Below are 115343 nucleotides of genomic sequence, written 5' to 3'. Positions count from 1 at the left end.
GAGTCAGCTTTGGGGTCGCAACCGACGATGAGGATGCGCTGACCCATTTCTGCCATAGCTGCCAGGGTGTTTTGGGAAGTGGTAGATTTACCAATACCGCCTTTACCGTAGAAAGCTATCTGTCTAATTTTTTCGTCAACTGACATGTGATTTTTCTCCTGAGATTGGTTGGTTAGTGGGTCTTTTGTGTTGACGTTCACGCCTGTTGAGCTACAGCAGTGAGCGCATGTAGAGAGAGCATCGTTGGTGGCGCTCGCTCCACAACAAAATCGATGGGTGTTGGAGTCATAATGATTCGGGTTAAGTTTATGTTTCGTGAGTTTGTTTATTTTTCTCCTTTGCCACTTGTCAAGCAAATGACAAAGGAATTACACACTTTACAAATATGGGGAGAAAATAAAGGAGGACTTGAGGTAGTTATTCGTCAATCAATGCAGAAGTCCTTATTTGTTGAGAATTGCGCCCTTTAAGCTGGAAACGCGAGTTAAGGCAGCGCTGGTGTCTTCTGCTGAGACTCCACTTGCAGCCATTGCCGCATTCAAATGCTTGACAATAGCGTCGAAGTGTTGGTCATTGAGATTCATACCTGTGTGTGTTTTGTCCATAGAACGACCACCGTATTGCTTTGGCCCTTCAAACATGAGAGAGAAGAAAGCAACTTGATGAGCGCGTTGTTTCGCCATATCTGTGTTAGCGAAAAAGGGTTTGAGGCTGTTGTCTGCCATGATGCTTTTGTGTAGCTCATCAACCACTTTTTCAATAGTCGGTTGTCCACCAATTTTGTCGTACAATGTACTCATATCCTGTTCCTTTGAAGCGAGTGGGATCATGAAATGTGCAATTAGGTGTTTACTTTCACCTATGTACTTTAAGACTGAAGCATTGATGGAGCGAAGATTTGGGTCAAATCCTATTTTCTGTTCCTGGTAAATGAATCACAGGATTTATTTGCGTGGTGCGTAAATCTGCAAGCTATGGTTCGACTGCTTCGACTACAAGGTTTTTGCTGACTCGATCCTGTAATCTGGCTTCGATGGCAATCTTGAGAGTGGCTGTACTGCTGGAACAAGAACCACAAGCGCCTTGGAGTAAAACCTTGACTTTATCTCCATCTACGTCGTAAAGTTCCACATCTCCGCCGTCAGCGATCAATACGGGTCTAACTTCTTCATCTAAGACTTTTTGAATCAATGCAATCTTTTGCACGTTGGTGAGAGGTCTTGGCGATGGCGGCTGAGAATTAGCAATATCTGTAGTAACTCCGACGCTGTGGTTGTTAAGAGCAGGTGCGGCGGCTTGTTCCTTTACACTTCTTATAATATCATCAATATTCGCTAAACAGGAACCGCATCCGCCGCCGGCTTTTACATAATTTGTTACCTGTTCCGCATCCGTGAGGTTATTTTCGACAATCACACGGCGAATTTTGGATTCGGTAATCCCAAAGCAGCTACAAATTAATGCGCCTTCATCATCGTCATCATGGGTAGCCAGAGGAATGCCACGATAGTTATAAATAGCGGCTTCTAGTGCTTCTTGTCCCATGACAGAGCAGTGCATTTTGGCTTCAGGTAATCCGCCGAGGTAGTCAGCAATTTCTTTATTGGAGACTTTCAAGGCTTCATCTAAAGTTAAACCCTTGACCATTTCGGTTAACGCACTAGAAGAAGCGATCGCACTGGTGCAGCCAAAGGTTTGAAAGCGAGCATCCAAAATCTTGTCAGATGCTACTTCAACTTTCAAATGCAGTCTTAAAGCATCACCACAAGCAATACTACCAATTTCTCCCATTGCCAGCTTCACACCAGGTTCGTCGGTTTCTTCAATAGCTCCCTGGTTTTTGGGATTGTAAAACAAGTCTAGTACTTTATCTGTGTAGTCCCACATATTAGGTTCCGAGTGCTGAGTTCTGAGTTATTTTGGTGAAGTGGGGGAGTGGTAAATATTTTCTTTCCCTACTCCCTATTCCCAATTCTTTAGCTGTGAGCTAGTGCTTGTTCTTGTGATTGCAACCAACCCGCATCATCATTTTTGAAGGGGGACATGGCGCGTAAACGTGCAACAATATCGGGCATTACCTCTATTACTCTGTCAATTTCAGCTTCTGTGGTGTAGCGAGATAGACTGAAACGAATGGAGCCGTGTAAGGTGGTGTAGGGTAAACCCATGGCCCGTAAAACGTGAGAAGGTTCTAAAGAGCCGGAGGTACAAGCGGAACCAGATGAGGCACAGATGCCGTGTTTGTTCAAGGAAAGCAGAATTGCTTCGCCTTCAATGTATTTGAAACCAATATTGGTGGTGTTTGGTAATCTCTGCGTTGGATCGCCGTTGACTTCGCAGTCGGGAATTTTGGCGAGTAAGGTTTGCTCTAGGCGATCGCGCAATTTTCTTTCTCTTGTAGTAGCCTCTTCTAAATGTAAAAGTTCTAATTCTGCCGCTTTACCCAAAGCAATTATACTAGGAACATTCTCTGTTCCTGCCCGCCGACCACGTTCTTGATGCCCCCCAAGTAACAAGGGACGGAACCGCACACCGCGCCGCACATACAAAGCACCAATGCCCTTGGGAGCATGGATTTTGTGACCAGATAAGGTCAACATATCGATGGTGCTGTTCTTCATGTTCATGGGGATTTTGCCCACGGCTTGCACTGCATCTACATGAAAGAGAGCGCCATATTCTTTGACTCGTAAGCCAATTTGCTCAATGGGGAAAATTGTGCCTGTTTCGTTGTTGGCATACATAATTGTCACCAAGGCGGTGTTACCAGTCAAGGAAGCTTCCAGTTCATTGAGATCTAACTGTCCCTGACTATTTACCGAAAGATAGGTAACATTGTAACCTTGGGTTTCCAGTTGTTTGCAGACATTCAATACAGCTGGGTGTTCTACTTGGGTAGTAATGATATGTCGCTTTTCTGGTTGTGCCAACAGGGCGGCGCGAATGGCCGCATTATCTCCCTCGGTACCGCAACTGGTGTAGACAATTTCCGATTCATCTGCACCGATGAGGGCTGCTAATTGTTGCCTGGCTATTTTGACAGCTTTACCCAGTTGTCCACCAAAGGTATGCATACTTGAAGGATTACCGTAGTAGTCCCGCAAATAAGGCAACATCAAATCTATTACTTCTGGGTCTACCTTAGTTGTGGCATTATTGTCTAAATAAATCACGCTCATCCTGATAAACCTACAACTTCGCTCTGATGCTGAGATATTTGTTCTGAGAATCTTTGGGAGTAATAGTCAAACCAGCGCTCCCAATAATCTTTTTTGTGAGTTAATTTAGCCAAAGAGCGGTTGTAGTGAGCAAACCAGCCTTCCCAATAATCGTTGGGCTGCTTAACGCAACCATTGCAGGTGGGACAACCAGCTTTACACTGAGGTACAGAGTAAACACTACCAACGCAGTTTGTACAAAGTTCAGGGTCAATCCAATGATTACCGTCAATTACTTTAACTGCACCAGTAGGACAAGCAGACAGACAGAGATTGCAGGAAATACATTGGCTAGTGATGGTGTAAGCCATGATTATTCTCCTTGTTGAAATGGGGGAGTGGTGAGTGGGAAGGGGTGAGTGGGGAAGGGAGTTTGACAATTCCCTATTCCCTACTCCCTATTCCTTACTACCTAACTCCTGGACATATTGCTCGTAAAATTCCAAAGCAACTTTTTCAATCACGTCGTAAGCTTCAACAGTCTGGATACCAGCTGCTTGCAGTTTTTCTTGTGGACAGTTACCAATCTTGGAGACTAAAACTGCTTTACAATCTGCGATCGCTTCCATAATATGCTCGAAAGTGGCTTCTTCACTAAATCCACCTTGGCAATATTGGTCAATTTTGCGATGACTGATAAAGCGAACTTCATTACCATCTACTTCGTAAATCTGGAATTCCTTCGCATGACCGAAGTGTTGGTTAACTAATCCACCACCTTTAGTAGCGACTGCAACGAGGATTTTGGGATTGCTGGCAAATTTCTTGCCGTTACGTGCCTTATCTTTGGCTATTTGTAGTTCTTCTTTAAACTTTTCAATCCCTTCGTGAACCAGTGTGCGTTGCTCAAGGTCATATTCTGGGGACATTTCCAAGAATTTGTCTTTGGTAAATTCTTGGCTGCGGTCTTCTCCTAATAATCCTACAGCATCGGCTCGGCATTGACGGCAGTGGCGCATCATTTTCATGTTGCCGGCGCAATTGTCTTGCACTGACTTCACTTCTTTGGGTGTGGGGCCACGTTGACCTGTTAAGCCAAAGTGTGTACCGTGTTCCGGTGCAGAAATCAATGGCATGATGTTGTGCAGGAAGGCACCGTTTTCACGAATCATTTTATTGACTTCGATCAGGTGCTGGTCATTAATTCCGGGAATCATTACGGAGTTGACTTTGCACAAAATGTCGGCTTCTCTGAGTGCTTGTAAGCCTTCCATCTGCTTTTCTAGCAGAATCTTAGCACCTTCAACGCCTCTATAACGTTTGCGCTTGTAGTGAACCCAAGAATAAATCTGAGCGCCGATTTCTGGGTCGATGGTATTTAGGGTGATAGTAACGTGATCTATATTTAGTTGTTTGATGCGATCAATGTATTCGGGTAGCATTAAGCCATTAGTTGAGAGGCAAAGCTTAATATCTGGTGCTTTGTCTGCAATCAACTCAAAAGTACGGAAAGTCTTTTCAGGATTCGCCAATGGATCACCAGGTCCTGCAATTCCCACGACGGTCATTTGGGGAATTTTGCCTGCAATCACCAAAGCTTTGTGTGCTGCTTCTTCTGGTGTCAGCAATTCGCTAACTACTCCAGGACGACTTTCGTTGGCGCAGTCGTATTTACGATTGCAATAGTTGCATTGAATGTTACAAGCTGGTGCAACTGCAACGTGCATTCTGGCGTAGTGGTGATGAGCATCTTCGCTATAGCAAGGATGTTTGGCGATCCGTTCTTGGAGTTTTTCATCCATTTCTACGGTGGTGCTGCTGTCGCATCCGCAATCACCTGATTTTGCCTGGGTAACTGCTAGTTCCTGATTGTTGGAGGAGGTGAGGAGTCCTGAAGACGGTAGTGTCATTGAATTTCGCAAGGGTCGGTGGACTGGATGCCACAGTGGGAGATGCCGTTGCTACTGTCTGTACCCAGGAAGTGAAGTCGCGTCTTTTACTCAGTTATCAGTTATCAGTTAACAGTTATTAGTTTGTTTACTGTTAACTGAGATATTGCTGGTGTGTCAACGTTTGGGTTTTGGCTGGAATTAATTTGTAAGTACAGCCGCGACTTCTATTCACAGAGGCATGGTGCTATCTCATCCCTCCACTCACTCTTCGCTTTTGGTTGGGGCGTTAAGTGATTGGCGATATAAGATTTATAGCAGTTATGAATAATAGGGTCGGCGTGTTGATCTAGGATAGAATTTATTGGATTTATTATGCTTGTACTCAAATTTCTAAACCCCAACTGTGTAGGCTTTACAAGCATTAAAAATTTATTTTTCGGGTAGGGGTTCTAGTATTTTTTAGTTGGGGTACGAGTATTTATGAAGAGGGGTTCAGGATTTCTTTGTACTCAGCCGAAATCCAGTGTCAGTCAGGGTTTTAGTTTAGTTCACATGGGTTTTGGGTAACTTCAATATGTACTCAAACCCGCCTTAAATCCCCTTTAAAACGACAAATACTCAGGGAATTAAGGAGTGAAAACTGGAGCAGATTTATATTGCACTACTCCAGATACGTGCGAAATTCAATTCTGTATCTAACATATCATTTTTTTGGCAGGAAAAATGCAGTTTATCTTTTTTTAATTTTTGCAGAGAACTAAGCAGTAATAAATCGCTTGAACAGCATCAAACAAGGCTTTCCATTAATATCCATCATACACCTATTGAGAATTTATAGCTACAAGAGAAGAATGAGAATTATTGCTTACTGGATTTGTTTGTGAATAGCGATCACTTGAAGATTTTGCAGAGTCAGAATTGAGATATCAAGCTAATCTTATTCTGTATCTAACATATCATTTTTTTGGCAGGAAAAATGCCTTTTATATTTATTTTATTTTTTGAGATAATATTAATTGCTCCCACTCTTGAGTCATTTGCTGTGTTACATAGGTATACAGATTAATGTACCTATAGATAGAAGTAAAAAATCTACCTGAACATTTAAGATGCCTGTGAATCTGAGACTGGTTATTTATTTTACAAATATCAGTCACATACTAGCAGAAGAAAAGGAGTAAGAAATGACAAAAGTTTTCTTGGCTGTAAAACCGGTGTTAAGCATAGGTGTTTTAATTGTTCTTGCTATAGTTTTTATCGGCATGTCTAGTGTATTTATCGGTCAGCAACCTAGCTATGCAACGACACAGGCAGAATTAAAGCTCATACCCGCAGAATACAAACCTACTCCGGAAGAAAAAATTAATCGTGCTTATGAATATGATCCAGGCGTGGGTATTCAAGAAGAAGATCGGCAGAAAGCTTATGAACAAGCTATCAAGGATTCAAAAAACCTGAATACTTTGGAGAAGGCTTATGAAAGAAACTTGAAAGCGGAACAAGGACAAAACCAAGAAGGTATTATTGAAAAAGCATCAGATGTTATTGAACAGGTAACAGGCAAATAAAACTTATTACCCAGAGAGATACCTTATTTAATATTTGGTATCTCTTAATTTATCGATACAATAAAAACGAACCGCCAAGACGCAAAGAACGCGGAGAAAGAATTGGGATGAAATTCGGATACTTCTGTCAAAAGATACTTGTTACACACCTTCTAATTTCAGGTAATAGTATCAACTAAGTTTGGACTAAAGGTAGTAGGAAGGGTGTATGAAAGCGGTAGTTCTTCGTCGGTATGGGTCAGCTGAGGTGTTGCGGTATGAAGATGTGACACAACCGCAAATTAAGCCAGACCAAGTGCTGGTAAAAGTTCATGCGAGTAGCGTAAATCCCATTGACTGGAAAACCCGCAAGGGTATGCTGAGTTTGCTCACAGGTAATAAGTTTCCCATGATTTTGGGGTTTGATGTGGCGGGTGAAGTGATAGCCGTTGGTTCGCAGGTGACACACTTCCAGCCAGGAGATGCTGTTTATGGTAGTACTAGTTTCCCTGGAGGTGCTTATGCTGAATTTGCGGCTGTTCCAGAAAATATTATCGCTCCCAAACCAGCGAATTTAAGTTATGAAGAAGCTGCTACTGTACCCTTAGCGGCTTTGACGGCTCTCCAGGCTTTGCGGGATTTAGGAAATATCACATCAGGTCAAACTGTGCTAATTAATGGTGCTGCGGGTGGGGTAGGTATGTTTGCAGTACAAATTGCCAAAGCTTTAGGGACAGAGGTAACGGGGGTTTGTAGTAGCAAAAATTTGGAATTTGTGAAATTTTTGGGTGCAGATATAGTGATTGATTATACCCAGCAAGATTTTACAGAAGATAATGTGCAGTACGATATTATCTTTGATGCAGTTGCCAAGCGATCGCTCTCTAGCTGCAAACGAGTTCTCAAACCCCAGGGAATATATATCTCCACCCTACCCACCCCAGAAGTTCTGCTACAGAGTGTGTTAACGGCTTTTCTTCCTGGACAAAAAGCTAAATTTGTTCTCCAGAAACCCAATACTCAAGACTTACTTTATATGAAAGAATTGATAGAAGCGGGGAAAGTGCGAACGGTGATTGACCGCTCTTTTCCCTTGGCTGAACTCGCTGCTGCTCATACTTATAGTGAGAGTGAACGTGCTGTGGGTAAAATTGCGATCGCAATTCATTAAGTAAACATCTTCAAATTGGCGTTATTCGGTGGGTTATATGACTTCATCACCCAGAATCTTCAAGGTTTTTGGGTATTTTTTCATGATAAATTCAATTTTTGCCAAATATACTGATGAAAATGCATATTTCCGTTCACGTACACATATACATATTTGAGTCTGTAAAATAAATTGCTTTTCATACTCCAGGAGAAAATCATCATGTATCCCAAGATTACGTCTGTGGCTAATATAGTTGGTGCTACCGTTGTCACTCTGGGGTTTCTAGGAACTGGTCATTCAGCCTTTGCTTGTCTGCAAAATTCAACTAATCTGGAATTAGCAAGCTGCAAACCAATTCAAATTAGTCAGTTATTAAATCCTTTCACAGATATTAGTGGTGTTCATGGCGAAACAGAAATCAAGCAATTAGCACAACTAGGAGTCATCGCAACCACTTCTAGCGAGTTTCAACCATTAGCACCCATGACCCGTGGTGAGTTTATTGCTTGGTTGGTGAAAACTTATAATGAATTGCATCAAGATCCTATTCGCCTACCTCAAGGTGGTACACCAAGTTTTCCCGATGTACCAGTTTCTCATCCCCACTTTAGCTATATCCAAGCAGCTCATAATGCTGGGTATTTAGCAGGTTTTGAAGATGGTAACTTAAGACCTGATGAAGTTTTGACCAGAGAACAGATGATTGTTCTCAAAACAAGTTTAGATACTAATGTTGCCCCCAGCGCGCGATCGCCTGAATCATTGCGTAATTTTATTGGTCGCACCAGAGGGTTCACCGACGCTAATCAAATCAGCGAACGTTATCTTCTGAAGATTGCATTTGATTTAGGAAATGGTGCTAGTAACTTTAATTTTGCCCGTGTTTATGGTAAGACGCAAGTTTTTGCCCCACAACAACCAGTTACAAGAGCTGAAGCTGCAATTGTTTTGTCTCGGTTCCGTAAGGGTGGAACGGTAGAAAGAGCGCTGCAAATTAGAAATAGAAGTCGATAAAAAGATATATTTTAATCGTCGGAGTATATAAAGCATCTTCCTATTCCTGTTGCTTCTTAATACCTTCTTGGTGGGTGAGTGTGAACAGTTACAATACTTGAGTATATTTAAACCTTCTTGCAGATAACGAAGTTCCAGTTCCACCACGGCGAACTTTAATTAATTCTGCACAGATACTGACAGCAATTTCTTCTGGTGTCAACGCACCAATATCTAAACCAATGGGCGCGTATATTTTTTGTATAAACTCTGGTGGAAGTTGCAATTTTTGATATACAGTGCGGACTCGTTTTTCGCTACCCACCATGCCGATATATTGTAGCTGTAGATTACATAACATTTGCAAAGCTTCTAAATCTTGCAAGTAACCTCTGGTTACTAAAGTTACATATAAATTAGGAATTGCTTCTACTATTTCCTGAATTGAGTTGATGGGTTGCGCTAGTATTTGTGATGCCTGGGGAAATCTTTCTGGGTTGGCAAAGTCTGGGCGATCGTCTTGTACAATTATTTGAAATCCGGCGATTTTGGCAATCTGCGCTAAATAAATTCCTATATGTCCGGCACCAATAATTAATAGTGTCGGTGTTGGTAATAAGGTTTCAATTAAAGCATGATTTTGTAACTGAGGTAAGTTAGGGTTATCTACTGTTTCCAGATAGGGTTTAGTATCTGCATTAAATGGAGTAACAATGGCTACTGATTCCCTAGATGTTAAAGTATCTATAATTTGGTTGACTAAGTTTAAGCTTTCTTCCCCTGACCATAACTCTAGCCATACAAGCATTTTGCCACCACAAACGCCTTGGGTATCTGGTATGCCAGTTAAATCTATTTCTACAAATTTTTTGTGACCTGTTTGTAGTATTTCTAAGGCCTGCTGATAAACTTTAGCTTCCCCAGCCCCACCGCCGACTGTACCACAAGTTTTGCCATCAGCGCTGATAAACATTTTTGCGCCTACTTCCCTGGGTACAGAACCTTTAGTGTTAGCAACTGTGGCTAGTACTACGGGATTTTGTTTTAAGGTTGTTGCTAGTTGCTGATAAAAGTTGAGCATTATTAGAGGATGATTGAAAAGTCTTATGTCGGTTGCTTCAAAATTTTTATTAAAAATTATTGATAATCATAAATAATTAAAGTTTTAATCCCAAGGATACTTTTGTAATATATTAAAATAACCTGGGACAAATTCAACAACCTTTTAATAACCTAGCGATAACTAAACCTTTACTCATTGGCGTAACTTCATGTGGTAATTCCCTGTTATGTAACACCTCACGGGAACTTACTAATAATGAGTAAGAAATCTAATCAGCCAATGAAGATGAATCGCCGCCAGTTTTTGCTAAGTTCATCTGTCACAGCAGGTGGAGTTATTGCCACAAATCTTATATCTCAGTCACGCATTTTTGCTCAAGCACCGGCAATTATTACCTCAGATAAAATGCGTCCTGGTATACCTTACGGTATAGCATCTGGAGATCTCACAGATAATAGTATTATCCTCTGGAGTCGTTGCGATCGCCCTGCCCGGATGTTAATTGAATATTCCACCAGCGAATCATTTCGCAATGTGCGACGCGTTTTCGGGCCACGTGCTTTAGAAGAAAACGACTTTACAGCCAGATTTAGTCTCAACAATCTACCACCAAACCAACAAATATTTTATCGGGTAACTTTCCAAGATTTAGATTATCAAAATGTCTACAGCGAACCTGTAAGTGGTACTTTTCGTACACCCCCAATAACTGGAAGAGATATCTTCTTTGTTTGGGGGGGAGATACAGCAGGTCAAGGATGGGGTATTAATCCTGATTTTGGGGGCATGAAAATTTATGAAACCATGCGTCAACTTAATCCTGATTTCTTTATTCATTCAGGTGATACTGTTTACGTTGATGGACCCATCCAGTCAGAAGTATTGCTAAATGATGGCACCATTTGGAAAAATATTACCACCGAAGAAAAATCAAAAGTAGCAGAAACCCTCACAGAATTTCGGGGGAACTTTAAATACAATTTACTCGATGAAAATATCAAGCGTTTTAACGCTGAAGTTCCCATGTTGGCACAGTGGGACGACCACGAAACCACTAATAATTGGTATCCTGGGGAATTTCTTCTCAGCGATGACCGCTATACAGTCAAGGATGTTAACTTGCTAGCACAAAGGGCAAGACAAGCATTTTTTGAATATATGCCCATGCGCTATAAGAGCAGATTTGATGCTAATAGATCGAACATATACCGTTCATTCCAACATGGCCCATTGCTGGACATTTTCATGCTAGATGAACGTACTTACCGGGGGCCAAATACCGACAATCTTCAGCAAGTACAAAGTTCAGAAACAGATATGCTGGGGAAATCACAGTTGCAATGGATAAAAGTGCAACTACTAAAATCAAAAGCAACATGGAAAGTAATTGCCAGTGATATGCCTTTGGGATTAATTGTGAGAGATGGCCCTAACGCTTTTGAAGCTTGGGCTAACGCTGATAATGGGCGACCCTTGGGAAGAGAGTTAGAAATTGTTGAATTACTGCAATTTATCAAACACCGGAATATTCAAAATGTCGTTTGGTTAACAGCAGATGTACATTATGCAGCCGCCCATTATTACGACCCCAACAAAGCACAGTTTACCGACTTCAAGCCGTTCTGGGAGTTTGTTGCTGGCCCTCTCAACGCGGGTACATTTGGCCCAGGACAATTAGATAACACCTTTGGCCCCCAATTAATATTCCAAAGTAATCCTCCAGGAATGCTACCAAATCGACCCCCCAGTGAAGGTTTACAATTCTTTGGCGGTGTGAAAATTGATGCTTATACCAAGGCGATGACAGTAACTCTGCGTAATTTAGCTGGAGAAATTATTTACAGCCAAGATTTACCACCAGAAGCATAAAGTTTCCACACTATAACTGAATTGAGCCAGTCAGATAGAGTCATTCTCTCTGCTGGCTTTTTGTTTTTCGGTTTATATTAAAAAAATCAGGACTTACGCAAAAATTCTCAAAAAGCTGGATTTATCCAACCGCCCGCGCGCAGCGATGCCCGTAAGGGCTGTAGACGCCAAGAACGCCAAGAATTTGTAGAGTGTGCCTAAGTCCTAAAATTCAGAAAACTAAAATTTGAGAGTTTTGAAGTGGGTTATGCTGAAGCAACTAATCCTGGAAAATTGGAAAAGTTTTCGTTATGCAGAACTGCCACTTGACCCATTAACTGTTTTAATTGGGACAAATGCAAGTGGTAAATCTAATGTTGTTGAAGCTTTGGAATTTTTACAGAGAATAGCGCAAGGCGAAAATATTGAAGCTGCTTTAGCAGGGGATAAAAAACTTTCCTCTATTCGCGGTGGTGTAGAGTGGGCTGCACGTAAACCGGTAACTCAATTTAGCATACAAGTATTAGTTTATGGTGGGGGCATAGTTGCACAAAAAGACTACCTCTATAGTATTACCGTAGAAACTGAAAACCATGTACAAATTAGAGATGAATCTTTAATACTATTGCAACCAAATTTCATTATTAATGAAGAACCCCAAGAAGAAAAATTATTTCAAACAAATAATCCTGATTCGCATATTCCAAATGTTATTGTTAACTTCTATGATAATAAAACTATCAGACAAAAAGAATTTAGACGAAATCAGTCTATTCTTAGCCAATTGATAGGATTTTCTATAAAAATGACTGAAGCAATTCAAGTTGTTTCTCAAACTTTAAAAAATATAACTATTTTTAATCCTATACCTTCTACAATGAGATTGTATTCACGACTATCTGATACGCTAGACAGTGATGCTTCAAATATATCTGGTGTACTAGCAGCATTACCTGAAGAAAAAAAATTAGAAATAGAATCAACTCTATCTACTTACATCAAATATCTACCAGAAGGTGATATTAAAAAAGTCTGGGCGGAAAAAGTAGGTAGATTTGGCACAGATGCCATGCTTTACTGTCAAGAAGAATGGAAATCTGGACAAATCACAGAAATTGATGCTAGGAGTATGTCAGATGGAACTCTACGATTTTTAGCAATTCTCACAGCATTACTCACGCGACCTGAAGGTAGTCAATTGATAATCGAAGCAATAGATAATGGTCTGCATCCTTCCCGTGCAAATTTGCTAGTCAAAATACTCCGAGAAATTGGCAGTAAAAGAAATATTGATATTTTATTGACTACTCATAACCCAGCTTTACTGGATGCTTTAAGCCCGGAAATAGTGCCATTTGTAGTTGTCGCCCACCGCGACGCTGAAACAGGAGAAAGTAAACTTACCCTTTTAGAAGATATTGATAATTTTCCTAAGTTGTTTGCATCTTACTCTTTAGGTGATATGACAACTAGAGGAGCAATTGAAAGAAGTCTTTCTCATGGTGAATAATTGCTGATATGAGAAAGGTGCTACTTATTGATACATCACTTTTATGCGTTTGGTTACAAGTTCCAGGTAAGGAAACTGCTGGTAATAATAAATGGAATTTTGACCAGGTAAATCAAAAAATACAAACAGAAATTAAAGAAGGGACAACCTTAGTGTTGCCTTTAGCTACCGTTATAGAAACAGGTAATCACATAGCACAAGCAAAAACCAACAAAACCAATAAATATCCCACGGCTCACAAATTTGCCGAAATTATCACTTATGCAGCTGATGAAACTAGCCCTTGGGCGGCTTTCCGTGAACAAATTGTGCTTTGGGAGGGAGAAGCCCTGAAAAAATTGGCAGCGAAATTTCCGACTCAAGCTATCCAAGAAACTTCTATGGGTGATGCCAGTATTGTTGTATTGGGCTGGCACTATCACCAAAAAGGTTACCATGTGGAGTTTTTGACTGATGATGAGCAATTAAAATCACAGGAACCGCCCCCACCACAGCCACCCACTCGCCGCAGTAGTCGCAGGAAAGCATAACAAAACTTTGAGCGATCGCCTCTAATTTTCCACATCACGTTATCATCGGATATTGTGGCTTTTCCGTGCGTAACCCCTAGCATCTATGACCGCTTCTAATTCTGAATCTCAACCAACGGAACCCAATCACCCTGGTGCGCCTCATACTGATACTCAATTGGTAGACCGCAGTAAGCTGAGTAAGATGTACCAGCATTATGTGGAAGTCAAGGATAAACATCCTCGTGCTTTGCTGCTGTATCGGGTAGGAGATTTTTTTGAAACTTTTTTCCAAGACGCTGTAACTGTCTCTAGGGAATTAGAACTTGTACTTACCAGTAAACACGGTGGCGAAGTGGGACGTGTGGCCATGACCGGTGTACCCCACCACGCTTGGGAACGCTACACTACCCAATTGGTAGAAAAGGGCTATGCAGTGGTAATTTGCGACCAAGTAGAAGACTCCTCGGAAGCTGTGGGTTTGGTCAGGCGCGAGGTGACACGTATCCTCACACCAGGGACTTTGCTGGAAGAAGGAATGCTAAAATCTAGTCGCAATAATTACTTAGCGGCTGTGGTAATTGCGGTGAATCATTGGGGTTTAGCTTATGCAGATATCTCTACTGGAGAATTTCTAACCACCCAAGGTAGTGATTTAGAACATTTAACTCAGGAATTAATGCGGTTGCAACCAGCCGAGGTGCTGGTTCCTACTAACGCCCCTGATTTAGGTAGCTTGCTGCGTCCTGGAGAAACTTCGCCTCATCTTCCCCAGTGTTTACCACCATCGTTTTGTTATAGCTTGCGATCGCAACTGCCGTTTTCCCAAGCTGAGGCTAGATCTACATTATTGCAGAAATTTAAAGTGCGATCGCTGGAAGGACTCGGTTGTGATCATTTACCTCTGGCTGTACGGGCGGCTGGTGGTCTGCTGGAATATGTGGAAGACACCCAAAAAGAAAACACAGTTTCGTTGCAAAGGCTACGTACCTACACCATTACTGATTATTTAATTGTTGATAGTCAAACCCGACGTAACTTAGAAATTACCCAAACAGTCAGGGATGGGACATTTCACGGTTCTCTGTTGTGGGCATTAAATAGAACTAGCACAGCAATGGGTGGACGGGCTTTGCGGCGATGGTTATTACAACCCCTACTTGATATTAAAGGCATTGGGGCTAGGCAAGATACCATCCAAGAATTGATGGAAAATACCCCTCTGCGTCAAGATTTGCGGCAGTTGTTAAGGCAAATTTACGATTTGGAACGGCTCACGGGAAGGGCTGGTTCAGGGACAGCGAACGCTAAAGATTTAGTAGCTTTGGCAGATTCCTTGTCACGCTTACCAGAATTATCGCTCTTAGTTGCCGATGCGCGATCGCCTTTTCTCAAAGCTTTGCAAAAAGTGCCGGCTGTGTTATCAGAGTTGGCACAAAAGTTACACTTGCACCTAGTAGAATCACCACCAATACATATTAAAGAAGGTGGCTTAATTCGTCCGGGTATCAATCCCATGTTGGATGAGAGAAAAGCCACCGTAGAAGCAGACCAACAATGGATTGCCAATTTAGAAGTTGATGAACGTGCCAGGACGGGAGTTCCTACTTTGAAGGTGGGATTTAATAAAACTTTTGGTTACTACATTAGTATTTCTCGTGCTAAATCTGACCAAGTACCTGCTAATTACATCCGCAAGCAAACCCTGACTAATGAGGAACGTTACATTACCCCAGAGTTGAAAGAACGAGAAGCAAGGATTCTGACAGCGCGGGATGATTTAAATCAGTTGGAATATGAGATTTTTGTGGAGTTGCGGGAAGAGGTAGGCGAACAGGCTGAAGTCATTCGTAATTTATCGCGGGCGGTAGCAGCTGCAGATGTGTTGTGTGGTTTGGCTGAGTTGGCGGTACAGCAAGGTTACTGTCGTCCAGAGATGGTGACAGGACGGGAAATTATGATTGTGGATGGTCGTCATCCAGTGGTGGAACAGTCTTTACCTGCGGGGTTTTTTGTCCCCAACTCAACAGAATTAGGGAGTAATGAAGCAGAAAATCTCCAACTCCCCGATTTAGTGATTCTGACTGGGCCAAATGCTAGTGGTAAAAGTTGTTATTTGCGTCAGGTGGGGTTGATTCAGTTAATGGCGCAAATTGGTAGTTTTGTGCCGGCGAGATTTGCTAAATTGGGAGTGTGCGATCGCATTTTCACCCGTGTAGGTGCAGTAGATGATTTGGCCACTGGTCAATCTACCTTCATGGTGGAAATGAATGAGACAGCAAATATTCTCAATCATGCTACTTCTAGATCATTGGTGTTGTTAGATGAAATTGGCCGCGGAACTGCCACATTTGATGGACTTTCAATTGCTTGGGCGGTAGCAGAATACATAGCTGTAGAGATTCAGGCGCGGACAATTTTTGCCACTCATTACCATGAACTGAACGAACTAGCTAGCATTTTACCCAATGTTGCTAATTATCAAGTAACAGTCAAAGAATTACCCGACCAAATTATCTTTTTGCATCAAGTCCAACCAGGAGGTGCAGATAAATCCTATGGAATCGAGGCTGGACGGTTAGCGGGGTTACCGGCGGTGGTGATTCAAAGGGCAAAACAAGTCATGGGACAAATTGAGAAACACAGTAAAATTGCAATGGGTCTGCGTGAAGGACTACAAGGAGATGATGATTAATTAGACGTTGCTAAATATCACTTCTTTTTGGCAAGCTCCGGTGTATACAAAAATCAAATTAATCGTAATTGATCATGGCCAAAAATATTTAGGCATTTTGCCACAATATAAATCGAGATGCCACCTTTTGGTATATTGGCATTCTAGAAAAACGTTTATCCTAAATAGTGTGGCTAACTAGTGGAGAAAATTCGTGGAATTTTTATCCGATTCAGTGGTGCTATCACGGATGCAGTTTGCATTGACCGCACTATTCCATATGTTGTGGCCTGTCCTGACTACAGGGATGGGAATTTATCTGGTAATCGTTGAAGGAGTATGGTTAAAAACTCGTAATCCTGATTATTACCATCATGCTCGCTTTTGGTCAAAGTTCTACGTCCTCAACTTTGGCATTGGTGTAGCAACGGGTATCCCAATGGAATTTCAGTTTGGTACCAATTGGGCCCCATTTTCGGAAGCAGTAGGTAACTTTTTTGGCAGTGTAATTGGTTTTGAGGCTTCTTGGGCATTTATGCTGGAAGCCGCTTTTTTAGGCATTATGTTATTTGGCTGGGAGCGAGTTAATCCCGCTATTCACTATCTTTCGACAATTTTGGTGGCTGTAGGTGCTAATTTATCTACCCTGTGGATTTTGACGGCCAATTCCTGGATGCAAACTCCATCTGGAGGGGAAATGGTCAATGGCAAGTTTATTGTTCACGATTACTTTCAGGCAATTTTAAATCCCTTCATGGTTAATAGTGTGATGCATATGTTTTTTGCCACACTGGAGACTTCATTATTTGTTATTGGAGGAATTAGTGCCTGGTATATTTTACAGCAACGCCACCAAGCTTTCTTTTCCAAGTCTTTGAAGATTGCCTTAGCAGCTGCGATCGCAGTTGCTCCATTACAAATATACATTGGACATTTAAGTGGTGAGCAAGTTTATCACTATCAACCCACCAAACTAGCTGCAATGGAGGCCCAATGGGAATCTTCCCCTGCTGGACAGCCAGCAGATTGGAGTTTACTCGCCATACCCAACGAGAAGGCGCAGAAAAACGACTGGGAAATTACCGTTCCCAATGCCCTGGGGTATATTCTGGAATTTAAGCAAAATCTTTCGGAACCAGTACGCGGATTGAAAGAGTGGAAACCAGAAGACCGTCCGCACATGGTAGGTTTAATTTACTACGCTTTCCGCACCATGATTGCCATTGGCTTTTTCTTGGCTGGTTTAATGCTATTCAGTACTTGGCAATGGTTACGCGGTAAACTTTCACCAGAGAACATTGCTCAACAACGCTGGTTGATGCGGGCATGGGTATTTGCCGCACCTCTAGGATATATCGCCGTAGAATCAGGTTGGATTGTCCGCTGTGTGGGACGACAACCTTGGACACTGTACGGACAAATTCGCACAGTTGACGCGGCTTCTCACATACCTGCTAGCAATGTTTTAGTTTCATTAACTAGCTTTGCCACAGTTTACAGCGTGTTATTTGTTGCAGCCTTATATTTTGGCAGTCGCATCATTCGTAAAGGCCCAAATTTCGACTTACCAGTTCCAGGAATGGAAGTTACTAAACCCGCCGTGGAAACCACACCTGGAGAGTTTGTAGCCGATGAACGTCCTGTAGAAGCACAGCAGTAGAAGAGGCAAGGGGGCAGGGTGCAGGGGGGAAACAACATCTTTGTTTTCATCTCTTCCCTATCTCTCTCATTTCCCCAAAGCATTGTTATCACATCTAAATAGAATGGTGTAAATAATTAAAGGTTTGTAGTGAGTTAGCGCGGTCTACAGCCCTTCTCCTAAAGGAGACGCTACGCGAACGGGCATCCTTCTCCCAAGGGGAGACGCCAAAGGCGAACGGCGGGGGGTTTCCCCCATGAGCGACTAACGTACAGCCTGCGGCATCGGTCGGCATCACCCGTAGGGTGAGGACTTTAGTCCTCTAATAAGGACTGAAGTCCTTACTACGAAACAAATGCAATTTTTTTTACATTACTTCACATAGTTTGATTTTTTCAAGTCGTTCTACTTATACAGGAGATTCTATGGAGACGCTTGAGTATTTTCTCCCCCAGGTATGGTTTGTAATTTTAGCGCTCTTTTTATTCCTCTACGTGATGTTAGACGGATTCGACTTGGGGGTGGGGATATTATCTCTTACCTCATCTGATGACGAACGCCGGGGCATTTTGATGACTAGCTTGAGTAATATTTGGGATGCCAATGAAACCTGGCTAGTTCTCATGGCTGGCGGGCTTTTCGGTGCCTTTCCCTTAGCTTATGGCACGATTTTAAGCGCCTTATACATTCCCATTCTCACAATGGTATTTGGGTTTATCTTTCGGGGTGTAGCGTTTGAATTTCGGGAGTTATCCAACCGCAAAGTTTTCTGGAATTTCGCTTTTGGTGCTGGGAGTTTTACGGCTGCACTCGGTCAAGGTTTCGCTTTGGGCGCAGTACTCAAGGGAATTAAAGTTGATGAAGCAGGACATTTTATTGGTACAACCTGGGACTGGTTCAGTATTCCATCTGTATTGGTAGCTTTAACGTTGATTCAAGCATATGTGCTGATTGGTTCTACTTATCTGGTCTGGAAAACTACCGGAGAATTGCAAATTACTCACTTTAAAACTGCCAAAATTGCGGCTTGGACAACTTTAATAGGTGCAATTTTCATCACCATTACAACACCAATAATTTATGAAAGTGCTAGGACTCGCTTGTTTCAACAACCCCTAGTTTATATCTTTGCCCTGATTCCTATCTTGGGAGTCTTATTAATTTGGCAACTCCTGAGAAGTCTTAGCCGTGGAGAAGAACGAGCGCCTTTTGTATGGACTATTTTATTGTTTGTGTTGACTTTTCTGGGATTAGGATTAATCGTCTTTCCTTATATTATCCCTAGACAAACTACCATTTATGAGGCTGCTGCTGATCCTAGTTCGCTGGTAATCATGATTATTTTTATCGGCTTTCTCATTCCGGTGATGTTATTTTACAACCTTTACCAGTACATTGTTTTCCGGGGTAAGGTGACTGGGGGACAGTATGGCGAGTAAATTGGAATCCCACATCTACACCCTCAGCAAAAGCCATGCTTCTCTGTGTAGAACACAATAGAGATAGGTTTGTAGTCCAGTCAGCAAAAAAAACGGGATATATTCCTATGACCACACTTACATTAAACCTCAATTCTGTAATTAAACTTACCAGAGAACAATTTTATCAATTGTGTCAAGAAAATCCCGATTTAAAATTAGAACGCAATGCTCAAGGAGAGCTAATTATCATGCCACCTACGGGGGGAGAAACAGGCAAAAGTAATTCTACTATTAACGCTCAAATCTGGTTCTGGAACGACCAAAATCACTTGGGTGAAGTTTTTGACTCATCAACTGGATTTACTTTACCTTCGGGTGCTGACCGTTCTCCAGATGTCTCTTGGGTGGAAAAATCACGTTGGGATACTTTGACTAAAGAACAAAAAGAAAAATTTGTGCCTCTATGTCCTGATTTTGTGGTTGAAATACTTTCACCTAATGACAGCTTGAAACAAACTCAGAATAAGATGCAAGAGTATATCGAAAATGGGTGTCGCTTAGGTTGGTTAATCAACAGAAAAAAACAGGAAGTAGAAATTTATCGCCCAGAGCAGGGTGTGGAAGTTGTAAAATCACCTCAAACTCTTGGTGAGGAAAGTGTCTTACCTGGTTTTGTACTTAATATGCAACGAATTTGGTAAAGTTTAAAAAATTAGCAATATAAAATCACGGAACGTAGCAAGTGCGATCGCCTGACCTCGCACTACTCATCTACAATAAAGATAGACTTTGTTGAGATTTGTATAGTTAGGGGTTAAGCTGTCATGGCTCCCGCCGTTTTAATTGAAAATCTAAAAAAGAGCTACGGTACGTTAGTCGCCGTCAAAGACGTATCCTTCCAGGTAGAACCAGGAGAAATCTTTGGTTTACTCGGCCCTAACGGTGCTGGGAAAACTACGACTTTACGTGCTTTATGTACTCTGACTACACCGGATGCTGGCAAAATCGAAGTATCTGGCATTTCGGTGATAGACAAACCCAAAATCGCCAGACAAAAGCTGGGCTATGTAGCGCAGGAAGTCGCATTAGATAAGGTACTCACTGGACGCGAATTGCTGCAACTGCAAGCGGCACTCTATCATATTCCAGGAGCAGTAGCCAAACAGCGTATTGACATGGTACTCGATTTACTGGGCTTGCAGGAATACGCTCAGAAAAAGACAGGAACCTACTCTGGCGGTTTACGCAAGCGCCTTGACTTAGCTGCTGGTTTACTCCATGCACCAGATGTTTTGGTGTTGGATGAGCCAACAGTGGGGCTTGACATAGAAAGCCGTTTTGTGGTATGGGATTTTCTGCGTCAACTACGTGCCTCTGGGACAACAGTACTGATTACCAGCCATTATTTAGAAGAGATTGACGCCTTAGCCGATCGCGTGGCGATTATTGACCGTGGTACCGTGATTGCAGCTGGTACACCTTCACAATTAAAAGATCAAGTAGGGGGCGATCGCATCACCTTGCGAATCCGCGAATTTTCTCCACTAGAAGAAGCCGAAAAAGCCAAACACCTGTTGCAAGATTTACCGTTTGTACAAGAAATAATCATCAACAGCGCTCAAGGTAACTCCCTCAACTTAGTGGTGACACCACAAAACGATGCCCTAATTAGCATCCAGCAATCCCTAAACACCGTTGGTTTACCCATATTTGGTATCGCCCAATCTCGCCCCAGCCTAGATGACGTTTACCTCGCCGCCACCGGGCGCACCTTGTTAGATGCAGAATTAGCCGCAGTCGCTAATCGTGATCCCAAAGCAGAGAAAAAGCAGAATATGAGATAGAGGCGCTTAGGCTAGAGTAATTTTTCCCCCATCCCCCCATCTCCCCACTCCCCACTCCCTAATTCCTATGACTATTACCCCTAAATCAGAAATGAATTGGCAGCAATTAGCATCACCGCAAGCAGATATTAATGCTGCTCCCAATTTCTTTGGTGAATTGCTACAAGAGACACTAGCTTTAACTCGCCGCTTGTTTATTCAATTACAACGCCGCCCCTCAACTTTAGTTGCGGGAATTATTCAGCCGGTGATGTGGTTAGTGCTATTTGGTGCTTTATTCCAAAATGCTCCCAAGGGTTTGTTTGGAACTACGACGACAAATTACGGGCAATTTTTGGCGGCTGGGATCATTGTATTTACAGCCTTTGCTGGAGCCTTAAATGCTGGCTTACCTGTAATGTTTGACCGTGAGTTCGGTTTTTTAAATCGCTTGCTGGTAGCACCTCTAGCATCCAGGTTTTCCATTGTCTTTGCTTCAGCCATCTTTATTATTAGCCAAAGTTTATTACAAGCAGCTGTAATTGTGGCAGCCGCCGCCTTTTTAGGTGCAGGTCTACCGGATGTAGCAGGTTTAGGTGCGATCGCCTTAATTGTCTTTCTGCTGGCTTTAGGTGTGACAGCCATCTCCCTCGGTTTGGCTTTTGCTTTACCTGGTCACATCGAATTAATTGCCGTAATTTTTGTTACCAACCTGCCGTTGCTGTTTGCAAGTACCGCCCTAGCTCCTTTATCCTTTATGCCTCAGTGGTTGCAAGTTATAGCTACCCTGAATCCTCTCAGCTATGCCATTGAACCAATTCGCTATCTTTATCTACACAGTGATTGGGGATTGGGTAGTGTAGTTATGCAAGCTCCCTGGGGTAATGTTACCTTTGGGGGAGCGCTGTTGGTGTTGTTTGGCTTTGCCCTCACAGCTTTAGTGAGCATTCAACCCCGATTACGCCGGACTCTTGCTTAAGATAAAAGCATAATGTGTTTGGAGTGATTTACAAGCAAAAACCCCATGAAAAAATCATTTTTACCAGTTGCTAAATTTTCTCTAGCCACCTTAGCAGGAATTGGCTTTGCTTCCCTGCTAATAATTCCACCTAGTTTGGCTCAACTCAACCAAGTGGATCGTGGTACAAATCAAAATAGTGATCAGTTTGCGGGCCCGAATTCAGGCGATTTAGATATATTTCAAATGATCCATCAGGCAAATTTTGGGAATATTAACTGGAATCGGGAGCAACAGCAAGAACAATTGAATTCAGAAGCCGCAAAATTTAAAGCCGCCCAAGAAAGAGCAATTCAAAAACGACAACAGGAGTTAAATACAAATCAGCCATCGAGTTCACCTGAAGACAGTCAATTACCGTAGATTTCATCCCGTGAATTCTCTGCTGACTTTTCACGTCATGTGGAAAACTCCACAGGAAATCTAACTTCCAAATCAGGAATTCAAAGTCTCTCTCCTGCGAGGAGAGAGATTGAGAAAGAGGTTTTCCAGATACCGTAAAAACTACAGACCCAGTGCCGCTAAAACATCACTAGCATGGGTAGTGGTATTGACACTAGCATCAACATGGATAATTTTACCGTTAGGGTCAATTACGTAAGTGACACGCTTGGCATACCCACCACCATCAACATCGTAAGCTTTGATTAAACTTTGGTTAGTATCAGCCAAAAGAGGAAAATTCAAATTATATTTTTGGGTAAAAGCCTGATGAGCGGCTTCATCATCCGCACTAACTCCCAAAACTACAACATCTTTTCCTTGATAATTAGCTTGGGCATCCCGGAAGCTACAAGCTTGTTTGGTGCAACCTGGGGTGTCATCTTTGGGGTAGAAATACAAAACAACTGTCTTTCCAGCAAAATCAGATAATGAAACGGTGTTGCCGTTAGTATCTTTGACGGTAAATGCAGGTGCATCCGTACCAACTGTTAGAGGCATAATGAACCTTTCCTGTTTTCAGATTGATGACTCTGAAATTTTACAATAATTTACAATCATTAAATGAATTACTAGAAAAACTGGTGGTTCGAGGTTGGGGGCTGGGAAAATAAATTAATGACTTATGAGTGATGACTAAAGTAGATTCTCAAAATCCGAAAGCGTTTTTTTATACTCGTAAAACATTAAAAAGGGCGGAGCGATCGCTTGTGTGTTCTCCCTTCAATATTGGTTTGTGGGAAACGATGCGTCATCAGAGTGTGCCTTTAGGTGCCATCGCCCTGGAAAATGGCGTCAAGCATGGCTATACTCAACGCTCTTTGTCAGAATTGGCGTGTGATAATGCTTTGGGCTGGCTGATTCAAGTAGGTGTACTCCGGAGAGAAGTCGATGGTCAAGGAATTACAGATGGTTTTCGCTTGACTCCTCTAGGTCGCCAGCTACTAGAACAATACCAAGGAAAAAATTGGACTACTCCCTCTTGGCGCGATCGCCTGTACAATGCAATGATTTACTGGTTTAGACTACCTTATTAGAATTGCCAGTCCTCAAGTTAGGATGTGGTAGTTATGGGGAACAATATATACGTAAAAGCATCAGATTCCTTGATCAAGTCTTTACTAAAGCAATTTCAGTAAATTTAGGGAATTTTGGTAGAGATTCCCGAAGTGAGATGAGGAAGGATACGCTTGTGCTAATTTCCTCTGCTTAACAGCTTCACAGTTGTTAAAAAGCTGATTTTCTACCGTTCACACGGATATTTCACCCCCTAATTCTCAAAAATTTATAGTGACTTATGAAAGCAATTATGGTAGTGGGGACAACATCTCACGCAGGGAAATCACTGATAACTACAGCTATTTGTCGTATTTTGTCACGGCGTGGCTGGCGGGTGGCTCCCTTTAAAGGTCAAAATATGGCTTTGAATGCTTATGTCACTGCTAATGGGGGCGAAATTGGTTACGCGCAAGCCGTACAGGCTTGGGCCGCAGGTGTTGTTCCTTGGGTAGAAATGAATCCGATTCTTCTCAAGCCTCAAGGGGATATGACATCCCAAGTCATTATCAAAGGTAAATCTGTAGGCAAAGTCAGGGCCGCAGATTACTACGAACAATATTTTGATATGGGTTGGCAGGCCATTGAAGAATCTCTCAAACATTTATCTACAGAATTTGATTTGCTAGTTTGCGAAGGCGCAGGTAGTCCGGCAGAGATTAACCTCAAACACCGCGACTTAACTAATATGCGGATAGCAACATATTTAAATGCACCAACTATATTAGTAGTTGATATTGAGCGCGGTGGTGCCTTTGCCCATGTGGTTGGTACTCTTGAATTACTAGACCCAGAGGAACGCCAACTAATTAAAGGTATCGTAATTAACAAGTTTAGAGGACAGCGATCAATCTTGGAACCGGGAATAAAATGGTTGGAAGAACGTATTGGTATTCCCGTGGTTGGTGTTATACCTTATTTTGAAGAAATATTCCCAGCAGAAGATTCCCTTGACCTGTTTGAACGCAAGTCTTATAAAACCAATACCGAACTGAATATTGCCGTCATCCGTTTACCGAGAATTGCCAATTTTACTGACTTTGACCCTTTGGAATCGGAACCAACTGTATCAGTAAAATTCCTAAGTCCCAAGCAAGATTTAGGACATCCAGATGCCGTAATTATCCCAGGCACTAAAACCACAATTAATGACTTGCTATTACTGCAAAAAACTGGTATGGCAGAAGCAATTCAAAACTATGCAGCTTCTGGTGGCACAGTGATGGGTATTTGCGGTGGCTACCAAATGCTGGGGCAAATCATCGCCGATCCTGAAGGAGTAGAAGGACAAGCCGGCAGATTTCAGGGATTAAATCTCCTACCCATTAGAACAGTAATTACCGGACAAAAGATTGCTCGTCAGCGGCAAGTTAGCTCCAACTATCCCCAGATGGGCTTACCAGTGAGTGGATTTGAAATCCACCAAGGGCGATCGCGTATCGAACAACAAGTAGATAGCCAAGCCTACCAACCTTTATTTGATGATGTTAACTTAGGGTTAGTGGATAGCTGTCAATCCGTTTGGGGGTCATATCTCCACGGACTATTTGACAACGGCCCTTGGCGACGTGCTTGGTTAAATCGCCTGCGTCAACAACGGGGTTTAAAATCTTTACCCACAGGTGTTGCCAACTACCGGGAACAGCGAGAACAAATTCTCGACTCTCTGGCTACAGAAATTGAAACCCATTTAGACTTAATACCTTTTTTGTCTTAGTTAGGCTATGTTTTCATGAGTATTCGCGTCCGCTTTTTACCAGATGATGTCACTGTTAACGCCGAAATAGGAGAAGCCCTCTTAGATGTAGCTCAAAGGGCTGGAGTGTTTATTCCTACTGGTTGTCTCATGGGGTCTTGTCACGCCTGCACCGTGGAACTTGAAGATGGAGATGTCATCCGCGCTTGTATTTCGTCAGTACCACCAGGACGTGAAGAAATGACGATAAATTTATACAGTGACCCCACTTGGTAAATGAGTAATCTTAAGTACAAAATGATTATTCAATGGTCAGAGGAAGATAATTGCTTCTTGGTAGGATTCCCGGATTTTCCCGGACAAGAATGGCGAACTCATGGGGATACTTACGAATTGGCAGTAGCCAACGGCATTGAAGCCTTAGAATCTCTAATTATGGCTTATGAAACTGCGGGCGATACACTACCAGAACCAACAGTGTGTAACGCCGCATAGTTTCAGTTGTTTTGTCATGTCAAGTTACTGGTAGTCATTAAACAATTGCTTTAGTTATTAGACTTGACATTCAAAGCATATTCTTTAAACCTTTCCAAATCCGCCTGAATTGTAGACTCTACCACCCGCCCCAAAAACAAATTATCCATAATTTTGCCGAGGATTCCCGGGATGGCGTAAGAAATAGTCATTTTGACAATGCTACTATTGTGGCGATCGTAAAAACGAATTGCCCCCTGATTCGGTAACCCATCAACGGATTCCCACTGAATAATTTGGTTGGGTATCACTTTGAGAATACGGGACTTCCACTTAAATTCCAAACCCCCAGTACTCAATTTCCAAAGAGATATATTTGGATCATCCGGCGAAATTTTCACCGAATCAATCCATTTCATCCACCGAGGCATTTGCTCTAAGTCAGACCAGAGGCTCCATACTAAATCAATAGGAACATCTACTTCTACCTGGACACTATGCTCTAACCAATCTGCCATGTTATTTTCTTCCTCTGCGTTATGCCACTTGACGCCAGTCCGTACCCTGCGGGAAGCGCCCAGAGGGCGTCTACAAGTCGGGGAACCCGTCCACCGCAGTTGTTATTTCTTCACATTCTCCAGAACCACTTTGGCTGCACGTCGTCCGGAAATTGTGGCTCCCTCCATGCTGTCGATGTAGTCTTGCTGTGTATAACTACCAGCCAGAAAGAAATTAGGTATTGGCGTTTTTTGGTGAGGACGGTATACATCCATTCCTGGTGCTTCCCGATAGAGAGACTGCGCCAGTTTGACCACACTGTACCAAGTCATATTCAATTCCCGTGATGAGGGAAATAATTCATGAACTTGCTTGAGGACATGTTGAGCGATCGCCTCATTATTTTGTTTAATAAAAGCATCTCCCGGTGTAAGTACCAACTGTAATAAAGACCCTTGTCCTGGGCGATAATAATCACTGGGACTGGCTAAAGCTAGATCCGCAAAACAAGAAAAATCCGCATCGGCGGTGTACAGCAAATTATCTATCCCGGCTGCATGATTTAGCTGTTTACGTTTCTCTGCATCTTGCAGTTCCGTTACCCAGCCATCAAATCTCAGCTGCACTGTGGCTACTGGTACTGCATCTAATTTATAAATATTGTCAAATTCTGACCATTTACGCCATTCTTGGGGTATTATTCGCTGAACTCCGGGGACATCGCCAGCAAAGACATAGGCGTCAGCCGTAATAGTTTCTACTGTGTCACCTTGAGCCACAACCATGCCAGTGACATGGGTTTCTTCATCTGACTGGGTAAATTGAATTTCTCGCACTTGTCGCCGGGTGTGAATTTTCGCGCCTCTGGCTTCGAGATATCTGAGAATCGGTTTGTGCAAATACTCATCAGGGGAACCTTCCAGCATCCGCATAATTGAAGCTTCGGTTTTAGCTGCAAAGAACTGGAAGATGGTCAACATACAACGGGCGGAAATATGGTCACAATCAATAAATCCTAAAGCATACGCAATGGGATTCCACATCCGTTTGATACTTCCTTCACTACCGCCATGACTGCGGAACCATTCAGCAAAGCTAACTTTATCTAAGGTGCGGATAGTTTTCATCGCCCCGTCAAAGTCTACTAACCCCCGAACTATGGGACTAGTACCCAAGGCGATCGCATTTTGGATTTTATCTTGTAAAGATAGTTGAGGAGTAGTAAAAAATGCCTTTAAACCATTAAAAGGCGCACCTGTGACGAAACGAAAATCTAAAGCGCCAGTGCGTCCACCTTTATTGATAAAAGTGTGGGTATGTTCTTTAAGACGTAAATTAGACAACGCCCCCACTTTTTCCATCAAATCAAATAGCTGGTAGTAACAGCCAAAAAATACGTGCAACCCCATTTCAATATGGTTGCCATCGCCATCTACCCAACTACTGACTTTACCACCAACAAACGGACGGGACTCAAAAATCTGGACTTCACAGCCAGCATCAGCTAAATCTACTGCGGTTGCTAGCCCAGCCAGTCCCGCACCCACTATTGCAACACGCATTCCATCTTACCTTTTCAGTTTCTTTACAGATTGTAACTGGGTTGGTGTCGGAATTGCCTACTGCTCTCAAGTTATACCGTTAATTGAGTAATTGAGGATTTGAGATTTTGGTGAAGTAGTACAGTATTAGGGATTTCCAGACCACTTGCTACAAGTTAGGTAACCCACTGTACCAAATATAAAGGCTCTCCATCAGCAATAATGGGAATATCTTCGTACATATGGGTTCCTCTCATCCATCTGTCGCCATCATTTTTTCACTGGGTATTTTTGAGATGTAGATGCACAACAGGCTGATAATGCCTTCTGATAATAAATTTCCCTTTATTACTTCTTGGAACTCTGATGAGCAACTAGATCATCTTGTGCCAAAGCGTCTTTATTGGGAATACAAACTTTCGTCAGTGGATGTACACTAGAAAAAGCATTACAAGTATTTTTTGTGGGGAAAAGTGATAATCTACGAAGCCGTAAAACCACAATTCCTACTTATTTGTTTGCTTCTTTACCATCATCGGAAACAGGTAAACCTCTAATCAGTTCACGAATTACATCGGTTGCAGGTCTACCTGTCATCTGACAATAGTTTTCTAGTTTTTCTGCTTCCTGTGTTGCCAAGTTGACAGTGATACGTTTTACGGCCCATTTTTTATTAGTCATTATCATGCTATCTGCTGTATATTAACACCATCAAAAAAACAATTTACTCAACATGAAGACGATAACATTATCAGAGTTTGTGCCCAGAAACAAGTAATACCATGAACATGAAAAAGTCCTCTTTGTCAAATGTATTGATCATTGTCCAATAAAGTATAAGAATAGAATCACCATTGTGACAGGGAAAGTATCACAGACTCTCTGGTAATAACAATGACATCAGCAAGATGTTCATCAAAGCTTGACAATTCAATTCTATAAATGAACTGAAATATCTATTATTCACTTAATCAAGATTTCCCCAATTCATTTAGATAAAAATAATTTGACGTTTTCTGCCTTTAAAGGTTATGGAACCTTGTATGAGAAAATATTTGTGGATAGACAGGAGATTACTAGCATGTAGGCTGGCTCTAGTGTACGTACATTTACTAATATGGTGAGTAATCACGTCAAAGTACTTCACTAATAAGTAATGGCGATTAAGATGAAATCAGGTTTTGTCTTCATCTATTCCATGCCATGACAACTGGATATTTACCTAGTCAATGACCTCAAGTTAATAGATCAAAGCAAGTTATTTTTTCCTGTTGTCTCATACTATATTCTGTTTTTTCAAGTCCACAAACTAGAAACTTATGATCTAGTACAAGCTAGCAGTTTCATTTCTCAAGGCGATGGTAGCAATTAACTAGTACTCCAAGACGTCAATAGAGTAACCCTTCTCAAGAAGTGAAAAGCTTTTTATATAAGCTTTTTGACTTTCAGCTTCCGTCTGGCGGTACTAGTCTTGATTGTCAAATAAATTAGGGGAAGTCGCTGATATTGAATGTAGATAACCCAACGTTCCTGGATGAACAACTTTTCACAATAAACCACTGTTTACCACAAGCTGATTCATGAGACATTCACACTGTCACACTTAAGCAAGAGTAGGAAAATGACAAGAATGATTCCCATTTTTTAATTATTGAATCCTGAGATTGGAGATCAATTGCTTGAGTTTGTCTGGTTTACTGGGAAATGAGATTTTATCTGAACTAGGCATTTAATGGTTCATGATGTTTTATCCAAATCTGACATATTTTTTGAGATTTTCTCAGGTAGCATCTACAAATCTAGCTAAAACTATTGTTCTCTTCCTCCTAATATCGATAAAGACTATCCATTAGCTAGTGTTATTGTCCAGGAATAGCGACATCTATTTTCAGTGTTAAGGCTATTATAACTGTGATTTTTATACTTTAAATAATCTTTATCAAAATGCTATTTTAGAAAAATTTGTTACTTTATAAAAAAAACATGAAGTAAAAGTATAATATCTAAACTTTGAGTTAAATCTGTTGACAGATTATGAAGCTATATAAGTTTCAAAATCTCATGACATATGAAAATATTAAGGCTAACAAGATTAAGTTGACAAAAAATAAATTTTTACTGATTATGACTTGAGTATTTAGCTATTTTTACGTGGATTAATTTGCCTATAATTTTACTGAATAACAATGGAAATATGCATACTTTATGAAATTGCCATGAAGTATTGTGCGATCATAGGTATTACTAGTACCGCCAGGCGGAAGCCAAAATTTGTGTTTAAAAGCTTGACAGGAGAATTTCTTTCCTTGCAACTTTTAGCAAAATTTAAAAAACTTTGATTGTGAATTTTTGAACTTTTTTTAAGGATATCTATATTTACGCCCTGAAGGACTAGATTCATTGATAGTTAATCAGACAATACATTTAGCATGAAGTCGCAGAACCTCTCCCCAAACCCTCTCCGACGCGGAGAGGGACAAAAATATTCTGAATTACCAACGAAAAATTAAGCCTTTAAAGCTTCTAACGCCACTTACTACAAGTCGGCAAAACCGACGACAGTCGCCACTCTACGAGAAGCCCTACGGGTGATGCCTCAAAGCAAGCTAAGGGCGGTAAGCACCCATAAGCATCAACCTGCCGTTAGACATGGGGGTTGGTGATTTTTATTCCAATTCTAATTGCGGCATAAGTTGGAGAGTACCAAGACCTAACTCTTGAGGTGACAGAGATCTCGCCTCAAACAAAGCCATCATATCTCGCAATTGGGGATTTCCTCGGGAAGCTCCTGTTAATCCTTTGGCAATAATCAAACCACAATAACCCTGGGTATTTTTACACCGTTGATTCCATTTTTGCCGGGCTTCTATATGAGTTGGATCTTCATCTAAAAATTCACCAAACAAAAATAATTCGCTATTTTGAGTTTGCAACAAACCCAAATCGTAGCGATCGCCATCGAAAGGATCAGTCCCAGGGTTAAAGCAAATTGCTTTAAGTCCGCCTGCTGCTTCAATATTTTCAATGACATTTTTAGCCTTGGGGCGGGAAGTTTGAATTAAAATTATCGGCAATCCATCACCAACTTTTGGTACTTCACCTGCTTGCTGATGTTTCACACCTTGTCGCAAGTAATCTAGCATTTCCCAAGAGATGACTCCCAGACTGAGAAAAGAGTCTTCTGGTATCAAATCGTCTCGCAAAGAAGGAAATATAGGTAAGTCTTCTTCCGCCATTTCTAGCTCATGAACATCAAAGCCTGCCATTTCCTCTAATTCATTGGCCAACTGCGGCATGGTAGAAACAGTTACAGATATGGCTTTAATTGATGAATCTTCTGATTTAGGGGGAGAAATGCGATAGCGACGGCTAAGACTGGGAAAGGTGTCAGTGTCATTATTTAATTGGCGGCGATGATCGCGAATAAAGCGGCAAAGACTTTCTAAAGCCACAAAAACTGCCAGTGCTTCTTCTTCATACAAAACCGAACGCAGGCCTTCTAAGGGATGAATATTGCCAAACGTTGCCGTCATTTCTGACGAAGATAAATCTAAGAAATCATTTTCATCCTCATATTCATCGGCGTTGTCTTCATCCTCAAAGGTGAGAAAAAAGCAATCTTGCTGAAGAAAAGCTGCTTCTAAACGCCCTTGTGAATCGTCATCCTGTAAAACTGCGGCGCGGAACTGCTTTAAAGAATCTTCCGAGCGATAAAATAATACCCCATATTCCATCCCCAGCATTCCCATCACTGAGGCGTAAAGTGTACCAACATCCCACTTATTAATCTCTATGGACAAGATTTGTTGTTCTTCTAAAAATTCCCAAGGTGCTGCTTGCCAAAGCGCTAAAGCTTTCTCATGCAAGGCTTGTGCATACTGTGGGGGTAAATCGGGAGTTTGACTATCGAGGATTTCGCTAAACCCACGAAACAGTTCATCAATCAAAGGCAATTCGGGGGCATAGTCAATGGCAATATCCAAATCTTGCAGCACGCCGCGCAGATAAAATTGAATTTCCCGGTCTTTGACTAAAATTTTTTGTGGTCTAGCAGGTTTGCCGGGACTGTGAGGATGCTCCATAGCACGCATTAAGGTGCGAACAATTGCCTCAGGGCCCGTTTCTGGGGGTACCATGTCCATGCCGCGGACAACACCTTGTGAGCCATCTACCCAAAGAATACATTCACCTGTAGCCTCTGAGTCTAAATGTTGAGTTTGTGATGACGACATTGGACGGCGATCGCCCTCCCATACAGAAGGAATTTGAGTTAATGTCTTCAATCGACGACTGGTAGAGCGATTAAAACTTGTCATAGAGTAGAAAAAGAAGCTATTTGGCAGTAAATTATTGGGAATGACTAGCCTCAGGTAAAATTTTCCTGGCTAACCTGAAGAATGCATGTAACTCAGGTGGCCACAAGGCTTGAACTCCAGAAATACCGAATCCCTCAATTCTAGAATAAAAATCTTTGGCTACTTTTGACGGAGTGTTTACAATTTGGCAACTTTAACGATATCAATGTCGCTAGAATGTATACAAAAACTAGCATAGTAACTTTAGGTCATAACAGCCTATACAGGTTACGCTTTAAACTACTTCAGGAGTTGAATAAGCAAATGACACAAGTAACTCAGTCTCAACAGCGGGGAATTCAACTGAGTAAATCAGCCTTGCTCCAAGTCAAATCCTTGCAGCAAAAGCAAGGTAACGAACTGTGCTTACGAGTGGGAGTTCGTCAAGGTGGTTGTTCTGGAATGTCTTACATGATGGACTTTGAGGACAGCAGTAAGATCACCCCTCAGGATGAAGTTTTTGACTATGACGGTTTTAAAATCGTTTGCGATCGCAAAAGCCTATTATATCTCTACGGCTTAATGCTCGATTACAGCGATGCCATGATTGGTGGCGGTTTTCAATTCACTAATCCCAATGCCGCTCAAACCTGTGGTTGCGGCAAGTCATTTGGAGTGTAAGATTATCAGTTGTCAGTGGTCAATGGTAACTGACCACTAACGACCGACTAAATGACTATTAACTAAATTTCTTATGGCTCAAACAGTTGAGTTCCTGTTTGATACAGGTTTGGAACGCTATAAAGCTGGCGAATCACCAGAATCTTTAATCCCTGTATTTAAAGAAGTGTGCGATCGCGCCCCTAAAACCAGTTCAGCTTGGATTTGTCTAGCTTGGTTGTATTTGCTAGAGAACAAGGCTAACTTGGCTTACAAAGCGGCACAGAAGGCAGTCAAGTTAAATCCCCAAGACCCACAAGCGAGAGTTAATCTCGCCCTATCAATGCTAGAAACAGGTCAAAAAGGGTTGCGACAGCACATTGATTTTGTCAAACAATTAATGTTTGTCAACCAAGAATGGCACGATGAAATCAAAGACAGCATTGAAGATGGTTTAACCAGAAAACCAGATTGGCAGAGTTTGGTAAAGGTCAAAAATTGGTTGTTTGAAGAGTAGAGGCTAGTACCGCTGCGCGGAAGTCAAAAGTCAAAAGTCAAAAAGCTTATCAAACAGGCTGTTTGACGATTTCAAATGGTATGCCTATTTACGCCGTGCTGTACTAGGGGCTAGGGGCTAGGGGCTAATGAACCCCAATCCCCATTACCCCTTATCTATCCCATTACCTCTTATCCCCAGAGGGAGCCCCGAGTTCCCCAATCCCTTATGAAAGACAAATTTTTAAACTGGCTCAACCTAGTTTTAGTTGCTGACGTGTTCTTAGTTTTGTTTGGCTTTGGCTGGTTAGTCATCGCCGCCATTGGCGATGCTGCGGGTGTTAACCTCGGTCTTGATTTATGGCATCAACTTTGGCAGCCTGTGTTTAATCCAGCAATTGGCATCCTCATGGGTGGTGCTATTCTTAGCGGTTTGATCAGTTGGGTTTCCCGCAAATTTCAGGCTGATTAGTCACCTTTCCCCTGTGGGGAAATAATTTGTGTCAGTGCTGATGATAACTGAGGATATGCATACTCAAAACCTGCCTCTAAGGTACGTTTAGGTATGACTTGTTGACCTTCTAAAACTACCATTGCCCCGTCTCCTAAAAGGGCTTCGAGGGCAAAGCCAGGAACAGGTAACCAGGAAGGACGATGCATCACCTGTCCCAAGGTGTGACAGAAATCTGCCATACGTACGGGATTAGGTGCGGTGGCGTTATATACTCCTGATATTTCGGTCTTAGTTAAGGATTGTAGTATCATATTTACTACATCATCTACGTGAATCCACGAAAACCACTGCCGGCCACTACCAATGGGCCCACCTGCGAACAGTTGGAAAGGCGTAATCATTTTACCTAAGGCACCACCTTTACCCAAAATAATGCCAAATCGTAGAACAACTAGGCGCACACCAGCGGCTTTCACTTTTTGTGCTTCTGCTTCCCAGGCTTGACAGACTTGAGCTAAAAAATCGTTACCGGATGAACTATTTTCATCAAAGGTAGCGGTTTCGCTGGTTCCATAGTAGCCAATAGCCGATGCATTGACTAAAACAGTGGGCTGAGGACTAGCTTTAGCTATGGCTTCGACTATTTTCTGTGTACCTATCTGGCGACTGTTGAGGATTTTCTGTTTTTGTTCTGGTGTCCAGCGTTCCTCAGCAATGGGTTCCCCAGCTAGATTTACAACTCCATCACAACCAGCGATCGCATCTTGCCAAGCACCAGATATTGTGGGTGTATAAGCAACAATTTCTACATGAGGAAAAGTCCCAGATGGAAAAATTTTCTGAGCAGAGGTGGTATTACGGGTGAACACCAGTACTCTATGACCATCTTTATGGAGTTTTTCTACTAACCGTTTACCGACAAATCCTGTTGCTCCAGTAATTGCTACCTTCATCTGCTCCTCCGGCAAACTCTTATTTTAAAATTTTTTATCTAATTTTTAACTTACATTACCTGGCGATTTGGTGGTTTCAATTTTGATGGCGTAATTTGCCCTTAGTTAGTTGGGTCGATAATAGATTTGTCAAGATACCAGGGTATTATATGATGAACGGATTGTTGCAAGGTGTGGGGCTATTATGGCTCGCTATATATGTTCATTTCTTCTTGCTATTCCTATTGAACATCTCCAGCCTTTAGTTGGAGAACTTCTTCAGGATTGTGATTTGGAACTTCAATACTACACAACTGATTACATTTTGGCGCGTGAAATTCCTGGTAGTATTCCTTTTTCTAAGATGGTCAAGGTAGAAGTTTTGATTGATAGATCGACTGCTACCGAAACAGAAACCAGAATGAGTATTGTGATGAAAAATGAGGAACTACCACTGCAAGTAAATAATCACTGTCGAGAATTATTTGAATTTGTGAAACAGTCAATTGAAGATTGTCGTCATTGGCATCTGATTGAAAGTCTTGCTAGTTGAAAGAGTAATGTTGAAAAAAACTGATGATAATTTATTGGTGTCATAAACTACTCATAAACTAATTGATAACAAAAAAAATTAATGTGGCTAAAGCTAGCTCTAGCCACACATCTGAAATCAAAAAATTCACTCAGCTAATAATTGAAACCTAGCTCAAGGGAAATCTTTTTAATCTTCTAAGTCTTCTGTCATCCCAGGATTAATGAGTGTAATATCATACTCGCTAGAATCTGTTTGTCCAGACCGCTCAGTATTTTTTAATAGATAATAAATTGCACGTACCTGAGGCCCAAAAACGATCTCATCTTCATTTTTGAGATCGTGAGCTGGCATCTTGCGTCCATTAATCATCAGACCGTTGGCACTAGACTTACCTTTGGCATCACCATCGACAATCCGATAATAATAGCTACGACTATTATTGTCTCGTGGCAGTCTCACTAATGTAGCATGGCGGCGAGAGACAAACTGAGACATTAAACGGATATTGCACTCGCGGTCTCTACCCAGGGAGTAGATGGGATGTTCCAAAGAAAACTCCTTGCGACCTTGGTCGTCTTCAAGAATTAGTAGATGGTTTTCATTAGTTTCAGTTGCCATTGATGCATCTTTGCTACAGTCGCTGGAAGTGTAATTAATCAAGATTTGTGAGGTTTTTTTCTGCCCTGATCATGCACTACAGTCTGTAGTCTTGAGTGGGAATCAGAATCAAATACCTACTTACTCGTAAGAGTAGAACATGGTTGCTCTACTCTATAATTGTTGTGGCTCCCGAAGGAATCTCAACAAATTTTGTAAGATGCGTTACACCTAACTATCGATTTAGTTTAACCTGAGATGGCAAAAAGCAGTATTTGGTTGACAATATTCACTTGCAGTTTTTCACAAGCGATGAGCTAGTCGCCTTAATAAAATTGAGTTGGTGACAACACTAACAGAGCTAAAAGCCATCAATGCTGCTGCTCCGGAAGGACTGAGGACAAAACCAACAGTGGGTAACAAAACACCTGCGGCTAAAGGAATACCGATAGTATTATAGGCAAAAGCCCAGAATAAATTCTGGCGGATTTTGTTGAAGGTGGCACGACTCAATTGAATGGATGCCACAACGTCATTTAAACAATCCCGCATCAAGACAATTTCGGCAGTCTCCATAGCTACGTCTGAGCCGGAATATAAGGCAATTCCCACATCTGCTTGTGATAAAGCTGGAGCATCATTAATACCATCACCCACCATTGCCACATGAGATGCAGATTTGGCTTGTAATTCTTGGATAACAGCCGCTTTTTTGCTGGGGAGAACACCTGCGATCGCATCCGTACTATCTAATCCTAGTTGTTGAGCTATGGCATGAGCTGCTTCTGGGCGATCGCCACTGAGAAGTATTACCCGTAAACCCATATTACGTAACTGATCTACTGTACTTTGGGCATCTGCTCTGAGGGTATCTTGAACGGCAATTAATCCTGCTAAACTGTCCTCTACTGCTACACCCACCACTGTTTTACCTGCTGCTGCTAGCTGCTGCGCTAACTGTTGTGCGGTTTCATCGAGAGGAATCCCGTGTTTACTCAACCATTCCCAATTCCCCAACAGCACAAATTTACCTTCAACCATGGCCGACACCCCCAATCCGGGTTCGGTGTGAAAATCCACTGCATCGGGGATAGATAAATCTTGTTGCTGCGCTGCTTGCTGAATCGCTTTTGCTAGGGGGTGGTAAGTACCGCTTTCTACGGCTGCGGCTAGTTGGAGCAGTGTCTGGGGTTCGTTGTTACCTATTTCCCCAATGGGTAGACAATCGGTAACCGTGGGATTACCTGTAGTCAGAGTGCCTGTTTTATCAAAGACAACTGTATCTAACTGATGTACTTTTTCTAAAACATCACCACCTTTAATTAATAGACCTCGTTCTGCACCGATGGCAGTACCCACAAGAATAGCTGTAGGAGTAGCTAACCCTAAAGCACAGGGACAAGCCACAACCATCACTGCGATCGCTAGTTTTAAGCTGGTGAGAAGTGGAGAAGTGGGGAATCGGGAATCGGGAGTAGGGAGTGGGGAATGATGAGCCATTTCCATGCCACTAGAGGTGGCAAGATCCCAAATGTGAGTGCCGAAAAAGTACCAAAAGATAAACGTTAAAACTGAGGCTGTTAACACACCGTAGGTAAAGTAACCGGCGACTGTATCAGCTAATTTCTGGACTGGGGCTTTACGAGTTTGGGCAGTTTCGACTAAGGCGACGATGTGAGCTAAGGTGGTATCACTACCGATACGGGTGGCTTGGATAGCGATCGCTCCTGATTGGTTCAATGTACCTGCTGCCACTACATCTCCTGGCTGTTTAATTACGGGTACGGCTTCTCCCGTCAACATCGATTCATCTATTGTTGTTTGCCCAAAGCGCACCTCACCATCAACAGGAATTTTATCCCCTGGAAGTACCTGCAACCATTCACCCACACGTACATGTTCGGCGGGTATCTCGACAATATTTGACCCTAATCCTAGTTTCTCTGGGTCTGGGTTGGGAATCAATCGCGCTACTTGGGGTTGGAGTGCCAACAATTGTCTGAATGCGGAGGCTGCTCTTCCTCTGGCTTGTTTTTCTAATGTTCTACCCAAAAGGATAAAGCCCAACATCATCACTGGTTCGTCAAAGAAGCATTCCCAACCAATTTGGGGAAACAACAACGCCACTAAACTTGCTGTGTAGGCTGTTAATGTTCCCAAACCCACCAAGGTATTCATATTGGGCGCATTGCGTCGCCAGCCCCGCCAACCATCCACTAAAATCGGTCGTCCGGGAATCAGGATGGCAACTGTGGCTAATCCACAATGAAACCAAATGTTATTTAATACTGGTAATACAGCCCCACCCATGCTGGTAAAGTGACCAATTCCCGACAAAACTAGCAATATCCCCGCAATCATCAACTGCTGGCGAGCAGAACGCATTTCTTGGCGTTGCCGTGCTTCGGGATCTTGGAGGGTTGTGCCACCTGCAACTTGATTGCTAGCTTGACGGGGTTGAGAGGGAAATCCTGCTGTTGTTAATCGCTGTGCTAAGGCATCTGCATCTACTACACCAGCTTCCGACTCTACAATAGCTACTTCTGTAGCCAGATTTACACAGGCGCTCTTGACTCCTGGATGTTGCGTTAGCTGTCGCTCTACAGCGCTAACACACCCAGCACATTTCATTCCGCCAACATCAAGGATAATTTTCTCGGAAGTAGGGGCTGTTTCTGGAGTAAGCTTGGTTTTTGGGGCAAGTTGCATGACAAGTGTTGGGTTCGCTACGAAAATTCAACGCTTGACTAAAAGCGTCTCTATTTCGAGCGTAGGCTAAATTCTCAACTTTGACATCCTCAACGGGCTAAAGCCACGGTGATTCCTAAACCTCACGATTTAGGTTTCTGTTTCCTTCCCTCACAGGTTTTGCTTACGCACGCCCCTTCGGGTCTACGCAACTGCCCTTTAGACTTATGCCTATCAGGTCTTATGTTCGCTCCACAGACTGTAACGGTGTGTCCCACCGCCAAAATGTTTTTAGCTGCGTTGATGTCCCGGTCGTGGTGCGCCCCACAATTTGGGCAATCCCACTCCCTGATATTCAACGGCAATTTATCAACAACGTGACCGCAGCTACTACAGCGCTTAGAACTGGGGAACCATCGGTCAATTTTCACCAAGGTTCGTCCGTACCAAAGAGCTTTATACTCCAGTTGCCTAATCATCTCGCCCCAGGAAGCATCGCTGATAGCACGGGCAAGTTTGGAATTTTTAACCATGTTTTTAACTGCCAAGTCCTCAACTACTATTGTTTGGTTTTCACGAATCAGTCGAGTTGTCAGTTTGTGCAGATGGTCAATTCTAGAATCGGAAATTTTAGCTTGAAGACGAGCTACTTTGAGTCTTGCTTTATCTCGGTTGCGAGAGGCTTTCTGTTTGTGGCTCAAAGACTTTTGCGCCCTTCTCAGCTTTTGATAGTGCTTGTCAAACGCTTTGGGATTAGCAATCTTCTCACCCGTACTCAGGGTCATAAGACTACTAATACCAACATCCAATCCCACAGCACTATCAATTGGCTGCATGGTTTCATCAGAAGGATCATTAATCCGCAAACTAACGAACCAGCGTCCAGAAGGGTCAAACTTGACAGTGATGGTTGTGGGGTCACAACCTCTTGGCAACTGCCTCGACCATTTAATTGGCAATGGGTCAGAACATTTAGCCAAGTAGACTTGTCCATCTTTCCACTTGAAAGCAGACTTGGTAAACTCTGCACTGCCACCGCTACGCTTCTTTTTGAAATTGGGATATTTCGCCCTACCCGCAAAGAAGTTTGTGAACGCTGTTTGCAGATGTCTCAAGCCTTGTTGCAGTGGTACACAACTCACCTCGTTCAAAAACTGAAGGGCTTCAAGTTTTTTCCACTGTGTCAACATGGCACTTGTTTGAACGTAGTCAACTCGTTCTTGCCTTTCATACCAAGCTTCGGTTCGGGAAGCCAATGCTCGGTTAAACACCAACCGCACACAGCCAATTGTCCGGCGCAATATTTGTTCTTGCTCGGTAGTTGGGTAAAAACGGTAGCGGTAGGCTTTTTCCATACTTCACATTTTACCAAATTCCATGTAAAGCCGTCCTAGAAGGACGGGGTTTCTACCCATTTTTCTGATGAAACAACTACGAACTCGGAACTGCTAACTGTGGTTCTGGTGTTGATTCCTCTTCTTCTGGTAAGCCCAATATTGATCTATACAACTTCACGTACTGTTTAGCAGATTGGTACCAACTGAAGTCTGTACTCATCCCACGTTGTTGTAATTGTTGCCATTGAGGTTGGAAACGGAAACCTTCCCAAGCTCGAATCATACAGGTGAATAAATCTAGTGGTTCATAGCGGTCAAAGCAATAGCCAGTACCAGCAGCATTCATGGGATCGTGGTGAAATACAGTATCAACTAATCCACCTGTACGGCGAACAATGGGAACCGAACCGTAGCGCAAAGACATCATTTGGCTGATACCGCAGGGTTCAAATCGGCTAGGCATTAAGAAGGCATCAGTACCAGCGTAAATTCTCCGAGACAGGGCATCGTTATATAGTAGGTAAACTGCCATGCGTCCGGGATAACGGGATGCTAACTGCCACATTTGGGTTTCGTAATAGCGATCGCCTGTTCCTAGCAGTACAAATTGGGCATCTGTATATGCCATGAAGCGATCTAAAATTTGCAAGACTAAATCAATACCTTTTTGCTCGACTAAGCGTGTCACCATGCCGATTAAAAAGGCCTTTTTGTTCACTTCTAATCCTACTTCTTCTTGCAGAGCAACTTTGTTAGCTGGTCGTTTATCTAGGGTATCGATGGTGAATTGTTGGGCAATGTATTTGTCGTCTGTGGGATCATATATTTCTAGGTCTATGCCGTTGATAATCCCCGATAACTTACCACTAATAAAAGACAGTAAACCTTCTAATGTTTCACCGTAAGCAGCTGTCTTAATTTGCTCCGCATAAGTTGGAGAAACAGTATTTACCCTATCAGCATATTGCACCGCAGCCGCCATTGTGTTGTGTCCTTGCATATACCAAGGACACCAAGTAATTTTCTCTAAATACCAACGCCAAGGCCCTTGATAAGCCAAGTTGTGAATGGTGAAAACGGTACTGATATCAGGGTCTTGGTGCATCCACACAGGAATCATGCCGGTGTGCCAATCATGGCAATGGATAATTTCTGGTTTCCAGTAATTCCAGCAAAATTCAGCTGCACCGTTAGCAAATAAAGTGAACCGCCAATCTTCATCGTCTCCCGAATAAATCCGGCGGGGCATAAAGGCAGGATGTCCAAATAAGTATAAAGGAACATCAGTACCAGGCAAAATGCTTTCGTAAACTGCAAAATCCTGGAACATGGCGTATCCAGACCAGATCGGGTCTTTGGGAATCTCCATTTTGTCTGGCAGAAAGCCGTAGTAAGGCATGAATATTCGGACATCATGCCCCATTTTTCTCAAGATTTTGGGCAATGCTCCCACCACATCCCCCATTCCTCCAACTTTTGCGACGGGAGCTGCCTCTGCTGCAACGAATAGAATCCGCATGGTAATTTTTATTTCCCCGGTTCGGCTGATCAGTTTTCAATTATTCAGTTATCAGTTATCAGGTTTTCACCGTTAACTGTTTACTGTCCACTGATTACTTATCTAAGCACATCTGCTTGCCCAATAGCTTAAGAACCCCGTTGGATCTCGGTAAAAATTTCTTCTAAAATTTCTTGTGCGCCTTGTTGTCGCAAGCATTCTGCTAATTCGGCGCCTATAGCTTCGGCGTTGTTAGCAGTCCCGGTAATGGTGTCTTTGACTAGCTTTTGTCCATCGACGCTAGCAACTATACCTGTGAGGGTTAAGTTGTTACCATCAATTTCTGTATTTACACCAATGGGTACTTGACAACCGCCTTCGAGTATCCTTAAAAATGCTCTTTCAGCTAGACAGCGATCGCGTGTTGCTGGATGTTCAATGGCTTTGAGTAATGAGATGAGTTCATTGTCATCTGCACGACATTCTATGCCTAAAGCACCTTGTCCCACTGCGTGGAGTGAAATTTCTTTGGGGAGAACTTGATGAATGCGATCGCCCATGCCTAAACGCCCTAATCCGGCGGCGGCTAAAATTAGGGCATCATATTCGCCTGCATCTAGTTTGGCCATCCGTGTATTTAAATTTCCCCGGACATCTTTAAATGTAAAATGCGGAAAATGGTGACGTAGTTGTGCTAGTCGTCTTAAAGAAGATGTGCCGATGACTGCACCTGCTGGCAAAGTCTCAATTTGTTTATCTTGATGCTTTTCGTGTACCACTAGAGCATCTGCCGGATTTTCCCGTTCTGTAATTGCTGCTAGGGTTAATCCCTCTGGCAAATTAGTCGGCAAATCTTTCAAAGAATGAACCGCAAAGTCAATCTCTTGATTGATCATTCCTAGTTCAAGTTCTTTAGTAAATAGTCCTTTATCGCCAATTTTGGCTAATGCTACATCCAGGATTTTGTCACCTTGGGTAGACATGGTATGGACTTCAAAAGAGATATCAGGAAAACTTTTTTGAAGTTGCTCTCGTACCCAGTAGGTCTGAACTAGGGCGAGTTGACTTTTCCGAGAACCAATACGGATGGTGCGTGGGGGACTGGATACAACTGAAGTCATAAAACAATATGTCAAACCAGGCGATACATTCACTCTCATCTAGACTACCGCAGTGGGTGAGTCACCGGATTGTTATTGTCTAATTGAGGTAAAGGTTATTTTTACTTTTTTTACATTTGTTTACATTTTTTTGAATGACTCAACAGCAAATAGCCTTGTATTGTCGAAGTTTTTAAGAGGCCATTTTCATTTTTGAGTGTCGGGAGAAGTTCTAGATTTTAGAGAATCCCCATTCCTAACTATACATAGGCAAACCTACCACCAGACAGACGTGATAATTTGAGAGGGGAATGATAATCTGACATTAAAGTTAGAAATAATTTAAGATTTTATTTACTAAGACTTAATCCCTAACCCTATGAAACGTTCCGCCTGCCTTATCTTTAATCCAGTTGCGGGTCAGGGTGACCCAGATACAGAACTGGTACAGATTCGAGCAATATTAGAGCCAGAAATTGACCTGGATATTTACTTTACAACTGAAGAACTTGATGCTGATCAATTGGCTCAGGCGGCAGTTGCAAGGGGAGTGGATGCGATTATTGCTTCTGGCGGAGATGGTACACTTTCGGCTGCTGCTACTGCGGTGGTAGGGACTGATATTCCATTTGGGATTATTTCTAGGGGAACAGCCAACGCTTTCGCCGCAGCCTTGACAATTCCTGACACAATTGATGCCGCCTGTCATACTATTTTACAGGGAGCAACTCGGCGCGTAGATGCAGCTTACTGTAATGGTCGGCCGATGGTATTGCTAGCAGGTGTGGGCTTTGAAGCTGATACAGTAGAACTGGCAGATAGGGAAGCCAAAAAACGTTTTGGAGTCATGGCGTATATTTTGGCTGGGGTGCAACAGCTGCGAAATTTACAGAGTTTTGATGTAGAAATAGAAACTAATGACAGAATAATTAAAACTAGTGCTTCAGCCGTAACAGTGGCCAATGCTGCACCAGCGAGTTCAGTTTTTGCTCAAGGCCCAGCAGGTATCCTTTATAATGACGGATTACTAGATTTAACCATAGTAGCCCCAGCGAGTAAGGCAGGAGCGATCGCCGCGGCATTTCACCTATTTCAAACGGCTGCTACAGGTAACGCCGTAGAACGAGATGATATTGGCTATTTGCGAGGAGACAAATTTAAAATTACCGCTGATCCTCCACAAAAGGTGGTTGTGGATGGGGAAATGATTGGTACAACTCCCATTGAAATTTATTGTGTACCAGCAGGGTTAAAAATTTTTGTCCCTGATAATCAAGAAATTGAACCTACGGAAAAATTAGAGGGATTGCCTAATTTGACAGTTGAGATCAAAGAATTTGAGAAATAATGAGGAAATGGGAAGATGGGGAGAGTAAAAAAAATTTAGGAGTAAATGGCATTGAAACTCGTTTCTGATCCGGCGATCGCTAAAAAAATTCGCAAGATGAAGCAACGGGTAAAATGGCAAGACCCGTTAATTTTAGAGCGGGGTATTGATCAAACTCGGTTGGTGTTGGATGATGACGGCGCCAATGAGGGTGAATTTTCTTTTTTGGTTGTAGGTGACAGTGGTACTGGTAGTCACCGGGGTCACAATCCCCAACGACAGGTAGCGGAAATAATGCTACCTCACCATGAAGAATGTAGTTTTATGCTGCATACCGGCGATGTGATTTATTTGGTGGGGTCGAGTGAGTACTATCAAAAAAATTTCATCCGGCCTTACCGAGAGTTTCTAGTAGGTGGAGAGGATTACAAAGACATTGCTTATGACAAGATGGTTTTTAAGTTGCCCATTTTGCCTGTACCGGGAAATCATGATTACTATGATTTGCCAATTGTCTTGAGTGTACTTTCCTTAACTACGCTACCTATTCGTCGTTTATTGCGATCGCAATTAGATTTGGATGTGGGTTTGCGTGGTTCTGATACAGGTAGAGCTTACGCAAAAGCTTTCTTGGACTATCTGAAAGTGTTTCAACTACCAAGTGAGTTGGCTCAACATTTAGACAAACATTATACAGCCCACACCAACACTGGTCGCTGTCTGAGCTATCAACCAGGACACTTTACCCGCTTGCCCAATCGCTATTATACTTTTAGCTACCGCGGGATTGACTTTTTTGCTCTGGACTCGAATACATTTAATGAACCGCCACCACTACCAAGCACAAAAGCAGGTCAAGAACAGCGCCGAGTTTTAGAACAGCGCCGTCAGGATTTTGAGCAGGAAAAGCAACAAATTATGGAAACTTCAGCCACACTTAATCCTGATAATCCCAGTGAAGCGGAGCGACTAGATGACTTACAGGGTCAACTATCGCAAATAGAAGAATTGATTGTTGATATCGACAAGCAGTTATACACTGGCAAAACAGCCGTAACTGATGTTGAACAACTAGAGTGGCTCAAACGCAGACTAATTGAATCTTGGAATACTGAAGATGTGCGGGGAAGAGTGGTTTATTTCCACCATCCACCTTATGTCACAGAAGCGACTAAATGGCAACAAGCGCAAACTCTAGCTATACGCGATCGCTTGCGTGGTGTACTAGATGCAGTGGCGCAAGCAGTCGGTTCCCCCACTGAAGACCGTCCGCTGGTAGATTTAGTTTTAAATGGTCACGCCCATTGTTTAGAACACCTCCAAACCGGTTATACAGGACATGGTGATTCTTATATTAACTGGATAGTTTGTGGCGGTAGTGGATATAGTCTGCGTCGCCAAAGAACTGAAGGCTCAGACTTAAGGGAAACCATTGGCGGGACAAATAAGCTAGTGGCGCGATCGCATCTTTTCATTGGTCGCAATGGTAGTGGTTCTAAAAAGCACCGACCCTATTCAGGTTTACGCATTGATGTTAAAGGTGATGGGAAACTTAAGTTTATTGTTCGTCCTTTGGTAGCTGAATGGCATCAACGACAATGGCATAATTCTGAAATGGAATCTTTCGTCATTGGGTAATCCACAACCCCATGAAAAAACCCTCTCCTGAATTAGCAAGAGAAGGGTGAGTGAAGGGATGGTGTTTTAGCAAAATCTTTTTGAGTGACTGATTCTAACTCACCAACTGATTAAATTATTCCAGGCCCCTTACCACGCTTGTCATCCATTTCTGTCAACTCACCTTCTTTATCCTGATTAATTTCTTCGAGTTCTTCAACACGATCTGCGGTGTCTTTCGCTGCATCTTGTTGAGCATCTCCCGGTACTTCGTAGTACATTTCCGGTTCAACTGCGTAATTGTTCAACAAGCCTTCTTTATCCACCGTGTAGCCGTCAGTGGTGTTGATGCTCTCGGCATCACTTTGATCATTTGTTTTTGCATCTCCCAGTTTTTCTTCTGTAGGGAGTGTTTTGTAATTTCCGCCTTCTCTCTCTTTACGAGCCGCAGTTTCAGCAGGTACTATTCCTCTATCGTAATTATCTGCTTCTGCACGTTCGGATGAATCTACTGCTTTATTAAATGATTCGTTAGCCATAAGTTATATCCTTTTTAAAGAGTTTTGTAGAATAACTTCCTGAACTAGATTATGGGATTCAAGGTGGCAGATCTACTATCTTGAGAAGTAATTTTTAGGCAAATATTTTCTTTTTTCTATCTAGAGAGGTAGGCTCAATAGCAATCTTCCATAAAAATATCCCCGACTTCTTCAATTAAGCCGAGGATCTACTTCTTTCAAGGTTGAGAAATCAAATAATATTGCTTCACATATCCTCTAACAGTCAGGTGGCTTTTCAAGTCATGTGGAAAAGTCCACGGAAAATTATAACTTCCAAACCAGGAATTCAAAGTCTCTAACGCCACTTGCTACAACGCGGCGGCACTTCCTTCAAGTCGGGAAACCCGCCCAACGGAGTGCCTTGGGAACCCGCGCAACGCAGTGGCTCCTCCTCGCAGGAGAGAGATTTAGAGAGAGGTTTTCCAGATACCGTAAAAAGTTAGATTTAAGCTTCGTCACTACCCAAAATTTGATGTTTGAGGGAGCGTATATTCTCAGTTAATTCTTGGCGAGTCTCGGCTTTGAGAAGATAACGGAAGGTAAACCAAGTGGAGTAACCAATACCAGTCAACTCAAAAAGTGGTGATAGTAAGGGAATATCATTAATTGCATCTAGTACTGCGAGTATTACTTTGACCGTAATAATTGCTGTCAGCACTAAAACAATATTGACTACAGCGCGTTGATTTTGATTAAAAAACCGACTTAAATACTCAGGTATTTGCGTTAAAAAGCGAGAAACTTCTCTAGCGGTTTGTTGCCATTGGTTTTCAGATTCACTAGCAGGGGGGAGCTTGGGTAAGTCGGCGGCATTTTCGCCTCCTGAGGGAGCTAGCATCCCACCTGGTGCCACTGCATCGAATGATTTTACAGATTCTAGTTGTTGTTGTTCGAGTTCCATAGTTTTTTATTGATGTAAATACAGCCTTGATATCTCAATTATAGAATGTCAATAAAGAGAAAAATCAGGTTAATAATATGTTTATGAATTTGAGATTTTAGATTGAGATTTACTCACAAAATTTCGCATCTAAAATCCCAATCTTGTTAATTTATTGGCTTAGTGATTCACCAACTTAACCTTGGGGCGGAGTAACAACTGCATCCACAACTACATTATTGACGCCATAAATTTCTTTTGCCAAAGGTTCAATCTTAGATAATTGATCCTGATCAGGCACAGTTCCTGATACGGTGACTACACCTTCATCGTTTGCTTCAACTGTTAGTAGTCCGCCAGGGATATTGGCTTCTAATTTAGAACGAACTTCGCTAGCTAAATCCTCTGGATTTCTTTCACCAGGAGCTTGATCTAAGGCAGCCGTTCGCTCTTCACGAGCGCGGATATCAGCATCTAGCTGCCTTCTGCGGGTATCGCTTGTAGCGTCTTCTCGAGATTCTTGTGTTGTTTGTGCAGTTGGTGCTGCTGGAGCTTCGCTAGTATCAGGCGCGGCACTATCTGTTCTGGCAGTATCATTACAAGCAGCAACACCAAAAAATAAGGCACAACTAATTAAGAAAGGAGTTAGCTTTTTCATATCTTTAGTTCTGGGTCGAAAATTGAAAATCTGAAAATGTGTCGATGTTTGTGAACAGTAGCATAGAGTAAGTTTCTCTACTCCTGCTACTACCACAGAGTGGAATTGTCAGTAGTAATAACCCAAATTAATGGAGTTAAACTCTTTCATCCCGACGGTCAATAATCACTACCGCAGGATCTTGACTGCTTGTTGTTGAGTAACCAGGTGTGGCTTCACGTCTTACTTGATCAAGCCCTTGGCCATAGTCCCGATTAACATCAGTCGCAGCATAGGTAGCAAATTCTTCAATCCCGTGATGTCTGAGAATCGCTTCAGCTTGCTGGATTTGCGTTGGTGTACCATCGATAATCACTAAGTGATCACCTCTTTGGAAGCGATCGTTATAAACTTGCGCTCTGTCTTCGGGAATACCTAACCCAACTAATGCGCCAACTAAACTACCAGCCGCTGCACCCACGACTCCGCCAGCTACAGTTGATGCTAAAGCAGTCGCTACTGCACCACCTGCAATCACAGGCCCCGCACCAGGAATAGCTAAGGCACCTAGACCAATTAATAAGCCGCCTAAACCACCTAGCATTCCCCCGGTAGCTGCTCCGGCTTTGGCTCCTTCGCCTGTTTTATTACCTACTTCTGTACTTCTATCTGCTCCGGCGATAGATTTATCATTTGTGTCTTTAGCAATGAAAGACACTTGATCCATTGGGAAACCGGCATCGCGTAGTTCACTAATTGCTAATTCTGCATCTCGGTAACGAGAATATACACCAATTGCCCGATGAGTTGTTTGTGCAGAGACATCACTATGGACAACATTAGTATTTACTCTTGGTGCAGTTACATCCTTATGAGCAACATCGGTAGTTACACCTCTGTCTTCTGGATAGTCATAAACACCATACTCTTCGATACTATGGCGATTGAAAATTGTTTCAGCCCTAGCAAGTTCTGCATCTGTACCTTCTACGACAACCAAATAATGTCCTCGCTCAACTCGCTCGTTATAAACTCTGGCTCTTTCTTCGGGAATGCCTAAGCCAATTAATGCACCAACTAAGCCACCTGCTGCGGCACCAATACCAGCGCCAGCTAGAGTTGTAGCTAGAGTTGTAGCTGTTGCGCCAGCTAGCATGATGGGCCCAATTCCGGGTATTGCTAAAGTTCCCAGTCCGACTAACAAGCCAGTCACACCGCCTAAAACACCACCAGATACTGCCCCGACAGCGGCACCTTCATCGGCTTTATCGCCTACCCGTTCCCGGACTTCAGTACCTGCAACATCATCTTTATGGTCTGCATCTTTGGCGATGACCGAAACTCTATCCATTGAAAAGCCCGAAGCTTTTAGTTCATGCAATGCTTTTTCTACATCCCTACGATGAGAAAAGGCACCAATAGCTCTTTTACGTGCATTTATAACCATGTATGTTCTCCTAATCAGTTAAATTTGTATTTGCAAGCAAATTTATTGATATCAATACCGACATTTCTATTTGTACATTGTTAAGAAATAATTGCCATCAATCGCGTGGCATAATTACATTCTATGTCATTAGACATAAGTGTATTTGTTCCCAAAATAAAAAGGATGTTTTTATACAAAAATTATAGATAAATAGATATGATTTAAATTATTTATTGACTTGCTTATTTAATTTTTGGGTGGCATTTTGACTTATTCATATTCATGAAAATAAAAGAATAAATAATAAAGCAATAAAAAAGATATTTTAAAATAAGTTGCTTATTGGTTTTTCGGGATTCGCCAAAATAGAATAGTCTCTATTATTTTCCTGTTTACTATATTTATTTAATGAATCAAATATTGTCTAAATAACTATTGACAACGAAGAATGATCGATAAAATCATAAAAATATGACTTTCGGATAAAATCTTTATTACTTAAGTAGGTGTAAGTCTAGATAATCCATACCTAGAGTAGTAATCAGACTACGGGATCAAAAAAATAGCTGATTGCATAAATGGCTATAAGGAAAGGAGAAGAACTATGTTTTATGGTATTGACACTGTTTTACAGGGAGGTTGGCTATCACTGGGTATAGCACCTATAAATGGCAGTTCAGAACTCCTAACTTCAGAGCAAATTCCATTTGTTTTTTCTGGGACTAAGTTTATAGTGGCATTATTAGCTGGCACTTTAATGGCTTTTGCCTTCCAGTTTTTACTAACCAACTTTTCAGTTGCAGTTGGAATTTCATCTTTGGGAACTGACTATAATGCTAATTCTGATTCAGAAAGCTGGGATGGTGCAATTCGCAAAATTGAAAGCAAAGTAGGAATTTGGGCATTAATGACTGCCAGTATTGGCTTATTTGCTGCCTGTTTTCTCGCAGTGAAACTGAGCTTAATTCAAAGTGCGTTTTTAGGAGCAATTATTGGTGTTGTCATTTGGTCTACCTACTTTTCATTGGTTGTTTGGATAGGTTCATCAACTGTAGGTTCATTGATTGGTTCTTTCATTAATACTACTAGTGCTGGTTTACAAGCTTTAATGGGTACAGCAACTTCTACCCTGGGCGCTAATGCAGCCAAAAAACAAGTAGTTGCTACTGCTGAAGAAATTACAGCCGCAGTTCGACGTGAGCTAACGTCAGGTATAGATGCTGAAAATATCAGCAACACACTGCAAAATTCTTTAAAATCTCTGCAAATACCAAATCTGGATTTATCAGAAATTCGCAGTCAATTTGACAAGATACTTAGTGATGTAGATTTTAAATCTCTAGCTGATAGCGATATTTTACAAAACATCAATCGCCAGACATTTGTTGATTTAATTAGTAGCAGGACAAATTTATCGAAACAAAATATCAATGAAATTGCTGACCAACTAGAAGATGCTTGGAAACAAACTATTGCTCGGCAAAATCCCACAGAGCAAGTAATTAATTTACTTAAATCTGCCACACCTGAAGAGTTAAATTCCGAAAAATTAGGAGAACAACTCCAGCAATTGGTGAGTGTCGGGGGTAACGGTAATGGTAAAAATGGTGTCATCAAAAAAGGGATGCAGTTGGGTTTGAGTACTGCTGCGCCAGCATTGCTAGAGCGGGTGGATTGGTCGGAGATTGATTGGAACAATCTGACAAATCAGCTACAAAAACTCCGAGATAAAGTTGATGTAGAAAAAATCACTCACCAGCTACAAGAGTTCAGAAATAAAACTACTGATCAAATAGGTGAAATTGTACCGGAGTCACCCGATAACACTATCAAAGCAGATATCAAAGACTACATCTTGAATTCTTTTCCTTGGCATTTCAACCGGATTACAATTAAAGATGAGTTTCAAGAAGTTATCTACGATGCACAAGCAGATCCGGAAACTACACGCCGGGAATTAGCCGCAATCAATCAAGAATATTTTACTAACTTGCTGACACAGCGAAATGACATTAGTGAAGTTAGGGTGAAAGAAATTTCCCAGCAGATGGAAAGTATTCGCCAGGAAGTATTAGAACTGGTGCAACAAGCGGAAGTCAAAGAAAAAGGTCAAGAAATTCGCTTGGGAATCGAAAATTATTTACGTTCTACTGGGAAAAAAGAACTTAACCCAGACGCTATCGAGCAGGATTTCTCAGCATTGTTGGCAGAATCAACAGATGATTTTGCAGATATCAATATTCGTTTACAAGAATTTGGCCGCGATGCCTTTAAACAGCTACTATTGCAGCGTCAAGATGTGAATGAAGAAGAAGCTAATAATATTATTAATCAACTCGAAGGTATCCGCGATCGCTTCTTGCATCAAGCCAAAGAACGCCAAGAACAAGCAACCGCAAAAGTTAAGCAATTGGGGCAAAAGGTAGAAGATTATTTGCAAAATACCAACAAAGATGAATTGAATCCTGAAGGTATTAAACGTGATTTTAGAACTTTGCTGGATGACCCCACAGTAGGAATTAGCTTAATCCGCACCCGCCTATCTCATTTTGACCGAGATACATGGATGAAATTGCTCAGTCAACGCCAAGATTTGAGCGAAGAACAAATCAACCAAATCCTGGATCAACTCGAAGCAGTACGGGACAGCATCTTGCAATCACCACAAGCAGTTGCAGATCAATATGAAAAAACTACCACTGCAATAGCTGAATATCTCCGCAAGACTAACTTAGAAGAACTCAATCCAGAAGGTATCAAGCGAGATTTGACCACATTACTAGCTGATCCACAATTGGGTGCTGTAGCATTACGCGATCGCCTATCTCATATTGACCGTGAGACTTTAGTTAAACTCGTCGGCCAACGGGAAGATTTGAGCGAAGAGCAAGTTAATCAGGTAATTGATCAGGTACAAGAAACAATTCAAAGCATTGTCAAAGCGCCACGACGCTTGGCTAGCCGTACCGCTAAACGAGTTGCAGATTTTGAAGCCAATCTGGAAAATTACTTGCGTTACACCGACAAAGAAGAACTCAACCCAGAAAGCATCAAACGTGATTTGCAATTGCTGCTGCAAGATCCACAAGTAGGGCTGGAGAATTTAAGCGATCGCCTGGCTAAATTCGACCGTTCCACACTTGTGGCTCTATTATCCCAACGAGAAGATATCTCAGAGGAAGAAGCCAACCAAATTGTTGAGCAAATCGAATCTGTGCGTAATTCAGTTGTCAGCCAACTGCAACAAGTTCAGCAAAGAGTAGAATCGGTAATTGAAGGAATTTTTGGCAGATTGCGCGATTATCTCAACTCACTGGAACGCCCAGAACTTAGTTATGAAGGCATTCAGCAAGACTTTGGTCAATTATTTGATGATCCTCAAGCCGGATTTGAAGCCTTGCGCGATCGCCTGAGTCAATTTGACCGTGATACCTTAGTAGCTATCTTGAGTTCTCGTGAAGATATTTCCCAAGAAGATGCGAACCGGATTATCAATCAAATAGAAGCAGCACGGGATAGTGTCTTACATAGAGCCGAACGCATCCAACAAGAAACCCAAAAACGCCTACAAGCCATCCAAGAACAAGCCATAAAACAAGCTGAAGGTGTCAAAAAAACCGTAGCCAGTGCAGCTTGGTGGCTATTTGGTACAGCGTTTACCTCTTTAGTCGCCAGTGCGATCGCCGGGGCTATAGCCGTTACAGGTTAAATTCCCATAGCTGATCAAGAATATTGAAATGAGGGAGATGAGAAAGTATTTTCGTTCTTGTCCCCTTATTTTCTTATCCCCCACTCCCCATCACATAGACATAGGAACCTAAACTTTCATCATCTGTACCAAAAACCACACCACCTGCGTTTCCTGGAACTAGTTCCATCCCTTCAATCTTGCGGTAATTAGCACGGTAGAGAGGAACCAGTTGAGAATTTTGTCTCCAGACGATTTTGTTACCACTAAATCCTAAGTAACCTGCAACATATAAAGCCGACTGAAATGGGCCATCATCTCCAGCATCACTGGCTGAGGTAATATACACAATTCCCCCAGAATCTACTTTAATATCGGAAATATGCCTCACATTGTCAGAGGGGAAGGGTACTTGTAAATCCCTGGAACCTGCAAGCGTAATTTGATATGTGGATGGATTAAAATTTCCCCAATAAACAGTTGCTGGCTGTTGTCCTGCGCCTCTATGCGCCCAAATAGCAACTAATTTACCATCTATATCTTGCAAACCAAATCCCTCAAAATTACTGCCTTGAGGAACATTTGGTAAATTAAATTCTTTGAGAACAGAGACGGTTTTTTTGGCTGAGTTTAACTTCAGGTAATAAGCTTTTCCAAAACTGGTTAAAGCGATGAACTCAGTATTATTTTTTCCGGGTACTGAGGTTAAAGCCTCTAGGTCAATGGGTAATTCTGTTGTGCTAGACCAGTCCACAGCAAAATATTCAGGTTGGTTTTTACCTTTAATGCTGATAATTGCTAAACGACCTTGGTTTTTTTGTTTATTGTCATGAACAACTAAAAAATCTAGGGTATCATTTTGCTGTTCTACTAAAGCCATCCCACTAATCCCAAAAGAAATCCCACCGCGAACTGGTCGCCAATCTCTTGCCCAAGCTTGCTGAGATATGAGTAAAAATGTACCTAAGATAACTATAGTAATGATTAACCTGAAAAACCGAGGCATATTCTCAAGGGTGTGTTAACGGATGCTCAATGATATCAAATCTCAGCAATTTCACCAGATATCGCTGACTAGAGAAAGTTTTACCTATGGTTTGGAAGTACTGGCTAGTCGTGACAGCGATTTGGCTAGTATTTTAAAGACATTAGGAACGCCACCCATGTGGGAACGAGAAGCGGGTTTCCCGACTCTAATTCGCATAATTTTAGAACAGCAAGTTTCCTTGGCGGCAGCAAAAGCTGTGTTTAATCGTTTATGTGCAGTGGTTGTCTCGTTAACACCAGAAAACTTGCTGAAACTTGAAGATGTTCAGCTAAAATCAATTGGCTTGAGTCGGCAAAAAATTGTTTATTGTCGTGGTTTAGCAGATGCAATTGTGAATGAGCAACTGGATTTAACCAAACTAGAGATAATGGAAGAAACTGCTATTAGAAATAAGCTCAAGCAAATTAAAGGTATTGGAGATTGGACAGTTGATATTTACTTACTGATGGCGCTGAAACGTCCCGATATCTTTCCCAAAGGTGATTTAGGAATTGCGATCGCTCTCCAAAATATCAAAAAATTGCCGACACGCCCAACACCCATACAAATAGAAACAATTACCCAAAACTGGCGACCTTGGCGCGCAGTGGCTACCAGGATTCTCTGGCATTACTATCTTAGTAAGGCAGGTAACAAGTTTGAAAGTAGCCAAATGTAAGTTATGGCGGGCAAGATGCCCACCCCAAAAAACTGATAAGATTAAAGTCTACCTGTAAATACTCGTTCAGCCGGGCCAGTCATGTAAACTCTTTGGTCGATTTCTGACCATTCAACTTCCAAGGGGCCACCAGGTAATTCTACAGTAGCGGTGCGATCGCACTTTCCAGTCAGCACCCCAGCCACTAAGGAAGCACAAGCACCAGTTCCACAAGCTAAGGTGATTCCCGCGCCGCGTTCCCACACTCGCATTTTTAAATAATCTCGACTGACTACTTGAATAAATTCGGTATTTGTGCGTTGGGGAAAAACTGAATGATGTTCAAATTTGGGGCCGATAACTTCTAGAGAAATGGCGGCGACATCTTCCACAAAGGTTATACAGTGAGGATTACCCATACTGACACAGGTGACTTCCCAAGTTTTTCCCGCCACTTCTAGCGGTTGATTAATCACTTTAGTATCAGCAGAACCAAGGGTAGTAGGAATTTCCCCAGCCAGTAATCTCGGTAATCCCATATCCACCTTGACTAGACCATCGGGCATAAGTTGGGGTGTCATCACACCAGCCAGGGTATGAATGCGATATGAGTCTTTGTTTCTAGATTCGCCTTCTAAGTCTGCCAAAAACCTACCTAAGCAGCGAATACCATTACCACACATTTCCGGTTCTGAACCATCAGAATTAAAAATTCGCATGGTGTAGTCAGTGCCATTTTCTCCCGGTAAGGCAAAAATTACACCATCAGCACCGATGCCAAAGTGGCGATCGCACAATTTGACTGCTTGCTCTGGAGTCAGCACTGGTACTGACGAAGAGCGATTGTCAATTAAAATAAAATCATTTCCTAGACCGTGATACTTGGTAAATTCGATTGCCATTTTTTCTGTGATGAATTATCAATGATTAGGTATTGGGTATCGGGAAGTTTCTGATCCCCTACGCCCTCCTCCCTCTCTTTTAATACATCATTAACCAAAAATGGCTACAACTGAATTTGACACATCACTACCTAGCATTCGCCAACTGCAAGAACTCATTAAACAAACAGCAGTAGTAGAGTTAAAACTGGTAACAGGTGATCTGCTCATAGGTAAGATTTCCTGGCAAGATCCTAACTCTGTGTGTCTTGTGGATGATAACAATCACCAAACCACTGTTTGGAAACACGCGATCGCTTACATTAGGGCTAAAGGCTAATTGTTGTTTTGTTAACTGTGGCAAATAACGGTTGCAGTTGATTTAAATTCGGCCACTTACCACATAACAGCACTTGGTCGCCAACTCTTAAATCTGTGTTGTCATCAGGATGACGGATAAATTTGCCATCTCGTCGTATGGACTGTATTTGGACTCCAGATTGTTGGTGAAGATCCAAATCGATAATAGTCATACCCAAAGCTGGAGAATCAGCATTGACTGTGACCCATTGAAAAGCATTATTAGCCTCAGGAACGGCTACCTTTCCTTGGGCGAATTCTTCTAAAGCTGCTAATTCTTCCGATGCTCCCACTACCAATAGGCGATCGCCCGCTTCTAATTTAGTTTGAGCATTGGGATAATCTATTTCTTCTTCATTAGCGCGGCGAATAGCCATTAAACTCACCCCTGTTAAGTAGCGGATGTCCGCTTCGCCTAAACTCATACCCACGAGGGGGGACGCATCTGGTAGGGTATACCAACGGCGATTTAAATCACGAGTTGCTTGCTGCAAATCACGGGCCACTTCTAATGGTGTTTGCTCTGGTCGTAATGCTAAATAATGATTATTACGAATTTGCTCAACTTCCCGTTGTACCACCATCGATAAAAAGCCTAAACCTGTTAATAAATGGGTGGCCATTTCTAAGCTGGCTTCAAATTCTGGTTGGACTACTTCCCTCGCACCCAATTGATAAAGCACTTCAATATCTTTATCTTGGGTAGCGCGAACAACTAAATCTAATTCTGGACACAATTCTAATGATCTTTTAAGACAAAGCCGGATACTCATAGCATCAGGAAGAGCGATCGCCATTCCCTTGGCATAATTTACCCCAGCCGTCTCCAAAACGTGTAAACTCACACAATTACCGTAAACATAAGGCACCCCCTGCTCTCGCAATTGCTGGATGCGCCTTTCTGATTGATCGATGACCACCACAGGTAAATCATGTTGTTGCAACAACTTCACTAAGTTTTTACCAACTCGCCCATAGCCACAAACTACTACATGGCCTTTTGAAGGTAAATCCGCCGATACATCACGCGGATAAATTTCTTCTAAATAAGGTTGCAGCCAAGGCATTGATTCGGCAAAGTTAAATAAAAATGGGACTAACCGCAGCACAAAGGGAGTCAAAATGAGTGTAACTGCTGTGGTTCCTAAAATTAGCAAATATACTCGGCGAGAAACCAAGCCCAAAGCTTGTCCTTCACTAGCCAGCACAAAAGAAAATTCCCCAATTTGTGCTAGTCCTAATCCAGCAATTAAAGCTGTCTTTAATGGGTAGCGAAACAGCTTTACCAGGGGCGTGATAATTAAAAATTTCCCTATAAACACCAGTGCAACCAATTCCAAAATCAATTCCAGATTGTTCCACAAAAACACTGGGTCAATTAACATGCCTATGGCAGCAAAAAATAAACTAGCAAAAATATCTCGTACTGGTTCTACATAAGTCAGGGTTTGGTCAGCATATTCCACCTCGGAAATCATTAAACCAGCGACAAACGCCCCCATTTCAATGGATAATCCTAAATATTCCGTCAGCAGGGCAATACCTAAACACAGCGTCACTACCCCTAATAAAAATAGTTCTCGGCTTTCAGTACGGGCGAGGAATCGCAACAAACGCGGTATCACCCAAATTCCCGCTACTACTGCACCACCAGCAAATAAAGCCAGTCGCAGTAATGCTGTCAGCACTGCTATACCAATGGTTTCTGCTGGTTGGTTGAGCGCTGGTAAGACGGCGATCATCAGTCCCAGTGCTAAGTCCTGCACTACCAAAATCCCCAACATCACTTGTCCGTGGGGTGTTTCTGTTTCGTTGCGCTCCATCAAGCACTTAAGGACAACTGCGGTAGAAGATAAAGATAAAATTGACCCTAAAAATACACCTTTAGCGGGTAACTCTTCCCAAGCACCTGTGAGGCCGCAGACAACTACTGTCACCCCAATAGTTAAGGCAATTTGTAGCCCACCCCCTCCTAAAGCAATTCCCTTAACTTTTTTCAGTTCCGCAAAGGAAAATTCTACTCCCAAAGCAAATAACAAAAAGGCGACTCCAAACTGGGCCAGAGTTTCCACTTGAATAACTTCTTTAATTACTCCCAGTCCGGTTGGCCCCACAATCATCCCACCGATGAGATAGCCTAGCAGCACAGGCTGCTGTAAAAGAGACGCCAAAAGTCCCCCACAGGTGGCGACAGCGAGAACTGAAACTAAATCAACGATTAGTCTAAAATCTTCTTGCACAAGTTTTTCAAAGAAAAATTAAGGCCTATTAAACTTAGGATACAAATTTTTATATATCTGCGGGTAGACTAGCAGCACTGACTTTGCACAAAACTAAAAATTAATCATAAATTTCTTCCCCATCTTTTCTTCAACTTTACTCATCGGTTTCTGGGGGTCTGGTTTTTTGACTTGATACATGCCTGACGGCAAGAACTCAAACTTAATGTACCCTATATATGTTTTATTTTATACTTCTTTGCTACCTCGAATTGGTCTAAAGAAGGAAGATTCAGCCTAGCCTTTACCAAGAATATATATTCTGGGGTGAAGTTGATCATCTTGAAACCTCCAAGCTAAAAGAACCTTTTAAATTGAGGATAAATTTATGCCCATCAATTATGAAAATGAAGTTTTTTACTCTCTAGAAGAATTATCTCAACCTATAAATATGTCTGTTAGAGAATTGGAGAATTTTCTTGATAATGCCGTCAGTACACATATTAATCAAAAAGAAATACGTGGTCTTACTCATATTAATAAACTTGATTTAGAAGTTATTTTTGAAAAAATCTTCTCCTTCAAAGGTATACCGGAAGATAGGGAATATAATATTCCCGATTATTTGCACAAATGTACATCTCCTTGGGCTAATACCTTAGTAAAAATGTACAAAAACAGAATCAATTTTCCGGCAGCTTTATCACCAGAACAAGGTGAATTTCTTAAAAGTATAGTTTGTAATATTAATCCTAATAATGTGGTGGAAATTGGCTGTTTCACAGGTATTTCTACCATCTGGATGGCTGCTGGATTAGAACAGATAGATAGTGAAGCAATTATTCACTCTATTGACTTATTTGATGAAATTTTGCCGTGGCTACCTCATCGCTATGGATATTTAAGCGATCCTCTGGAGTATGCTCAAGCTTCTGCATTATCTGCTGGTTTAGCACATAGAATTACATTTCATAAAATGAATTCCCTGGAAATGGGTAGAAGATTTAAAGAGTTAATTCTGCACCCAATTGATTTCCTGTTTATTGACGGTGACCACACACAAGAAGGATGTACTAGTGATTTTATGAATTTTTATCCTTTTGTTTCTCCAGGCGGATACATCATGTTACATGATATTTATCCTGAACATTGTGGATGGGATGGGCCAAGATATGTCATTGATGAGTGGCTAAGTCACAATCCTAATTTAAGTTTAGTAGAAATTAAAACTAGTCCTAATAATTTTGGTATGGCTTTAATACGTAAGTTAGCGTAAATGTAGTGGGCGTTGCATAATAGGGTATGAACATAGGGTAATAAAACATAAATTGTCCTGAATGTGGCTCTCGTCACAACCGTAAGAATGGCATAAAAAGAGGTAAGCAAAATCACATTTGTTGTAATTGTTGTCGCCAATTTATTCAAGATTATGAGCCATCAAAAACTTATAGCAATGAGATAAAAGAAGAATGTATTCGGATGTATCTCAATGGTCTGGGTTTTCGAGCGATATTAGATTCATGATTTGGGTGTACAGTTCTAATTTAGACTATATATATTGCTCAATATCTTGAAGGAATTTCTGATGACCTCTGACAAAACCGATTCTAAACAACGTTCATTTACTAAGGTTATCTATCGTTTTCTTGGGGGGACTGCACTTGGCACTCTTATAGTGCTTATCCCTATTACATATGGGACATTTAACGATTGGGGGCTGGTTCAAGCAGGTGTCGCATTATTGCTGGTTATATTGTGTGGCTTACTATCAATTGTTTGGGGCGAAAAATTTATTGACGTGGTGATGCGAATGCTGAATAGTACTGGTCTCTAAACGAGTGAACCGTGTATTTCTACAATCATAATTTAGGTGATCAAAATCAAAAAATGAAGAAGGAGCCTAACAATTCCAATGCACCCGATCACCAAGAGATTGCTTGTGAGCATTTAAAGTTATCTACGTCCGGTGATTGGGAACGTTATACAAAAATAAATCAAACGTAAAAGAGGATATTATGCCAGTACCCGCAGAATATCAGCGTGCTTCAGATGACTTCTATAGGTATTTGGTAGATGCACGCGACATAGCAGGGCTGTGGAGTACACACGTAACTTACACAATGACTCAAGGGGTCTTTCAAACGTTTCGCCGCAGGCTTTCCACTGAAGATGCAATAGCTTTTGCGAATGTACTGCCGATTTGCTTGAGGGCACTTTTTGTGACTGACTGGGATACGAATGAGCCGCAAAAGTTTTTTGAAGATCGTGAACAGATGATGACGGAAGTAAAATTATTGCGTGGGGAACACAATTTTTCTACTGAAACCGCAATTAGAGATGTAGCCACTGCCCTGAGACGACACGTAGATGAGAAAGCCTTTGATCGAGTGCTTGCCAAATTGCCAGAAGGTGCGCTTGATTTCTGGCAAGTATAACAAGCTTGTTCGTGGTTTCACCATAGAACAATGCCAAATTAACACTGAACCAAAACCTGGCATAGTCATTGCTTCTTGTTCTAATGCACTGTTTCTCGGATTGATTCGGCATCAATGGGTTTAATCAAGTAAAGTCGTAACATATGCCAAACGATCGCGGACATGGCAGGGATTTTTTGCCAGAACTTGATAAACTGGGAAGTCTGACTTTGCTTAATCTCCGCCAATTTTTGTGTGTTGACGAAACACTGTTCTAACCGCCAGAAAAATGCCGGGTGATTGGTATCCAAAATCAGCGGAAAAGCCCTTGCAGAAGTATTGTTGGTTTCTTGAATGACTTTGTTGTTGTATTTACGGGGATGTATCCCAATGGCTTCATAGAATGTCGCCCGTTCAAATACTGTGACGGTGTGGGTAACAAACACAGTTAATAAGAAGAAACGCACCCATAATCTAGCCCTCCAATTGTTCCATAATCGAGGTTGCGATCGCAGCAGGGCTTTAAAGAAATCTCCATGTCGATTTTCGTCCTGACACCAACTCTCAAATTTACGGAACAAAGGATAAAATTGGTATTCTGGATTTTCTTGCATATGGCGATGCACTAAGATATAACGCCAGTAACCAATTTTCTCTGATAGGTAGACTGTGTAGATTACCCACTCAGGCGGGAAAAAAGTATAGGTGCGATGTTTGGTTAAATAACTTAAGTCTAGTGAAAGATTAAAATCAGCCATCGACTTATTGAGAAATCCCGCATGGCGCGCCTCATCTCGTGCCATATAATTAAAAGCATCTGCCAACAGGGGATTCTTTTCTTTTAGTCTGCGGGATAATTCTTTAAACAGCAAAAACCCAGAAAACTCTGAGGTGCATGAACGCTCCAAAAAGTCAATAAAAGCACGGCGTTTTTCTCCCTCAACGTGATCCCAAGACTGCTTAAATTCTTGATCACGCACAAAGTGATGGCGGTTATAGTCAGCGCGTAATTCTTCGACAACCGCCTGCAACTCAGTCTCATTCGCGGAAATATCTAAATTGGCTACGGCATCAAAGTCGGTGGTGTAAAACCGGGGTGTTAATAATGTTTCCTGAACAGGGGCTTTAATACCTGGCTTCAGTAACTGAGGCTCTGGGGTTTCGAGAGATTTAACCATGAGACTGCTTTTATTGCTTTATCTTTTAATAGTTATATAAACATAAAATGTTATTGCAGCACATCAGTTAAATTATTGAAAAGCTATTTTAGATAAATAACCTCATAGGACAGTCCAGTTTGATTGCCAATAACTTGTAAAACGTAGCCATTATCACTCGTAGAGCCACAGAACAAGCAGTTGGTAAGTGTATTTGGTTAAAACCAGAAAAATATAAAGAAATATTAATGGCTTTATAGTTATACAAAGATTGATAGTTAAATAATTTTGTGAGAGAAAAATAAAATAGCTGGAATCTGTATCGGCGTGGGTACTTGCTAGATAGAGTGATGCAGATCCCCTTTCCACCCAAAATAACAATCATTTAACTCTGACATTGACTGTGAACTAACAGCCATCTTCAGGCGGTGACTGTCGAGAAACCTTGCGCTTGAATCTGAAGGAAGCAATCATGAGTAGCAATTTAGCCATCAAACTACGTTCTGGCACTCAAAAAGCTCACACAGCCGCCGAAAATGTGGGCTTTATGAAATGTTTTCTGAAAGGAGTTGTAGATAGAGATTGCTTTGCCAAGTTTCTCAGTAACTTGTATTACATCTACAGCGCACTAGAAGCACACCTGATGAAACATGCTCATCATCCGGTATTGGGTGCAGTTTACTTCCCAGAATTGAATCGCCAAGCCTCCTTAGAGAAAGACATGGTATTTTATTATGGGGATGACTGGCAAAAACAAATTAGCCCTTCAAAAGTTGCCCAAACTTACATTACCCGTATTGAACAATTATCTGCTAACGAACCAGAATTATTAATAGGTCATGCATATACCCGCTACATGGGTGACCTATCTGGGGGTCAGATGCTGCAAAAAATTGCTCAATCAGCCTTAAAGCTATCCGGTTACGAAGGCACATCTTTTTATAATTTTGAGCAAATCCCCGACAAAAAAGCATTTAAAGACAAGTATCGTCAGGCATTAAACACATTATCCATTAATGAGGCGATCGCAGACCAAATTGTCGCCGAAGCCAACCAAGCCTTTCAATTCAACATGCAAATGGCTGAAGAACTCGAAGGAAACTTAATCAAAGCTTTTGGTCAAGTAGTATTCCACAGCCTCACACGTTCCCAAAACCCTGGTAGTACTGAAATAGAGGCTAGAGGTTAGAAAGTTTCTTCTCAATTTCCCCACTCCCCAAATTCTCGGAGGTTTTAATGGTCTTTGTCTTGCCTGGTGTCAAATTTGATCTAAATATGATCAAAAAGTATGATACTGCTGCACCCAGATATACAAGTTATCCACCCGCTACAGAGTTAAGTACAGAATTTACTGCAACTGATTTTCACGCCGCCATTACTTCCTCTAACCACAGACAATCTCCCTTATCTTTATATTTCCATATACCCTTTTGCCAAACGGCTTGCTATTTCTGCGGCTGCAATACAGTAATTTCCAACAATAAAAATATTGCTAAACCTTATTTAGAGCATTTAGTTCAAGAAATTAAGAACATGTCAGCCTTGATTGACCCCAACAGAAAGGTGCTGCAAGTTCACTGGGGCGGTGGTACACCAAATTATTTAGATAAAGATCAAGTCAAATTCTTGTGGAAAAATATTACACGCTATTTTAATATTGATCCACAGGCAGAAATTTCTATTGAAATTAATCCCAGCTACGTTGATCAAGAATATATTTATTTGCTGAAAGAAATTGGTTTTAACCGCATTAGTTTTGGCATCCAAGATTTTAACCCCCAAGTACAAGTAGCTGTAAATCGTGTCCAGCCAGAAGCATTACTATTGGATGTCATGAGTTGGATTAAAGCAGCTCAATTTGACAGTGTAAATGTCGATCTAATTTATGGTTTACCTTACCAAAATCTCCAGACATTTCGAGAAACAGTCCACAAGACCATTGAATTAGATCCTAACCGGATTGTTGTGTTTAACTTCGCCTATATACCGTGGATGAAGCCAGCCCAAAAAAATATTCCTCAAGAAGCATTGCCTAAACCACAGGAAAAGTTGGAAATTTTAAAGATGACTATTGAGGAACTGACGAGTAGTAAGTATCTGTTCATTGGTATGGATCATTTTGCCAAACCTGATGATGAACTAGCGATCGCTCAACGCAATGGGACTCTCCAACGTAATTTTCAGGGCTACACTACCCATGCTGGTACAGAACTCTTTGGCTTTGGGGCGACATCCATTAGTATGTTGCATGATGCTTATGTGCAGAACCACAAGCACTTAAAGGATTATTATCAGGCGATCGCCGCAAATATTTTGCCAGTTAGTAAAGGCATTAAACTTACTCAAGATGACATAATTAGACGCGATGTTATTATGTGCATTATGTCTCACTTTCATTTATATAAGCAAGACATTGAAGCAAAATATCACATCAGTTTCGATGACTATTTTTTCCATGAGTTAAAGGTATTAGAACCTTTAGCTGATGACGGACTTGTCAGTATCTCAACTAACCAAATCCAAATTACAGATATTGGTAGGTTACTGGTGAGAAATATTGCTGTCGTTTTTGATAATCATAATCAAACTAGAGATAGACAATTTTCTCGGGCAATTTAGACCCAAGATGACAGCAAATGCTGAAATTTGCATTAGCATTATATGTACAATATTAATAATTGGTTGTGCTGAAATAGGATGACCAATTATTTTGACATTTTTATCGGTATTTGTCTATTTATTTATGTCTCTCACCCAGTTAAAAATGCTCTATGATTATCAGCTCATGAACAGTATAATATTGGCTTATTTGATGGTATTAAGACGTATCTTGTCATCAAATATTTACATATTCATGACTGTTTAAGTTAGTCTTTAAGAAATCCTCAATCAGAGGATATGAGTATAAATCTATATCAATTTTTATCTGTCTTTTGGATTGCAATATCTCTCTCGCCTGGTAGAAACAATTGTAAATTAGGCTTGATACTATAAACACAGTTGAAATTAAAACATTTGATTTGAGGAGTTTTATGAATATTATCGCTTGGGCTATTTTAGGATTGATAGCAGGTGCAATTGGTAAAGCGATTTATCCAGGTAATCAAGGTGGTGGAATCCTCTCCACAATGATATTGGGTATCATCGGTGCTTTTGTGGGGGGTAGTTTATTTACACTACTGCAAACAGGGTCGTTACAGCTGACTGCTGCTAGTTTAAGCATCCCTGGACTTTTTGTAGCTGTCATTGGTTCAATCGTTGCGATTTTCTTGTGGGGACTATTCACCAGAAGTAGCAGAGCTTAAGTTCCTCAGGGACTGGCAATGATTAAATGAAGAACGTATTTGGTAAATCTTCTCACACACTATTCTCTTCAACCTGTTATCTGATTGATAACTAACGGGAATCAATACGTTCTTTCAAGCTAGATGTTAGTACATCGGATTTAACGCATAGATACTGCTAGAGAGTAGTATCTAGAATGCCTTTTTGCTTCTTTGTATTGTCTCAGAGCAATCTAGAAGAAAATGTAACCTTAATTGACCGTATCATTCATTGATTTAATTTTTTAAAGATAGTTCCAGAGGCATTCTATGTTTTATCACAAAAAAGATCCCATTCACAGCGTCAACATTGGTGAACCCAATCCTCGTTTTGCTCAATTGTTGCTTGAACAGTTTGGCGGAGCCACAGGAGAATTATCCGCAGCTTTACAATATTGGGTACAATCCTTTCATGTTGAAAATGCTGGGATTAAAGATATGCTCCAAGACATTGCCATTGAAGAATTTGGTCACTTGGAAATGGTTGGTAAGCTAATCGAAAGCCATACCAAAAATGTGGATCAAACCGAGGCTTATAAAAGTACTCTCTTCGCGGTACGAGGCATGGGCCCCCACTTTCTAGATAGTCAAGGAAGCGCCTGGACTGCTAGTTATTTGAATGAAGGTGGAGATGTAGTAAGGGATCTCAGAGCTAATATTGCTGCTGAAGCTGGCGCTCGTCAAACCTACGAATCATTGATTAAGTTAGCAACTGATCAGGGTACTAAAGAGACTTTGGTTCACCTGTTAACACGGGAGATTTCTCATACCCAAATGTTTATGAAGGCTCTTGATTCTTTAGGTAAGTTGACAGACCCCATGTTTGGGAATATTCAACCAGATGAAACCGTTAATCTTTACTACAACTTATCTACAAATGGTAATGGGAAAGATGAGCGTGGCCCTTGGAATTCTGAACCAACATTCCAATACATTGCTGACCCACTTAAGCAGCAATCTTAACTAAGTAAGTTGCGACTATATAGCAGTTTAAAGACACTCGGCTAACAAAGACAGATTAATAATAATGTTGTGTATTTACGTTTTAATAACGTTAATATGCAGCATTTATTTTTATGTCATTAGTCATTGGGCATGAGTTATTAAGGAACATGAATTAAATAACATGCAAGTCTAGTTTTTGACCTCACCCCGTCTTTTACTTGCGTCAAAGTCTCCCCTCTCCTTGGTAAGGAGGGGTTGGGGGTGAGGTTCTGTAGCGAGTGCGTAAGTCCTAATTAATATGATTAACAGAGGAAGATTCTTTTTGTGATTGTTAATAGCACACAAAATGGTTGGGAAATTATTTATCATCGCGCCCATGCATTACTAGCTGCCCAAATAGCAGGACAGTGGCGACGCAAAAACGCACCAGCAAGATTATATGAAACACTGGCGGCGATTTCCCATCATGATGATCTAGAGAAGGAATGGGAAGAAGATAATCTAACAAAAGCCGGTGCGCCAATGGATTTTAACTTGAGTCAAGAAATTCAGGTTGATCCACTGGTTAAACTGGTAAAAAATGCCCGTTACCGGGGGCGGTGGGTAACTTTATTAATTTCTAAGCATATTAGCCGTTTGCATGAGCCACAACGAGGAAAACTGCCAGAACTAGATAAATTTCTAGATGAACAATTGCAAAATCAGCAAAATTTACGTGAGGAACTGGGTATTGACAAAGAAACAGTGGATGCAGCCTATGCGTTTATGCAATGGTGCGATCGCTTGTCTTTGATACTATGCCAACATGAGCTACCTGCTGATGAGCGGTTTTTGGAAATTAGCCAGGGGCCTGATAATCAACGTTATGACATCATGCAGCGTCGTGATGGCTTGATTACTGTCCAACCCTGGCCATTTGAAGATCAGGAGTTTACAGTTAACGTAGAAGCTTGTGATGTATCGCAAGTAAAATTTGATAGCAACGACGAACTGACTCAAATCCTCCAGGAAGCACCCATTAAGGTGCTGGAGTGGAATTTCGTCAAAAGTTAAATTTATCTGCATTAAAAAGCGCCTGGGAGTGTTGCCGTGTTTCCACCCCAGGCGCTTCTTATTCTTAACTTGCTCCTCACACACTACTTGAAGATATCATCTAATGTCAGTAATGGCAAGTATACACAGTGACACTTTTCTAACTGTACAATTCTTCAAAGCCAATTAAAAAGCGTCCGGGAGTGTGGCCGTGTTTCCACCCCAGACGCTTTTTATTTTTAACTTGCTCCTCACACACAACTAGAGAATACCAGCATTTTATGAAAACACAAGTATTGAATGTGACACTTTGCTAACTGGCACAAGCTAGCTGAAAATAATTTAGTGTAAAAAGTGACGTATACCAGTGAACACCATGAGCAAACCTAGTTCATTAGCAGCTTTGATGGAATCTTGATCTCGTAAACTTCCCCCCGGCTGGACAATGGCAGTAATACCTGCGGCTGCGGCTGTTTTCACGGAATCATCGAAGGGGAAAAAGCCATCACTAGCGAGAAAGGCACCTTGAGCCTTTTCACCAGCTTGTTCTAAAGCGATTTTCACCGAGCCAACGCGATTCATTTGACCAGCACCTACACCCAGGGTAGTGCGATCGCCTGTGACGACGATAGCATTTGATTTAACATGTTTACAGACTTTCCAAGCAAATAGTAACTCTGCTAACTCATCAGCAGTGGGTTGACGTTCAGTTACCACTTGCCATTGACTAGTATCCGCCACAGCATCATCGGCTGCTTGAACAAGAAAACCCCCGGCGATGGCTTTGACGGTATCTTTGGGGCCACTACTTAAATCTGGTGAAATCAAAATCCGCACTTTGGATTTTGCCGAGAGAATTTCTTGGGCTTCTGCGTCACAACCAGGTGCAACCACACATTCTAAAAATGTTCTAGTTAACTCGTTGGCCGTCGCCGCATCAATGGGACGGTTAAGTGCCACAATTCCCCCAAATGCAGAAACAGAATCAGCATTAAAAGCTTTTTGATACGCCTCTACCAGCGTATTACCCTGGGCTACACCACAAGGATTGGTATGTTTAATAATCGTAGCGCCTGGGGTATCGGTAAATTCAGAAATAATCAGACGTGCAGCTTCTAAATCTACCAAGTTGTTATAACTCAGTTCCTTACCTTGCAATTTTGTCGCCGCCGCCCATCCTGTGGGAGTCGTCCCCGTTTGATACCAAGCGGCTGGTTGATGGGGGTTTTCACCATATCGCAGAGATTGTAATTGCTGTCCAGAAAGATTGTATTGCTGTGGTAAGGTATCTGGAGATTGTTGGCTGAGGTAAGCTGCTATGGCTTGGTCATAGCTAGCAGTATGCAAAAAGCCTTTTAAAGCACATTTTTGGCGAAACTCTAAAGATGCAACACCATTGTTTTGCTGTAATTCCTGCAAATATTCGTCATACTGTGCCGGATCACATAATACTGTGAGGTGGGCAAAATTTTTCGATGATGCCCGCAGCATCGCTGGGCCACCGATATCAATTTGTTCTACAGCATCAGATAATGTTACCCCTGGTTTAGCAATAGTTTCCTCAAAAGGATAAAGATTGACTACCACTAAATCAATCGGGCGAATTTGGTTATTTTCCAAATCTGTAAGATGTTGGGGAATATCCCGCCTGGCCAAAATGCCGCCATGAATACGGGGATGCAAAGTTTTGACTCGACCACCTAAAATCTCTGGAGAACCCGTGTAATCTGAAACCTTAGTCACTGGTAGTCCCGCATCCTTGAGGGTTTGGGCTGTTCCCCCACTGCTGATTAAATCAAAGTCAAATTCTTCCACCAAGCGTCGGGCGAGGTCAACGATACCAGTTTTGTTAGATACACTCAGCAGTGCTAGACGCGCCATGTTTTAGATCCTCAATGTAGGCTGTGAAGCGAAAGATCATCAGTTTTGCACAAGCCTTGATTCACTTCAAGACCAGATGACAGAACTAATATTAATCCTATTAATCCTCGCTATCTTAATGAAGCACTTTTGACTCTCAACGCACTGGCTCGTTTTGATAATAGCCTAGAAAAACTTGTGATCAACATTTATCAGATGCTAACGTCTACAAGTTGATGTAGGATTTTAAAGCTTTCACTAATTATGAAACGTAGACATCAAGTAGCTTATAGTTTGACAACGCTGATCAGTTTCAGTTTAATATCTACGTACTTCGTACCCCATGCGGCAATTGTCGCCGCACCACCGAGAAACCCAGACAGAACCGTAAATTGTGAAATTTTAGTTGTGGGTGGTGGACTTTCAGGTGTAGCAACAGCTTACGAGGGGTTACTAGCAGGACGCAGAGTTTGTCTTACAGAAATTACCGATTGGTTAGGAGGACAAATTTCTTCCCAGGGGACATCTGCATTAGACGAACGACCAACCCAGCGTAGTCAGCAATTTTATTCTCGCGGCTATTTGGAATTGCGAAACCGCATTCAAAGTAAGTACAGACAACTTAACCCTGGTGATTGCTGGGTAAGTGACTCTTGCTTTCTTCCCCGTGATGCCCACACCATTATGACGCAGATGCTGAAAGATGCGGAAAAAAAGGGCAGGGGCAAGTTAGAATGGTTTCCCAATACAGTAATTAAAGATTTAGAAATTACACCTTCTACCGTTGATGGCGGGGGACAATTAATTAGTAGTGCGATCGCAATTCAACATCAACCAGTCCCAGGCGCACCACCTTTAAATACCTTCACATTAGCTCAAACTATTGAAGATGCCTATCGCTACGAAAGCTCATCTCGGTTTAGCAAAAATATTATTCGCTTAGTTCCCCAGCAAAGTAAAGGTAATGCTCCTAAGTGGTATGTTGTCGATGCTAGCGAAACCGGGGAAATTATCGCCCTAGCTGATGTTCCTTACCGATTAGGTATTGATGCGCGTTCCTACTTAGAACCTTCGTCTTCTAATACCCAAAACGATCCTTATTGCACCCAAGGCTTTACTTACACCTTTGCAATGGAGGCGACTCAGGGACCGCAACCGCAGACAATGCCTCCATTTTATTTACAGTATTCACCATATTTCAGTTATGAATTATCAAGATTAGCCAACTTTGACTTAGTTTTCACCTATCGCCGCATTTGGAGTCCCCAAAAAGGACAACCTGCAACCTTCGGCGGCGTCAGGTTTTCTGCTCCCACACCAGGGGATATTTCCATGCAAAACTGGACTTGGGGTAACGACTACCGCCCAGGCACAGCCCAAGATAACTTAGTTTATACTCGCCAACAGTTGCAAGCTACTCGCCAGTTGCAATCAGGTGGCTGGATGGGGGGACTACGGACAGAAACCCTCCGCAAAGGTGAGGAAAACGCCCTTGCTTACTATTACTGGCTAGTAGCTGGGACTACAGATTCCCAACTCGGTAAGGATGTAAAGCGACAACAAACAAATAACCGCTTTTTATCTGGGCTAAATTCCCCAATGGGGACAGCGCATGGCTTATCAAAATATCCTTATATGCGCGAAGGAAGACGTATTATTGGCCGTCCCAGTTGGGGACAACCTGACGGTTTTACAATTTGGGAAATTGATATTTCTCGCCGCGACTACAATGATGAATATTACCGCAAGACCTTACCAGCAGCTATGTACCGCAGACTACAAGGCGCATTGGCAGGTTTGGAAGCAGTATCTGTAATTACAGGACAAAAGCCCCCCGACCAAGTAATGCGGCGGACTCGTTCTACCATCTTCCCTGATGCTGTGGGTATTGGTCACTACGCTATCGACTTTCATCCTTGCATGGAAAAAAGCCCACCAGAAGCCCCAGGTAACAGAGAACGTGCTGGAGAACGACGGGGTGCAGGACAAGCTTATCCGTTCCAGATAGCTTTGCGGGCCATGATTCCCCAAAAAATTGACAATTTGCTTGTGGGGGGTAAAAGTATTGCTACCAGTCACATTGCAGCGGCTGCCTATCGGGTACACTCGTTTGAATGGTCTGCTGGTGCGGCTGCGGGGACTACGGCTGCTTTCTCCTTGAAAAATCAAGTTGCACCCTATGAATTAGTCAACGATTTACCGAAGCCGGAACCGCAATTACAAGCCCTCAAACGTTTGTTAGAGCAAAATGGCAATCCTACGGCTTTCCCCGATACTTCAATTTTTAACGAAAATTGGGAAAATTGGCGATAGAGGCTTAAAAAGCCTATTATTTCGGACAATGTGATGAATTTTTTGCCCCTTCCCTTGTAGGAAGGGGTTGGGGTTAGGTTCCGTCGAACTGACGTGGATTTAGCTAAGACCTAAATTATTGAGGTGATTTTCTAGCAGAGATGCGATCGCCTCTGGATGCATTTTTTTGTATTTCTTTTTACCAAGCTCCAAAACACAGTTGGGGGCGCTGCTGCATCGTTTTTGGCAGCCGGTATGCTCGATTTTGACTTTATCTAATAAGCCGCGATCGCATAAGGTTTTTTCTAAGTCTGATAATAACCCTTTACCGCCACGCTTCAGGCAGCCAGATTTTTGACACACCATGATTTTGGCTTGCGGTTGGGAAGGTAATTTCTGATTTGGGCAACCATCAAGTGATGTGATTTGATGAGCTTTGAGTTTAATTTCACCTGTGTGAGGGTTTAATTTACTGATACCACAAACGCTAATTAAATCACCAGGCATTAAAGATAAACTTAAAGGACGACGCAATTCTTTAGGCAGTTTAACTCGGACATTTCCAGAGGAAATTGCTAATTGCAAGTATTTACATTTCCCTGGTTTGTCACCTACAAAACCTAAAAATTGTCCTTCCAACTTTAATTCCGATAAACTCAAGTATTTGTCACCCATTTCAGTAATTCACCATTCCAAATAAAATAATAAACCCCACGCTGATGGGGGGAGAGAAATTCGTAATTTGCCGTTTCTTGCTCTAGAAGAAGAAGGTAAAAGGTAAAAAACAAATTTTTCCTGATTCCTTCTTTCTTGAATATCTTGTCAGACTTTTAGGAGAGGCGTTTAGCTTCTACAGTTAAAGGTAAACTTGCTGTATCTGGTAATTCCCGAAATTCTAATTCCCAACCATTTGCTAAAGTGAGAACTTTTCCATCGTTACTATCTGTTTGTTTAACTACTTCTTCTTCCAAGTCTTTTTTGGCAACATAGGCAACCAAATTTCCCGCATCATTCATCCTTAGCATTACTTTCATGAATTTTCCTCAACCGCTTCTAGTTCTCTTTTCCGACAACCAACAACGAACCCTTTCTCTAAAAAATGCACTGCATAAATATAGGAATTTTGTAAATAAGTACCTATACTTGCTATGTAGCCAATATCTCCTTTATTCCCTAAAACCGCCCCGACTTCTTGACCAGCAAACGTACCATCGTTTTTGATCAATTTGCGAAGTCTGACTTTTTGCCCGATTTCAAAAGCAGGCGGTAAATTTAGCTCTAACTCATCAGGTTGCATGAGAATACCTCTGTTCTTTTACCAAGTCCAAAAGTTCTTCTACGGTCAGACTGCGTTTTTTCTTGACCGATTGCTGACGCACTTTATTCAAAACAGATTGGGTTTCTTCTGGGTTCAAAAAAATACCATGTTGCTGTAGCAAACTAGTAACTAAATGTCTGCCAGAATGCTTACCTACCACTAAGCGCCGTTCCCAACCTACTTCTTCTGGTGCAAATGGTTCGTAGGTGATGGGGTTTTGCATCACACCATGAGCATGAATTCCCGACTCATGGGCAAAGGTATTTTCACCTACAATTGCTTTCCAAGGTGGAACATGAGAATTTGATGCTGAAGCCACCAGTTGTGATAGTTCTACCAACCGGGGTGTATCAATGCCTAAATTGATACCGTAGATGCGTTTAATGGACATGACAACTTCTTCTAAAGCAGCATTTCCAGCTCTTTCACCCAATCCGTTAACTGTGGTATTTACGGAAGTTGCGCCAGCTTTGATACCAGCAAGGGCATTGGCAGTTGCCAACCCAAAATCATTGTGGGTATGAATTTCTAGGGGAATGGACAAAGCCGAAACTAATCCCTTAACTTTGGCGTAGGTGCTAAAGGGGTCGAGAACGCCTACGGTGTCGCAGAAACGAAACCGGGATGCGCCCCATTCTTGAGCATATGATGCTACATCTAACAAAAAGTTGGGATCAGCTCTTGAAGAATCTTCACCGCCTACTGCTACCCACAGACCTTGATCTACGGCAAAGCTAATACAATCTTTAAGTTTTTGTAAGCTTACCCGACACTGACCATTAAATTTAGAAGCAATTTGAATCCCCGAAACGGGTATAGCAATATGTACTCGCTTCAGTCCGCAAGTGATAGAAGCCTTAATATCTGAGATGACAGCGCGGTTCCAGCCTAGAAGTTTGGCTTGCAGTCCCAAGTCGCAAATTGCTATAATTGCCTGTGTTTCCGCTTCACCCATTGCCGGAATCCCGACTTCTAGTTCAGGGACACCAATGGCATCAAGAAATTTAGCGATCGCTACTTTCTCTTCAAAGGTAAAAGCCACCCCGGCCGCTTGTTCACCATCACGTAATGTAGTGTCATTAATTAAGATTTCATTCATCTCAAACATCCCTCTTAGGAATCTGTCGGAATCTGGTTTCTACTGGGAAAATTATTTACCTGCAATTGCTGGTAAGGGTAAATGCCTAATACAAATGCTGAATGATGAATGGTAAATGCTATAAACTCTCAGATTTAATAGTTCATCTTCATGATTATTAAATCTTAGCTAAACACAAACACCATATCTGTATGGCATAAAACCAAATGTAGGTATAATTTAAGAATTACTTTTACTATTGCTAAATCAGGATTTATCGAATAGCCAATAGCTAAGGTAGCTATTAACAAATCCTAAACTCAGCAAAATAGTAAATCCGGCAATGAAGGTAATAATCATGGGGCTTCCTCGTATAATTACAAGTGGTTTACTTGTTGTATGTGACCGGGATAACCTACTAAAAGCTAAACTAAAAAGCTCTTAGTTTTGCTCATCTAGCCAATCTAAAATTCGCTCTAGTTGCTCTAAGTTAACTAGGCCATATTGCCAAAGCAGCATTGGTAATGGCCCATGATCAAATTCTCGATGTCGTAGCGCTACAGCAATATCTGCATTTGTAAGTTCGAGTTCCTGATGTAAAAAATTGATAAATTTTCTCTCACTGTTACAGATTGCCATAATTGAGAATTACAAGTTGTTGATTGAGGAAATAAGTACGTGTTTATTGTTTGTGGTTCTGGTTTACTGGAGATTTAGCACTCAGAACTATAATTCCAGCAACGTTCTAACCATTCGACTAATTCATGGCGAGAAGCTAAACATTGCATCACGGTACTGCGGATGAGCAGCACTTCTAGCAAATTATTCACCTTGACCCGCAAAGAACCATCAGGATGACAACAACAGGGAATCATCAATTCTTGTAAACGCCGACAAATGCGCCAGCGATCGCATAACGGAATCTGCAAAACTTGTTCACTTAAGGGGTCAGAACTGTTAGGTGGGAACATGATTAATGATCCTTGGTTAAGAGTTCTTTGTCCTGGGTTGGAGTCTTCAGGATTTGCAGTTGTTGTTCTAGTAGTTCGATGCGGTCAAGCAAAGACTTAATTACAGTCGCTTGTTCGTCGGGTAGTTTTCCGTGTTCTAGGGGACAGACATTAGTGCTTTCTTTACGAGAAACAATGCGTCCGGGAATTCCCACCACAGTAGAATCGGCGGGGACATCGCGTAATACAATGGAACCTGCCCCAATACGCACGCGATCGCTAATGTGAATATTGCCTAAAACCTTCGCCCCTGCACCCACGACGACATTTTTACCCACAGTGGGATGACGTTTACCGCTTTCCTTACCGGTTCCGCCCAGAGTCACGCCCTGATAAATCAGTGTCAAGTCTCCGACAATAGCAGTTTCACCAATCACCACACCCATCCCGTGGTCGATGAACACACCCCTACCAATCTTTGCACCTGGGTGAATTTCAATACCTGTGAGAAACCGACCCAAATGAGAAATCAGACGAGGAATGAAACCCACTCTCCGACGGTGTAACCAGTGGGCGAGACGATGCAAACAGAGTGCGTGCAACCCTGGATAGCAAAACACCACCTCTAGCCAATTACGTGCGGCTGGATCGCGTTCAAAAATGATCTGAAAATCACTTAATAATGGCTCAAACAAACCACCAAAAAGTAAATTCGCCTTTGCTTTAGTTGCTGTTTTGCAATTATTGATACTATCTAATGACTGTTGCATCGGTAGTGTCTGCTTAAAAAGCCATGTGCTATTTTTCTGCTTATATCAGGTGACTCCCAACAGGACAGTACAGTCAATGCCGATTGGATTTATTGGATTAATTACATTTGTACTCAACCACCTCAAACCCTGATTTAAGGTAAATTTAAAATTTGTCTTAGGGTAGGGGTGCTAGTGTTTAATAATGGGGGTTCTGGTGTTTTTAGAGTAGGGGTGACAGAATTTTTGTACTCACTACAAAAAACTTTACCTGTAAGAGTTTGCAGCGAATTAGGCAAGTTATTTTGCAATATATTAAGTTGTACTCACTTGCTCGCAAAGATGAGGTAAAAGGGGTATCAAATCAAATATCTGTATACCCAGCTACGATTACTATTCTATGATTTGGGTGCATAAAAACAGTCTTTCTTTATTTTGTTTTAGGATTTCTTGTCTGTGTGTAACTATACGTTTCTTAATAATTAGAGGCTAGAGACTAGAAAAGTCCACGGAAAATCTAACTTCCAAACCAGGAATTAAAAGTCTCTCTCCTGCGAGGAGAGAGATTTAGAGAGAGGTTTTCTAGATACCGTAAACTAAATGTTGGATAAATTTTGCTTTAAAAACCATCCCCAATCCCCAATAACTATGTGCTATGACAGGGTGACATAAATCTACCAAATCCATGAAACAGCAAAAAAATCTATTTAGCCATCTCACGGCGATAGAAAGAAAATACCTGTCATTCCCAGCCCAATTGTTATTACAGCAAAACCTCCTACAAGGAAAAATACTAGATTTTGGTTGTGGCTTGGGTAATGATGTGAAAATTTTACGCCAAAAAGGATTTGATATTACAGGTTACGACCCTTATTATTTTTCTGAATTACCTGATGATAAATTTGATACCATAATTTGCTTTTACGTTTTAAATGTTGTGTTTCCTGAAGAACAAGCTAATATCTTAATGGAAATATCACATCTATTAAAACCAGAGGGTACAGCTTATTATGCCGTGAGAAGGGATATTAAAAAAGAAGGATTTAGAGAACATTACGTCCATAAAAAACCTACATATCAATGTATAGCTAAACTTCCCTTTCAATCTATTTACCTAGACGAAATGCGGGAAGTATATAAATATATCCATTATAATCGCCAAAGAAATTCATCTAATTATTGTATATTTTGTAATCCCCATAGAAATTTAAAAATATTAACTGAATCAGCAACTGCTTATGCTATTTTCGATGGCTATCCCATCAGCAAAGGACATACTTTAGTTATTCCTAAGCGTCATGTAAGTAATTATTTTGATTTACCATTTAAAGAACAATCCGCTTGTTGGTTTATGGCAAATAAAGTACAAGAGATTCTCAAAACAGAATTTGCACCTGATGGCTTTAACGTCGGCATAAATATTAATCGAGAAGGCGGGCAAAATATCATGCACACCAGTATTCATATCATCCCTCGTTACAAAGGCGATACCGTTGGCAAAAGCGGCATCAGAAAAGTTATTCCCAAAATGAAATAGCATAAATAAAAAGCTCGTAGTGAGGAATTTAGTCCTCTCTTTTTTTTGTTTATTATATGCTTAATTGAATTTTTTTCTAAATAAAATGTTAGTATAAATATATCTTTTACGCCTCTAATTTTGCCAACTGCTTCTGAGCAAACTCCCGTACTTGCCCATCTGGATCATTTTCTGCTCTGTTACGTAACAACGATAAAGTCATGGGATTTTGAAGATATTGTTTGATAATTATCTCTAGTGCTTTTTGACGCGGGTTTTGTTCAAAATATTTATGTATATCTTCAGATTGATATATATCTTTATCTTCTATCCGTTTGAATGTGTCTTGGAGGGTAATATTATAAAAAAAATCAAACATATTAGGTTCATCCTTCCATCCTTTTACTAATTCTTCTATTGCTTGACATCTTACACTTGATAACTTATCTATTTGAGCGCGTTGTTTGAGAAATGCTAGAGTAAACAAGTCTTTTTTAAAATGGCGTGCTAAAGCTTGTAATGCTTCGCATTGTATATAATCGCATTCGTCCTCAGAAGCCAATGTTTTTAGCCAAGGGAGAGTTTCGGGATCTTCTTTAAAATGTCGTGCTACTGCTTCTACTACTGCTTGTATATTTATCTCACCTCCATCCTCCATACACTCATTCTTTAACCAACGGAGAGTGTTAGAATCTTCTTTGAAATTTTTTGCTACTGTTGCTATTGCGAAATATTGCACTATATCCTCAGAATTAAAAGCAAGTTGTTTAAGTGTAGGTAGGGTATTTGGATCTTCCGTCCAAACGTCTCCAAATTTTTCAACTGCTTTTTTATTAATATCAATTATAATGTCTCTTTCATCTATCACATCATCTATATCAGAATAATACTTAGGATGGGTATATGTGTAATTTATTAAATTTTTCATACGTTTACATAGTTGATTACTTATTAAATTTATTTCATTTCTATTTTTTACTTCTGCCAAACAATCCGCAGCCAAAAATATATTAGCAAATTTTCTTGACTCACCATCTTGCGCCATTAAATAATCGATAATTTCGCCAACAAACTTCGCCTCAATCATTCCAGCAATTAACAGTAATACTTCATGCCAAGTTTCATCTTGCCAGTGCTTGCCAAAAACTTCAGTTTTTAAATCTTCAATTTTAATACTACGTTTCTTCTCAAACCGCCAAACAAACTCCCAAGCACAAAAATATTCTAAAAATGTCCGATGCACAAAGGCATAATAATCTGCACCCAAAAAACATAACATAAAGTTACGAGTCCGCAGTTGATTAATCATCACTCGCGCAGCATCTCACGGCATGGTTGCTGGATATGGCTTTTGCCGCCACTTTACTTCAATACCCTAAAAAATGTCAAATGGGTTCTATAACTTCCGCCAATCAATAGAAGATAGCGCCACAGTTCCCCTCTATTACGAAAACCGAATTCCTGAATTGCAACTCACCAATGATGCACTCAATGAAGATATGGCAGAAATCATTGAGTCAGCAACACTGGACGAGGAAGAAGAGGAGAAATTGGCAAGACAATGCGCCAGAGAATATCAATTAATTACCAGAGATGACCGATTAGAGAAAATCGCTCAAGATATTGTCACCCACTTGCTGGGTAGAGGATACCAAGGGAAAGCAATGATTGTCAGCATTGACAGATTTACTGCTGTCAAAATGTACAACAAAGTTCAGCACCACTGGCAACAACACCTGCAACAATTAAAAAATCAACTTGCTGAGTCTAATTTAAGCGAATTTGAACGCAAAAAATTATCAGTAACAATTAAATATATGGCAGAAACAGATATGGCAGTAGTCATATCTCAATCTCAAAATGAAGTAGAAGCATTCCAGCAAAAACAATTAGACATCACTCCTCATCGGCAAAGGTTAGTGAGTGAATCTCCGCCACTAGATGAAAAATTCAAAGATGCATCTCATCCCCTACGCATCATCTTTGTCTGCGCCATGTGGATAACTGGATTTGATGTCCCCAGTTGTTCCACCATTTACCTCGACAAACCAATGAAGAACCATACTCTCATGCAAACCATTGCCAGAGCAAATCGTGTCTTCCCAGGTAAAGTCAATGGACTGATTGTTGATTACATTGGTGTCTTCCGCGATTTACAGAAAGCACTAGCTATTTATGGTTCCGCATCTGGTGGTGGTGTTCAAGAAGGAGATACCCCAGTTAAAGCGAAAACTGCTTTAGTGGCACAATTGAGAGAAGCGATCGCAGAAACCACAGCATTCTGTACCCAAAAAGGCATTGATTTTACTGTCCTGGAGTTAGCACAAGGTTTTGCACGCACCAAGTTTTGGGCAGATGCAGTGGAATGCATCATTATTAATGATGATGCCAAAAAAACTTATCTTTCCCTAGCAGGTAACACTAACAAACTCTACAAAGCTATCCTCCCAGATCCTGCTGCCAATAAATTTACTGCTATTAATGCTCATTTGCAGGCAATCAAAGACCAAATTCTGGCAGAAGTACCAGAAGTTGATGTGTCCGAAGTGATGGAACAAGTGGAGGAACTGTTGGATCTGTCCATCACTGCTGGGAAATTTGTCATTCAGGAATCCCACTCTCAACGCATCGACTTGAGCCAAATCGACTTTGAAACATTAAAAAATAAATTTGCTCGTACTGACTACCAGAGAACAGAGACAGAAAAACTCAAAACTGCGATCGCGCAAAAAGTCCAGCAGATGGTGAGGTTAAATAAAACTCGCATCGACTACCTGGAGAAATTCCAGCAGATGATTGCACAGTACAATGCTGACTCCCGCAACGTGCAGATGTTCTTCAATGATTTGATTAACTTTGCTCAGGAATTGGGTGCTGAAGATAAAAGAGAGATCGCCAAAAATCTCTCTGAAGAAGAATTAGCAATTTTTGATTTACTGACTAAACCTGAAATTCAGTTGACTAAGCAAGAGGAACAGGAAGTTAAAAAAGTTGCTAAAGAATTACTGAAAACTCTCAAACAAGAGAAATTAGTTTTGGATTGGAAGAAGAGACAGCAAACCAGAGCAAGAATGAGAATCCTACGATGCTCGCACAGGCAATACCTCCTAAAGTTATTAGGATCGGGAAAAATCTTTGTTTTGGCTCACTTGGCTTTTTCATAACGACTTGATTTTTATGATTAAAATCATAATTCATCCAAAACTGTACTCAGTAAAATAACTGTTGTCAATAGTAATAATTGGGTTATAAATGTTTTTATCCTATTCAAAAACCTAACTGTTACCGATACTGGGCAATACGAGTAAGCAGGATTAGATTTTTCAAAGCTCGTAGTCAGGGAGCATCCCAATTTTGGAAAAAGAGGGAAAGAAGCGAGTATTATTCGCTATTTATCATCGCGGATAGTTTGGGGGTGTAAATGTGTGCAGACAGCATTAATCCTGGCAGGGGCATAGAGACAGACACCGAATAAAGCGCGATCGCATCTTTGTCCTATTTACACAAGTGCTAAAAGTTAATGAACAAGGTGATCATCAGTAGTGGGTTTCAGTGCAAAAGCTATTTTTATCAGATCACCGTATTTTTTTATTGGCACAATTGCTTTGTAGGCGATCGTCTATGTTTGTAATGCAACAAATTTATAACTCTGGCACCTGTAAGTTACGTTTATTACCTGCGTAATGCTTGTAAATAATTTCTGGAGAGTTGCCAACCCACCTTCCTACATCCTTCGCATCAATATCAGCTTCCAGGCAAAGAGTAATAAAAGTGTGTCTGCATTGGTAAGGTTTGCGATATTCGCTGACTACACCCTGTTTTACAAGTTGAGTTACGATTCCATCTATGTGTGTTCCACGCTGATTTTTGTAACCTTTCCAAGCATGATTGAGAAAATCTCCAAAGTCTACTATGCCGCCTTTCTTGCTTCTAAAGATAAAATCTTCTGGGTTACAGTTATCAGGTTTGATAGAGTCTAAAATTTTACGTTGCTGACTATTAATCGGAAAACGTCTTTGGCTTTGGGTTTTTAATCCATCTTTGAGGGCTAACCCTTTAGTACTGATGGTAATTGCTTGCTCAAAGGTAATATATTTATCACTGATATGTTTCCATTGTAGAGCGATCGCTTCTGATGGTCTACACCCAGTAAAAAATAATAATTTTACTAAAGGAGCATAGTAGCTGTAGAGTTTGCTCTCCTCAAATGCTTGGATTATGATATCCCGTTCTTCCTTAGTAAAGGGATTGATTTCATATTCAGCCGATTCTGACTTTGGTATCTGAATATCTTTTGCCATACTTTGGAAGGGATTGGATTCGATTAGCTGACTCTTGAGTGCCCAATCACAGCAAGCATTAATATTTGTCAAAGTACGTTTAGCTGCATTAGCACTGAGATGTGCAACTAAATAGTCTCGAATTGCGATCGCATCATCTAAGTTTTTAGTTGGTAAGCTAGCAATGTGATTGCGATATTTTCGATAGTCAACCGCATAAGTAGAAGGGCTAACTTGAGGTTTTTTAAACTCAGCATATTTTTCCCATAATTCTCCCAGGTCATGCTGGGGAGTAGCAGAAGGAATACTTGAAGTAATTGGGTTAACAGTGCTTAATGAAGCTGCTGGCTTGTATTTAAGTAAACTGGCATCAAACTCACCATAATCAATATCCCTCTGGATTTTTGCTGCTAAAGTCGATGCTTGATGTCTTCCAAGAGGCGTATCATCATGTCTCGTGGAAAGATAGAAACGTTTGGTTTTAAGCTCTCCATCTGGAGTAATGATTGGATGGGAAAAAACTAATTGAAGCCTACCGTTAGAGTTCTTTATCTGTACAGAACCCCGACTGGCAATACTTTGAGACTTTTTAGGCTGCATAGGGGTAATTAACTGAGGTAAACACCTTGACCCTTTCACTTTACCCCAGTTCTACCCCAAAAAGACTTCTGGGGTAAAAACCTTTGCCTTACATTTTTACCCCAGTTTTACCCCAGAAGTTTATCCAAACTACTCGAAATAACCCCAAAAATCTCTGAAGGCTCTGGAAGCAAGCCCTGGAACTCTCATTAAAAAAGGGCTTGCTAGCCCTCTAATGCTTATATTTCTTCAAGGCGACACCCGGATTTGAACCGGGGGATGGAGGTTTTGCAGACCTCTGCCTTACCACTTGGCTATGTCGCCGCGCTCATAATTAACTATCATACCAACATTTTAGCTAAATTGGTACCCCCAGAAGAGAAAATTTTGCTGCTTATCAAAAAATTTAATCGTTACTGGCATTTTGACATCCAGGGCAATGGTAAATATTTTTGTCCAATTACTTATTGCTGACTAGACATTTGTGGAGATAGCGTGAAGAATTGATGAATTTTTGCCAAGGATGAGTGACGTAAAATACCAAAAAAAGGCAATATCACTCTTAAGATGGATGAAAAATCAGGTTTTTTAAGAAACTACATGTCTATATGTGGTTTTTAGTTCTATGATGACATGAAAATCGTTCAAACCTGGATTAGTATAAGTTCCCTAAAGACGAATCAGATGTTAAGACACCCACACGGCGATCAGTAAAAATGAATCAAGTGTCTCCCCTATCAATTGCTCAGGTGACAGATATCCATCTGTTTGCTTCGGAACATCACCAAATGCTAGGAATGCCTACTACACAGTCTTTACAGGCAGTTATAGAGAGATTAAAGAAACTAAGGACTGAACTTGATTTGCTACTGCTGACGGGAGATTTATCTGGCGATGGCACGCCTGAATCTTATGAAAACCTGCAAAACTTACTAAATCCACTACAAGTACCAACTTACTGGCTACCAGGGAATCATGACTGCGCGATCGCAATGGATGACATCTTAAGTATAGGGATGATTTCCCGCCGTAAGTCTTTTCAGCGCGGTGGTTGGAATTTTATCTTGCTTAATTCTTCTGTACCTGAATGTGTGCATGGTTATCTTACAGGTAATACCCTAGATTGGTTGGACTCTGAGTTAAAAATGCTGGGAAATAATCCTAGTGTAGTAGCTCTACATCATCCACCTTTTCTAGTTAATTCTGCCTGGTTAGATAGCAGCAGTCTCAAAAATCCCCAAGAATTTTTTGCAGTTCTAGATCGCCATCCCCAAGTCAAGTTAGTTTTATTTGGTCACGTCCACCAAGAATTTCAACACCAACGTCATGGGGTTGATTACCTCAGCACTCCATCGACTTGCATTCAGTTCCAGTCAAACAGCCCAAATTTTCTCATTGACCAACAATTCCCAGGATTTCGTTTGTTGAAACTATACCCCAATGGCAGTTGGGAAACTTCTGTTGAGCGAGTTCCTTATGGCTATCCATTGGAGTTAGCCGCCACAGGTGCTTAAGAGATTGTAATTTTCACTTCATCGGCAAAACTGTGTTTACGCACAAAGTGAAATGGGCCAGCGACAGACCCCCAAATATGTTCATTGGTATCTAAATCACGTCCTCGGTCAAGGCTGATAAATCTCTCTTCGCTAATTTCAAACTCACTATCTAAATAGGTTTTTTGCCCTTTGCGAAAGACAATGCAACCTTTCCCTGGTTCTACTGTGCCTTGAAAGCTGTTACCAATCCACTCTACATTCATGTTACAGCCTGGTAACTTTTCTAAGTCGTCACTTTTTAGGGTTTTCAGGCGTTCCAGGTCACGAGATGCACCGTAAAACTTTTCTTCTTGCTTAACAGTGTAGTTTTCAATTTGGATGCGATCGCCTGCGGTTACCAATTTTAATACCCGGACACGATATGGGTCATTTAGCGTATAATCATAAGCTTGCTCAACAAATAAACTCACTCCCGACAATACATCCCAAGGTAGAGGACGCATACACACGCGAATATGGGCAAAAAAAGGCGGGTTTTCAAAAGCTTGTGCTTGATTACTAAAGTCAGCTGCCATCCAACGGGCTAAGGTGGCAATATCTGTGGAATTAGTCATTACAGATGATCAATGGTTTTTTTTATTATCTTGCACGTATTGTAAAGCTTAGGGGTAAGGCGGTGGGGAGAATTTTAGTTTTGGATGCGTCAAACAAGTTGGCAGCTAGGATTGTTAGAAGCAATTCTCAATCCAAAATCCAAAATTTTATTAGGTAAAGTATTTATGTTAAGACGTTTATGTTTTACTGTTACTTGCGCTATAATCTGGCAACTGAATGGTTCTTTAGCACTTGCAGAGAGTAAAAAGCCCCAACAACCAGATCAGTTTCCTCCCAATCCCCTAGAAATTACCACACCTGATCCTTTACTACCGCCTTTAATTGACAAACAGCAGTTAACTCTCCCAGAACTGCAAAGCTTAGAGACAGCGCTGGATCAATTAAATCTAGAAGCAGCGGCAAAATTGCAAACAGGTGATGAGGAAGCAGCATTCGATATCTGGAATCGGGAACTCCGCTTGCGGCGATATTTGGGTGCGTTAGCAGAGGTACAAGCATTATCACGGGTAGGTGCCATCGCCTGGAATGAAAATAATAATGAACAGGTACAATATATTACTCAGCGATTACAAACAATTCAAAAGCAAGCACAAAGCTCAAAAATTGTAGACTTAGAATTAATGCGATCGCTTGGTGAAGCTTACCAAAAAGTGCGATCGCCTCAACTGGCTCTAGAAGCTTACAACCAAGTTTTGGCAACCGTGCGCCAACAACAAGACACCAACGCCATCTTGCAAACTCTCAATACCATTGGAGAACTGCATCTACTTTGGTTTAATTACCCCCAAGCCGCCGCCATCTACGAGGAATTACTGAGTTTACCCCCAGGCGATCGCCAAAACCAATTAGTATATCTACAGCAGCTAGCTTATATTTATCAACAAGCAAGACAACCCCAAGAGTCGCTCAATGTCTTAAATAAGCTCGTCGAAATTTATGAACAGGATAATAATCCGAATAAAATCTCAGAATTGAAACTAGCGATCGGCTCCAATTATGAATCCCTAGCACAGCAAAATCCTAGTTTACTACGAGAAGCATTTAACAACTATCAAACCGCTTACGTCACCGCCTGGCAATCACAGCAATATGCTCGTGCAGGTGAAGCTTTGCAGAAATTAATTCTCCTTTATCGTTCTCAAGGACAAATAACCGAAGCTTTGCAAGCCAGTCAAATTCTCATCGAGACACAAAAGCAAGCCGTCAATTTTTATGGCATGATGCAAGCCTATGACCAAATTGGGCAATTGTATCTAGAACAAAAAAATTATCCTCAAGCACTCACAGCTTTTCAACAAGGATTACAAATAGCACAACAACTCAAACACGAAGAATCATATTTTACTCAGCAGATTGAAAAAGTACCAGCCGCTAATTTTTAAGAAACCAAATAAAAATGTTTGCTCCTAGTCAGGACTAAAGTCCTGTCTTTAGAGACTTCAGTCCCCACTACAAACCTTTTATCATAATAAAATACCAGAGTATATCTATACTCTGGCATTTATCTGTTTTATTTGCTAATTAAGCCTTTGTTGATTCTAATTTCTCCGATGCTTGAACCAGCTGATAAAGTCTGGCTTCAAACTTTTCTGTACACGCCGACCAATCATATTGAAGTATAGAAGGACGAGCTTGTGCAGTCATTTCTGCTTTAAGTAGAGAATTTTTCAGAATTGTCACCACCTTCTGGGCAAAATCTGCGGGGTTGTTGGGTTTAGCTAAAAAGCCGTTGTGACCAGGAAAAACCTGCTCGGCAGTTGAAGGTGCAACCACAGCAACTACAGGAGTACCAGAAGCTAAAGCCTCGTTATTTGTAGTACAGAAATTTTCAGTCGCTGAGGGATTGACAAATATATCTGCACGAGCAAACCAACCCAACAGTTCAGTACCGTGAGATTCACCCCATACAGTAATCCCAGATTTAAACTTGCTAGCACGTCGCCGCAATTCATCATCAAGGGGGCCACTACCAATAACCACCAAATGAATATCAGGAATTTCAGCAGCAATCAACGGAAACATCTCTATCAATTGCATCACATTCTTTTCCGCCGTAATCCGTCCCACAAACAAAATAGTTGGTCTGTGGTCATCAGGAATAGGGTTGTAGATAATATTTCGGGGATGAAATTTTTCACAATCAATTCCCTGATAGGGGAGATATTCACCACGTTGACAGTTCAGCAGTTCATACTTATGCAGTTGTTCTCGAGAAGAAAACAAATTAGCATCATAAGCCTCAGTGGATTGCTTAACTAACATGGGAATAATCGGACGCATCAAGTTAAACCACTGTTGGCCTAAGTAATATTGGATATAGGCAACAATGTCAGTATGAAAGATAGATATGATGGGAGTACCTGTTTTTTGAGCGTATTCCACACCAATTGAACGACCATAACCTTGCAAGAAAAGTGAGTAGAAACCCCTCATTTGTGGAGCCTCTTCAACTACTATAATATCGGGTTGGAAGTTTTCTAATAACTTAGTATCGCTCCAATGTCGATAATTTAGTGGTTGGGGTAGAGACTTGTAAAAAATCAGCGGGCGTGTGGGAAATGCATAAGCACAAAAATTGGGAAAAGGCAATAATTCATCCAGTCCTGGCATGGGGCGATCGCCCACATTTTTAGGGTACTGGTCGTTGATTTCTGGATGGATCAGAAAAACTTCATGACCTTGTTGTAGTAACCAGCGGACTCGCTGGTGTACTGCCGCGGAAACACCAGTCAAAAAAGGAGCGTACAATCCTGTAAACAGCGCAATGCGAAGCGGTTGCTTGTTCATCATTTTAGTAAATTTGTGTATTTGTATTCAGAAAAAAAATGGTATTTTTAAACTTGAATACCTGTTTGCACTGATAGAGTTAGATTTAGGATTTGTTCTGCAAACAACATGATCAATTCAAAGAAATATTTGGTGTAACAGGTTGATCTAACGACTGATAAGGGCGATATTGGACTAACCGAATCCACCAAGGCCCTTTAAATTGATAGGTGATACCGCGCCACTTTACTTTTTGTATCCACAGGGACAACAACATTGCTAACCCATACACCCATTGTGTCAAGGGAATTCCAATTAACATCTTGACAATTGTGGCAACTGAGAAATTTGTGCTTAGTTGACTATGAGAGCGAATGACTAGCTGTACCCCTTGCTCTAAGAAAAGTACGATCAAGAGTTGTGCCACCACATAGCTGCCATAGCAGCTAAAAGATAATACCGCAGCATACCATTGTCCAGTGAATAAAGCTGCTACAAACAATACACTCAAAAGAAGAGGAAAAAGTATTGTTAAAATCGCGTTGCCAATGACAGCCAACCAGCAGGGGTGATAAAGTCGGCAAAAAAGTAATTGACGTTGCATCCAATATCTTAAACTAGGTAAATCGCACTCTTCCTGATTGAGCATCATCAGGGAAGGCACGAACTTGACTTGCATGTTATGTTTACCCAAAATTCTACGCATCATCGTATCCTCACAGAAAGCTTTCCCCCATTTGTCTAGCAATCCTGTTTGGTAAATTACTTCTGTTTTCATAGCCAAACTCCCACCCCAAGGAATTCCGTATATATACATCTGCACCACTGCTGCAACATTCCAGATGTACCTCACCAGAGTCCCCCAATAATTACCTGTAGGCGCATACCAACGGTTACCCGTTGTCGCCCCGACTTGCGGATCAGCTAGAGGACTGACTAATTCTTGCAGCCAATTGGCATGAACAATTGTATCGGCATCGACTAAAGCCACTGCCTTGTAGGAATCGTCCAAATCCGTAACAGCTTGTATTAAAGAACTACATTTGAGACTGCAATTTTTGCGTATAATTCTTAAAGGTCTAATTTGAACATTAGTCGCTCCTTGCTCCTGGATAATATTAGTAGCAATTGACCATGCAGGATCTTCCATCCGATCAATGACCAGCTTTAAATCATATTGTGGGTAGTTCTGATTTAATAGTGCCTTTAAACAATCCGATAAAAACGGATCGGCTCCACGTAGACAAAGAATCACTGCCGTTTTTGGTAATTGTTCATCTGGCAAGAGGTTTTTTTTATATGAGCATAGACACCATAAAAACATCAGCATGAAACAAACCTGAATAGCCAGGCCAACAGATAAACATCTACATAGGAATATTACTAAGTTGTTCATCTTTAATTCCTTGTATGCGATTGACCTTGCGAGATGAACCAGAACCTAATTAAAAAACATAGGCAATATCTCCGCCCCATTTCTTAATGATTGCTATTACAAATTGTTGGTTGATTTATCCTAATTTGCCTTCACAAATATAATTGAGAAATTTCTCTTCCTCGTCTGCTAAAGTGAAAATTATGTTAAGATGCGCGGATTGACATTAGCTCAAAGAGAAATTTTGCTATCAATAGGTTGATCTAACAAATCATAAGGATGGTATTCAACTAATCGGATATTCCAGGGGTTTTGCACTCGATAAACAATACCGCGCCATTTAACTGTTGACATCCACAAAGAAGATAGCATTGCCAATCCATACACCCACTGTGTTAAAGGGATGGCAATTAATATTTTGCCTACTGTAGCAACTGACAAGGGAGTCATCGGCTGACCTTGAAAGCGAATTACTGGACTTACTGCTAACTCTAATATCAGTGTTAACAAAAGTAAGCCGATGGTATAGATACAATAAGTAGCCAACAATATCATTGCCAAATCCCATTGAGTATCGAGCAATGACAAGATAAACACCACTATGGCTAGAGAAGGAAACAAGATACTAGAAACAGCATCACCAATTATAGCTATCCAACGAGGATGATAAAGTCGAGAATAAAATAGTAACCGCTTCAGAGAGTCCATGAAGCCAAGTAAATCACATTCTTCCCGATTCAGCATAATTAAAGAAGGAACAAGCTTGACCTGCATCCCATGTTGTTTGAGGATATTATGCATCATCAAATCTTCACCGAAAGCTTGTCCCCACTTCTCTAATATTCCTGTGTGACGTAGCACATCTGTTTTGATAGCCAAAGTCCCGCCCCAAGGAATGCGAAATAAGTACATCTGCACAACTGTAGAGACGTTACCGATGTAGCGTACTAAAGACCCCCAATATTTACCTGTAGGCATATACCAACGATTACCTGTCGTTGCGCCGATTTTGGGATCAGTTAAGGGACTAACTAATTCACGCAGCCAATTAGCATGAACTATTGTATCGGCATCTACTAAAGCAACTACCTTGTAAGAATCATCTAATTCCGACACAGCTTGCAGCAGCGAACTGCATTTGAGACTACAGTTGTGGCGAATTATCCTCAAAGGACTGATTTGGAAATTGCTGGCTTCTTGCTTTTTGATAGTTTCGTTGACAACTTCCCAAGCCGGATCATCCTGACTATCAACAATTAGCTTTAAATCGTACTCTGGGTAATTTTGATTTAATAGGGCTTCGATACAATTGGGCAAATACGGATCGGCTCCACGTAAGCAAAGAATCACTGCTGTTTTAGGTAACTCCTCATCAGACAATATTTTTTTGTGACTTAAGTGGATGTAGAACAGAAAAACCAAAGCTAAACACATTTGAATAGCCAACCAACCCAGTAAAGACTGAGATAGGAATATTGTCAACTCTTTCATATATAGTCTCCGGCAAATTTTGCCTTGTTGACTGAGGTGGGAGGTGGGGGATGCGGATGATAGGGAGATGAGGAGATGGGGGATGAGAAGATTGTTTAGAAGTTTTTCTTATCCCTTATTCCCTACTCCCTACTCCCTATTCTTATGAATCGAGGGAATATTTCATGAAAATGTTGATTTTGGTATTTTGGTTCATGAAGAAACTGGCATCATGAAACTTAGGTGTACCTGTGGCTATGGAAACAGTGGGATTTTGGGAAATTCCAAAACCTTCCTTGGGAATGCCAAAAAAGTCTGTGTTCAACTTGCGATCGCCATTTTGGTCATCTATTACAGCAACGGCATAATTTCCAGGCTTCAAGCCAGAAAATGTATGAGTCAAAGTATTGCCTGAAGGCTGCACACAGGCACTTTTAAGAACATCATTAGTACTCATAGGAAATCCTTTTGCCTTAGAGTAAACTCCCATGCAAATCTCACCCTTTTGTTTATTGATTCCATTCACTACCACTGTCAGCGTTGCTGTAGTGTCTGCATTCACGGTTTTTGCAAAGCTGAGACTTAATAAACTAGCTAGCAAAAGATAAGGAAGATGAGTTATTTTCAGCATGATTTGGTTATTTTTACCAGTAATTTTTGTTTTGCATTCACTGTTACAACACCCTTTTATTGTTAAAACCAAATTATTTAAGAAATAATCTGCTGTTTTTGAGTAACAGAATCCTGCCAACGTTGCCAGACTGTTCTTGCTGCTTTTAGTAAATCTTTGAGCAAAAGATATTCACTACCCCTCAACTGTTGATAAATACTGATATGGCAACGTACGCGCTGATAAATACTTAATTCAAACAGGTATATAGAAAGCATATATTCCCAAACTATTCTCCAATGTGGAAACAAAATTTTTCCCTTTTTTGAAGAATCAAACCACACTGTATAGGCATAAAAGTCAGGTAACATGCTTGGTGAGTATTTAGTTTTATTGTCTGTAAACAACAGATAATTGGGAAAAAACATACTCAAGGATTGCTCAGAATGAATTCTAGCAAAGAACAGATATTCGGGGATTTCATAAAATCGACCCAGTAAACCGAGTCTTAACAATAAAATGCCATCAGCCGTACCATAACTACCCATTAATGGTATTTGTTTTAGGGCACTGGTGCGAATTACTCCATAACATTGATAGCAGAGATGTTTGGTAAGTAATTCATGAAAACGCTCATGAGGTTTGAGTGAATCCGTATTGAGCTTGAGATTGTAGTTTTGTGAAAAATTGCCATTTTCGTCAATGAAATAAACGTGGGAATGACACAAAACTATTTCTGGATTATAATCAAGTACGGCAACACATTTTGCCAAAAAATCTACAGCATGTAAATCATCATAGGCAGCCCACTTAAAGTATTCACCTGTAGATAATTCAAAAACACGATTGAAGTTAAGAGAACAACCGATATTTTTTTCATTTCGATAGTAGCGAATACGTTGATCTTGGGCGGCGTATGCTCGACAAATTTCTTCGGTGTTATCTGTCGAAGCATTATCTGAAATAATTAGCTCAAAATCTGCAAACGTCTGAGCCAAAAGTGAGTCTAAGGCTGCTTGGATAAACTTATCACCATTGTAGACAGGCAATCCAATGCTTAATTGTGGTAGGGTCTTGCTCATCTGAAATAATGTTATTGAAAATTTTTCGACTACTTAACTAGATGTTGTATTGGATCTGGCGGTTTTCAAAGGCAATAGGGAACAGTAACCCACGCTGAAAATGCGGGATGACCATCAGGACATTTTGTTTACAGCACAAAGTTATGTAGATGAGTTTTCCAACTTAGGAAAATTTTCAAGATAGATGAAAAGTGCTGTATCTATGTTAATTTTTGAATATCGGTGTTGTTCAGCCATTCTTGTGTATAGTGCAGTCCTTTTTTTAAGTCAATTTTAGGTTGGAAATTTAATAGGCTTTGTGCTTTGGCAATTGAATAAGCGTGAGGACGACTCATAAAATCTACAGATTCTGGGAGAATATCGGCTTTTTTCCGGAAAAGTTTTTGTCCTTGGGCACGTAGTTTCAGAAATAATTTCATTTCATCTTTTGGTAAAGACATTGGTGTAGATAAATTTTCCATTGCCGCCAATTGCAGAAAATATTCTTTCCAAGACGTGCTTTGTCCATCGGTGATATTAAAAGTTTCACCGTATGCCTCTTTTTCTATTGATAAAAATATGGCATCTATTAAGTTGTCTATATATACATGATTAATGATTCCTTTACCATCATTGGCATAAGCAAATAATTTTTGGCGCATCATCAGAATTGGTTTGATTACCCAAGAAATACTTCCTGGCCCATAAACATCTCCAGCGCGAATAATAATGATGCCAAAATCTGGGGGTGCATTCAGAGGTAAAAGTTCATTTTCAGCTTCTATTTTCGTTTGACAGTAGGGATTATTTTCACCTGACAAGGGCCCAGATTCTGTGATGCCGTCAGGATAATTAAAACCATAGACCATCACACTGGAAAGATGCACAAATGTTTTGATGCCAGCATTTTTAGCAGCTTTAGCCATATTGACTGTGCCACCAACATTTACCGCCCGAAATTCTTTAATAGAACCTGCTTCTTGGGCCATTTGTGCTGTATGCAAAACAATATCTACATCCTGACAGGCTTTTTGGGCAACAGCAGCATCAGTAATACTGCCAACAATTACTTCAATACCTAAATTCTGTGCTGTTTGATTCTTATCGGCAGAACTTTGGATTCCACGAACTTTCATTCCTTGGGCCATAGCTAACTCGGCTGCACGCAAGCCAATAAATTCATCAATTCCAGTAATTAAGAGAGTTTTGTTTTGGAGGTTCATAGAGATAGGAGTGATTGGTAAGTTATATGATTGAAGTTAGAAGACTAGAAAATATCAGCTGGATCTGCGGAGCGGAGTTTATTAATTGCCAGTGACCCTGAAGTTATACATATTAAAATTGCTGAGACTAAAACTATTACAGCATTATTAACAGTCATCATTATTGGCAATTTAGTAGCTTCCATTGCAAATCCATAAATAATTACGGAAGATAAAAATCCTGGTATATAACTTAATAAAGCCAAGATAATTGCTTGTTGAAAGACTACATTTAAAAGATATGTATTAGCATATCCAATTGCTTTTAAAGTTGCGTAGGCCACAAATTGAGTAGCAATGTTGCTGTAGAGAATTTGATAGACAATTACTACACCAACTACAGAAGCCATAGTCAGCATGAGATTAAGAATAAAACCAATGGGTGTTCTCACAGCCCAATATTGTTTTTCAAAATCAATGAAACCCTGACGAGTAAACACTTGAACATCGTTAGGTAAAGTTGCCACCAAATTTCTCATAACCGTATCTGGGTCTGCACCGGGATTAAGGCTGATGACACCTATATCGATCATTTCTGCTGGTCTAGTGCTAGGGTTTATCCTCAAAAAAGTTGAGTCACTGACAATTAAATTGCCATCTACACCGAAAGAAGGCCCCAAGCTGAACAAACCCCCTACTCTCACTCTGTAACCAACAGGAGCGTCAAAGGGGAATATTTCAATTGTCTGCTCAGAATTTCCTGCATCAAATTGTGTAGCGATGGGACCAAACTCTGGGCGAGAAATTCTATCAAAAAGGACAATATCAGGAATTTTGAGTTGGTCTAAATTTTGAGCAACTTCTGGTATATTTAAGACAGATTTTCCTGGATCAAAACCAATCACATATATTGAATATTTTTCTCCAGTTTCTGGGTTCTTCAACTTGGCAAATTGTAAATATATGGGGTTCACTGACTCTACACCATCAAAACCCAAGGTTTGGTATAAGCGATTGCGTGAAAAACTTTGAGTTGATGTCAAAGATTTGTATTGTGAACTGACTAAAAATAAATCACCCCGGAGATTTTGATGCAGTGCGGTAGCACTAGAATAAAGTGCATCTTGAAAGCCAAGTTGGATAAACATTAGCAGCACAATAAAAGCAATCCCACTTACGGCCACGACAAACCGAACTTTTTGCTGGGCTAGCTGTAGCCACGCCAAAGGAATTCTAAAATTCATGGATTCAGTTGTGATTTGTTATATGTTGTTTGTTTGTCAGTTGGCAGTTAGTGGTTATAACCAACAACTAACCACTGACTCATGACTATATTTGAATGGCAACATCTACCTGTAAATTCGTCAAACGAGCTACCCGCGCACTATCTTCGGGATTATCGATGCTGATTTTGACTTCAACTATTCTGCGGTCTGTATCTGCTGTGGGATTAAGGCTGAATATACTTTGGCGACCAATTTGCCAAGCAATTTCGGTCACTGTTCCTGAAATTGCGCCAGGAAATGCTGTGCTAGTAATGGTAGCTTTTTGACCTACACTGACTTTTGATATATCAGTTTGATAAACTTCTGCAACTACAGACATCTGAGATATTTTACCGATCTCAGCAAAGCCTGCGTTGTCAATTACTTCTCCGGTTTTGGTGTGAATTTTTAAAATTTTGCCATCTATGGGAGATTTGAGGTAAGTTAATTCCTGGTCGGCTTTTGCTTGTTTGATAGCAGTTACCGCACTAGTAACTTCGGTTTGTGCCAATTCAACATCGACGGGCCGGACTTCGCTAATACTGTTAAGTTTAGCTCTACCTTCTTGTATTTGGTCTTGGAGAGTGGTTTGAGTGCGGTTGAGGTTGGCTTGGGCTTCTGTGAGCTGCTGTTGTAAAGTTTGGAGTTGTAAAGCTTTACTATCTGCTACAGAGGCAGAAATCGCACCTTGTCTAAATAACTGTTGATATCGCTCGTTTTCGCTTTGGGCGTTGTCTACCTCAGCCTGGATGCGGTTGATTGTTGCTTGCCCGGCTGCAACGTCTCCTTTTAATTGTGACTCTAAACCCGCGATCGCAGCTCTTTGTGCGGCAATATCTCCACTTCTAGCTCCAGCTTTCACCTGTGCTAGTCTGGCTTTGGCTACTTCTAGCTGGTCTAATGATTGTTGGAGGGCGGCTGTGGAGCGAGCATAATTTTCTAAATGCGCTAATACTTGTCCTTTTTTAACTTGTTCACCTTCGGTGACTAGTAGTCTTTCTACTCGTGGGCCGTTAACTGCATTAGGAGCAGACAAAGTTGTCACTTCCCCTTGGGGTTGTAAACGTCCTAAGGCTGTCACCGCAAGTCTAACAGGGGTAATTTCTGTGGTAGTTTCTGGTGGAGTCTGAACTTGAGGGCGTGTCCGATTTGGTGAAAAATTGTAGAAAGCGATGATTCCGGCTAATAAGGTGACGGAACCAGCCAAAATAATCCGCCACCGACCTAGGGGTTTTGAAAATAATTGGCTGTCTTTGTTTGCTGCCATATTTTTATTCCAATTGTGTTAAATCTGTCGATTGCAGTCGGCTCGTCTGCAAGTTAAGCAATATGACTTATTCTGGTAGTGCTGAATTTAAGATATGAAAAGCTCACGCAAAGGTGCAAAGATGAGTTTAGCTTTACGTATTTGTAGGTTTTAGGAATCTTTGTATGTCTGTACAGCCACCTTAATTTACTAACTTGGCAACAAAATCGATAGTGGCGTTACTTCAAATCTTTCTTAGTTTTATCCTAATTTGACATCGCATCCAGTATCGTAAAATACGATATTGTCATTAGTCATTGGTTACTCTTCTCATCTTTCCATCTCCCCATTTCTCTAAATTATGTATACTGATTCTTTGACTGACTGCACTAAAAAGCTGTAATTATGCCCATCGTGCCTATAGACCAAATTCATATTGGTCAAAACCGCCGTCCGGTAAAGGGTGAGAAGGTTGATGATTTGAAGGAGTCGATTAAGGCTAATGGTTTATTGAATCCGATTACGGTAGACCAAAAGCTGAATTTGATTGCTGGTTTGCATCGGCTGACTGCTTGTAAGCTATTGGGGCTGGAGGCGGTTGAGTGTAATATTGTCAATTATCAAGATGCGGATCAAGCGCGGTTGGCGGAAATTGACGAAAATCTGATTCGTAATGAGTTGGAACCGTTGGAACGTTCGGAACTGTGGTTTGAGCGTGATCAAATTTTGGTACGCATGGGACTGAGGGCGAAGGCTGGCGATAATCAACATACTCATAAAGGTAGTGAAATGATTTCACCACCTCCCAAGCGCACGGTGGAGTTGGCTAGAGAAGTGGGTTACTCGGAACGCACTTTTCAGCATGGTAAGCAAATTGCTAAAAGTATTCATCCAGAGGTGAAACAGATAATTAAGCGATCGCCTATTGCTGATAGTCCTACAGCGTTACTGAAGATAGCTAGGGCTGGTAGTCAGGAACGGGCGGCGGCGGAAGCGGCGCAACAGGCTTGGGAGTTGGCCCAGGCTAGGGGAGACGAGACCGAAACTGCACGGTTAGCTCAATTGATGGTTGATGCGAGGGCGAAGCAAAAAGAGTTACAGATTGTGGCCCATAACAGTGCTATGGCACAAAGGGCTGCTAAGTTGGCACAGAAACAGAGTCTACGTCAGCCAAAACAGGTGGTGGAACCAGCAAATACTCAAGTGAAACTTGGGGATGAATGGCTGCTGGATAGGCATTTAGTCTATTGCGGCGATACGTCTAGTTCAGATTTTACCAACTTGTTACCTTCAGATGCGTCTTTGGCGATCGCTACTCTTTCTTCTACCTGGGAGCATGATTATTTGGTGGATGAGGCGCGGGTGGTGGCGGTGTTGCGTTCTGAAGGTCAGATTTATGAATTTTATCGCCGTTGTCAAATGCCCTTTCAATATGAGTTGCTGCTGGGTAATGTTTATATGGGTATTTTTTCTCATCAATCAATATCTCGGCCGCAGGCTCCTATTAATATTGAGGGCGTGGAAGGGATTGTTAATTATTTAATTAATTTGTATACAAGTCAGAATAACTTTGTGATAGCTCCTTTTATGGGACATGGGGAGATTTTGCTGGCTTGTGAACGGTTGGGGCGCATCTGTTTTGTTGGGGATGCAAATCCGGAGTTGGTTGGCCGGGGGTTGTGGCGTTGGCAGCAGTGGAGTGGGAAGTCAGTTATTAGTCATTAGTTTTTTGGCTATGGGGTTAGCATCAGAATTTTATTAAGTGTGATATGGGTATTTATGGCTATTTGTGGGATTCATGGATTTATTTCTATTTCTGTAACTTTGTTATCAGATGTTAGTTGATGATATCAAATTCTTGGGGATTCATTACAATTTATTTTGTATTGTTTATTATGCACAATTTATTAAATTAAGGTTTGCTTCATAAATAACTGTTTAGATATTTTTGTTATTTAATATTCAAAAATCATTAAATATTTGGATTCAATTATGATGCTCTGCTGAGAAACACATCTACTTACTGCTGTTTTATTCCTATGTGTTAATTAGATTTTAATTAATTCAATAGACTCTGGTACTGATATGTAAATCAAGGATAGAGTGGGAATTTAGCTAATTTCTATGTGGTTGTATTGGATATTAATTATACTTTTGGTGTATGGTTTATACAAAAAAATCGCCGACAAGAATTTAGGCTTTTTATAAAATAACCTTAAACAAATGATTTAGTTTCTGTGAATCATGTTATTCTTTTTATTAATTCAAACGTTTCAAGGCGGCAAGGAAATTTAGTTATTTTGTTAAGCGTGAAAAAAACAAAACTAAACCTGACCGCATTGGCATCACCTTTTAAGTGTGTGAGTATTTCTTCAGAAAAGTGCATGAATTCGGAATAAGGGGGGATGTTTTTTCGGTAACGAACTTGTCAACTTTTCTGGGTTGAATTGCTTAAAATATATTATCCTGGACGTTGAAACTGGCTATGGCATTTATCAAAATACAGAACGTCATTATTAACACCAGCTATATTGCTGCTGTTAAGTTAGATACTCAAACAAGTTTGGGAGAAAAAAGCGTTTCTGTCTTAGTAGCTACTCCTCAGTTTCCAGTGATCCAGTGGGATACAATGGCCCAAAACCTTTGCCATTACGAATGGATGGAATTTACTGGTCAAGCAGCTAACGCACTCCAAGACTATTTTACCAGTTTCAACAACGTCATTGACCTATTACCACAATATCAAGAATCGAGTGCTGGATAAAATTCTGACGCGACCATCGCTGTTTTCGGAAATTGCCTGGAGGTAGAAAGGCAGTGTGTATCGTGTGGTGTCGGTTGTTTAAAGACAAGCATTTAGTTTTGTCTGCGTCACGTTACGCGTAGATAAAAAATAGCTCATTTTGAATGGGCAACAGGAATTACTGTAGCTATGCTGCGCCACGCAAGCTATCACGATTCACGGTACTTAAGAACAGTATATGCCTTATGTCTGCTTATTCAATTGATACTGCCTTGGCAGAGTTGGAGAGCCTAATCAATAGTTGTCAAAAAACTGTGATGAGGTCAATAGAGGACAAGAAATCGAATAAGGAAAAACCAATGTCAATTAGCAAGATTAACAGACAATTACAACAAAATCCTATAGCCATTGTTGGTATGGCTTCTCTATTGCCTCAAGCCAGAAATTTACGGGAATACTGGCAAAATATCATTAACAAAATTGATTGTATTACTGATGTTCCTGCTAGTCACTGGAATATAGAAGATTATTACGACCCTAATCCTAGAAATCCTGAAGATAAAACTTATTGTAAACGCGGTGGGTTTATCCCAGAAGTAGATTTTAACCCGATGGAGTTTGGCATTCCTCCCAGCATTTTGGAAGTTACAGACATTTCCCAGCTATTGGGTTTGGTGATTGCCAAAGAAGCAATGGAAGATGCTGGTTATGGTGAATCTCGTGAGTTTAGCCGCGAGAATGTCGGGGTAATTTTAGGGGTGGCTATGGCTAAACAATTAGCAACCCCGCTTTCGGCTCGTTTGGAATATCCTGTTTGGGAAAAGGCACTCAAAAGCAGTGGTCTTTCTGATGAGGATACCCAAAAAATTATCGAAAAAATTAAAAGTGCTTACATCAAATGGGATGAAAATGCTTTCCCTGGGATGTTAGCTAATGTGGTCGCTGGACGAATTGCCAACCGCTTGAATTTTGGCGGGATGAATTGTGTCGTTGATGCGGCTTGCGCTAGTTCTTTTGGTGCTTTAAAGGTAGCAATTAGCGAACTAGTTGAACATCGTGCTGATATGATGTTGACCGGTGGTGTGGATACTGATAACACCATCATGGCTTATATCTCTTTCAGCAAAACACCTGCTGTTTCCCCTAGTGATAATGTCAAACCCTTCGATGCTAAATCTGATGGGATGATGCTGGGTGAAGGTGTGGGTATGTATGTCCTCAAGCGTCTAGAAGATGCAGAACGGGACAATGACAGAATTTATGCAGTGATTAAAGGCATTGGGACTTCTAGCGATGGTCGCTACAAGAGTATTTATGCTCCCCGCAAAGAAGGTCAAGTTAAAGCCTTAGAACGTGCTTATGAGGATGCTGGCTTTTCTCCGGCGACTGTTGGCTTAATGGAAGCCCACGGTACAGGTACAATGGCAGGTGACCCCACAGAATTTGGTTCTTTAAGAGATTACTTTAACCAACACGATACCAAAAAACAGCACATCGCTTTGGGTAGTGTGAAGTCCCAAATTGGACATACCAAGGCGGCTGCTGGTGCGGCAAGTTTGATTAAAACAGCTTTGGCGCTACATCACAAGGTTTTACCCCCCACCATTAATATTACTGAGCCGAACCCCAAACTCGACATTAAAAATTCCTCATTTTATTTAAATACCGAAACCAGACCTTGGATTCGGGCAGAAGGAGAAGCGCCAAGACGGGCGGGTGTGAGTTCTTTCGGCTTTGGGGGCACAAATTTTCACATTGTGTTGGAAGAATACGAAGCTGGCGAAAATCGTCCCTACCGTTTACACAGCACTCCCCGCGAGGTGCTACTGTTTGCTAACAACCCAGCACAACTGTTGACTAAGTGCGAAGAAACTCTGGATAAGTTGCAATCAGATGGCGGTGAAACACATTTTGCAGCATTAGTTCAGGAATCCCAATCAATTGAGATTCCCCAGGTTGCAGCCAGAGTAGGATTTGTGGCTGAAAATCTGCAAGAAGCTTGCAAGTTCATGCAAATTAGCATTGACTGGTTGAAGCATAAAGGTTCAATCACATCTTGGGATCATCCCCAAGGTATTTACTACCGTTCTTCTGGGATGAATTTGGGCGGTAAGGTTGTGGCTTTGTTCTCTGGACAAGGTTCCCAATACCTAGAGATGGGACGGGAAGTTGTGATGAATTTCCCTCAAATGCGTCGTCTACACGGCTGTATGGATAGTTTGTTACTCAAAGATAATTTGCAGCCGTTGTCAGAGATTGTCTTTCCCCATCCCGTATTTGATGAGGCAGAAAAAAATGCCCAAATTGCCGCACTGCAACGCACAGAATATGCTCAACCTGCCATCGGCGTATTTAGTGCAGGTCTTTATTCCATCCTGCAACAAGCCGGGTTTAAATCTGATTTTGTCGCTGGACACAGCTTCGGTGAACTGACAGCTTTGTGGGCTGCGGGTGTTCTCAGTGAACAAGATTACTTATTCTTAGTCAAAGCCAGGGGTCAAGCCATGGCCGCCCCAGAAGACCCAGACCATGATGCTGGGAGTATGTTGGCGGTGAAAGAAGATTTATCTAAAGTGGCTGTAGTCCTGCGGAATTATCCCCAGGTAACCATTGCTAACTTTAATTCTCCCACCCAAATTGTCTTGGCAGGCCCCACCGCAGAAATCGCCAAGGTGAGACAGGCTTTACATGACCAAGGTTGTGCGGCTGTATTGTTACCTGTGTCTGCTGCTTTCCACACACCACTAATTGCCTTTGCTCAAAAATCCTTTGCCATAGCTACTAAGTCGGTGAAGTTCAACAGCCCCAAAATTCCTGTTTTCACCAACGTTACCGGTAAGCCTTACCCCCAAGAAGCCCAAGGTATTCAAAAAATCCTGGAAACCCACCTGTCTAACTCGGTGTTGTTTAAACAGGAAATTGAAAATATCTATGCAGCAGGTGGTTATTGCTTTGTGGAGTTTGGCCCCAGGCGGATTTTGACCAACTTAGTGAAAGATATTCTAGGCGATCGCCCCCATCTTACCATCTCCTTAAACCCCAGCACCCAAAAGAATAGCGATCGCTCTCTTAGAGAAGCCGCTGTACAATTGCGTGTGGTGGGCTTAACTTTGAAAAACCTCGACCCTTATCAAGTTGAACCTGCACTACCCCCCGTTGAGAAAAAGAAGGCTTTAAATGTGCGGTTGAAAGGCATTAATTATGTGTCTGACAAAACCAAAAACGCCTTTACGCAAGCCTTGGAAAATGGACATACAGTCAGTTTAGCTGCTGCGCCTGCCATCACTTCTACACCTGAATTTTCTCAGGCTGTGCAAGAAAGTAACAGTAATGGACGTGTTGCCCATTCTGCACAGAGTTTGCCCGAATTATCACATAACTCTCATAATTCCACCGCATCTAGTACCACCCCACCCCAGCCGCAAATGAATCCGGCCACGCTTCCCACTCAAATAGACCAGGAAACGAAGATGCAACCAACACCAGAAAAACCTGTAAATTATCAACGGACGCTAGAAGGTTTAGAATATCTGCTGACTCAGTTCCAGAAAAATCAAACCGAGAACTTACAAGTTCATGGCACTTATCTGCAACATCAAATGGAATACACCAAAGCGTTTTTCCAACTGATGCAGCAACAAAATTCCTTATTTGCCAATACTAAATCCGACGCTGATACTGCACAACTTAAGTTAGTTGTCAAGGAAAGTATTGAACGTGGCATGATGCAGTTTCACGGTCAACAAGGTGAAACCCTCCGCATCCATGAGCAATATCTCCTGGAACAGTTAGAATACGCCAAGAATTTTTTCCAACTAATACAAGAAGAATATTCTCAACTCATCTCTAGTGAGGCAATTACTCAACCCACAGAGACAGTTATTAACAAAATCACACCTGCACCAGTTGTCGAACCACAACCTGCACCTGCGCCAGTGGTAGCAGCAGCACCAGTTGTCGAACCACAACCTGCACCTGCGCCAGTGGTAGCAGCAGCACCAGTTGTCGAACCACAACCTGCACCTGCGCCAGTAGCAGTAGCACCAGTTATCGAACCACAACCTGCACCTATATCTGTTCCCGCCATTGACTTAGCTGACTTGGGTAATAACTTGTTAGCCATCACCAGTGATAAAACTGGCTACCCAGTCGAAATGCTGGAAATGGATATGGACATGGAGGCTGACTTAGGAATTGACTCAATTAAACGAGTAGAAATCTTAGGTGCATTACAGGATATGTATCCTAATCTACCCCAGCCAAACTTAGAAGAACTATCAGAAAAACGCACCATCGGTCAAGTTGTAGAATATCTGCAATCCCTTTTTTCCGGTAGCGTTCCTGTAGAAACAGCTACACCTGCTACTAATATCCCCACCCCAATTATCCCAGAACCAAAAGCAGTAGCACCCACCATTCCTACCACAGAACCATCAGTAGCACCCACAATTCCCACCCCGGAACCAACAGTAGAATATACCCAAACCCCACTCCCGACTCCCGACTCCCAACTCCCCACCGACGACTACGCAGACTTAGGTGAAACCCTGTTAGCCATTACCAGTGATAAAACCGGCTACCCAGTGGAGATGCTAGAACTAGATATGGACATGGAGGCTGACTTAGGGATTGACTCCATCAAACGGGTAGAAATTTTGGGCGCGATGCAAGACAAGTACCCCAACTTACCCCAGCCAGACATCGAAGAACTGGGCGACCTCCGCACCATCGGTCAAATAGTTGATTATCTCCAGAAGTTGGCTGGAGGTGAAAAAAAAAAGCCCCAGCAGGAGTTTAGCTACCAGCCAGTCCAGATAATTGACGGTATTACCCGCCGTCCTGCTAAACTTCAGTTTCTACCACCACCCGATAGTTTAGATTTCGCGTTACCAGAGGGACACGTTGGTTTAATCACCGACGATGGTTCCCTCACCACCTCCCAATTAGCTCAATCCTTGAGCGATGGCGGTTGGAAAGTGGTAGTTTTAAGTTTCCCCCAATCAATCGTCCCTCAGCAATCAACTTTACCAGTCGGAGTGCATCGCGTAGTTCTCGCAGATATGACAGAAGAATTACTACAACATAAATTATCTGCGATCGCAACTAACTTTGGCAATGTCGGCGCTTTTATCCACATTCATCCGGTATTTGAGGGAAAACAAACACCCACTTATCAAGAAGCAGAAAAGGCAATTGTCAAGCACGTGTTCTTTATGGCTAAACATCTCAAGCAATCCCTCAATGAAGCGGCGGGTTACGAACGTAGTTGTTTCTTGACTGTGAATCGTTTGGATGGTGCTTTTGGGTTAGAGCATAATGTGAACTTCGGGGCCATTGGTGCAGGGTTATTTGGCTTAACTAAGACTCTGAAGTTTGAATGGCCCAAGGTGTTTACTCGCGCCATTGATTTGAGTCCGGCTGTGGATGCTCAAACATCAGCCGAATATATTATTGCTGAATTGCATGATCCGAATCTGCTCATCAGTGAAGTGGCTTACGGCTCTCAAGGGCGTGTGACTTTGGTTGGTGATTTGCAGGAGTAATTTTGAGGAGGGAGGTAACAGATATATCTCCCTCTGCGTTCCAGGATTGTTTTTTGTTTCACGCAAAGGCGCAAAGGCGCAGAGAAGAGCGCAGAAATCTTTAAAAAACTCTTTCTTGGCGTTTTGGCGTCTTGGCGGTTTATTTTAATCATAAATTCCCAATAATATGACTACACAGACTCAGGTTCGTCCTTCATCGGTTTTTGTTGTAAGTGGTGGTGCGAAAGGAATTACAGCTCAATGTGCGATTAAAATGGCACAGCACCAGCCTTGTAAGTTTATTTTGCTTGGTCGTTCGCAGCTTTTGGAAGTTGAACCAGCGTTTGTGCAGGATTGTTTCGAGGAACCAGCACTAAAGAAACGCATCATGGAAAATCTTCTGTCTCAAGGGGAGAAGCCGACACCCATCAGTGTACAGAAGATATATAACCAGATTATTTCTAGTCGAGAAATTAAGAAAACACTGGCAGCGATCGCAGCAACAGGCGCGCAAGCAGAATATATTAGTGTAGATGTCACCAATGTTGCTGATTTGCAGCAGAAGTTAGCGGCTGTGGGTGGAATTACGGGAATTATCCACGGGGCGGGAAATTTAGCTGATAAGTTAATAGAAAAGAAAACTGACCAGGATTTTGAAAAGGTCTACACAGCTAAGGTGCAGGGATTAGAAAATCTGCTATCTTGCGTCAATCTTGAGCAACTCCAGCATTTAGTATTATTTTCCTCCGTAACTGGATTTTACGGGAATATCGGACAATCTGACTATGCGATCGCTAATGAAATTCTCAATAAATCTGCCCATTTGATTAAGCAAAATTATCCTCAGTGTCACGTAGTGGCGATTAACTGGGGTGCTTGGGATAGTGGGATGGTGTCACCAGAACTGAAAAAGGCTTTTGCAGAAAGGGGAATTGATATTATTCCTGTGGATGTAGGTACACAAATGCTAGTCAACGAACTACACCCAGCCCATAATGACACTGCACAAGTTGTCATTGGTAGTCCATTGGTTCCCCCAATTATCGAGTTAGACACCCAACTGCGAACTTATCGTCTGCGTCGCCAGATGACACTAGAAGCCAATCCCTTCTTATATGATCATGTAATTGCGGGTGTTCCAGTATTACCGGCTACCTGTGCTATGTCCTGGATTATCAATTCCTGTGAGGAGATTTATCCAGGATATAAATTATTTAGTTACACAGATTTCAAAATTTTGAAGGGAATTACTTTCAATGACACTTTAGCTAAAGAACATATTTTGGAAATAGAAGAAGTTTCCAAAATCAACTTAGAAAAAGTAGAAGTTAAAGCTAAAATCTGGAGTAAAAATTCTGCCGGCAAAACCCATTATCATTTTAGCGCTCAACTAAACCTCCAGCGAGAAATTTCCCCTATCCCCACTTATGAATCCATCAATTTAGCCGAAGATAACATCATCACAGCCACCAAAAAAGACTTCTATCAAAATGGAGGAGCCACCCTATTTCATGGTCCATCATTTCAAGAAGTCCAACGAGTTTTAAATATTACTCCCGAAAAAATCACTACAGAATGCTTGTGGACAAAACTCAGCCCTCAAAAAGAAGGACAATTCCCCGTCCGATGGGTCAATCCTTACACAACAGACCTGAGTATGCACGCCTTATGGATTTGGACACAACACTTTCATCAAGAAGGTTGCTTACCCGGAAAAGTAGAGAAATTTGAACAATTTGCCCCCACCCCACACAACGAACCATTTTACGTATCCTGCGAAGTAAAAACCAAAACAGCAAGTAGTGCGATCGCCGACTTTATTATCCACGATAAACAAGGAAAAGTATACTCCCGAATGTTAGGCGCTAACGCCATTATTTGGTCAATGAAATTACTCAAAAGTTAAAACAAACCGCCAAGAAAGAGTTTGTTTAGGTAGCACCTTAAAATAATTTTGCGCTCTTAAACTTTGCGTCTTTGCGCCTTTGCGCGAAATAAAAATTCTCAAATTTGGGGAAAAGCGTAAATCCTACCTACCTTTAAATACCCCAAAACTGTTGAGGATATAAAAATGCAAAAAATAGCCATCATCGGATTATCATGCCTATTCCCCGACGCTAAAAACCCCGACGAATTTTGGCAAAATCTCATAGCCCAAAAAGAATCCACCTCATCAGCCACAACTAGCGAAATAGGCGTAGACCCCAACATTTTTTACAACCCAGTTAAAGGCACACCAGATAAAACCTATTCCCTCAAAGGTGGATATATCCGGGACTTTAATTTTAATCCCGCCGAATATAACCTGCCATCAGAATTAGTTGCTGGTTTAGACGACTCCTTTAAATGGTCATTGTATGCCGCCAAACAAGCCATCACCAATAGCGGCTACTGGGGAAATCAAAACCTCCTCGCCAAATGCGGCGTAATTCTCGGTAATCTTTCCTTCCCCACCAAACTTTCCCATCAATTATTTTCCCCCATTTACCAACAGGCGATCGCACCTGCTGTTAAAGAACTTCTACAAGATGAAGACTTCAATTTAGCTGGTTTACCAAAGACAACAAAAGCGTCTTTATTCAACGCCATGATTTCTGGCTTACCAGCTTCTATAGTTGCCCAAGCTTTATCGTTATCTAGAATTAATTTATGTCTAGATGCTGCTTGTTCTTCGTCATTTTATGCTATTAAATTAGCCTCCCATTATCTATCATCCCATAAGGCTGACATGATGTTAGCGGGAGCCATCAGTTGTGCCGATTCGCTATTTGTAAGGATGCTATTTTCCGGTGTCCAAGGCTTTTCTGAAGACGGTACAAGTCGCCCCTTAGATAAGACATCCAGAGGTCTAATTCCTGGTGATGGCGTGGGTATGGTCATGCTGAAAAGATATGCCGATGCTGTCAGAGATGGTGACAATATTCTGGCAACTATTTGTGGAAATGGTCTTTCCAATGATGGCAAAGGTAAGCATTTACTCAGCCCCAATACCAAAGGGCAAGTCCTCGCCTTTGAACGAGCTTATAACGAAGCTCAAATTAGTCCCCAAAGTATTGATTATCTAGAGTGTCACGCTACCGGCACATTACTAGGCGATACAACTGAACTTAATTCCATAGCTACATTTTTTGGACAAAATCAAGCTTCACCATTGGTAGGTTCTGCTAAAGCCAACACCGGACATCTACTAACGGCTGCCGGTATGGTGGGCTTGACTAAGGTCATTATGAGTATGTCTCAGGGAGTCATACCACCTACTATTAATGTCGATGTCCCTTTAGCCTCAGACAATAATGTCATTTCCAGTGAAAATATTGTCAGAAAAGCTACAGCCTGGCCTAACAACAATACATCAATTAAACGGGCAGCCATCAGTGCTTTTGGGTTTGGTGGTACTAATTCCCATCTAATTATTGAACAAGGCATCACAGCCTCAGATGCTAACTCTACAACACCCACACCACCTGCCAAAATTGCCATTGTTGGGATGGATACCTTCTTCGGTGGATGTAACGGCTTAGATGCCTTTGAACGCAGCATTTATGAAGGAACCCAGCATTTTATTCCCCTACCACCTTCTAGATGGCATGGTATAGACGAGCAAACTAACTTACTGCAAGAGTACGGTTTAACAGATGGAAAAGCGCCTGTAGGGGCATACATCCAAGACTTTGACATCGATACGTTGGCTTGCAAAATTCCTCCCAACGAAGTTGAAAAACTTAATCCCCAACAACTGTTACTTTTAAAAGTTGCTAACCGCGCTGTTAAAGACGCGGGACTTAAGGAAGGGGGAAATGTAGCAGTAATTGTGGCTGCGGAAACAGAGTTTTCTGTACATCAATTACAACAACGATGGGATTTGTCTTGGCAAGTCAAAGCAGGCTTACTGTCCGAAAATATCGCTTTACCAGATACAGACCTTTCCCAGTTAGAAGGCGTTGTCAAAGACAGTATTCACCATTCAGTCGAAACCGGCGAGTATGTCAGTCACATCGCCAATATTATGGCGAGTCGGATTTCTGCTTTGTGGAATTTCACTGGCCCCGCCTTCACCATGACATCTGGTGAAAACTCTGCCCTCAAGGCCTTGGAAGTTGCTCAAATGCTGCTGTCATCTGGAGAAGTCGAGGCTGTAGTTTTGGGTGCGATAGATTTAGCCGGTGGTGTAGAAAATGTTTTATTACGTAGTCAATTAGGCAAAGTCAATACAGGTATTCATACCTTAAGCTTTGACCAAAATGCCAATGGTTGGATGGTCGGTGAAGGTGCTGGTGCAGTTGTCCTCAAGCGTCACGACACTGCCCAACAAGACAACCAACGAATTTATGCTGTACTAGATGCCGTCAGTTTTGCAGAAAATAGTTCTCCTCAATTAACAACATCTGATGCCCAAGCTATCCAAGAGGCTTGTCAACAAGCCTTCTTGATGGCAGAGATTGAACCTCAAGAGGTCAATTATGTAGAAGTATTTGGTAGTGGTATTCCCCAACAAGACACAGCCGAAATCACAGGGTTGTTACAGGCTTATCCCAAAACTGGCAATGGTTTGCAGTGTGCCATAGGTAGTGTCAAGTCCAATATCGGTCATACATATACAGCATCAGGAATTGCCAGTTTAATCAAAACTGCCCTCTGCCTTTATTACAGATATATTCCAGCCACACCTCAATGGTCTGGTGCTAAAACACCACAACTATGGGAAGGTAGTCCCTTCTATGTAGCGACAGAATCTAGACCTTGGTTTGTCGATAAAGGCGGTACTCGTCGGATAGCTGCCCTCAATAGCATCGGTATAGATGGCACCTACGCCCATGTCATTTTGTCAGAAGACCCCGACCAACAAGAACACGACAGTAGGTATTTACAGCAAATGCCTTTTCATCTGTTCCCCATAACAGCTGAGAATCAAGGCAACTTACAAGAGGTTTTAAATAGCCTCCAACAAAGTATCGAAGATAGTTCTTGTTTATCCACCACAGCGAGTCAGACCTTTAGCACTTTTAAAGAACATACTGAGGCTAAATACGCCCTAGCAATTACCGGACGTAACAAAAAAGAACTCCTCAAACAAATCGATGCAGCCCGTAAAGGTGTAAATACTGCCTTTGAAAAAGGTACAGATTGGCAAACACCACTAGGTAGTTATTTTACAGCAAAACCCTTGGGTAAACGCGGAACATTAGCTTACGTCTATCCAGCCGCAGTCAATTCTTATATTGGCATCGGCCGGACAGTCTTCCGCCTATTCCCCAAAGTCTTCGAGGACTTGAAAAGCAACAATCTCTATAACCGTGCAGCCGATGTAGAGAAATTAGTTTATCCCCGCAGCTTCCCTAAACTCACAACCAGACAACTAGAAACCCTCGAAAAGCAACTGTTAGATGATTCCCTGGCGATGTTTGAAAGTGAAATCGCCTTCGCCAGATACATGACAGCAATTTTCCGAGACGACTTTCAAGTCAAACCCCAATGCGTCTTCGGCTATAGCTTAGGTGAAACCAGCATGATGGTAGCCCAAGGAGTTTGGAGTGATTTTGAAGGCGGTAGTAATACCCTCAACTCATCACCCTTGTTTGGCGATAAACTATCAGGCCCGAAAAATGCTGTACGTGAGTATTGGGGCTTAACTACAACAGAATTACAAGAAGATAACTTTTGGGGTACTTATGTACTCATGGCTACACCCTCTCAAGTCAGAGAAGCTCTCAAAAATGAGTCACGAGTTTATTTAACTCAAATCAACACACCAGAAGAAGTCTTAATTGCTGGTGAGAAAACAGCTTGTCAAAGAGTCATCAAAACCCTTGGCTGCAACTCCTTCCCTGCACCCTTCGATCATGTCATACATTGCGAACCCATGCGATCGCAATACGCAGAAATAGCCAAAGTCAACACCTTACCCAGCCAAAACCTACCAGGTGTTACATTCTACTCCGCAGCCGAATACCAACCCATCGTCCTAGATAGTGGTGTTATAGCGCGCAGCATAGCCACCGGACTGAGCCAACAACTGGACTTTCCCCAACTAGTTAACCGTATTTACGACGACGGCGTAAAAATATTCATCGAAGCCGGTGCCGGTGGAGTGTGTTCACGATGGATTAGCAAAATCTTAGAAAACAAAGAACACCTCACAGTATCCCTAAATCGTAGAGGCATGGATGACCACAGCTCTATGGTCAAAGCCTTAGCAAAACTAGTCAGTCACCGAGTCACTTTAGACTTATCACCACTGTACAACCTCACCACCACTACCAAACAAAACAAATTAACCCTAAGAACCATCACCCTAGGTGGCAAATCAATTGCTGCGGCAATATTGACCGAAGAACACCGTAAACACTTCCAAAATATCGCCAATAACCTCAACAATTATCGGGTAAAAAATCTGCATCAAAACGTACAATTACCTACACCAACTCAGCCAGCAGAAGACCCAATAAAAAATATCATGGAACACGGTTTTGAGACTCCAGAAGAATTACAATCTTTTGAGTCAACAGCCCTGGGACAGCAAAATCTGCAACCAATTGTGTCATCTCCAGCCACAAATCATCAACTTGATAACACAATTAGAATGTCTGAACTCAACAAAACTCAGTATCAAAAACTGAGTGAAAACAATTACCGCATAACCAAAAATCATACTGCTTTCTTACAAGCCAGAAAAGATTTTAGTAAACAAATGAGTGAAATCATTCAATTACAACTAGCCTGTGCAGAAAACTTATTGAATGAAGAAAATTAACTAAATTTAGGGCGTTGCTGATTGAAAGTATGAATTACATCGCGCAAAGCCGCAAAGCCGCAAAGAAATTTTATTTGATTCAGCAACGCCAACCATCACTATTCCTCTTCATTTGTAAAAATTTCCCCTTCTTTTCTTGGCGTACTTGGCGCCTTGGCGGTTCGTTAAAAAAAAAGGATTGTTACAACAACCCTCAACACTTAATAACTCATCATTAACAACTTGAGGTAAAACTACAGTGACCCCCGTAGATACACTACCAAACAAACACAATAATAGCCTGAAGTTCTCCCCCCACATTCACACCCAAAACCTCACCTGGCAAGGGTGCTTAGATAGTGTATCCTTCGACCAATTAACCATTAAAACCAAACTACAAACATTAGATAAACCCTGTTACATCCTCAAAATTGGCGACAAAATTGGTGTCACCAACGAAGGCTACCTTTGCCAAGAAAATAACCCAACTGCACAACTCCTCACCTCCATTCCCCCCATCACCCTCCAACAACTAGGAGACCCCACCTTCCTAGCTTTTCACGGTGTTAAATACGCCTATGTCACCGGTGCAATGGCCGGCGGAATTGCCTCCGAAGAAATGGTCATCGCCCTGGGAAAAGCCCAAATCTTAAGTTCCTTCGGTGCAGGTGGACTACCTCCAGAACGCTTAGAAACAGCCATTAAACGGATTCAAGAAGCTTTACCTCATGGCCCCTACGCCTTCAATTTAATTCATAGCCCCAACGACATGGCCATCGAACGCCGGGCTGTAGAACTATACCTCAAATATCAAGTTAGAACCGTAGAAGCCTCAGCATTTCTCGACTTAACCCCCAACATCGTTTACTACCGTGTCGCCGGACTCAGCTTAAACGATGCCAACCAAATCGAAATTAAAAACAAAGTCATCGCCAAAATTTCCCGTCGAGAAGTAGCAACCAAATTTCTCCAGCCAGCACCACCCAGAATTATCAAAGAACTCCTAGAAAAAGGATTAATCACCGACTTACAAGCGAAACTTGCAGCTAAAGTGCCGATGGCTGACGATATCACCGTCGAAGCCGATTCTGGTGGACATACAGATAATCGCCCCCTTATCTGTTTATTGCCTTCGATTATTGCTTTGCGGAATGAAATCCAAGAACAATATCATTACGACCAACCAATTAGAATTGGTGTAGCCGGGGGAATTGCCACACCACAATCAGCCTTAGCAGCTTTTATGATGGGTGCTGCATATATCATGACTGGCTCAATTAATCAGTCCTGCGTTGAATCTGGAGCTTGTGAACATACCAAAAAATTACTAGCTCAAGCAGAAATGGCAGATATGATTATGGCTCCAGCCGCCGATATGTTTGAAATGGGGGTAAAACTGCAAGTTCTCAAACGCGGCACAATGTTTCCCATGCGCGCGCAGAAGTTGTATGAAATATACCGGACTTATGACTCCATTGAAGACATTCCCCTGGCAGAAAGACAGAAATTAGAAAAACAAGTTTTTCGCAAAACTCTCGCCGAAGTCTGGGAAGGAACAGCAGCTTATTTATCCCAGAAAAACCCTGAAAAGCTAGGCAAGGCAGTTAATAATCCTAAGCTAAAAATGGCATTAATTTTTCGCTGGTATTTAGGATTATCTTCCCGTTGGTCTAGTTCTGGGGAAAAAGGTAGAGAAGTCGATTATCAAATTTGGTGTGGCCCAGCAATGGGTGGTTTTAATGATTGGGTGCGGGGTTCTTACTTAGCTGAACCACAGAATCGTCGGGTAGTTGATGTTGCTTATCACATCATGATAGGAGCAGCTTTCTTATATCGCATTCAAAGCTTGAAAATGCAAGGAATGCAAATCCCCGAAGATTACAGTCAGTATTGCCCAGAAAATCCTCAATTATTGGAGATGTAAAAATGACTCTAAAACAATCTTATAGTGCAGCAGATATTCAAGCTTGGTTGGTATCTAATCTAGCTGAATTATTAGGAGTAGAAGCCGACGAAATAGATGTCAATGAAAATTTAGAAAATTATGGTTTGGATTCAGCACAAGCCATGACTTTGGTCAGTAAATTAGAAGAATTATTGGGATTTCAACCATCGCCCCTTCTCCTTTGGCACTACCCAACTATTGCCTCACTTTCACAGCGTTTAGCAGAAGAAATACAAGAAGGTGTACAGGTTCAAGATAGTCAAACTAATTCTACTAACACCCCAGTTCTAGATTTAGCTGCTGAGGTTGTGCTTGACCCCACTATTAATCCTGCCAATGCATCTAGCGTCTTTATTGGTGAACCCAAGAATATCTTTTTAACTGGGGGGACTGGCTATTTAGGTGCTTTTATTATCCGGGAACTACTACAAGAAACTGATGCCGATATATATTGCTTAGTGCGGGCTGCTAATTCCACAGAAGGTAAAAGCAAACTGCAAAAGAATTTGGAACAGTATGCAATTTGGGATGAGAAATTTAATTCTCGAATTATTCCTATTGTGGGTGATTTATCTCAACCACTGTTGGGTATTCCCTCCGAACAATTTCAAATTTTAGCTACTAATATTGATACTATCTACCATAGTGCGGCTTTGCTGAATTATGTTTATCCATATTCAGCATTGAAAGCTGCTAACGTTTTAGGAACTCAAGAAGTTTTGCGATTGGCTTGTCAAACCAAAGTCAAGCCTGTACATTACGTCTCTAGTGTAGCTGTGTTTGAATCACCTGCTTATGCTGGCCATTTAGTCGAAGAACAGGACGATTTTAGTCATTGGGAAGGTATTTTTCTGGGCTACTCTCAAACCAAATGGGTGGCAGAAAAGTTAGTTAAAGTTGCCGGTGATAGAGGATTACCTGTAACTATCCACAGACCACCATTAATTTCAGGAGATAGTCAAACAGGTATTTGTAATACCCATGATTTCATCAATTTGATGACCAAGGGTTGTCTAGAAATGGGCAGTTTTCCCGATGTAGATTATATGTTGGATATGTCTCCGGTGGATTATGTAAGTAAAGCCGTTGTTTATCTATCCAGACAAAAAGAATCTATCGGTAAAGCATTCCACTTGCAACATCCCCAACCAGTACCGTTGAGTTTCTTAGTTGACTGGATACGCTCTTTTGGTTATCAAATTAAAATGTTGCCCTATGATGAATGGCAAGCAGAGTTAATTAAAAATGCGTCTTCTGTAGACAATCCTTTATATACTCTGCGACCTTTTCTTTTGGAACGCTGGTCTGATGAACAGTTAACTATTCCAGATTTGTATCTGAAAGCCAGAAGACCTCATATTAGTTGTCAAGCTACTTTGAAAGCTTTGGAAGGTAGTTCTATTGTTTGCCCAACCATAGATTCTCAATTGTTGATGACTTATACAGCCTATTTGATTCAAACTGGTTTCTTGAATGTGGCGAATGTAGCTTAGGTTAGGAACTGGGGAAATGAGGAGGATAAGGCAAATGAAGAAGAAACATTGTGTGTCAAAACCCAAATCTTCCTCTTTCTCTATTTCTTTTTCCCCTTCGCTAACCTCCTCATATCCCCCGAATTCGTATTTGAGGGCTTTACCCATTACCCATCACATCTGATAATTTTTAGCTTAATAAGGGGCTAAGTATTACTACGTAGCTACAGTAAATATACTTAGTTTTTTACGTATAAATTACTAAGTATAGTATATTTTACAACAGGTTACAAAACTAAATAATGTCGTTTTTAATAAAAATTACATATATTTACGGTTATTTTTTTAATTTAAATATTAAATAATAATTAAGTAAGTTAAGTTTTTGCATTCAATGTGAAATTTATTTTATAAAGTATTTTCTTGTAAATATTTTTTGCATTGTCTATTTGTGTAAAACGTTTAATTATTTCTTCCCAAGTTAATTCATCTAAAAGCATACATTCTCGAAGAAACTAGTTTCTTTAAATCTGCAATATTTTTACACACTTTTGGCAGATTTAAAAAAATTATTTCTCCGTCATATTTTGTTGTTTGAAATTGCATGACAGATAGTTGTGGCTACAACTCAAATGTTGTATTGCCATATTTTTAGCTATCAATTTTCAGGTTTGATATTGCTTAATTTCATAAGTCACTGGAGTATTCATGAAAAACCTTGTCTTGCCCGAATTATACTGTCCATTTCCATCTCAAATTAGTAAGTATGCAGATGTTCTAGAAGATTATGCTTTTGAATGGGTACTGCGCTTTGATCTGTTGGAAAATGAATCAGTTTATCAGCGTTTCAGTAAGGCAAAATTTGCTTGGCTGGCCGCAAGTACTTATCCTGAGTGTCAACTTGAAGAACTGAAGATTGCAACTGACTGGTTGAGTTGGTTGTTTATTTGGGATGATCAATGGGATATGTCGGATTTAGGCAAAAGACCTGAATTGCTGAAAGTTTATTACAGAAGATTTCTGGAAATATTTAACGGAGCAGAACTGACGAGCAAGGATATTCCCCTAACTCATGCCTTAAGTGATATCCGCAAGAGAATGCTGCAAACAGGAAGTGCAAAATTATTGCATCGTGTTGTTTACAGTTTTGAAGACTTCTTTTATGGATGTGTATTGGAAACAACTAACCGCGCTCAGGGAAATATACCTGATGTTGAAACTTATATTGAGCTACGTAAGTTAAGTGTGGCAGGAGACTTGATTATCTTATGGATTGAATTGTTCAATCAATTGAACATTCCCGATGTTTTACGCAAACACAATAGCGTCAAGAAAATTCAAGAGATGACAATTAACATTCTGGCATGGTGTAATGATATCTTTTCTGCACCCAGAGAAATGGCAAGTGGTGATGTTCATAATCTAGTACTGGTACTGCATTATCAACAAAAACTTCCTTGGGAACAAGCAATTCATCGTGCTGCCGAAATGCATGATCAAGAATTAAGAGCATTATTGAACTTAGAAGCTTCTCTTCCTTCTTTTGGTGAAGAAGTAGATGGTCAACTAGCAAAATATATATCAGGAATGCATAGTTGGATACGTGGCAACTTGGATTGGTCTGCTCGTTCTGGCCGCTATCAATCTACTGAAAGATTGGATTTAGCTGTTGGTATTACTCCAAAAATAAACGTATAAAGACAGTAAATTTTGCAAGGAAAAATGTCAAATGCAACTACCTAATCGCCTTAAAGCCCCTCGTTTTATCCAGAATATCCAATGGGTGGTTGACCCTATGGGATTTATGGAGAGTGCAGCTCAGAAATATCCTGATCTTTTTACTGCTGAGATAATTGGTTTTGGGAACACCGTAGTATTTGTGAATAATCCCCAAGTAATGCAAAAGATTTTAACTAGCGAGAAAAAAAAATTTGCAGACATTGGGGACAATAACAGATTTTTGCAACCGCTACTAGGGGAGTATTCTCTTGTCATGTTGGGAGGCGATCGCCACAAAAAACGGCGACAACTGTTAATACCCTCATTTCATGGAGAACGGATGCGAACTTATGGTGATCTAATTAGTGATCTCACCGAAAAAGTTTTTAATCAATTCCCGACTGACCAACCCTTTGCGGCTATTAAACCTCTACAAGAAATTTCTTTCCAAGTAATTGCAAAAGTTATCTTTGGCTTGTACGAGGGAGAACGTTATCAACGACTCCAAGAGCTATGGTTGTCGTTGTTGGATTTTTTTCGCTCACCTCTAACTGCGGGTTTTCTTTTATTACCTCCTCTCCAAAAAGATTTAGGTGTCTGGAGTCCTTGGGGAAAGTTTATTCGCCAACAACAGGAAGTAAATGAATTGCTTTGTGCCGAAATTACTGAACGCCGTTCTCAACCAAATTCAGATCGCATCGATATCCTATCAATGCTGATGTCAGCTAAGGATGAATCTGGAGAAGGTATGAGTGATGAAGAGTTGCGTGATGAAATGAAAACTT

The 115343-nt window shown here is 41.4% G+C and carries 93 protein-coding genes, 1 tRNA gene and 2 pseudogenes (2 of these 96 running past the window's edge); 50 read left to right on the top strand and 46 right to left on the bottom strand.

Annotated features, from left to right (window positions below):
* From nifH to nifB, 6 genes are all read right to left on the bottom strand, one after another.
* On the bottom strand, window positions 1–146 hold the 5' portion of the coding sequence (gene nifH / locus ACM0OT_RS06990; protein ID WP_414563665.1) for a nitrogenase iron protein. The gene continues 751 nt to the left of window position 1, outside the view; the window shows 146 of its 897 coding nt (coding positions 1–146); its start codon is at window positions 144–146; its stop codon lies off the left edge, out of view.
* 297 nt (window positions 147–443) lie between these two features.
* Window positions 444–800, bottom strand: coding sequence for a group I truncated hemoglobin (locus ACM0OT_RS06985; protein ID WP_414543240.1), 357 nt, complete (start codon window positions 798–800; stop codon window positions 444–446).
* Between the two features lie 172 nt (window positions 801–972).
* Window positions 973–1887, bottom strand: coding sequence for a Fe-S cluster assembly protein NifU (gene nifU / locus ACM0OT_RS06980; protein WP_414563664.1), 915 nt, complete (start codon window positions 1885–1887; stop codon window positions 973–975).
* Window positions 1888–1976: 89 nt separating this feature from the next.
* On the bottom strand, window positions 1977–3179 hold the full coding sequence (gene nifS / locus ACM0OT_RS06975; protein ID WP_414563663.1) for a cysteine desulfurase NifS: 1203 nt from the start codon (window positions 3177–3179) through the stop codon (window positions 1977–1979).
* Window positions 3176–3529, bottom strand: coding sequence for a 4Fe-4S binding protein (locus ACM0OT_RS06970; RefSeq protein ID WP_414563662.1), 354 nt, complete (start codon window positions 3527–3529; stop codon window positions 3176–3178). The genes nifS and ACM0OT_RS06970 overlap by 4 nt, the downstream gene beginning before the upstream one ends.
* An 87-nt stretch (window positions 3530–3616) precedes the next feature.
* Window positions 3617–5068: a nitrogenase cofactor biosynthesis protein NifB gene (nifB, locus tag ACM0OT_RS06965; protein ID WP_414563661.1), complete on the bottom strand. Its 1452-nt coding sequence runs from the start codon at window positions 5066–5068 to the stop codon at window positions 3617–3619.
* Here nifB and ACM0OT_RS06960 point away from each other — a divergent pair.
* The 4 genes from ACM0OT_RS06960 to ACM0OT_RS06945 all read left to right on the top strand — a co-directional run bounded on the left by ACM0OT_RS06960 (window position 5062) and on the right by ACM0OT_RS06945 (window position 8764).
* The gene (locus tag ACM0OT_RS06960; RefSeq protein WP_414563660.1) at window positions 5062–5190 is read left to right on the top strand and encodes a hypothetical protein; all 129 of its coding nucleotides are present in this window, start codon (window positions 5062–5064) and stop codon (window positions 5188–5190) included. The two genes, nifB and ACM0OT_RS06960, sit on opposite strands and share 7 nt — an antisense overlap.
* Before the next feature lie 1044 nt (window positions 5191–6234).
* Window positions 6235–6618: a hypothetical protein gene (locus tag ACM0OT_RS06955; protein ID WP_414563659.1), complete on the top strand. Its 384-nt coding sequence runs from the start codon at window positions 6235–6237 to the stop codon at window positions 6616–6618.
* A 208-nt stretch (window positions 6619–6826) separates the two neighbouring features.
* On the top strand, window positions 6827–7768 hold the full coding sequence (locus tag ACM0OT_RS06950; RefSeq protein WP_414563658.1) for an NAD(P)-dependent alcohol dehydrogenase: 942 nt from the start codon (window positions 6827–6829) through the stop codon (window positions 7766–7768).
* 201 nt (window positions 7769–7969) lie between these two features.
* On the top strand, window positions 7970–8764 hold the full coding sequence (locus ACM0OT_RS06945; RefSeq protein ID WP_414563657.1) for an S-layer homology domain-containing protein: 795 nt from the start codon (window positions 7970–7972) through the stop codon (window positions 8762–8764).
* Window positions 8765–8852: 88 nt separating this feature from the next.
* On the opposite strand, the gene ACM0OT_RS06940 is transcribed toward ACM0OT_RS06945, so the two are convergent.
* Entirely contained in the window at window positions 8853–9824 is a 972-nt protein-coding gene (locus ACM0OT_RS06940) for an XdhC family protein (protein WP_414563656.1), read from the bottom strand.
* A 237-nt stretch (window positions 9825–10061) separates the two neighbouring features.
* Here ACM0OT_RS06940 and ACM0OT_RS06935 point away from each other — a divergent pair, with 237 nt between their 5' ends.
* The 10 genes from ACM0OT_RS06935 (at window position 10062) to ACM0OT_RS06890 (ending at window position 22611) form a co-directional block, all read left to right on the top strand.
* Window positions 10062–11675: an alkaline phosphatase D family protein gene (locus ACM0OT_RS06935; RefSeq protein ID WP_414563655.1), complete on the top strand. Its 1614-nt coding sequence runs from the start codon at window positions 10062–10064 to the stop codon at window positions 11673–11675.
* A gap of 247 nt (window positions 11676–11922) precedes the next feature.
* Window positions 11923–13164: an AAA family ATPase gene (locus tag ACM0OT_RS06930; RefSeq protein WP_414563654.1), complete on the top strand. Its 1242-nt coding sequence runs from the start codon at window positions 11923–11925 to the stop codon at window positions 13162–13164.
* 8 nt (window positions 13165–13172) lie between these two features.
* Entirely contained in the window at window positions 13173–13694 is a 522-nt protein-coding gene (locus ACM0OT_RS06925) for a hypothetical protein (RefSeq protein ID WP_414563653.1), read from the top strand.
* Between the two features lie 85 nt (window positions 13695–13779).
* A complete protein-coding gene (gene mutS, locus ACM0OT_RS06920; protein WP_414563652.1) occupies window positions 13780–16368 on the top strand; it encodes a DNA mismatch repair protein MutS in 2589 nt (862 codons plus the stop codon).
* A gap of 193 nt (window positions 16369–16561) precedes the next feature.
* Window positions 16562–18007: a cytochrome ubiquinol oxidase subunit I gene (locus tag ACM0OT_RS06915; protein ID WP_414563651.1), complete on the top strand. Its 1446-nt coding sequence runs from the start codon at window positions 16562–16564 to the stop codon at window positions 18005–18007.
* Window positions 18008–18411: 404 nt separating this feature from the next.
* Window positions 18412–19425 carry a cytochrome d ubiquinol oxidase subunit II gene (locus ACM0OT_RS06910; RefSeq protein WP_414563650.1) on the top strand — a complete coding sequence of 338 codons (1014 nt, stop codon included), beginning with the start codon at window positions 18412–18414 and terminating at the stop codon, window positions 19423–19425.
* A gap of 107 nt (window positions 19426–19532) precedes the next feature.
* On the top strand, window positions 19533–20108 hold the full coding sequence (locus ACM0OT_RS06905) for a Uma2 family endonuclease (RefSeq protein WP_414563649.1): 576 nt from the start codon (window positions 19533–19535) through the stop codon (window positions 20106–20108).
* A gap of 123 nt (window positions 20109–20231) precedes the next feature.
* Window positions 20232–21251 (top strand): ATP-binding cassette domain-containing protein, encoded by a 1020-nt coding sequence (locus ACM0OT_RS06900; RefSeq protein ID WP_414563648.1) that lies wholly within the window; start codon window positions 20232–20234, stop codon window positions 21249–21251.
* A 67-nt stretch (window positions 21252–21318) separates the two neighbouring features.
* Window positions 21319–22209: an ABC transporter permease gene (locus ACM0OT_RS06895; protein WP_414563647.1), complete on the top strand. Its 891-nt coding sequence runs from the start codon at window positions 21319–21321 to the stop codon at window positions 22207–22209.
* Window positions 22210–22254: 45 nt separating this feature from the next.
* Window positions 22255–22611, top strand: coding sequence for a hypothetical protein (locus tag ACM0OT_RS06890; RefSeq protein ID WP_414563646.1), 357 nt, complete (start codon window positions 22255–22257; stop codon window positions 22609–22611).
* A gap of 141 nt (window positions 22612–22752) precedes the next feature.
* On the opposite strand, the gene ACM0OT_RS06885 is transcribed toward ACM0OT_RS06890, so the two are convergent.
* A complete protein-coding gene (locus ACM0OT_RS06885) occupies window positions 22753–23190 on the bottom strand; it encodes a peroxiredoxin (RefSeq protein ID WP_414563645.1) in 438 nt (145 codons plus the stop codon).
* Window positions 23191–23321: 131 nt separating this feature from the next.
* Here ACM0OT_RS06885 and ACM0OT_RS06880 point away from each other — a divergent pair, with 131 nt between their 5' ends.
* The 4 genes from ACM0OT_RS06880 to ACM0OT_RS06865 all read left to right on the top strand — a co-directional run bounded on the left by ACM0OT_RS06880 (window position 23322) and on the right by ACM0OT_RS06865 (window position 25936).
* The gene (locus ACM0OT_RS06880) at window positions 23322–23726 is read left to right on the top strand and encodes an Npun_F0494 family protein (protein ID WP_414563644.1); all 405 of its coding nucleotides are present in this window, start codon (window positions 23322–23324) and stop codon (window positions 23724–23726) included.
* Between the two features lie 260 nt (window positions 23727–23986).
* Complete coding sequence (gene cobQ / locus ACM0OT_RS06875; RefSeq protein WP_414563643.1) at window positions 23987–25462, top strand: cobyric acid synthase CobQ; 1476 nt, start codon at window positions 23987–23989, stop codon at window positions 25460–25462.
* Between the two features lie 15 nt (window positions 25463–25477).
* Window positions 25478–25717 carry a 2Fe-2S iron-sulfur cluster-binding protein gene (locus tag ACM0OT_RS06870; protein ID WP_414546430.1) on the top strand — a complete coding sequence of 80 codons (240 nt, stop codon included), beginning with the start codon at window positions 25478–25480 and terminating at the stop codon, window positions 25715–25717.
* Complete coding sequence (locus tag ACM0OT_RS06865; protein WP_414563642.1) at window positions 25718–25936, top strand: type II toxin-antitoxin system HicB family antitoxin; 219 nt, start codon at window positions 25718–25720, stop codon at window positions 25934–25936.
* Between the two features lie 50 nt (window positions 25937–25986).
* Here ACM0OT_RS06865 and ACM0OT_RS06860 read toward each other — a convergent pair whose 3' ends face one another.
* The 4 genes from ACM0OT_RS06860 to ACM0OT_RS06845 all read right to left on the bottom strand — a co-directional run bounded on the left by ACM0OT_RS06860 (window position 25987) and on the right by ACM0OT_RS06845 (window position 32270).
* Entirely contained in the window at window positions 25987–26433 is a 447-nt protein-coding gene (locus ACM0OT_RS06860; RefSeq protein ID WP_414563641.1) for an SRPBCC family protein, read from the bottom strand.
* 102 nt (window positions 26434–26535) lie between these two features.
* Entirely contained in the window at window positions 26536–27975 is a 1440-nt protein-coding gene (zds, locus tag ACM0OT_RS06855) for a 9,9'-di-cis-zeta-carotene desaturase (RefSeq protein ID WP_414563640.1), read from the bottom strand.
* A 489-nt stretch (window positions 27976–28464) separates the two neighbouring features.
* Window positions 28465–28641 carry a CopG family transcriptional regulator gene (locus ACM0OT_RS06850; RefSeq protein WP_414543187.1) on the bottom strand — a complete coding sequence of 59 codons (177 nt, stop codon included), beginning with the start codon at window positions 28639–28641 and terminating at the stop codon, window positions 28465–28467.
* A 1979-nt stretch (window positions 28642–30620) separates the two neighbouring features.
* Window positions 30621–32270: a DUF6930 domain-containing protein gene (locus ACM0OT_RS06845; RefSeq protein ID WP_414563639.1), complete on the bottom strand. Its 1650-nt coding sequence runs from the start codon at window positions 32268–32270 to the stop codon at window positions 30621–30623.
* Window positions 32271–32573: 303 nt separating this feature from the next.
* Here ACM0OT_RS06845 and ACM0OT_RS06840 point away from each other — a divergent pair, with 303 nt between their 5' ends.
* The 3 genes from ACM0OT_RS06840 (at window position 32574) to ACM0OT_RS06830 (ending at window position 33876) form a co-directional block, all read left to right on the top strand.
* On the top strand, window positions 32574–32930 hold the full coding sequence (locus ACM0OT_RS06840) for a HesB/IscA family protein (protein ID WP_414563638.1): 357 nt from the start codon (window positions 32574–32576) through the stop codon (window positions 32928–32930).
* Between the two features lie 73 nt (window positions 32931–33003).
* Entirely contained in the window at window positions 33004–33426 is a 423-nt protein-coding gene (locus ACM0OT_RS06835) for a tetratricopeptide repeat protein (RefSeq protein ID WP_414543190.1), read from the top strand.
* A gap of 207 nt (window positions 33427–33633) precedes the next feature.
* Entirely contained in the window at window positions 33634–33876 is a 243-nt protein-coding gene (locus tag ACM0OT_RS06830) for a hypothetical protein (protein ID WP_414543191.1), read from the top strand.
* Here ACM0OT_RS06830 and ACM0OT_RS06825 read toward each other — a convergent pair.
* Window positions 33873–34811 carry a TIGR01777 family oxidoreductase gene (locus ACM0OT_RS06825; RefSeq protein WP_414563637.1) on the bottom strand — a complete coding sequence of 313 codons (939 nt, stop codon included), beginning with the start codon at window positions 34809–34811 and terminating at the stop codon, window positions 33873–33875. The two genes, ACM0OT_RS06830 and ACM0OT_RS06825, sit on opposite strands and share 4 nt — an antisense overlap.
* Before the next feature lie 184 nt (window positions 34812–34995).
* Here ACM0OT_RS06825 and ACM0OT_RS06820 point away from each other — a divergent pair, with 184 nt between their 5' ends.
* Window positions 34996–35343, top strand: a complete 348-nt coding sequence (locus tag ACM0OT_RS06820; protein WP_414563636.1) for a hypothetical protein — start codon at window positions 34996–34998, stop codon at window positions 35341–35343.
* Window positions 35344–35511: 168 nt separating this feature from the next.
* Here ACM0OT_RS06820 and ACM0OT_RS06815 read toward each other — a convergent pair whose 3' ends face one another.
* The 5 genes from ACM0OT_RS06815 to hemC all read right to left on the bottom strand — a co-directional run bounded on the left by ACM0OT_RS06815 (window position 35512) and on the right by hemC (window position 42566).
* Window positions 35512–35943, bottom strand: a complete 432-nt coding sequence (locus ACM0OT_RS06815) for an FHA domain-containing protein (RefSeq protein ID WP_414563635.1) — start codon at window positions 35941–35943, stop codon at window positions 35512–35514.
* A 282-nt stretch (window positions 35944–36225) separates the two neighbouring features.
* Entirely contained in the window at window positions 36226–38631 is a 2406-nt protein-coding gene (locus ACM0OT_RS06810; RefSeq protein WP_414563634.1) for a heavy metal translocating P-type ATPase, read from the bottom strand.
* A gap of 122 nt (window positions 38632–38753) precedes the next feature.
* Window positions 38754–39965 carry an RNA-guided endonuclease InsQ/TnpB family protein gene (locus ACM0OT_RS06805; protein WP_414563633.1) on the bottom strand — a complete coding sequence of 404 codons (1212 nt, stop codon included), beginning with the start codon at window positions 39963–39965 and terminating at the stop codon, window positions 38754–38756.
* Between the two features lie 76 nt (window positions 39966–40041).
* Window positions 40042–41466, bottom strand: coding sequence for a glycogen synthase GlgA (glgA, locus tag ACM0OT_RS06800; RefSeq protein WP_414563632.1), 1425 nt, complete (start codon window positions 41464–41466; stop codon window positions 40042–40044).
* 128 nt (window positions 41467–41594) lie between these two features.
* Window positions 41595–42566 carry a hydroxymethylbilane synthase gene (gene hemC, locus ACM0OT_RS06795; protein ID WP_414563631.1) on the bottom strand — a complete coding sequence of 324 codons (972 nt, stop codon included), beginning with the start codon at window positions 42564–42566 and terminating at the stop codon, window positions 41595–41597.
* A gap of 358 nt (window positions 42567–42924) precedes the next feature.
* On the opposite strand from hemC, the gene ACM0OT_RS06790 reads away from it, so the two are divergent.
* Window positions 42925–43893, top strand: a complete 969-nt coding sequence (locus tag ACM0OT_RS06790; RefSeq protein WP_414563630.1) for a YegS/Rv2252/BmrU family lipid kinase — start codon at window positions 42925–42927, stop codon at window positions 43891–43893.
* A gap of 51 nt (window positions 43894–43944) precedes the next feature.
* Window positions 43945–45510: a metallophosphoesterase family protein gene (locus tag ACM0OT_RS06785; protein WP_414563706.1), complete on the top strand. Its 1566-nt coding sequence runs from the start codon at window positions 43945–43947 to the stop codon at window positions 45508–45510.
* Window positions 45511–45620: 110 nt separating this feature from the next.
* Here the strand turns inward: ACM0OT_RS06785 and ACM0OT_RS06780 are convergent, their stop codons facing one another.
* The 4 genes from ACM0OT_RS06780 to ACM0OT_RS06765 all read right to left on the bottom strand — a co-directional run bounded on the left by ACM0OT_RS06780 (window position 45621) and on the right by ACM0OT_RS06765 (window position 49013).
* Complete coding sequence (locus ACM0OT_RS06780; protein WP_414563629.1) at window positions 45621–46028, bottom strand: hypothetical protein; 408 nt, start codon at window positions 46026–46028, stop codon at window positions 45621–45623.
* A gap of 466 nt (window positions 46029–46494) precedes the next feature.
* Window positions 46495–46950 carry a CAAD domain-containing protein gene (locus ACM0OT_RS06775; RefSeq protein ID WP_414563628.1) on the bottom strand — a complete coding sequence of 152 codons (456 nt, stop codon included), beginning with the start codon at window positions 46948–46950 and terminating at the stop codon, window positions 46495–46497.
* Between the two features lie 175 nt (window positions 46951–47125).
* Complete coding sequence (locus tag ACM0OT_RS06770) at window positions 47126–47587, bottom strand: BON domain-containing protein (protein WP_414563627.1); 462 nt, start codon at window positions 47585–47587, stop codon at window positions 47126–47128.
* Between the two features lie 136 nt (window positions 47588–47723).
* Window positions 47724–49013 carry a general stress protein gene (locus tag ACM0OT_RS06765; RefSeq protein ID WP_414563626.1) on the bottom strand — a complete coding sequence of 430 codons (1290 nt, stop codon included), beginning with the start codon at window positions 49011–49013 and terminating at the stop codon, window positions 47724–47726.
* Window positions 49014–49599: 586 nt separating this feature from the next.
* Here ACM0OT_RS06765 and ACM0OT_RS06760 point away from each other — a divergent pair.
* A complete protein-coding gene (locus ACM0OT_RS06760) occupies window positions 49600–52704 on the top strand; it encodes an MFS transporter (RefSeq protein WP_414563625.1) in 3105 nt (1034 codons plus the stop codon).
* Window positions 52705–52777: 73 nt separating this feature from the next.
* Here the strand turns inward: ACM0OT_RS06760 and ACM0OT_RS06755 are convergent, their stop codons facing one another.
* Window positions 52778–53689, bottom strand: coding sequence for a hypothetical protein (locus ACM0OT_RS06755; protein ID WP_414563624.1), 912 nt, complete (start codon window positions 53687–53689; stop codon window positions 52778–52780).
* A gap of 22 nt (window positions 53690–53711) precedes the next feature.
* Between ACM0OT_RS06755 and ACM0OT_RS06750 the strand changes: the two genes are divergently transcribed.
* Window positions 53712–54389 (top strand): DNA-3-methyladenine glycosylase family protein, encoded by a 678-nt coding sequence (locus ACM0OT_RS06750; protein ID WP_414563623.1) that lies wholly within the window; start codon window positions 53712–53714, stop codon window positions 54387–54389.
* Between the two features lie 41 nt (window positions 54390–54430).
* On the opposite strand, the gene dapF is transcribed toward ACM0OT_RS06750, so the two are convergent.
* Entirely contained in the window at window positions 54431–55270 is an 840-nt protein-coding gene (dapF, locus tag ACM0OT_RS06745; protein ID WP_414563622.1) for a diaminopimelate epimerase, read from the bottom strand.
* Between the two features lie 100 nt (window positions 55271–55370).
* On the opposite strand from dapF, the gene ACM0OT_RS06740 reads away from it, so the two are divergent.
* Window positions 55371–55589, top strand: coding sequence for an Hfq-related RNA-binding protein (locus ACM0OT_RS06740; protein WP_414563621.1), 219 nt, complete (start codon window positions 55371–55373; stop codon window positions 55587–55589).
* On the opposite strand, the gene ACM0OT_RS06735 is transcribed toward ACM0OT_RS06740, so the two are convergent.
* On the bottom strand, window positions 55579–57849 hold the full coding sequence (locus ACM0OT_RS06735) for a cation:proton antiporter (protein ID WP_414563620.1): 2271 nt from the start codon (window positions 57847–57849) through the stop codon (window positions 55579–55581). The genes ACM0OT_RS06740 and ACM0OT_RS06735 overlap by 11 nt on opposite strands.
* A 367-nt stretch (window positions 57850–58216) precedes the next feature.
* On the opposite strand from ACM0OT_RS06735, the gene ACM0OT_RS06730 reads away from it, so the two are divergent.
* The 4 genes and pseudogenes from ACM0OT_RS06730 to ACM0OT_RS06715 all read left to right on the top strand — a co-directional run bounded on the left by ACM0OT_RS06730 (window position 58217) and on the right by ACM0OT_RS06715 (window position 60263).
* The gene (locus tag ACM0OT_RS06730; protein WP_414563619.1) at window positions 58217–59104 is read left to right on the top strand and encodes an O-methyltransferase; all 888 of its coding nucleotides are present in this window, start codon (window positions 58217–58219) and stop codon (window positions 59102–59104) included.
* Between the two features lie 47 nt (window positions 59105–59151).
* Window positions 59152–59340 (top strand): annotated as a pseudogene (locus ACM0OT_RS06725) (IS1 family transposase); the annotation flags it as partial.
* A 73-nt stretch (window positions 59341–59413) separates the two neighbouring features.
* Window positions 59414–59662: a hypothetical protein gene (locus ACM0OT_RS06720; protein WP_414563618.1), complete on the top strand. Its 249-nt coding sequence runs from the start codon at window positions 59414–59416 to the stop codon at window positions 59660–59662.
* A 181-nt stretch (window positions 59663–59843) separates the two neighbouring features.
* On the top strand, window positions 59844–60263 hold the full coding sequence (locus ACM0OT_RS06715) for a DUF2267 domain-containing protein (protein WP_414563617.1): 420 nt from the start codon (window positions 59844–59846) through the stop codon (window positions 60261–60263).
* Window positions 60264–60343: 80 nt separating this feature from the next.
* Here ACM0OT_RS06715 and acsF read toward each other — a convergent pair whose 3' ends face one another.
* The gene (acsF, locus tag ACM0OT_RS06710; RefSeq protein ID WP_414563616.1) at window positions 60344–61420 is read right to left on the bottom strand and encodes a magnesium-protoporphyrin IX monomethyl ester (oxidative) cyclase; all 1077 of its coding nucleotides are present in this window, start codon (window positions 61418–61420) and stop codon (window positions 60344–60346) included.
* Between the two features lie 451 nt (window positions 61421–61871).
* On the opposite strand from acsF, the gene ACM0OT_RS06705 reads away from it, so the two are divergent.
* The 5 genes from ACM0OT_RS06705 to ACM0OT_RS06685 all read left to right on the top strand — a co-directional run bounded on the left by ACM0OT_RS06705 (window position 61872) and on the right by ACM0OT_RS06685 (window position 66720).
* The gene (locus ACM0OT_RS06705; protein WP_414563615.1) at window positions 61872–62588 is read left to right on the top strand and encodes a heme oxygenase (biliverdin-producing); all 717 of its coding nucleotides are present in this window, start codon (window positions 61872–61874) and stop codon (window positions 62586–62588) included.
* 47 nt (window positions 62589–62635) lie between these two features.
* Entirely contained in the window at window positions 62636–64018 is a 1383-nt protein-coding gene (hemN, locus tag ACM0OT_RS06700; protein WP_414563614.1) for an oxygen-independent coproporphyrinogen III oxidase, read from the top strand.
* Between the two features lie 413 nt (window positions 64019–64431).
* A complete protein-coding gene (locus ACM0OT_RS06695; RefSeq protein WP_414563613.1) occupies window positions 64432–64704 on the top strand; it encodes a GlsB/YeaQ/YmgE family stress response membrane protein in 273 nt (90 codons plus the stop codon).
* 288 nt (window positions 64705–64992) lie between these two features.
* Window positions 64993–65685 carry a manganese catalase family protein gene (locus ACM0OT_RS06690; RefSeq protein WP_414563612.1) on the top strand — a complete coding sequence of 231 codons (693 nt, stop codon included), beginning with the start codon at window positions 64993–64995 and terminating at the stop codon, window positions 65683–65685.
* A gap of 306 nt (window positions 65686–65991) precedes the next feature.
* Window positions 65992–66720, top strand: coding sequence for a DUF3891 family protein (locus ACM0OT_RS06685; protein WP_414563611.1), 729 nt, complete (start codon window positions 65992–65994; stop codon window positions 66718–66720).
* Window positions 66721–67041: 321 nt separating this feature from the next.
* Here the strand turns inward: ACM0OT_RS06685 and purH are convergent, their stop codons facing one another.
* The gene (purH, locus tag ACM0OT_RS06680) at window positions 67042–68580 is read right to left on the bottom strand and encodes a bifunctional phosphoribosylaminoimidazolecarboxamide formyltransferase/IMP cyclohydrolase (protein WP_414563610.1); all 1539 of its coding nucleotides are present in this window, start codon (window positions 68578–68580) and stop codon (window positions 67042–67044) included.
* Between the two features lie 243 nt (window positions 68581–68823).
* Between purH and ACM0OT_RS06675 the strand changes: the two genes are divergently transcribed.
* Complete coding sequence (locus ACM0OT_RS06675) at window positions 68824–70872, top strand: FAD-dependent oxidoreductase (protein ID WP_414563609.1); 2049 nt, start codon at window positions 68824–68826, stop codon at window positions 70870–70872.
* Window positions 70873–70971: 99 nt separating this feature from the next.
* Here ACM0OT_RS06675 and ACM0OT_RS06670 read toward each other — a convergent pair whose 3' ends face one another.
* From ACM0OT_RS06670 to cysE, 7 genes and pseudogenes are all read right to left on the bottom strand, one after another.
* Window positions 70972–71526 (bottom strand): (2Fe-2S) ferredoxin domain-containing protein, encoded by a 555-nt coding sequence (locus ACM0OT_RS06670; protein ID WP_414563608.1) that lies wholly within the window; start codon window positions 71524–71526, stop codon window positions 70972–70974.
* A 155-nt stretch (window positions 71527–71681) separates the two neighbouring features.
* Window positions 71682–71885, bottom strand: a complete 204-nt coding sequence (nifT, locus tag ACM0OT_RS06665; RefSeq protein WP_414543225.1) for a putative nitrogen fixation protein NifT — start codon at window positions 71883–71885, stop codon at window positions 71682–71684.
* A pseudogene (locus tag ACM0OT_RS06660) lies at window positions 71860–72148 on the bottom strand (nitrogen fixation protein NifZ). Before ACM0OT_RS06660 ends, nifT begins: the two are co-directional and overlap by 26 nt.
* Window positions 72138–73268: a homocitrate synthase gene (nifV, locus tag ACM0OT_RS06655; RefSeq protein WP_414563607.1), complete on the bottom strand. Its 1131-nt coding sequence runs from the start codon at window positions 73266–73268 to the stop codon at window positions 72138–72140. Before nifV ends, ACM0OT_RS06660 begins: the two are co-directional and overlap by 11 nt.
* Window positions 73269–73688: 420 nt before the next feature.
* Complete coding sequence (locus ACM0OT_RS06650; RefSeq protein ID WP_414543227.1) at window positions 73689–73886, bottom strand: DUF2949 domain-containing protein; 198 nt, start codon at window positions 73884–73886, stop codon at window positions 73689–73691.
* A gap of 74 nt (window positions 73887–73960) precedes the next feature.
* Window positions 73961–74218: an Asr1405/Asl0597 family protein gene (locus ACM0OT_RS06645; RefSeq protein WP_414563606.1), complete on the bottom strand. Its 258-nt coding sequence runs from the start codon at window positions 74216–74218 to the stop codon at window positions 73961–73963.
* A 2-nt stretch (window positions 74219–74220) separates the two neighbouring features.
* Window positions 74221–74967, bottom strand: coding sequence for a serine O-acetyltransferase (gene cysE / locus ACM0OT_RS06640; RefSeq protein WP_414563605.1), 747 nt, complete (start codon window positions 74965–74967; stop codon window positions 74221–74223).
* Window positions 74968–75631: 664 nt separating this feature from the next.
* On the opposite strand from cysE, the gene ACM0OT_RS06635 reads away from it, so the two are divergent.
* Window positions 75632–76483, top strand: a complete 852-nt coding sequence (locus ACM0OT_RS06635) for an HIT domain-containing protein (protein ID WP_414563604.1) — start codon at window positions 75632–75634, stop codon at window positions 76481–76483.
* Between the two features lie 106 nt (window positions 76484–76589).
* Here the strand turns inward: ACM0OT_RS06635 and ACM0OT_RS06630 are convergent, their stop codons facing one another.
* A complete protein-coding gene (locus tag ACM0OT_RS06630) occupies window positions 76590–77771 on the bottom strand; it encodes a hypothetical protein (protein WP_414563603.1) in 1182 nt (393 codons plus the stop codon).
* Between the two features lie 73 nt (window positions 77772–77844).
* On the opposite strand from ACM0OT_RS06630, the gene ACM0OT_RS06625 reads away from it, so the two are divergent.
* Window positions 77845–79626 (top strand): type I restriction enzyme endonuclease domain-containing protein, encoded by a 1782-nt coding sequence (locus ACM0OT_RS06625; RefSeq protein WP_414563602.1) that lies wholly within the window; start codon window positions 77845–77847, stop codon window positions 79624–79626.
* Window positions 79627–80103: 477 nt separating this feature from the next.
* Here the strand turns inward: ACM0OT_RS06625 and ACM0OT_RS06620 are convergent, their stop codons facing one another.
* Window positions 80104–81342, bottom strand: a complete 1239-nt coding sequence (locus ACM0OT_RS06620) for a tyrosine-type recombinase/integrase (protein ID WP_414563601.1) — start codon at window positions 81340–81342, stop codon at window positions 80104–80106.
* Window positions 81343–81573: 231 nt separating this feature from the next.
* A tRNA-Cys gene (locus ACM0OT_RS06615) sits at window positions 81574–81645 on the bottom strand.
* Window positions 81646–82037: 392 nt separating this feature from the next.
* On the opposite strand from ACM0OT_RS06615, the gene cpdA reads away from it, so the two are divergent.
* Window positions 82038–82835 carry a 3',5'-cyclic-AMP phosphodiesterase gene (gene cpdA, locus ACM0OT_RS06610; RefSeq protein WP_414563600.1) on the top strand — a complete coding sequence of 266 codons (798 nt, stop codon included), beginning with the start codon at window positions 82038–82040 and terminating at the stop codon, window positions 82833–82835.
* On the opposite strand, the gene ACM0OT_RS06605 is transcribed toward cpdA, so the two are convergent.
* Window positions 82832–83431, bottom strand: coding sequence for a chromophore lyase CpcT/CpeT (locus tag ACM0OT_RS06605; RefSeq protein ID WP_414563599.1), 600 nt, complete (start codon window positions 83429–83431; stop codon window positions 82832–82834). The genes cpdA and ACM0OT_RS06605 overlap by 4 nt on opposite strands.
* Window positions 83432–83596: 165 nt before the next feature.
* Here ACM0OT_RS06605 and ACM0OT_RS06600 point away from each other — a divergent pair, with 165 nt between their 5' ends.
* On the top strand, window positions 83597–84814 hold the full coding sequence (locus tag ACM0OT_RS06600) for a tetratricopeptide repeat protein (RefSeq protein ID WP_414563705.1): 1218 nt from the start codon (window positions 83597–83599) through the stop codon (window positions 84812–84814).
* A 139-nt stretch (window positions 84815–84953) separates the two neighbouring features.
* On the opposite strand, the gene ACM0OT_RS06595 is transcribed toward ACM0OT_RS06600, so the two are convergent.
* The 8 genes from ACM0OT_RS06595 to ACM0OT_RS06560 all read right to left on the bottom strand — a co-directional run bounded on the left by ACM0OT_RS06595 (window position 84954) and on the right by ACM0OT_RS06560 (window position 94448).
* A complete protein-coding gene (locus tag ACM0OT_RS06595; protein ID WP_414563704.1) occupies window positions 84954–86219 on the bottom strand; it encodes a glycosyltransferase in 1266 nt (421 codons plus the stop codon).
* A 112-nt stretch (window positions 86220–86331) separates the two neighbouring features.
* Window positions 86332–87594 (bottom strand): glycosyltransferase, encoded by a 1263-nt coding sequence (locus ACM0OT_RS06590; RefSeq protein ID WP_414563598.1) that lies wholly within the window; start codon window positions 87592–87594, stop codon window positions 86332–86334.
* A gap of 210 nt (window positions 87595–87804) precedes the next feature.
* Window positions 87805–89064, bottom strand: a complete 1260-nt coding sequence (locus ACM0OT_RS06585) for a glycosyltransferase (protein WP_414563597.1) — start codon at window positions 89062–89064, stop codon at window positions 87805–87807.
* Between the two features lie 142 nt (window positions 89065–89206).
* Window positions 89207–89674, bottom strand: coding sequence for a DUF2141 domain-containing protein (locus ACM0OT_RS06580; protein ID WP_414563596.1), 468 nt, complete (start codon window positions 89672–89674; stop codon window positions 89207–89209).
* Window positions 89675–89751: 77 nt separating this feature from the next.
* Window positions 89752–90735, bottom strand: a complete 984-nt coding sequence (locus ACM0OT_RS06575; RefSeq protein WP_414563595.1) for a glycosyltransferase family 2 protein — start codon at window positions 90733–90735, stop codon at window positions 89752–89754.
* Between the two features lie 200 nt (window positions 90736–90935).
* A complete protein-coding gene (locus ACM0OT_RS06570) occupies window positions 90936–91937 on the bottom strand; it encodes an NAD-dependent epimerase/dehydratase family protein (RefSeq protein ID WP_414563594.1) in 1002 nt (333 codons plus the stop codon).
* A 44-nt stretch (window positions 91938–91981) separates the two neighbouring features.
* Window positions 91982–93160 (bottom strand): ABC transporter permease DevC, encoded by a 1179-nt coding sequence (devC, locus tag ACM0OT_RS06565; RefSeq protein WP_414563593.1) that lies wholly within the window; start codon window positions 93158–93160, stop codon window positions 91982–91984.
* 85 nt (window positions 93161–93245) lie between these two features.
* Complete coding sequence (locus tag ACM0OT_RS06560; protein WP_414563592.1) at window positions 93246–94448, bottom strand: ABC exporter membrane fusion protein; 1203 nt, start codon at window positions 94446–94448, stop codon at window positions 93246–93248.
* Between the two features lie 384 nt (window positions 94449–94832).
* Here ACM0OT_RS06560 and ACM0OT_RS06555 point away from each other — a divergent pair, with 384 nt between their 5' ends.
* From ACM0OT_RS06555 to ACM0OT_RS06515, 9 genes are all read left to right on the top strand, one after another.
* The gene (locus ACM0OT_RS06555) at window positions 94833–96152 is read left to right on the top strand and encodes a ParB N-terminal domain-containing protein (protein WP_414563591.1); all 1320 of its coding nucleotides are present in this window, start codon (window positions 94833–94835) and stop codon (window positions 96150–96152) included.
* Window positions 96153–96912: 760 nt separating this feature from the next.
* Complete coding sequence (locus ACM0OT_RS06550) at window positions 96913–97191, top strand: hypothetical protein (protein WP_414563590.1); 279 nt, start codon at window positions 96913–96915, stop codon at window positions 97189–97191.
* 224 nt (window positions 97192–97415) lie between these two features.
* Window positions 97416–102713: a beta-ketoacyl synthase N-terminal-like domain-containing protein gene (locus ACM0OT_RS06545; RefSeq protein WP_414563589.1), complete on the top strand. Its 5298-nt coding sequence runs from the start codon at window positions 97416–97418 to the stop codon at window positions 102711–102713.
* A 166-nt stretch (window positions 102714–102879) separates the two neighbouring features.
* Window positions 102880–104598, top strand: a complete 1719-nt coding sequence (locus tag ACM0OT_RS06540) for an SDR family NAD(P)-dependent oxidoreductase (protein WP_414563588.1) — start codon at window positions 102880–102882, stop codon at window positions 104596–104598.
* Between the two features lie 165 nt (window positions 104599–104763).
* Window positions 104764–109443 carry a PfaB family protein gene (locus ACM0OT_RS06535; protein ID WP_414563587.1) on the top strand — a complete coding sequence of 1560 codons (4680 nt, stop codon included), beginning with the start codon at window positions 104764–104766 and terminating at the stop codon, window positions 109441–109443.
* A 238-nt stretch (window positions 109444–109681) separates the two neighbouring features.
* Window positions 109682–111346, top strand: coding sequence for a PfaD family polyunsaturated fatty acid/polyketide biosynthesis protein (locus ACM0OT_RS06530; RefSeq protein ID WP_414563586.1), 1665 nt, complete (start codon window positions 109682–109684; stop codon window positions 111344–111346).
* 2 nt (window positions 111347–111348) lie between these two features.
* Window positions 111349–112860, top strand: coding sequence for a thioester reductase domain-containing protein (locus ACM0OT_RS06525; protein ID WP_414563585.1), 1512 nt, complete (start codon window positions 111349–111351; stop codon window positions 112858–112860).
* Window positions 112861–113547: 687 nt separating this feature from the next.
* A complete protein-coding gene (locus ACM0OT_RS06520) occupies window positions 113548–114537 on the top strand; it encodes a terpene synthase family protein (protein ID WP_414563584.1) in 990 nt (329 codons plus the stop codon).
* 31 nt (window positions 114538–114568) lie between these two features.
* A protein-coding gene (locus tag ACM0OT_RS06515; RefSeq protein ID WP_414563583.1) for a cytochrome P450 crosses the window boundary here: on the top strand, window positions 114569–115343 show its 5' portion. Its footprint extends 614 nt past the window's final position; the window shows 775 of its 1389 coding nt (coding positions 1–775); the start codon lies at window positions 114569–114571; its stop codon lies beyond the right edge, outside the window.

This window comes from Anabaena sp. CCY 9613 (genome assembly GCF_963920895.1).
Classification (GTDB): Bacteria; Cyanobacteriota; Cyanobacteriia; order Cyanobacteriales; family Nostocaceae; genus Cyanocohniella.
This window is presented reverse-complemented; position numbering and strand designations above follow the sequence as displayed.

Coding starts and splice junctions, on each gene's coding strand:
- ACM0OT_RS06985 (WP_414543240.1), bottom strand. CDS start 800: ATGAGTACATTGTACGACAAAATTGGTGGACAACCGACTATTGAAAAA.
- nifU (WP_414563664.1), bottom strand. CDS start 1,887: ATGTGGGACTACACAGATAAAGTACTAGACTTGTTTTACAATCCCAAA.
- nifS (WP_414563663.1), bottom strand. CDS start 3,179: ATGAGCGTGATTTATTTAGACAATAATGCCACAACTAAGGTAGACCCA.
- ACM0OT_RS06970 (WP_414563662.1), bottom strand. CDS start 3,529: ATGGCTTACACCATCACTAGCCAATGTATTTCCTGCAATCTCTGTCTG.
- nifB (WP_414563661.1), bottom strand. CDS start 5,068: ATGACACTACCGTCTTCAGGACTCCTCACCTCCTCCAACAATCAGGAA.
- ACM0OT_RS06955 (WP_414563659.1), top strand. CDS start 6,235: ATGACAAAAGTTTTCTTGGCTGTAAAACCGGTGTTAAGCATAGGTGTT.
- ACM0OT_RS06950 (WP_414563658.1), top strand. CDS start 6,827: ATGAAAGCGGTAGTTCTTCGTCGGTATGGGTCAGCTGAGGTGTTGCGG.
- ACM0OT_RS06945 (WP_414563657.1), top strand. CDS start 7,970: ATGTATCCCAAGATTACGTCTGTGGCTAATATAGTTGGTGCTACCGTT.
- ACM0OT_RS06940 (WP_414563656.1), bottom strand. CDS start 9,824: ATGCTCAACTTTTATCAGCAACTAGCAACAACCTTAAAACAAAATCCC.
- ACM0OT_RS06935 (WP_414563655.1), top strand. CDS start 10,062: ATGAGTAAGAAATCTAATCAGCCAATGAAGATGAATCGCCGCCAGTTT.
- ACM0OT_RS06930 (WP_414563654.1), top strand. CDS start 11,923: ATGCTGAAGCAACTAATCCTGGAAAATTGGAAAAGTTTTCGTTATGCA.
- ACM0OT_RS06925 (WP_414563653.1), top strand. CDS start 13,173: ATGAGAAAGGTGCTACTTATTGATACATCACTTTTATGCGTTTGGTTA.
- mutS (WP_414563652.1), top strand. CDS start 13,780: ATGACCGCTTCTAATTCTGAATCTCAACCAACGGAACCCAATCACCCT.
- ACM0OT_RS06910 (WP_414563650.1), top strand. CDS start 18,412: ATGGAGACGCTTGAGTATTTTCTCCCCCAGGTATGGTTTGTAATTTTA.
- ACM0OT_RS06905 (WP_414563649.1), top strand. CDS start 19,533: ATGACCACACTTACATTAAACCTCAATTCTGTAATTAAACTTACCAGA.
- ACM0OT_RS06900 (WP_414563648.1), top strand. CDS start 20,232: ATGGCTCCCGCCGTTTTAATTGAAAATCTAAAAAAGAGCTACGGTACG.
- ACM0OT_RS06895 (WP_414563647.1), top strand. CDS start 21,319: ATGACTATTACCCCTAAATCAGAAATGAATTGGCAGCAATTAGCATCA.
- ACM0OT_RS06890 (WP_414563646.1), top strand. CDS start 22,255: ATGAAAAAATCATTTTTACCAGTTGCTAAATTTTCTCTAGCCACCTTA.
- ACM0OT_RS06885 (WP_414563645.1), bottom strand. CDS start 23,190: ATGCCTCTAACAGTTGGTACGGATGCACCTGCATTTACCGTCAAAGAT.
- ACM0OT_RS06880 (WP_414563644.1), top strand. CDS start 23,322: ATGACTAAAGTAGATTCTCAAAATCCGAAAGCGTTTTTTTATACTCGT.
- cobQ (WP_414563643.1), top strand. CDS start 23,987: ATGAAAGCAATTATGGTAGTGGGGACAACATCTCACGCAGGGAAATCA.
- ACM0OT_RS06870 (WP_414546430.1), top strand. CDS start 25,478: ATGAGTATTCGCGTCCGCTTTTTACCAGATGATGTCACTGTTAACGCC.
- ACM0OT_RS06865 (WP_414563642.1), top strand. CDS start 25,718: ATGAGTAATCTTAAGTACAAAATGATTATTCAATGGTCAGAGGAAGAT.
- ACM0OT_RS06860 (WP_414563641.1), bottom strand. CDS start 26,433: ATGGCAGATTGGTTAGAGCATAGTGTCCAGGTAGAAGTAGATGTTCCT.
- zds (WP_414563640.1), bottom strand. CDS start 27,975: ATGCGTGTTGCAATAGTGGGTGCGGGACTGGCTGGGCTAGCAACCGCA.
- ACM0OT_RS06850 (WP_414543187.1), bottom strand. CDS start 28,641: ATGATAATGACTAATAAAAAATGGGCCGTAAAACGTATCACTGTCAAC.
- ACM0OT_RS06845 (WP_414563639.1), bottom strand. CDS start 32,270: ATGACAAGTTTTAATCGCTCTACCAGTCGTCGATTGAAGACATTAACT.
- ACM0OT_RS06840 (WP_414563638.1), top strand. CDS start 32,574: ATGACACAAGTAACTCAGTCTCAACAGCGGGGAATTCAACTGAGTAAA.
- ACM0OT_RS06835 (WP_414543190.1), top strand. CDS start 33,004: ATGGCTCAAACAGTTGAGTTCCTGTTTGATACAGGTTTGGAACGCTAT.
- ACM0OT_RS06830 (WP_414543191.1), top strand. CDS start 33,634: ATGAAAGACAAATTTTTAAACTGGCTCAACCTAGTTTTAGTTGCTGAC.
- ACM0OT_RS06825 (WP_414563637.1), bottom strand. CDS start 34,811: ATGAAGGTAGCAATTACTGGAGCAACAGGATTTGTCGGTAAACGGTTA.
- ACM0OT_RS06820 (WP_414563636.1), top strand. CDS start 34,996: ATGGCTCGCTATATATGTTCATTTCTTCTTGCTATTCCTATTGAACAT.
- ACM0OT_RS06815 (WP_414563635.1), bottom strand. CDS start 35,943: ATGGCAACTGAAACTAATGAAAACCATCTACTAATTCTTGAAGACGAC.
- ACM0OT_RS06810 (WP_414563634.1), bottom strand. CDS start 38,631: ATGCAACTTGCCCCAAAAACCAAGCTTACTCCAGAAACAGCCCCTACT.
- ACM0OT_RS06805 (WP_414563633.1), bottom strand. CDS start 39,965: ATGGAAAAAGCCTACCGCTACCGTTTTTACCCAACTACCGAGCAAGAA.
- glgA (WP_414563632.1), bottom strand. CDS start 41,466: ATGCGGATTCTATTCGTTGCAGCAGAGGCAGCTCCCGTCGCAAAAGTT.
- hemC (WP_414563631.1), bottom strand. CDS start 42,566: ATGACTTCAGTTGTATCCAGTCCCCCACGCACCATCCGTATTGGTTCT.
- ACM0OT_RS06790 (WP_414563630.1), top strand. CDS start 42,925: ATGAAACGTTCCGCCTGCCTTATCTTTAATCCAGTTGCGGGTCAGGGT.
- ACM0OT_RS06780 (WP_414563629.1), bottom strand. CDS start 46,028: ATGGCTAACGAATCATTTAATAAAGCAGTAGATTCATCCGAACGTGCA.
- ACM0OT_RS06775 (WP_414563628.1), bottom strand. CDS start 46,950: ATGGAACTCGAACAACAACAACTAGAATCTGTAAAATCATTCGATGCA.
- ACM0OT_RS06770 (WP_414563627.1), bottom strand. CDS start 47,587: ATGAAAAAGCTAACTCCTTTCTTAATTAGTTGTGCCTTATTTTTTGGT.
- ACM0OT_RS06765 (WP_414563626.1), bottom strand. CDS start 49,013: ATGGTTATAAATGCACGTAAAAGAGCTATTGGTGCCTTTTCTCATCGT.
- ACM0OT_RS06760 (WP_414563625.1), top strand. CDS start 49,600: ATGTTTTATGGTATTGACACTGTTTTACAGGGAGGTTGGCTATCACTG.
- ACM0OT_RS06755 (WP_414563624.1), bottom strand. CDS start 53,689: ATGCCTCGGTTTTTCAGGTTAATCATTACTATAGTTATCTTAGGTACA.
- ACM0OT_RS06750 (WP_414563623.1), top strand. CDS start 53,712: ATGCTCAATGATATCAAATCTCAGCAATTTCACCAGATATCGCTGACT.
- dapF (WP_414563622.1), bottom strand. CDS start 55,270: ATGGCAATCGAATTTACCAAGTATCACGGTCTAGGAAATGATTTTATT.
- ACM0OT_RS06740 (WP_414563621.1), top strand. CDS start 55,371: ATGGCTACAACTGAATTTGACACATCACTACCTAGCATTCGCCAACTG.
- ACM0OT_RS06730 (WP_414563619.1), top strand. CDS start 58,217: ATGCCCATCAATTATGAAAATGAAGTTTTTTACTCTCTAGAAGAATTA.
- ACM0OT_RS06720 (WP_414563618.1), top strand. CDS start 59,414: ATGACCTCTGACAAAACCGATTCTAAACAACGTTCATTTACTAAGGTT.
- ACM0OT_RS06715 (WP_414563617.1), top strand. CDS start 59,844: ATGCCAGTACCCGCAGAATATCAGCGTGCTTCAGATGACTTCTATAGG.
- acsF (WP_414563616.1), bottom strand. CDS start 61,420: ATGGTTAAATCTCTCGAAACCCCAGAGCCTCAGTTACTGAAGCCAGGT.
- ACM0OT_RS06705 (WP_414563615.1), top strand. CDS start 61,872: ATGAGTAGCAATTTAGCCATCAAACTACGTTCTGGCACTCAAAAAGCT.
- hemN (WP_414563614.1), top strand. CDS start 62,636: ATGGTCTTTGTCTTGCCTGGTGTCAAATTTGATCTAAATATGATCAAA.
- ACM0OT_RS06695 (WP_414563613.1), top strand. CDS start 64,432: ATGAATATTATCGCTTGGGCTATTTTAGGATTGATAGCAGGTGCAATT.
- ACM0OT_RS06690 (WP_414563612.1), top strand. CDS start 64,993: ATGTTTTATCACAAAAAAGATCCCATTCACAGCGTCAACATTGGTGAA.
- purH (WP_414563610.1), bottom strand. CDS start 68,580: ATGGCGCGTCTAGCACTGCTGAGTGTATCTAACAAAACTGGTATCGTT.
- ACM0OT_RS06675 (WP_414563609.1), top strand. CDS start 68,824: ATGAAACGTAGACATCAAGTAGCTTATAGTTTGACAACGCTGATCAGT.
- ACM0OT_RS06670 (WP_414563608.1), bottom strand. CDS start 71,526: ATGGGTGACAAATACTTGAGTTTATCGGAATTAAAGTTGGAAGGACAA.
- nifT (WP_414543225.1), bottom strand. CDS start 71,885: ATGAAAGTAATGCTAAGGATGAATGATGCGGGAAATTTGGTTGCCTAT.
- nifV (WP_414563607.1), bottom strand. CDS start 73,268: ATGAATGAAATCTTAATTAATGACACTACATTACGTGATGGTGAACAA.
- ACM0OT_RS06650 (WP_414543227.1), bottom strand. CDS start 73,886: ATGGCAATCTGTAACAGTGAGAGAAAATTTATCAATTTTTTACATCAG.
- ACM0OT_RS06645 (WP_414563606.1), bottom strand. CDS start 74,218: ATGTTCCCACCTAACAGTTCTGACCCCTTAAGTGAACAAGTTTTGCAG.
- cysE (WP_414563605.1), bottom strand. CDS start 74,967: ATGCAACAGTCATTAGATAGTATCAATAATTGCAAAACAGCAACTAAA.
- ACM0OT_RS06635 (WP_414563604.1), top strand. CDS start 75,632: ATGAAACAGCAAAAAAATCTATTTAGCCATCTCACGGCGATAGAAAGA.
- ACM0OT_RS06630 (WP_414563603.1), bottom strand. CDS start 77,771: ATGATTAATCAACTGCGGACTCGTAACTTTATGTTATGTTTTTTGGGT.
- ACM0OT_RS06625 (WP_414563602.1), top strand. CDS start 77,845: ATGTCAAATGGGTTCTATAACTTCCGCCAATCAATAGAAGATAGCGCC.
- ACM0OT_RS06620 (WP_414563601.1), bottom strand. CDS start 81,342: ATGCAGCCTAAAAAGTCTCAAAGTATTGCCAGTCGGGGTTCTGTACAG.
- cpdA (WP_414563600.1), top strand. CDS start 82,038: ATGAATCAAGTGTCTCCCCTATCAATTGCTCAGGTGACAGATATCCAT.
- ACM0OT_RS06605 (WP_414563599.1), bottom strand. CDS start 83,431: ATGACTAATTCCACAGATATTGCCACCTTAGCCCGTTGGATGGCAGCT.
- ACM0OT_RS06600 (WP_414563705.1), top strand. CDS start 83,597: ATGTTAAGACGTTTATGTTTTACTGTTACTTGCGCTATAATCTGGCAA.
- ACM0OT_RS06595 (WP_414563704.1), bottom strand. CDS start 86,219: ATGAACAAGCAACCGCTTCGCATTGCGCTGTTTACAGGATTGTACGCT.
- ACM0OT_RS06590 (WP_414563598.1), bottom strand. CDS start 87,594: ATGAACAACTTAGTAATATTCCTATGTAGATGTTTATCTGTTGGCCTG.
- ACM0OT_RS06585 (WP_414563597.1), bottom strand. CDS start 89,064: ATGAAAGAGTTGACAATATTCCTATCTCAGTCTTTACTGGGTTGGTTG.
- ACM0OT_RS06580 (WP_414563596.1), bottom strand. CDS start 89,674: ATGCTGAAAATAACTCATCTTCCTTATCTTTTGCTAGCTAGTTTATTA.
- ACM0OT_RS06575 (WP_414563595.1), bottom strand. CDS start 90,735: ATGAGCAAGACCCTACCACAATTAAGCATTGGATTGCCTGTCTACAAT.
- ACM0OT_RS06570 (WP_414563594.1), bottom strand. CDS start 91,937: ATGAACCTCCAAAACAAAACTCTCTTAATTACTGGAATTGATGAATTT.
- devC (WP_414563593.1), bottom strand. CDS start 93,160: ATGAATTTTAGAATTCCTTTGGCGTGGCTACAGCTAGCCCAGCAAAAA.
- ACM0OT_RS06560 (WP_414563592.1), bottom strand. CDS start 94,448: ATGGCAGCAAACAAAGACAGCCAATTATTTTCAAAACCCCTAGGTCGG.
- ACM0OT_RS06555 (WP_414563591.1), top strand. CDS start 94,833: ATGCCCATCGTGCCTATAGACCAAATTCATATTGGTCAAAACCGCCGT.
- ACM0OT_RS06550 (WP_414563590.1), top strand. CDS start 96,913: ATGGCATTTATCAAAATACAGAACGTCATTATTAACACCAGCTATATT.
- ACM0OT_RS06545 (WP_414563589.1), top strand. CDS start 97,416: ATGTCTGCTTATTCAATTGATACTGCCTTGGCAGAGTTGGAGAGCCTA.
- ACM0OT_RS06540 (WP_414563588.1), top strand. CDS start 102,880: ATGACTACACAGACTCAGGTTCGTCCTTCATCGGTTTTTGTTGTAAGT.
- ACM0OT_RS06535 (WP_414563587.1), top strand. CDS start 104,764: ATGCAAAAAATAGCCATCATCGGATTATCATGCCTATTCCCCGACGCT.
- ACM0OT_RS06525 (WP_414563585.1), top strand. CDS start 111,349: ATGACTCTAAAACAATCTTATAGTGCAGCAGATATTCAAGCTTGGTTG.
- ACM0OT_RS06520 (WP_414563584.1), top strand. CDS start 113,548: ATGAAAAACCTTGTCTTGCCCGAATTATACTGTCCATTTCCATCTCAA.